The sequence below is a fragment of the Pseudomonas sp. NFR02 genome (assembly GCF_900119375.1).
In the GTDB taxonomy this organism is placed as follows: Bacteria; Pseudomonadota; Gammaproteobacteria; order Pseudomonadales; family Pseudomonadaceae; genus Aquipseudomonas; species Aquipseudomonas paracarnis.
The window spans coordinates 57,672-171,980 of the sequence record NZ_FPJJ01000005.1 but is presented as its reverse complement, the minus strand read 5'-3'; the positions used below and the strand labels follow the sequence as shown (position 1 = coordinate 171,980).

At 59.5% G+C, this 114,309-nt stretch carries 107 protein-coding genes and 1 tRNA gene (1 of these 108 cut by a window edge); 36 read left to right on the top strand and 72 right to left on the bottom strand.

Annotation, left to right across the window (positions count from 1 at the left end; translation table 11 throughout):
- Together ptsP (BT199_RS16765) and nagE are read left to right on the top strand one after the other, a co-directional pair.
- Positions 1-1,254 carry the 3' portion of a phosphoenolpyruvate--protein phosphotransferase gene (gene ptsP / locus BT199_RS16765; RefSeq protein ID WP_014719793.1) on the top strand. Its footprint begins 1,257 nt before the window's first position, so 1,254 of the gene's 2,511 nt are visible here — the last part of the coding sequence; the start codon falls outside the window, past its left edge; the stop codon is at positions 1,252-1,254.
- A 26-nt stretch (positions 1,255-1,280) separates the two neighbouring features.
- Positions 1,281-2,978 (top strand): N-acetylglucosamine-specific PTS transporter subunit IIBC, encoded by a 1,698-nt coding sequence (gene nagE, locus BT199_RS16760; RefSeq protein WP_072435077.1) that lies wholly within the window; start codon positions 1,281-1,283, stop codon positions 2,976-2,978.
- A gap of 115 nt (positions 2,979-3,093) precedes the next feature.
- Here nagE and BT199_RS16755 read toward each other — a convergent pair whose 3' ends face one another.
- The 4 genes from BT199_RS16755 to purL all read right to left on the bottom strand — a co-directional run bounded on the left by BT199_RS16755 (position 3,094) and on the right by purL (position 8,332).
- Positions 3,094-3,288, bottom strand: coding sequence for a DUF6124 family protein (locus BT199_RS16755; RefSeq protein ID WP_371914266.1), 195 nt, complete (start codon positions 3,286-3,288; stop codon positions 3,094-3,096).
- Positions 3,289-3,374: 86 nt separating this feature from the next.
- The gene (locus tag BT199_RS16750) at positions 3,375-3,644 is read right to left on the bottom strand and encodes a DUF6124 family protein (protein WP_020301367.1); all 270 of its coding nucleotides are present in this window, start codon (positions 3,642-3,644) and stop codon (positions 3,375-3,377) included.
- A 475-nt stretch (positions 3,645-4,119) separates the two neighbouring features.
- On the bottom strand, positions 4,120-4,431 hold the full coding sequence (locus BT199_RS16745) for a YqfO family protein (protein ID WP_072435073.1): 312 nt from the start codon (positions 4,429-4,431) through the stop codon (positions 4,120-4,122).
- Positions 4,432-4,435: 4 nt separating this feature from the next.
- Positions 4,436-8,332 (bottom strand): phosphoribosylformylglycinamidine synthase, encoded by a 3,897-nt coding sequence (gene purL, locus BT199_RS16740; protein ID WP_072435071.1) that lies wholly within the window; start codon positions 8,330-8,332, stop codon positions 4,436-4,438.
- A 286-nt stretch (positions 8,333-8,618) separates the two neighbouring features.
- Here purL and mltF point away from each other — a divergent pair, with 286 nt between their 5' ends.
- On the top strand, positions 8,619-10,079 hold the full coding sequence (gene mltF, locus BT199_RS16735) for a membrane-bound lytic murein transglycosylase MltF (RefSeq protein ID WP_072435069.1): 1,461 nt from the start codon (positions 8,619-8,621) through the stop codon (positions 10,077-10,079).
- 125 nt (positions 10,080-10,204) lie between these two features.
- On the opposite strand, the gene BT199_RS16730 is transcribed toward mltF, so the two are convergent.
- The 5 genes from BT199_RS16730 to treP form a co-directional block, all read right to left on the bottom strand.
- On the bottom strand, positions 10,205-10,483 hold the full coding sequence (locus BT199_RS16730) for a PTS sugar transporter subunit IIB (protein WP_060768040.1): 279 nt from the start codon (positions 10,481-10,483) through the stop codon (positions 10,205-10,207).
- A gap of 2 nt (positions 10,484-10,485) precedes the next feature.
- Positions 10,486-13,020, bottom strand: coding sequence for a phosphoenolpyruvate--protein phosphotransferase (gene ptsP, locus BT199_RS16725; protein ID WP_072435068.1), 2,535 nt, complete (start codon positions 13,018-13,020; stop codon positions 10,486-10,488).
- A 171-nt stretch (positions 13,021-13,191) separates the two neighbouring features.
- Positions 13,192-14,412, bottom strand: a complete 1,221-nt coding sequence (locus BT199_RS16720; RefSeq protein WP_072435066.1) for a maltoporin — start codon at positions 14,410-14,412, stop codon at positions 13,192-13,194.
- A gap of 165 nt (positions 14,413-14,577) precedes the next feature.
- A complete protein-coding gene (gene treC, locus BT199_RS16715; RefSeq protein WP_072435064.1) occupies positions 14,578-16,224 on the bottom strand; it encodes an alpha,alpha-phosphotrehalase in 1,647 nt (548 codons plus the stop codon).
- Between the two features lie 122 nt (positions 16,225-16,346).
- Positions 16,347-17,789, bottom strand: coding sequence for a PTS system trehalose-specific EIIBC component (gene treP / locus BT199_RS16710; RefSeq protein ID WP_014719803.1), 1,443 nt, complete (start codon positions 17,787-17,789; stop codon positions 16,347-16,349).
- A 254-nt stretch (positions 17,790-18,043) separates the two neighbouring features.
- Here treP and treR point away from each other — a divergent pair, with 254 nt between their 5' ends.
- Together treR and BT199_RS16700 are read left to right on the top strand one after the other, a co-directional pair.
- Positions 18,044-18,748 (top strand): trehalose operon repressor, encoded by a 705-nt coding sequence (gene treR / locus BT199_RS16705; protein WP_054918297.1) that lies wholly within the window; start codon positions 18,044-18,046, stop codon positions 18,746-18,748.
- 81 nt (positions 18,749-18,829) lie between these two features.
- The gene (locus BT199_RS16700) at positions 18,830-22,276 is read left to right on the top strand and encodes a membrane-targeted effector domain-containing toxin (RefSeq protein WP_072435062.1); all 3,447 of its coding nucleotides are present in this window, start codon (positions 18,830-18,832) and stop codon (positions 22,274-22,276) included.
- Between the two features lie 83 nt (positions 22,277-22,359).
- On the opposite strand, the gene guaA is transcribed toward BT199_RS16700, so the two are convergent.
- From guaA to BT199_RS16680, 4 genes are all read right to left on the bottom strand, one after another.
- A complete protein-coding gene (gene guaA, locus BT199_RS16695) occupies positions 22,360-23,937 on the bottom strand; it encodes a glutamine-hydrolyzing GMP synthase (RefSeq protein ID WP_014719806.1) in 1,578 nt (525 codons plus the stop codon).
- An 80-nt stretch (positions 23,938-24,017) separates the two neighbouring features.
- A complete protein-coding gene (gene guaB / locus BT199_RS16690) occupies positions 24,018-25,487 on the bottom strand; it encodes an IMP dehydrogenase (RefSeq protein ID WP_003193998.1) in 1,470 nt (489 codons plus the stop codon).
- A 104-nt stretch (positions 25,488-25,591) separates the two neighbouring features.
- Positions 25,592-26,140, bottom strand: a complete 549-nt coding sequence (locus BT199_RS16685; protein ID WP_005791157.1) for a hypothetical protein — start codon at positions 26,138-26,140, stop codon at positions 25,592-25,594.
- 137 nt (positions 26,141-26,277) lie between these two features.
- Entirely contained in the window at positions 26,278-27,045 is a 768-nt protein-coding gene (locus tag BT199_RS16680; protein ID WP_038451424.1) for a sulfite exporter TauE/SafE family protein, read from the bottom strand.
- Between the two features lie 99 nt (positions 27,046-27,144).
- Between BT199_RS16680 and BT199_RS16675 the strand changes: the two genes are divergently transcribed.
- The 4 genes from BT199_RS16675 to leuA all read left to right on the top strand — a co-directional run bounded on the left by BT199_RS16675 (position 27,145) and on the right by leuA (position 32,355).
- Positions 27,145-28,035 (top strand): LysR family transcriptional regulator, encoded by an 891-nt coding sequence (locus BT199_RS16675; protein ID WP_072435060.1) that lies wholly within the window; start codon positions 27,145-27,147, stop codon positions 28,033-28,035.
- 10 nt (positions 28,036-28,045) lie between these two features.
- Positions 28,046-29,425: an exodeoxyribonuclease VII large subunit gene (gene xseA / locus BT199_RS16670; RefSeq protein ID WP_014719810.1), complete on the top strand. Its 1,380-nt coding sequence runs from the start codon at positions 28,046-28,048 to the stop codon at positions 29,423-29,425.
- A gap of 3 nt (positions 29,426-29,428) precedes the next feature.
- Positions 29,429-30,250, top strand: a complete 822-nt coding sequence (locus tag BT199_RS16665; RefSeq protein ID WP_072435059.1) for a M23 family metallopeptidase — start codon at positions 29,429-29,431, stop codon at positions 30,248-30,250.
- A 425-nt stretch (positions 30,251-30,675) separates the two neighbouring features.
- Entirely contained in the window at positions 30,676-32,355 is a 1,680-nt protein-coding gene (gene leuA, locus BT199_RS16655) for a 2-isopropylmalate synthase (protein WP_057703912.1), read from the top strand.
- Positions 32,356-32,522: 167 nt separating this feature from the next.
- Here leuA and BT199_RS16650 read toward each other — a convergent pair whose 3' ends face one another.
- From BT199_RS16650 to trmJ, 21 genes are all read right to left on the bottom strand, one after another.
- Positions 32,523-33,314: an amidohydrolase gene (locus BT199_RS16650; protein WP_014719813.1), complete on the bottom strand. Its 792-nt coding sequence runs from the start codon at positions 33,312-33,314 to the stop codon at positions 32,523-32,525.
- A complete protein-coding gene (locus BT199_RS16645; protein WP_072435057.1) occupies positions 33,302-34,450 on the bottom strand; it encodes a pyridoxal phosphate-dependent aminotransferase in 1,149 nt (382 codons plus the stop codon). Before BT199_RS16645 ends, BT199_RS16650 begins: the two co-directional genes overlap by 13 nt.
- Positions 34,451-34,584: 134 nt before the next feature.
- Positions 34,585-36,054 carry a ribosome biogenesis GTPase Der gene (der, locus tag BT199_RS16640; protein WP_005791167.1) on the bottom strand — a complete coding sequence of 490 codons (1,470 nt, stop codon included), beginning with the start codon at positions 36,052-36,054 and terminating at the stop codon, positions 34,585-34,587.
- Positions 36,055-36,193: 139 nt separating this feature from the next.
- On the bottom strand, positions 36,194-37,345 hold the full coding sequence (bamB, locus tag BT199_RS16635) for an outer membrane protein assembly factor BamB (protein ID WP_014719815.1): 1,152 nt from the start codon (positions 37,343-37,345) through the stop codon (positions 36,194-36,196).
- The gene (locus tag BT199_RS16630) at positions 37,338-37,979 is read right to left on the bottom strand and encodes a YfgM family protein (protein ID WP_014719816.1); all 642 of its coding nucleotides are present in this window, start codon (positions 37,977-37,979) and stop codon (positions 37,338-37,340) included. Before BT199_RS16630 ends, bamB begins: the two co-directional genes overlap by 8 nt.
- Positions 37,980-38,020: 41 nt before the next feature.
- Entirely contained in the window at positions 38,021-39,310 is a 1,290-nt protein-coding gene (gene hisS, locus BT199_RS16625; RefSeq protein WP_019817223.1) for a histidine--tRNA ligase, read from the bottom strand.
- 23 nt (positions 39,311-39,333) lie between these two features.
- On the bottom strand, positions 39,334-40,443 hold the full coding sequence (ispG, locus tag BT199_RS16620; RefSeq protein WP_003175952.1) for a flavodoxin-dependent (E)-4-hydroxy-3-methylbut-2-enyl-diphosphate synthase: 1,110 nt from the start codon (positions 40,441-40,443) through the stop codon (positions 39,334-39,336).
- Positions 40,444-40,445: 2 nt separating this feature from the next.
- A complete protein-coding gene (locus BT199_RS16615; RefSeq protein ID WP_072435035.1) occupies positions 40,446-41,432 on the bottom strand; it encodes a RodZ domain-containing protein in 987 nt (328 codons plus the stop codon).
- The gene (gene pilW, locus BT199_RS16610) at positions 41,432-42,190 is read right to left on the bottom strand and encodes a type IV pilus biogenesis/stability protein PilW (protein WP_014719819.1); all 759 of its coding nucleotides are present in this window, start codon (positions 42,188-42,190) and stop codon (positions 41,432-41,434) included. Before pilW ends, BT199_RS16615 begins: the two co-directional genes overlap by 1 nt.
- 10 nt (positions 42,191-42,200) lie before the next feature.
- Entirely contained in the window at positions 42,201-43,349 is a 1,149-nt protein-coding gene (gene rlmN / locus BT199_RS16605; protein ID WP_003194014.1) for a dual-specificity RNA methyltransferase RlmN, read from the bottom strand.
- 29 nt (positions 43,350-43,378) lie between these two features.
- Positions 43,379-43,804, bottom strand: coding sequence for a nucleoside-diphosphate kinase (ndk, locus tag BT199_RS16600; protein ID WP_003175956.1), 426 nt, complete (start codon positions 43,802-43,804; stop codon positions 43,379-43,381).
- A gap of 92 nt (positions 43,805-43,896) precedes the next feature.
- Positions 43,897-44,097 carry a Fe-S cluster assembly protein IscX gene (gene iscX / locus BT199_RS16595; protein WP_014719820.1) on the bottom strand — a complete coding sequence of 67 codons (201 nt, stop codon included), beginning with the start codon at positions 44,095-44,097 and terminating at the stop codon, positions 43,897-43,899.
- 14 nt (positions 44,098-44,111) lie between these two features.
- Positions 44,112-44,453: an ISC system 2Fe-2S type ferredoxin gene (gene fdx / locus BT199_RS16590; RefSeq protein ID WP_005791182.1), complete on the bottom strand. Its 342-nt coding sequence runs from the start codon at positions 44,451-44,453 to the stop codon at positions 44,112-44,114.
- 3 nt (positions 44,454-44,456) lie between these two features.
- On the bottom strand, positions 44,457-46,319 hold the full coding sequence (gene hscA, locus BT199_RS16585) for a Fe-S protein assembly chaperone HscA (RefSeq protein ID WP_014719821.1): 1,863 nt from the start codon (positions 46,317-46,319) through the stop codon (positions 44,457-44,459).
- Between the two features lie 51 nt (positions 46,320-46,370).
- Positions 46,371-46,892 carry a co-chaperone HscB gene (gene hscB, locus BT199_RS16580; RefSeq protein ID WP_014719822.1) on the bottom strand — a complete coding sequence of 174 codons (522 nt, stop codon included), beginning with the start codon at positions 46,890-46,892 and terminating at the stop codon, positions 46,371-46,373.
- A gap of 8 nt (positions 46,893-46,900) precedes the next feature.
- Positions 46,901-47,224: an iron-sulfur cluster assembly protein IscA gene (iscA, locus tag BT199_RS16575; RefSeq protein ID WP_003209680.1), complete on the bottom strand. Its 324-nt coding sequence runs from the start codon at positions 47,222-47,224 to the stop codon at positions 46,901-46,903.
- A gap of 28 nt (positions 47,225-47,252) precedes the next feature.
- A complete protein-coding gene (gene iscU / locus BT199_RS16570) occupies positions 47,253-47,639 on the bottom strand; it encodes a Fe-S cluster assembly scaffold IscU (protein ID WP_003175965.1) in 387 nt (128 codons plus the stop codon).
- Positions 47,640-47,738: 99 nt separating this feature from the next.
- Entirely contained in the window at positions 47,739-48,953 is a 1,215-nt protein-coding gene (locus BT199_RS16565) for an IscS subfamily cysteine desulfurase (RefSeq protein ID WP_003194019.1), read from the bottom strand.
- 50 nt (positions 48,954-49,003) lie between these two features.
- A complete protein-coding gene (gene iscR / locus BT199_RS16560) occupies positions 49,004-49,495 on the bottom strand; it encodes a Fe-S cluster assembly transcriptional regulator IscR (RefSeq protein WP_003194020.1) in 492 nt (163 codons plus the stop codon).
- Between the two features lie 303 nt (positions 49,496-49,798).
- Positions 49,799-50,581, bottom strand: coding sequence for a serine O-acetyltransferase (gene cysE / locus BT199_RS16555; protein ID WP_072435033.1), 783 nt, complete (start codon positions 50,579-50,581; stop codon positions 49,799-49,801).
- Positions 50,582-50,583: 2 nt separating this feature from the next.
- Entirely contained in the window at positions 50,584-51,354 is a 771-nt protein-coding gene (trmJ, locus tag BT199_RS16550; protein WP_014719824.1) for a tRNA (cytosine(32)/uridine(32)-2'-O)-methyltransferase TrmJ, read from the bottom strand.
- Positions 51,355-51,499: 145 nt separating this feature from the next.
- On the opposite strand from trmJ, the gene suhB reads away from it, so the two are divergent.
- Positions 51,500-52,315, top strand: coding sequence for a type III secretion system regulator SuhB (suhB, locus tag BT199_RS16545; RefSeq protein WP_005791195.1), 816 nt, complete (start codon positions 51,500-51,502; stop codon positions 52,313-52,315).
- A gap of 205 nt (positions 52,316-52,520) precedes the next feature.
- On the opposite strand, the gene BT199_RS16540 is transcribed toward suhB, so the two are convergent.
- The 6 genes from BT199_RS16540 to queA all read right to left on the bottom strand — a co-directional run bounded on the left by BT199_RS16540 (position 52,521) and on the right by queA (position 58,594).
- Positions 52,521-53,063 (bottom strand): glycine zipper 2TM domain-containing protein, encoded by a 543-nt coding sequence (locus tag BT199_RS16540; RefSeq protein ID WP_003194023.1) that lies wholly within the window; start codon positions 53,061-53,063, stop codon positions 52,521-52,523.
- 123 nt (positions 53,064-53,186) lie between these two features.
- Entirely contained in the window at positions 53,187-54,101 is a 915-nt protein-coding gene (gene secF / locus BT199_RS16535; RefSeq protein WP_014719825.1) for a protein translocase subunit SecF, read from the bottom strand.
- A gap of 9 nt (positions 54,102-54,110) precedes the next feature.
- Positions 54,111-55,979 carry a protein translocase subunit SecD gene (secD, locus tag BT199_RS16530; protein WP_014719826.1) on the bottom strand — a complete coding sequence of 623 codons (1,869 nt, stop codon included), beginning with the start codon at positions 55,977-55,979 and terminating at the stop codon, positions 54,111-54,113.
- Between the two features lie 62 nt (positions 55,980-56,041).
- Positions 56,042-56,380: a preprotein translocase subunit YajC gene (yajC, locus tag BT199_RS16525; protein WP_003175975.1), complete on the bottom strand. Its 339-nt coding sequence runs from the start codon at positions 56,378-56,380 to the stop codon at positions 56,042-56,044.
- Positions 56,381-56,423: 43 nt separating this feature from the next.
- Positions 56,424-57,539 carry a tRNA guanosine(34) transglycosylase Tgt gene (tgt, locus tag BT199_RS16520; RefSeq protein WP_161937012.1) on the bottom strand — a complete coding sequence of 372 codons (1,116 nt, stop codon included), beginning with the start codon at positions 57,537-57,539 and terminating at the stop codon, positions 56,424-56,426.
- Positions 57,540-57,544: 5 nt separating this feature from the next.
- Entirely contained in the window at positions 57,545-58,594 is a 1,050-nt protein-coding gene (gene queA, locus BT199_RS16515) for a tRNA preQ1(34) S-adenosylmethionine ribosyltransferase-isomerase QueA (protein ID WP_058410986.1), read from the bottom strand.
- Positions 58,595-58,702: 108 nt separating this feature from the next.
- Between queA and BT199_RS16510 the strand changes: the two genes are divergently transcribed.
- Both BT199_RS16510 and BT199_RS16505 read left to right on the top strand, forming a co-directional pair.
- Positions 58,703-58,787 (top strand) — tRNA-Leu (locus tag BT199_RS16510).
- An 83-nt stretch (positions 58,788-58,870) separates the two neighbouring features.
- Positions 58,871-59,200, top strand: coding sequence for a hypothetical protein (locus tag BT199_RS16505; RefSeq protein WP_020302001.1), 330 nt, complete (start codon positions 58,871-58,873; stop codon positions 59,198-59,200).
- On the opposite strand, the gene BT199_RS16500 is transcribed toward BT199_RS16505, so the two are convergent.
- Both BT199_RS16500 and BT199_RS27495 read right to left on the bottom strand, forming a co-directional pair.
- Positions 59,171-59,809, bottom strand: coding sequence for a LysE/ArgO family amino acid transporter (locus tag BT199_RS16500; RefSeq protein ID WP_072435032.1), 639 nt, complete (start codon positions 59,807-59,809; stop codon positions 59,171-59,173). The two genes, BT199_RS16505 and BT199_RS16500, sit on opposite strands and share 30 nt — an antisense overlap.
- Before the next feature lie 26 nt (positions 59,810-59,835).
- Positions 59,836-60,324 (bottom strand): 2OG-Fe(II) oxygenase family protein, encoded by a 489-nt coding sequence (locus BT199_RS27495; protein WP_256575972.1) that lies wholly within the window; start codon positions 60,322-60,324, stop codon positions 59,836-59,838.
- A gap of 543 nt (positions 60,325-60,867) precedes the next feature.
- Here BT199_RS27495 and BT199_RS16490 point away from each other — a divergent pair.
- Entirely contained in the window at positions 60,868-61,560 is a 693-nt protein-coding gene (locus BT199_RS16490; protein WP_020302004.1) for an NBR1-Ig-like domain-containing protein, read from the top strand.
- Between the two features lie 8 nt (positions 61,561-61,568).
- On the opposite strand, the gene BT199_RS16485 is transcribed toward BT199_RS16490, so the two are convergent.
- Complete coding sequence (locus BT199_RS16485; protein ID WP_072435030.1) at positions 61,569-62,204, bottom strand: LysE family translocator; 636 nt, start codon at positions 62,202-62,204, stop codon at positions 61,569-61,571.
- Between the two features lie 156 nt (positions 62,205-62,360).
- On the opposite strand from BT199_RS16485, the gene BT199_RS16480 reads away from it, so the two are divergent.
- Positions 62,361-62,732, top strand: coding sequence for a PH domain-containing protein (locus tag BT199_RS16480; RefSeq protein ID WP_014719840.1), 372 nt, complete (start codon positions 62,361-62,363; stop codon positions 62,730-62,732).
- 802 nt (positions 62,733-63,534) lie between these two features.
- On the opposite strand, the gene BT199_RS16470 is transcribed toward BT199_RS16480, so the two are convergent.
- The 4 genes from BT199_RS16470 to BT199_RS16455 all read right to left on the bottom strand — a co-directional run bounded on the left by BT199_RS16470 (position 63,535) and on the right by BT199_RS16455 (position 65,293).
- The gene (locus BT199_RS16470) at positions 63,535-63,768 is read right to left on the bottom strand and encodes a hypothetical protein (protein WP_072435028.1); all 234 of its coding nucleotides are present in this window, start codon (positions 63,766-63,768) and stop codon (positions 63,535-63,537) included.
- Entirely contained in the window at positions 63,765-64,277 is a 513-nt protein-coding gene (locus BT199_RS16465; protein WP_072435026.1) for a type VI secretion system amidase effector protein Tae4, read from the bottom strand. Before BT199_RS16465 ends, BT199_RS16470 begins: the two co-directional genes overlap by 4 nt.
- Positions 64,278-64,456: 179 nt before the next feature.
- Positions 64,457-64,831 carry a c-type cytochrome gene (locus BT199_RS16460; RefSeq protein WP_072435024.1) on the bottom strand — a complete coding sequence of 125 codons (375 nt, stop codon included), beginning with the start codon at positions 64,829-64,831 and terminating at the stop codon, positions 64,457-64,459.
- Positions 64,832-64,861: 30 nt separating this feature from the next.
- On the bottom strand, positions 64,862-65,293 hold the full coding sequence (locus BT199_RS16455) for a bleomycin resistance protein (protein ID WP_072435022.1): 432 nt from the start codon (positions 65,291-65,293) through the stop codon (positions 64,862-64,864).
- A gap of 163 nt (positions 65,294-65,456) precedes the next feature.
- Between BT199_RS16455 and BT199_RS16450 the strand changes: the two genes are divergently transcribed.
- From BT199_RS16450 to BT199_RS16410, 9 genes are all read left to right on the top strand, one after another.
- Positions 65,457-65,819, top strand: a complete 363-nt coding sequence (locus tag BT199_RS16450; protein ID WP_003194033.1) for a response regulator — start codon at positions 65,457-65,459, stop codon at positions 65,817-65,819.
- 212 nt (positions 65,820-66,031) lie between these two features.
- Positions 66,032-66,646, top strand: a complete 615-nt coding sequence (locus tag BT199_RS16445) for a biliverdin-producing heme oxygenase (protein WP_003194034.1) — start codon at positions 66,032-66,034, stop codon at positions 66,644-66,646.
- The gene (locus BT199_RS16440; RefSeq protein WP_014719849.1) at positions 66,643-68,871 is read left to right on the top strand and encodes an ATP-binding protein; all 2,229 of its coding nucleotides are present in this window, start codon (positions 66,643-66,645) and stop codon (positions 68,869-68,871) included. The genes BT199_RS16445 and BT199_RS16440 overlap by 4 nt, the downstream gene beginning before the upstream one ends.
- A gap of 442 nt (positions 68,872-69,313) precedes the next feature.
- Complete coding sequence (locus BT199_RS16435; protein ID WP_072435020.1) at positions 69,314-71,215, top strand: alkaline phosphatase D family protein; 1,902 nt, start codon at positions 69,314-69,316, stop codon at positions 71,213-71,215.
- A gap of 138 nt (positions 71,216-71,353) precedes the next feature.
- Positions 71,354-72,367, top strand: coding sequence for a sensor domain-containing diguanylate cyclase (locus tag BT199_RS16430; protein ID WP_019817488.1), 1,014 nt, complete (start codon positions 71,354-71,356; stop codon positions 72,365-72,367).
- A gap of 110 nt (positions 72,368-72,477) precedes the next feature.
- The gene (locus BT199_RS16425; protein WP_032903660.1) at positions 72,478-73,731 is read left to right on the top strand and encodes a 2-aminoadipate transaminase; all 1,254 of its coding nucleotides are present in this window, start codon (positions 72,478-72,480) and stop codon (positions 73,729-73,731) included.
- A 144-nt stretch (positions 73,732-73,875) separates the two neighbouring features.
- Entirely contained in the window at positions 73,876-74,130 is a 255-nt protein-coding gene (locus BT199_RS16420) for a type II toxin-antitoxin system Phd/YefM family antitoxin (protein WP_003194039.1), read from the top strand.
- Positions 74,127-74,381 carry a Txe/YoeB family addiction module toxin gene (locus BT199_RS16415; RefSeq protein WP_014719853.1) on the top strand — a complete coding sequence of 85 codons (255 nt, stop codon included), beginning with the start codon at positions 74,127-74,129 and terminating at the stop codon, positions 74,379-74,381. The genes BT199_RS16420 and BT199_RS16415 overlap by 4 nt, the downstream gene beginning before the upstream one ends.
- A 98-nt stretch (positions 74,382-74,479) precedes the next feature.
- Positions 74,480-75,196 (top strand): hypothetical protein, encoded by a 717-nt coding sequence (locus BT199_RS16410; protein ID WP_020302011.1) that lies wholly within the window; start codon positions 74,480-74,482, stop codon positions 75,194-75,196.
- A gap of 10 nt (positions 75,197-75,206) precedes the next feature.
- Here the strand turns inward: BT199_RS16410 and BT199_RS16405 are convergent, their stop codons facing one another.
- The 7 genes from BT199_RS16405 to BT199_RS16375 all read right to left on the bottom strand — a co-directional run bounded on the left by BT199_RS16405 (position 75,207) and on the right by BT199_RS16375 (position 83,085).
- Positions 75,207-76,328 carry an aminotransferase class V-fold PLP-dependent enzyme gene (locus BT199_RS16405; RefSeq protein WP_014719855.1) on the bottom strand — a complete coding sequence of 374 codons (1,122 nt, stop codon included), beginning with the start codon at positions 76,326-76,328 and terminating at the stop codon, positions 75,207-75,209.
- Position 76,329: 1 nt separating this feature from the next.
- A complete protein-coding gene (locus BT199_RS16400; protein WP_019817486.1) occupies positions 76,330-77,532 on the bottom strand; it encodes an MFS transporter in 1,203 nt (400 codons plus the stop codon).
- Positions 77,532-78,782 (bottom strand): ATP-grasp domain-containing protein, encoded by a 1,251-nt coding sequence (locus tag BT199_RS16395; protein WP_014719857.1) that lies wholly within the window; start codon positions 78,780-78,782, stop codon positions 77,532-77,534. The genes BT199_RS16400 and BT199_RS16395 overlap by 1 nt, the downstream gene beginning before the upstream one ends.
- 14 nt (positions 78,783-78,796) lie before the next feature.
- Positions 78,797-79,768 carry a proline dehydrogenase family protein gene (locus BT199_RS16390; protein WP_032903658.1) on the bottom strand — a complete coding sequence of 324 codons (972 nt, stop codon included), beginning with the start codon at positions 79,766-79,768 and terminating at the stop codon, positions 78,797-78,799.
- A gap of 4 nt (positions 79,769-79,772) precedes the next feature.
- Positions 79,773-80,837 carry a fatty acid desaturase family protein gene (locus tag BT199_RS16385; RefSeq protein ID WP_020302013.1) on the bottom strand — a complete coding sequence of 355 codons (1,065 nt, stop codon included), beginning with the start codon at positions 80,835-80,837 and terminating at the stop codon, positions 79,773-79,775.
- Between the two features lie 248 nt (positions 80,838-81,085).
- Positions 81,086-81,802, bottom strand: a complete 717-nt coding sequence (locus BT199_RS16380; RefSeq protein WP_020302014.1) for a helix-turn-helix transcriptional regulator — start codon at positions 81,800-81,802, stop codon at positions 81,086-81,088.
- Between the two features lie 197 nt (positions 81,803-81,999).
- Positions 82,000-83,085, bottom strand: a complete 1,086-nt coding sequence (locus BT199_RS16375; RefSeq protein ID WP_014719861.1) for a pyoverdine biosynthesis transaminase PtaA — start codon at positions 83,083-83,085, stop codon at positions 82,000-82,002.
- Positions 83,086-83,296: 211 nt separating this feature from the next.
- Here BT199_RS16375 and BT199_RS16370 point away from each other — a divergent pair, with 211 nt between their 5' ends.
- On the top strand, positions 83,297-83,902 hold the full coding sequence (locus tag BT199_RS16370; protein WP_003194047.1) for a helix-turn-helix transcriptional regulator: 606 nt from the start codon (positions 83,297-83,299) through the stop codon (positions 83,900-83,902).
- Positions 83,889-84,752, top strand: coding sequence for a queuosine precursor transporter (locus BT199_RS16365; protein WP_014719862.1), 864 nt, complete (start codon positions 83,889-83,891; stop codon positions 84,750-84,752). Before BT199_RS16370 ends, BT199_RS16365 begins: the two co-directional genes overlap by 14 nt.
- Positions 84,753-84,859: 107 nt before the next feature.
- Here BT199_RS16365 and queC read toward each other — a convergent pair whose 3' ends face one another.
- The 8 genes from queC to hmpA all read right to left on the bottom strand — a co-directional run bounded on the left by queC (position 84,860) and on the right by hmpA (position 93,258).
- Positions 84,860-85,558: a 7-cyano-7-deazaguanine synthase QueC gene (gene queC / locus BT199_RS16355; RefSeq protein WP_014719863.1), complete on the bottom strand. Its 699-nt coding sequence runs from the start codon at positions 85,556-85,558 to the stop codon at positions 84,860-84,862.
- Positions 85,559-85,711: 153 nt separating this feature from the next.
- Positions 85,712-86,599, bottom strand: coding sequence for a heme o synthase (cyoE, locus tag BT199_RS16350; protein ID WP_019817484.1), 888 nt, complete (start codon positions 86,597-86,599; stop codon positions 85,712-85,714).
- Between the two features lie 11 nt (positions 86,600-86,610).
- On the bottom strand, positions 86,611-86,946 hold the full coding sequence (gene cyoD / locus BT199_RS16345) for a cytochrome o ubiquinol oxidase subunit IV (RefSeq protein WP_003194051.1): 336 nt from the start codon (positions 86,944-86,946) through the stop codon (positions 86,611-86,613).
- Positions 86,946-87,572: a cytochrome o ubiquinol oxidase subunit III gene (locus BT199_RS16340; protein WP_003194052.1), complete on the bottom strand. Its 627-nt coding sequence runs from the start codon at positions 87,570-87,572 to the stop codon at positions 86,946-86,948. The genes cyoD and BT199_RS16340 overlap by 1 nt, the downstream gene beginning before the upstream one ends.
- Positions 87,573-87,575: 3 nt before the next feature.
- On the bottom strand, positions 87,576-89,594 hold the full coding sequence (gene cyoB / locus BT199_RS16335; protein ID WP_005791254.1) for a cytochrome o ubiquinol oxidase subunit I: 2,019 nt from the start codon (positions 89,592-89,594) through the stop codon (positions 87,576-87,578).
- Positions 89,595-89,597: 3 nt separating this feature from the next.
- Positions 89,598-90,539, bottom strand: coding sequence for a ubiquinol oxidase subunit II (gene cyoA, locus BT199_RS16330; RefSeq protein ID WP_003194054.1), 942 nt, complete (start codon positions 90,537-90,539; stop codon positions 89,598-89,600).
- Positions 90,540-91,333: 794 nt separating this feature from the next.
- Entirely contained in the window at positions 91,334-91,840 is a 507-nt protein-coding gene (locus tag BT199_RS16320) for a disulfide bond formation protein B (RefSeq protein WP_072435016.1), read from the bottom strand.
- Between the two features lie 236 nt (positions 91,841-92,076).
- A complete protein-coding gene (gene hmpA, locus BT199_RS16315; RefSeq protein WP_014719866.1) occupies positions 92,077-93,258 on the bottom strand; it encodes an NO-inducible flavohemoprotein in 1,182 nt (393 codons plus the stop codon).
- A gap of 147 nt (positions 93,259-93,405) precedes the next feature.
- Here hmpA and norR point away from each other — a divergent pair, with 147 nt between their 5' ends.
- A complete protein-coding gene (gene norR / locus BT199_RS16310) occupies positions 93,406-94,953 on the top strand; it encodes a nitric oxide reductase transcriptional regulator NorR (protein ID WP_072435015.1) in 1,548 nt (515 codons plus the stop codon).
- Between the two features lie 156 nt (positions 94,954-95,109).
- Here norR and BT199_RS16305 read toward each other — a convergent pair whose 3' ends face one another.
- Positions 95,110-96,012 (bottom strand): DMT family transporter, encoded by a 903-nt coding sequence (locus BT199_RS16305; protein WP_020302018.1) that lies wholly within the window; start codon positions 96,010-96,012, stop codon positions 95,110-95,112.
- Positions 96,013-96,148: 136 nt separating this feature from the next.
- Here BT199_RS16305 and BT199_RS16300 point away from each other — a divergent pair, with 136 nt between their 5' ends.
- Positions 96,149-97,024 carry a helix-turn-helix domain-containing protein gene (locus BT199_RS16300; protein WP_014719869.1) on the top strand — a complete coding sequence of 292 codons (876 nt, stop codon included), beginning with the start codon at positions 96,149-96,151 and terminating at the stop codon, positions 97,022-97,024.
- Here BT199_RS16300 and BT199_RS16295 read toward each other — a convergent pair.
- The 7 genes from BT199_RS16295 to BT199_RS16265 form a co-directional block, all read right to left on the bottom strand.
- Positions 97,021-99,516 carry a helix-turn-helix transcriptional regulator gene (locus BT199_RS16295; RefSeq protein WP_072435014.1) on the bottom strand — a complete coding sequence of 832 codons (2,496 nt, stop codon included), beginning with the start codon at positions 99,514-99,516 and terminating at the stop codon, positions 97,021-97,023. The genes BT199_RS16300 and BT199_RS16295 overlap by 4 nt on opposite strands.
- 230 nt (positions 99,517-99,746) lie before the next feature.
- Complete coding sequence (locus BT199_RS16290; protein WP_072435012.1) at positions 99,747-101,105, bottom strand: DUF1329 domain-containing protein; 1,359 nt, start codon at positions 101,103-101,105, stop codon at positions 99,747-99,749.
- Positions 101,106-101,132: 27 nt separating this feature from the next.
- A complete protein-coding gene (locus tag BT199_RS16285; RefSeq protein WP_072435009.1) occupies positions 101,133-102,923 on the bottom strand; it encodes a DUF1302 domain-containing protein in 1,791 nt (596 codons plus the stop codon).
- Between the two features lie 481 nt (positions 102,924-103,404).
- Positions 103,405-104,316 carry an SDR family oxidoreductase gene (locus tag BT199_RS16280; RefSeq protein ID WP_072435007.1) on the bottom strand — a complete coding sequence of 304 codons (912 nt, stop codon included), beginning with the start codon at positions 104,314-104,316 and terminating at the stop codon, positions 103,405-103,407.
- A gap of 118 nt (positions 104,317-104,434) precedes the next feature.
- On the bottom strand, positions 104,435-105,337 hold the full coding sequence (locus tag BT199_RS16275; RefSeq protein WP_072435005.1) for an alpha/beta fold hydrolase: 903 nt from the start codon (positions 105,335-105,337) through the stop codon (positions 104,435-104,437).
- Positions 105,337-106,119, bottom strand: a complete 783-nt coding sequence (locus BT199_RS16270; RefSeq protein WP_020302024.1) for a class II aldolase/adducin family protein — start codon at positions 106,117-106,119, stop codon at positions 105,337-105,339. The genes BT199_RS16275 and BT199_RS16270 overlap by 1 nt, the downstream gene beginning before the upstream one ends.
- 175 nt (positions 106,120-106,294) lie before the next feature.
- On the bottom strand, positions 106,295-106,750 hold the full coding sequence (locus BT199_RS16265) for a flavodoxin (RefSeq protein WP_014719876.1): 456 nt from the start codon (positions 106,748-106,750) through the stop codon (positions 106,295-106,297).
- A 129-nt stretch (positions 106,751-106,879) separates the two neighbouring features.
- Here BT199_RS16265 and BT199_RS16260 point away from each other — a divergent pair, with 129 nt between their 5' ends.
- Together BT199_RS16260 and BT199_RS16255 are read left to right on the top strand one after the other, a co-directional pair.
- On the top strand, positions 106,880-107,347 hold the full coding sequence (locus tag BT199_RS16260; RefSeq protein WP_054896971.1) for a PAS domain-containing protein: 468 nt from the start codon (positions 106,880-106,882) through the stop codon (positions 107,345-107,347).
- Between the two features lie 58 nt (positions 107,348-107,405).
- A complete protein-coding gene (locus tag BT199_RS16255; protein WP_072435002.1) occupies positions 107,406-108,011 on the top strand; it encodes a hypothetical protein in 606 nt (201 codons plus the stop codon).
- Here BT199_RS16255 and BT199_RS16250 read toward each other — a convergent pair.
- Positions 108,002-108,964, bottom strand: coding sequence for a MerR family transcriptional regulator (locus BT199_RS16250; protein ID WP_072435000.1), 963 nt, complete (start codon positions 108,962-108,964; stop codon positions 108,002-108,004). The two genes, BT199_RS16255 and BT199_RS16250, sit on opposite strands and share 10 nt — an antisense overlap.
- Before the next feature lie 213 nt (positions 108,965-109,177).
- Between BT199_RS16250 and BT199_RS16245 the strand changes: the two genes are divergently transcribed.
- The 6 genes from BT199_RS16245 to BT199_RS16220 are packed head-to-tail and all read left to right on the top strand — an operon-like array spanning position 109,178 to position 112,101.
- Positions 109,178-109,735 carry a putative antibiotic biosynthesis monooxygenase gene (locus BT199_RS16245; protein ID WP_072434998.1) on the top strand — a complete coding sequence of 186 codons (558 nt, stop codon included), beginning with the start codon at positions 109,178-109,180 and terminating at the stop codon, positions 109,733-109,735.
- A gap of 57 nt (positions 109,736-109,792) precedes the next feature.
- Positions 109,793-110,503, top strand: coding sequence for a dihydromonapterin reductase (gene folM, locus BT199_RS16240; RefSeq protein ID WP_072434996.1), 711 nt, complete (start codon positions 109,793-109,795; stop codon positions 110,501-110,503).
- 20 nt (positions 110,504-110,523) lie between these two features.
- Positions 110,524-111,084 (top strand): GTP cyclohydrolase I FolE, encoded by a 561-nt coding sequence (gene folE, locus BT199_RS16235; RefSeq protein ID WP_003194072.1) that lies wholly within the window; start codon positions 110,524-110,526, stop codon positions 111,082-111,084.
- A gap of 2 nt (positions 111,085-111,086) precedes the next feature.
- On the top strand, positions 111,087-111,458 hold the full coding sequence (folX, locus tag BT199_RS16230; protein WP_003194073.1) for a dihydroneopterin triphosphate 2'-epimerase: 372 nt from the start codon (positions 111,087-111,089) through the stop codon (positions 111,456-111,458).
- A gap of 15 nt (positions 111,459-111,473) precedes the next feature.
- Positions 111,474-111,770, top strand: coding sequence for a DUF1244 domain-containing protein (locus tag BT199_RS16225; RefSeq protein ID WP_014719882.1), 297 nt, complete (start codon positions 111,474-111,476; stop codon positions 111,768-111,770).
- Positions 111,763-112,101 (top strand): HopJ type III effector protein, encoded by a 339-nt coding sequence (locus BT199_RS16220; protein WP_060768069.1) that lies wholly within the window; start codon positions 111,763-111,765, stop codon positions 112,099-112,101. Before BT199_RS16225 ends, BT199_RS16220 begins: the two co-directional genes overlap by 8 nt.
- A 170-nt stretch (positions 112,102-112,271) precedes the next feature.
- On the opposite strand, the gene trxB is transcribed toward BT199_RS16220, so the two are convergent.
- Entirely contained in the window at positions 112,272-113,234 is a 963-nt protein-coding gene (trxB, locus tag BT199_RS16215; protein ID WP_003194076.1) for a thioredoxin-disulfide reductase, read from the bottom strand.
- Between the two features lie 293 nt (positions 113,235-113,527).
- Between trxB and cysZ the strand changes: the two genes are divergently transcribed.
- Positions 113,528-114,292 (top strand): sulfate transporter CysZ, encoded by a 765-nt coding sequence (gene cysZ, locus BT199_RS16205; protein WP_019817478.1) that lies wholly within the window; start codon positions 113,528-113,530, stop codon positions 114,290-114,292.
- Positions 114,293-114,309: the final 17 nt, after the last annotated feature.

The following is a 114,309-nucleotide window of genomic DNA, read 5'->3' as shown; positions in this document are numbered from 1 at the left end:
GAATTGCCGGCGGGGGCGATTGTCAGTGCCCATGAGCTGACACCTTCGGACCTCCTGCAATTGAGCGCGCAACAGGCTGCGGGCATCTGCATGGCCGAAGGCGGTGCGACCTCCCATGTGGCGATTCTGGCCCGGGGCAAAGGCCTGCCATGTCTCGTCGCCCTGGGCAATGAAGTGCTCGACGTACCCCAAGGCCAACGGGTGGTGCTCGATGCCGCCAACGGCCGCCTGGAACTGGCCCCCAGCGAAGCGCGCCACGCCGAAGTTCACCAGATTCGCGAAACACAGAAGTTGCGACGCCAGCAGCAACAGGTCCAAGCCCGGCAATCGGCGAACACCACTGACGGCGTGACGGTTGAAGTCGCGGCGAATGTCGCCTCCAGCGCCGAAGCCCAAGTGGCGTTTGACAACGGCGCCGACGGCGTCGGCCTGCTGCGCACCGAATTCCTCTTCGTCGACCGTCGCACCGCGCCGGATGAGCAAGAACAGCGCCAGGCTTATCAGGCTGTGCTGGATGCCATGGGCGACAAGTCGGTGATCATCCGCACCATCGATGTGGGCGGCGACAAGCAGCTCGACTACCTGCCGCTGCCCGTCGAGGCCAACCCGGTACTGGGCCTGCGCGGTATTCGCATGGCTCAGGTACGCCCGGAACTGCTCGACCAGCAACTGCGCGCCCTGCTGCAAGTTACCCCGCTGGCGCGTTGCCGCATCCTGCTGCCGATGGTCAGCGAGGTGGATGAACTGCTGCAGATCCGCCAGCGCCTGGATGAACTGTGCGCGGAGTTGGAGCTGACGCAACGCCCCGAACTGGGCGTGATGATTGAAGTGCCCGCCGCCGCGCTGATGGCTGAACAGTTGGCTGAACACGCGGACTTTTTGTCCATCGGCACCAATGACCTGTCCCAGTACACCCTGGCCATGGACCGCGACCACGCAGGCTTGGCCGCCCGTGTTGACGCGCTGCACCCGGCGCTGCTGCGGCTGATCGCCCAGACCTGCGCCGGTGCGGCGAAACACGGCCGTTGGGTCGGCGTGTGCGGTGCCCTGGCGTCGGACCCGCTGGCCACGCCAGTACTGGTTGGCCTGGGAGTCACCGAGCTGTCGGTAAGCCCGCCGCAGATCGGCGAAATCAAGGACCGCGTCCGCCACCTGGACGCGGCGCAATGCCGGCAACGGAGCCTTGAGCTGCTCGACCTGAGCAGCGCCAAGGCCGTTCGCCAAGCCTGTCAACACCACTGGCCGCTGAGCTGAAAACAACAAGAATAGGGAGACACGCCATGTACCAACACTTTATCGAAGGCCTGCAACGCCTGGGCCGCGCACTGATGCTGCCGATTGCGATCCTGCCAATCGCCGGCTTGCTGCTGCGCCTGGGCGACACCGACTTGCTCAACATCGCGGTGATGCACGATGCCGGGCAGGCGATCTTCGCCAACCTGGCGCTGATCTTCGCCATCGGCATCGCCGTGGGTTTTGCTCGCGACAACAACGGCACCGCCGGCCTGGCCGGGGCGATTGGCTACCTGGTGATGATCTCCACACTCAAGGTGATGGACACGTCCATCAACATGGGCATGCTCGCCGGTATCGCCAGCGGCCTGATGGCGGGCGCGCTGTATAACCGCTTCAAAGACATCAAGCTGCCGGAGTACCTGGCGTTCTTTGGCGGACGACGCTTTGTACCGATTGTCACCGGCTTTTCGGCGGTGGGCCTGGGCGTAATCTTTGGCCTGATCTGGCCGCCGATCCAGCACGGCATCAACAGCTTCGGCGTATTGCTGATGGAAAGCGGCAGTCTGGGTGCGTTCGTATTCGGCGTATTCAACCGCCTGCTGATCGTCACTGGCTTGCACCACATCCTCAACAATATGGCGTGGTTCGTGTTCGGCACGTTTACCGACCCGACAACCGGCGCGGTGGTGACCGGCGACCTGACCCGCTACTTCGCCGGCGACCCGAAAGGCGGCCAGTTCATGACCGGTATGTTCCCGGTGATGCTGTTCGGCCTGCCGGCGGCGTGCCTGGCGATGTACCGCAACGCGTTGCCGGAGCGGCGCAAGGTCATGGGCGGGATCTTCCTGTCGATGGCGCTGACCTCGTTCCTGACCGGGGTGACCGAGCCGATTGAATTCGCCTTCATGTTCCTCGCACCGTTCCTCTACTTGCTGCATGCGCTGCTGACCGGCCTGTCGATGGCCGTGACCAATATGCTGAATATCCACCTCGGCTTTACCTTCTCCGGTGGTTTTATCGACATGGTGCTGGGCTGGGGCAAGTCCACCAATGGCTGGCTGGTGGTACCGGTGGGCTTGGCTTACTCGGTGATCTACTACGCGGTATTCAGCTACTGCATCCGCCGCTTCAACCTGAAGACACCGGGCCGGGAAGATATCCAGGTGGTGCAGGCCGAAGCGATGAGTGACAACCAGCGTGCGACGGCTTATATCCAGGCGTTGGGTGGTGCGCAGAACCTGCTCAGTGTCGGCGCTTGCACTACGCGCCTGCGCTTGGACATGGTGGATCGCAACAAGGCGGTGGATGCTGAACTGAAAGCGCTGGGTGCCATGGCTGTAGTGCGCCCGGGTAACGGCGGCAGTTTGCAGGTGGTGGTTGGGCCGATGGCCGATAGCATTGCTGATGAGATTCGCTTGGCGATGCCGGGGTTTGTTGCCGCAACGCCTGTAGCGGTTGCGCCTGTGGATAAGCCGGTGGCGGTGAATGTACACGAGGCCGAAAAGTGGCTGAATGCCCTGGGTGGCCGAGAGAATGTGCGCCAACTGGAAGCGGTAGCGATGACCCGGTTGCGGGTGGAGTTGGGGGATGATTCGGTGCTGTCTGAAGCGGACCTCACTGCGCTGGGTTGCAAGGGTGTGAGCCAGCTGGATAGCGGGGTTTGGCACTTGTTGATTGGTGACAAGGCTTTAGGTTTGGGTGAGGCTTTGGAGCGGTTGGTTACCCGCCCTATCAACGCCTGACCGATCGTTCCCACGCTCTGCGTGGGAATGCCGCCCCGGACGCTCTGCGTCCCGCCCTGCGCAAGGGTGACGCTGAGCGTCACAGGATGCATTCCCACGCGGAGCGTGGGAACGATCAGTTAGCCGTGGCTGTTGACACTTCGTGAAGATCCCGCACCCGATCCACCATCAACTGGATCCCTTCCACCATCCGATGAATCCCCAGCACTGCATCACGCAGGGGGCCGTCGACATCAAAAGCCAGTTGACCCGCCAGTGCCTGCACGGATGCCAGGTCTTGACCGATCGTTCCCACGCTCTGCGTGGGAATGCCGCCCCGGACGCTCTGCGTCCCGCCCTGCGCAAGGGTGACGCTGAGCGTCACAGGATGCATTCCCACGCGGAGCGTGGGAACGATCAGTTAGCCGTGGCTGCTGACACTTCGTGAAGATCCAGCACCCGATCCACCATCAACTGGATCCCTTCCACCATCCGATGAATCCCCAGCACTGCATCACGCAGGGGGCCGTCGACATCAAAAGCCAGTTGACCCGCCAGTGCCTGCACGGATGCCAGGTCTTGGGAGGCGTTGGCGAGCAGGGTTTCGCTGTTCAGGTTGGTTAGGATGGTGAAGATTTGGTCGGTGGGCTGGGAATCAGATGGGGGATTTGGGCTGTCTTTGATCATGGTAAACCTCTGGTGTGAAGTAAGAACTACCAGCATCACTTGCAGATGATGGGTGGCAGCTGTGTGCGGGCCTGCAAGACCGAGAATCACCAGCAAGTCTCGGTAGACCCGAAGGTCTCCCGCACACAGCCGCCATAAATGGCGACCATGAAAAAGCGCCGCAATTATAAAGGCGCTTGTGACTAACTGGTGAGGTTTCGGCGGGCTTGCAGTCCCGGTCGCTGAATTGGCAGCGACTGACGAAGGTTAGTGGTACCCGTTCCGAGGGACAACCTGAAAGGCTTGTCGGAAAGTTCTGAGGCGCCTGCACCGGCGCCATCGCAGGCAAGCCAGCTCCCACAGTGGGTTGATGCATGACAGGACAACACGATCAAACTGTAAGAGCCGGGCTTGCCCGCGATGAGGCCTTCACAGCCAACAAAAAACCCGCTGACCAAACTGGCCCAGCGGGTTTCTTGTTTATGCAGCCAGCCGATCAAAAATCCGCCAACCGCCACACCTCATACGCCGGTGTCTCATACGGGTGACTGAGTTTCAAAGCAGCCACGACAGCCGCAATCAACTCATCCGCCACCACCAGCTCAACCTTCCACTCTTCAACCACTTCAACCTGGCCGACCTGCCCGATAAACGGCTGGCTGCCGTCCAACGCGCGGAATTGGCCCTGGCCCAGCACTTGCCAGGCGCAGCTGTCGTAGTCGCCGATGCGCCCGCCGCCGGCTGCGAAGACGGCGGTTTTTACCGTCTCCACATGGCTGTCGGGTACGAAGAAGGCGAGCTTGTACACGGCCTTAGTTCACCCACACGCGAGCGTTGCGGAACATGCGCATCCAGGCGCCGTCTTCGTTCCACTCTTCCGGGCGCCACGAGTTTTGCACGGCGCGGAACACGCGCTCCGGGTGCGGCATCATGATGGTCACGCGGCCGTCGCGGCTGGTAAGGCCGGTGATCCCGCGCGGCGAGCCGTTCGGGTTGGCCGGGTAGCTCTCGGTGACCTTGCCGTGGTTGTCGACGAAACGCAGGGCCACGGTGCCGGACAGGTCGGCTTCAAGCAGCGCTTCTTCGCTGCTGAATTCGGCGTGGCCTTCACCGTGGGCGATGGCGATTGGCATACGCGAACCGGCCATGCCCTGCAGGAAGATCGAGTTGGACTCCTGCACCTGCACCATGGCGACACGGGCTTCGAACTGCTCGGAACGGTTACGCACAAAGTGCGGCCAGAACTCGCTGCCCGGGATCAGTTCGCTGAGGTTGGACATCATCTGGCAACCGTTGCACACACCCAGGGTGAAGCTGTCGTTGCGTTCGAAGAAGCCCTGGAACGCATCGCGGGCACGGCTGTTGAACAGGGCCGACTTGGCCCAGCCTTCACCGGCACCCAGCACGTCGCCGTAGGAGAAACCACCGCAGGCCACCAGGCCTTTGAACTCATTGAGGTCAACGCGACCAGCGAGGATATCGCTCATGTGCACGTCGATCGCATTGAAGCCGGCGCGGTCGAACGCCGCCGCCATTTCCACCTGACCGTTGACGCCTTGCTCACGCAGTACGGCAACCTGTGGGCGAATGCCCTTCTTGATGTAAAACGCTGCGATGTCCTGGTTGACATCGAAGCTGAGCATGGTGCTCAGGCCCGGGTTGTCTTCTTCCAGGATCACGTCGAATTCCTGCTCAGCGCAGTCGGCGTTGTCGCGCAGACGCTGGATCTGATAGCTGGTCTCGGCCCACTGGCGTTGCAGCAAACGACGCTGACCGGTAAAGACCGTGTCGCCGTTGAAGGAGATATTGACTTCGCCGTTGTTGATCGGCTGGCCAATCACCGCCACGCACTCGGCCAGGCCAGCGGCGCTGAACTGCGCGAGCACGTCTGGGGTAGCGTCCTGGCGCACCTGGATCACCGCACCCAACTCTTCGTTGAACAGGATGCCGTTGATTTCGGCAGCATCCTCGGCAACGCTGTCGAGCACGATGTTCAAGCCGCAGTGACCGGCGAAGGCCATTTCGACAACGCTGGTCAGCAAACCACCGTCGGAACGGTCGTGGTAAGCCAACAGGTGGCCGTCGGCGTTCAGGCCCTGGATCACGGCGAAGAAGGCCTTGAGGTCTTCGGCGTCGTCGACGTCCGGGGCCTGCTTGCCGAGCTTGCCGTGGGTTTGCGCCAGGATCGAGGCGCCCATGCGGTTCTGGCCACGGCCCAGGTCGATCAGGATCAGGTCGGTGGTGCCCTTGTCCATGCGCAGTTGCGGGGTCAGGGTCTGGCGGATGTCGGTGACCGGCGCGAAACCGGTAACGATCAACGACAGCGGCGACGTGACGCTCTTGTCGGTGCCGTCTTCGTTCCAACGGGTGGCCATGGACATGGAGTCCTTGCCCACCGGAATGGTGATACCCAGTTCCGGGCACAGCTCCATGCCGACGGCTTTAACCGTGTCGTACAGGCGTGCATCTTCACCCGGGTGACCGGCAGCGGACATCCAGTTGGCCGACAGCTTGATGTCGGACAGCTTGCCGATACGCGAGGCGGCGATGTTGGTGAGGGTTTCACCAATGGCCATGCGGCCCGACGCCGGTGCGTCCAGCAGGGCCAGCGGCGTGCGCTCGCCCATGGCCATGGCTTCACCGGTGTACACGTCGAAGCTGGTGGCGGTGACGGCAACGTCGGCCACCGGCACCTGCCATGGGCCGACCATTTGGTCACGGGCAACCAGGCCGGTGATGGTGCGGTCGCCGATGGTGATCAGGAAGCTTTTGCTCGCCACGGCCGGATGGTGCAGCACGCGTTCGATGCTGTTGGCCAGGTCCAGCGTGCTTGGGTCGAAATCATCGCCCAGTTCAGCTTCACGGTTGGCCGAACGGTGCATGCGCGGGGCCTTGCCCAGCAGCACTTCCAACGGCATGTCCACGGGGCTGTTGCCGAAGTGGCTGTCGGTGACGGTCAGTTGCGGCTCGGCAGTGGCTTCGCCGACCACGGCAAACGGGCAACGCTCGCGTTCGCAGATGGCCTGGAAGCGTGCGAAGTCTTCAGGACCGACGGCCAGTACGTAGCGTTCCTGGGATTCGTTACTCCAGATTTCGTGCGGGGCCATGCCCGGCTCGTCGTTTGGAATGTTGCGCAGCTCGAAACGGCCACCACGGTCGCCATCGTTGACCAGTTCCGGGAAGGCGTTGGACAAACCGCCAGCGCCGACGTCGTGGATGAAGCTGATCGGGTTCTTGTCACCCAACTGCCAGCAACGGTCGATGACTTCCTGGCAACGGCGTTCCATCTCAGGGTTTTCGCGCTGTACGGAAGCAAAGTCCAGATCTGCCGAGCTGGTGCCGGTGGCCATGGAAGAGGCCGCACCGCCGCCCAGGCCGATCAGCATCGCCGGGCCGCCGAGCACGATCAGCTTGGAGCCGACCAGAATCTCGCCTTTCTTGACGTGTTCTTCACGGATGTTGCCCATGCCGCCGGCCAACATGATCGGCTTGTGGTAGCCGCGCACTTCATCGCCACGCGGGGTGGTGATGGACTGCTCGAAGGTCCGGAAGTAGCCGGTGAGCGCTGGGCGCCCGAATTCGTTGTTGAACGCGGCGCCGCCCAGCGGGCCTTCGATCATGATGTCCAGCGCCGTGACGATGCGCTCAGGCTTGCCATACGGCACTTCCCACGGCTGTTCAAAGCCCGGGATCTGCAGGTTGGACACGGTGAAACCGGTGAGGCCCGCCTTGGGCTTGGCACCACGACCGGTGGCGCCTTCGTCACGGATTTCGCCGCCCGAACCGGTGGCTGCGCCCGGGAACGGGGCAATCGCGGTCGGGTGGTTGTGGGTTTCAACCTTCATCAGGATGTGCACCGGCTCCTGCACCGCGCCGTATTGGCGGGTTTCCGGGTCCGGGAAGAAGCGACCGGCGACGGAGCCGACGATGACCGAGGCGTTGTCCTTATAAGCCGACAGAACGCCTTCGCTGTGCATCACGTAGGTGTTCTTGATCATGCCGAACAGGCTTTTTTCCTGGCTTTGGCCGTCGATGTCCCAACTGGCGTTGAAGATCTTGTGACGGCAGTGCTCGGAGTTGGCCTGGGCGAACATCATCAGTTCGATGTCGTGGGGGTTGCGCTTCAAGCCGGTGAAGGCGTTGACCAGATAGTCGATCTCGTCTTCGGCCAGGGCCAGGCCCAGTTCGGTGTTGGCCTTCTCGAGGGCGGCGCGGCCACCGCCGAGCACGTCAATCGCGGTGAGCGGCTTGGGTTCGGCATGGCTGAACAGGCCGGCAGCCTGTTCCAGCTGGCTGACGATGATCTGGGTCATGCGGTCGTGCAGGCTGCTGGCGATCAGCTCGGCCTCGGCGTCGCTGAACTGCCCGGCGACGTAGAAGGCGATCCCACGCTCCAGGCGCTGGATTTTGTCCAGGCCGCAGTTGCGGGCGATGTCGCTGGCCTTGCTCGACCAGGGCGAGATGGTGCCGAACCGTGGCAGAACCAGGAACAAGCGGCCAGTCGGCTCTTGAACGGGAACGCTTGGGCCGTACTTCAGAAGGCGTGCCAGCACTTGCTGTTCGTCGGCGGTCAAGACGCCGGTTACGTCGGCGAAGTGAGCAAATTCAGCGTACAGGCCTGTAACAGCTGGAACCTTCTGGCTCAGTTGCTCAAGGAGTTTGCTGTGGCGAAAGGCAGAAAGGGCAGGAGCGCCGCGCAGGATCAACATCTTCGGGACAGCCTCGGGAAGGGGTGTGCTTTGAGGCCGTGCATTCTAGCGTAAACCTTCGCCAACGGCACCCGAAACGCTACCGGTGGCCGCCGCCGAACGTCAGTTGGCACGCTTTGCCTGCGATCACGGCGTGATGCAGGGCATTGGGCGCAGTTATTTTAACCGTCACAATCGCTCGCCAAGCCCCGTTTCTGCGGGCTGCAGCACAGTTTTACGCTGGCTAGCAGACAAGTGCGCCGCTGTCGAGATATGGCGCCGTGAGCCGTTTGCGTATACTGCGCAGATGTTCTTCCCAACTGTTTCGCGCCTGCGATGCGTCAAATGGCTCATCGCCACCTTGCTCTTCCTGATGCTCAGTGCCTGTGTTGATAAACCCAGCACACTGGAGCGAATCAAGGAGGATGGCGTATTGCGGGTGGTCACTCGCAACAGTCCCGCTACGTATTTCCAGGATCGCAACGGTGAGACCGGCTTCGAATACGAACTGGTCAAGCGCTTTGCCGACGACCTGGGGGTGAAGTTGGAAATCGAGACGGCCGACAACCTCGACGACCTGTTCAGCCGGCTGGGCAAACCCAATGGCCCGGTACTCGCCGCCGCCGGCCTGGTGAGCAGCGACCAGCGCCAGCAGCAGGTGCGCTTCTCCCACCCGTACCTTGAAGTCACCCCACAGATTATCTACCGCAACGGCCAATCGCGTCCCACCAATGCCGCCGACTTGGTGGGCAAGAAGATCATGGTGCTCAAGGGCAGCACCCACGTTGAACAACTGGCGGCGCTGAAAAAACAGAACCCGGCGATTGAATACGAAGAATCCGATGCCGTTGAGGTGGTGGATTTGCTGCGCATGGTCGACGAAGGGCAAATCGACCTGACCCTGGTGGACTCCAACGAAGTGGCCATGAACCAGGTGTACTTCCCCAACGTGCGCGTGGCCTTCGACCTCGGCAATGCCAGCAATCAAAGCTGGGCCGTGGCAGCAGGCGACGACAACAGCCTGCTCAACGAGATCAACAGTTACCTGGACAAGGTCGAGAAGAATGGCACCTTGCAACGCCTGAAGGACCGCTACTACGGGCACGTCGATGTACTCGGCTATGTCGGCGCCTATACCTTTGCCCAGCACCTGCAACAACGCCTGCCCAAGTATGAGAAACACTTTCGTGCGTATGCCAAGGCCGAGAAAGTCGATTGGCGGCTGCTGGCAGCCATTGGTTATCAGGAATCGCTGTGGCAACCCACGGTCACCTCCAAGACCGGCGTGCGCGGCCTGATGATGCTGACCCAGAACACCGCGCAAGCCATGGGCGTGTCCAACCGCCTGGACCCCAAGCAGAGCATCATGGGCGGCGCCAAGTACCTGGCCAGAATCAAGGATGAGCTGGACGACAAGATCGCCGAGCCCGACCGCACCTGGTTCGCCCTCGCCGCCTATAACGTGGGCACCGGCCACCTGGACGACGCACGCATCCTGGCGAAAAAAGAAGGCCTGAACCCGAACAAGTGGCTGGACGTGAAGAAGATGCTGCCACGCCTGTCGCAGAAGCAGTGGTACAGCAAGACCCGCTACGGCTACGCCCGCGGCGGCGAGCCGGTACATTTTGTGGCGAACATCCGGCGTTACTACGACATCCTCACCTGGGTGACCCAGCCGCAGCTGGAAGGTAACCAGGTGGTGGAAGGCAACCTGCATGTGCCGGGCGTGGACAAGACCAAGCCACCGCAAGACACCCCACAGTTATAAAAGCACCACATACCTCATGTGGGAGCGGGCTTGCTCGCGAAGGCGGTGGATCAGTCAATACATGTGCTGACTGACACACCGCCTTCGCGAGCAAGCCCGCTCCCACATTTGGATCTTCACTTGGCTTAGAGGCCGGTGAGCAGGTGGAGCACGCCGCCCGGCAGTACCATCACGGCGGGTATACCCGCGGCCTTCAACGCCGACTCATCCAAACGCCCCGCCTCGCGCAATTGCACGCGCACCCGCGTGAGTGCCACGCGCTGCTGTGACGTCACGTTACCCTCCCCGCCCAATGCACTCACCACATCGGCCGACAACAGGCTCGGCGTCGTCGGCGTGACCGTCTCGGCCACCAAATCAGGCGTCAGGGCTTTCCAGAACGCCCGCTGCAATTTCTCGAACATGCTCAGTGCTCCATGACAGGTGAGGTTTCAACGGTGGCCGCGTGGTACAGGCGCAGGGCCTCGCGCACTTGGTCGGCTTCTTCCAGGCCCAGCACTTGGCGGGCAATGATCTGGCAGTCGTGCAGGTCCAACTCGCGCACGGTGGCCTTGATGGTGGGGATCAGCGGCACGCTGACCGACAGCTCATCCACGCCCAGGCCGATCAACACCGGCACCGCCAGGGTTTCGGACGCCAGCGCACCACATACGCCCACCCACTTGCCGTGGGCATGGGCCGCCTTGACGGTCATGTCGATCAGCCGCAGCACCGCCGGATGAAAACTGTCGGCCTGGCTGGCCAGGCGCGGGTGATCGCGGTCCATGGCCAGGGTGTATTGGGTGAGGTCGTTGGTGCCGATGGAGAAGAAATCCACATGGGGCGCAAACACATCCGCCATCAACGCCGCACTCGGCACTTCGATCATGATGCCCAGCTTGGGGAGTTCACTCAGGCCAAGCGTCTGCGCTTCCTCATCAAGCATTTTGCGCGCCAGATGCAGCTCCGACAGCAGGCTGACCATTGGCAACATGATATGCAGCCGCGCCAAGCCTGCACTGGCAAGAATCGCACGCAACTGTTCACGCAGCAGTTCGGGGCGTTCCAGGCACAGGCGGATACCGCGCAGGCCAAGGAATGGGTTGGTCTCGTTTTCCATCGGCACATAGGCCAAGGGTTTATCGCCGCCCACATCCAAGGTACGTACCACCAGATTACGCTCGGTGCCGAGGGCGCGGGCGATGGCGCTGTAGGTGTCGGCCTGCTCCTCTGCGCTCGGTGCACGGTTGCGTTCCAGGTAGAGGAACTCCGAACGCAGCAGACCCACGCCTTCACCGCCCAGGGTCAGTGACTGTTCCACTTCCTGCAATGAGGCGACGTTGGCTGTGACCTCGATGTGGTGACCGTCGCGGGTGACCGCCGCCTGTGAGGCCTGTGCCACTTCACGCTGCAGCCGTAGCTTTTGCTGTTGACGAACCGCCTGCAGTTGCTCGATTTCAGCCAGGTTCGGCTCCAGCTGCAGCTCGCCTTTGTCGGCGTTGAGCAGTACCCGCTTGCCGTTGGCCAAGGCCAATACTTGACTGGGTACACCGCAAAGGGATGGCAGGCCGAGGGCCCGGGCGAGGATGGCCACGTGGCTGGTAGCACCACCGGCGACCGTGACGAAGCCCAGCACTTTGCTGGTATCCAGGCCGGCTGTTTGTGAGGGGGTCAGTTGTTCGGCGACCAGAATGGCGCACTCCGGCAGCTCCATGGAGCGCTCCGACACCCCCAGGATCAACTTGAGCACCCGCTGGCCGACATCGGCCAAATCCGCCGCACGCTCAGCCAGCAGCGTTTTACCCAAGCCTTCGAAGAGCCTGGCGGTCGCCACCGTGGCCGTATTCCAGGCAAAGGCCGCGCTCTTGCCTTCGGCCAGCAGGCTATGGGCTTGTTCAAGCAAGGTCGGGTCTTCGAGCAGTTCCTGGTGGGCGCGGAAGATCTCGGCCTGGGCGCTGCCGGCCGCCTTGGCCTGCAACGCTTGCAGCGCCTCGTTTGCCGCCCGCAGGCCACGGGCCAATGCGGTACGTTCGAAGGTTTCTCCGGCACCGGCTTCGGGAATCTCAAGCGCCGGTTCAGCCACTTGGACAACCTGGCCGAACGCCGAGCCCGGCGACGCACAGACGCCTCGCAACACGGACGCCGAAGACGCAGGCGTAGCGGGCTCGTTGATCGCCTCGACCGTTACCGGCAGCGTCTCGCCACAGCCGTCGAGCAACAACGCCACCAGCGCCTGGATCGCCGCCTCGGCATCTTCCCCCGCCGCGCTCACTTGCACGCTGTCGCCCTGGGAGGTCTGCAGCGCCATGATCGCCACAAGCGACTTGGCATTGGCGCTCAGGGTTTGCTTGTGCAGGAAAATGCTGGAACTGAACCCCTTCGCCGCCTGGGCAAACACCGCCGCAGGGCGGGCGTGCAGGCCGCTGGCATTGGGCAGTGTCACTGGCTTGGAAAACAGCGCATTGCCCTCTTCCTCGTCCACCTCAGCGGGCATCGGCCCCGGTGAGACCTGCACCAGAGGCTGGCCGGACTCGACCAGCGCTTGACCGGCCACCAATGGCACAAACGGCTCGCCGCTCACAATGAGCATCAAGGTCAGCAGGCTGCGTGCATTGAGCGCCACATAATCGGCATCGAACTCGATCAGCGGCTGCCCGGCCTCCACCCGCTGGCCCTCCTCGACCAGCCGGGTGAAGCCCTGGCCCGCCAGGTTCACGGTGTCCAGGCCAATATGCAGCAATATCTGCACACCGTTATCGGCGGTGACGCTGACGGCGTGGCCGCTGTCCTGAATGTTGCTGACCACCCCGGCCAACGGCGCGCAGAGGGTCTGCGAAGTGGGGTCGATGCACAGGCCATCGCCAATCACGCGGCCGGAAAATACCGGGTCGGGGACCTGATCCAGCGCCAGCAAAACCCCGGACAAGGGTGCCAGCAGTTCCAGGGGTTGAGATGTGGTCATGACTTCACCTGTTTGTGTTGTTCTTTAAAAATCATTGAGTCGATGCAAGGTTGAGGATGACGAAGATCAAAGGTGGCAGCGGGCTTGCTCGCGAAAGCGGTGTATCAGGCGACACATTCATTGACTGACCTACTGCATTCGCGAGCAAGCCCGCTCCCACACAAGCGCGGATTACTTCCACCAATATTCGACCTGCACACCGACGTTCGACCCATGCCGCGCCGTGCCATAGGCGCCGGTATCGGACAAAGCCGAGCCCGCCGCCAGCTCATTGGCCGCACGCTTGGCCGCTTTATTCCAGGACGCATAGGTGTAATACAGCCGTACTTCCGGCCGCGCCCAGAACTCAGGGCCTTTGGGCGACCAGGTCGGGGCGAAGGTAAATTTGCTCAATTTGCGCGTACCGCCGGTGGCCTCGACCTGATCGTGCCCCAGCTCAGTAACCAGTTTGAATTGCTCGCTGAGCGCATACGCCGGGCGTACACCCAGGGACATCCAGTTCTGATCCTGACGCCCAGGGCGCACATCTTTCTGGTACACCGCCTCGACTTGCCCGCCGAAACGCGGAGTCACTTGCCAATCAAAGAACTCCACGGCGCGGTAACTTTTGCTACTTTTGTCCAACGTGGTATTGCCGGTGTAACCCAGACCGGTGCCGGGGCCTTCGCCGTACTGCAGGGCAAACTTGTTCTTGCCACCCAGGAAGGCCGCTTGTACATGCTGCGCCGTCAGCGCCCAGCCACTGTTGGTGTCACGGCCACCGGCCTTGGCGATGTAGCTCAAGCCAAGTTCCAGCTCGCCACCGGGGTTGGTCTTGAAACCGGCGACGTTGAAGTCGTGACGGGTGGCGTACTCCTTCTGGTACAGGTTGTCCTTGCGCGACAGGGCGTAGCTGTATTTCAAGCCGCCGATCAACACGTCCTCGATCCCACCACCGGTGGCGCTCTGGTTCCAGTAGTAGAAGTCGGAAATATGGATGTCGTTACGTTTGTAGTAACGCCGCCCGGCCCACAGCGAACCGCCATTGAGACTGGGCAGGTTGGACCATTGCGCATACATCTGCGGCATGCGCGCCGAGCCGTTGTTTTCACCCTGGAACTTCAGGGCGCGGTCGTACCGGTTGTAGAGGGACGCCATGGCATCGACGCTGAGCACCGAACCGTCATCGAGGGTCAGCAGGTCCTGGCGCAATTCCAGTTCAGCGTACTGCTCGCATTCGTTACCCAGGCGGTATTTGGTTTGCGCACCCGGCAGTTGGAAACATTGCTGCTTGCCGCTGCCCGTTGACGTGCCCACGCCGCTGCGCAAATACCCGGCAAACTCCAGGGCTTGCGCGCCAAAAGGCACCGTGAGGCAGGAGGCAATAAGGCCCAGCTTTATTGTTGTTTTCATGAAACGCTCCTTTTATTTTTATTGTTTTTTCTTACTGTCTTGCATGACGCGATCCCTGTAGGAGCGAGCTTGCTCGCGAAAAACTTCCTGCCTCCACGCAACACCTGGAGGGGCGCGTTTTCGTTGACGATCTTCGCGAGCAAGCTCGCTCCTGCAGGGGGTGTTTCAATCAGTCAGGTGCAGCACGAAGGATTCATAAGGACGTAACAGCACAGTGCTCGTGCGCAGGGGGCAGTCGGGGTAGTTGCTGATCAACAGGCGTTGCTCGCTCTCGGCGTTGATCACGCTTTCTGGCAGCTGGATCTCGCATGGCGATCCATAGAAGTTGTTGAGTACCAACAGGCGCTCGCCGTGGCCTTCACGCAGGTACGCCCAGACCTGGAGATGGTCTTGCAGCATCGGGCGGTAAACGCCTTGCTGTATCAGCGGTTCGCGACGGCGCAGATCGATCAGCCTGCGGTAGTGATGCAGCACCGAATCCGTGTCATCCATCTGGCTTGCGACGTTGATCTGCGCAGCATTCGCGGGAATGCCGATCCAGGGTTCACCGCGGCTGAACCCCGCGTTCGCTTCGGTGCTCCACTGCATGGGCGTACGCCCGTTATCGCGGGACTTCTGCATGATCGCCGCCATGCTCGAGGCTTCGGACTCTCCCGCGTCGCGCTTGAGCCGGAAGATGTTCAGGGTTTCCACATCGCGGTATTGCGAGATGCTGTCGAAGCCTGGATTGGTCATACCCAACTCTTCGCCCTGATACACATACGGCGTGCCCTGCAGAAAGTGCAGCGCCGTGGCGAGCATCTTGGCCGAGACCACGCGGTATTGGCCGTCGTCACCAAAGCGCGAGACCACCCGTGGCTGGTCGTGGTTACACCAGAACAACGCGTTCCAGCCGCCGCCGGCCTGCATGCCTATCTGCCAGTCGGAGAAAATCTGCTTGAGTTGCAGGAAGTCGAAGTCAGCCTTCACCCACTTTTGCAGGTTGGGGTAATCGACTTTCAGGTGGTGGAAGTTGAAGGTCATCGACAGTTCTTTAGACGCTGGATTCGAGTAGCGAATGCAGTGTTCCAGGCGGGTGGATGACATCTCGCCCACGTTGATAAGGTCATGGCCTTCAAAGACTTCACGGTGCATTTGCTGCAAGTATTGGTGCACGTTCGGGCCGTCGGTATAGAAGCGGCGGCCGTCGCTGTTGTCCTCGGGGAAGTCGGCGGGCTTGGAGATCAGGTTGATCACATCCAGGCGGAAGCCGCCCACGCCTTTGTCGCGCCAGAAGCGCATCATCTTGAACACTTCGGCGCGCACCTGGGGGTTGTCCCAATTGAGGTCGGCCTGTGTATGGTCGAACAGATGCAGGTAGTACTGGCCAGTCTGCGCTTCGTACTCCCAGGCCGAGCCGCCGAACTTGGATTCCCAGTTGTTCGGCTGGTCGCGCCAGATGTAGAAGTCACGATAGGGATTGTCGAGGCTGCTGCGCGCCTGCTGGAACCATTCGTGTTCGATGGAGGTGTGGTTGACCACGATATCGAGCATCAGCTTGATACCACGCTTGGCGGCTTCGCTGATCAGCAGGTCGCAGTCGGCCATAGTGCCGTAGCTGGGGTCGATGGCGTAGTAGTCGCTGATGTCGTAGCCGTTGTCGCGCTGGGGCGAACGCAGGAACGGGGTGACCCACAGGCAATCCACGCCCAGCCATTTGAGGTAGTCGAGTTTGTCCACGATGCCCAACAGGTCACCGGTGGCGTTACCCGCGTGGCTGTGGAAGCTTTTGGGGTAGATCTGGTAGATCACCGAGTGTTGCCAGGTTTGCATGGTGGGTTCCTTCAGTAGAGTTGGGTGCTGGCCCTTCTGGCCTCATCGCAGGCAAGCCAGCTCCCACACTTGAATGTGTTCACAAATCACTGTGGGAGCTGGCTTGCCTGCGATAGCGATCTTCAGGCGACCCGATAACCAGGCCGAACGATCTTCATGCTCAACATGCACGTCAGCGCAAACGGCACGACCATCGCCACGACCATGCCGATCACGAACATCGGAATCGCGCTCGGCACGATCGAGATAAACCCGGGCAACCCACCGACGCCGATGGCCGAGGCCTGCACCTTGTTCAACGACAGAAAAATGCTGCCCAGCGCCGAGCCCAGCAGCGCGGCATAGAACGGAAATTTGAAGCGCAGGTTCACGCCGAACATCGCCGGCTCCGTGATGCCGAAGTAAGCGGAAATCGCCGAGGTCGAGGCCATGCTTTTGTCCCGCGCGTTGCGGGTCATGTAGAACACCCCGAGGGCGGCGCTGCCCTGGGCCAGGTTGGACATGACGATCATCGGCCAGATAAAGGTGCCGCCCTGAGTGGAGATCAACTGCAGGTCGACGGCGAGGAACATGTGGTGCATGCCGGTGATCACCAGCGGCGCATAGAGCAGGCCGAAAATCGCGCCGCCGATCATCGGGGCGATCTCGAACAGGGTCACCAAACCTTCGGTGATCAGGATGCCAAGGTGACGGGTCACCGGGCCGATAATCGCCAGGGCCAGCACGCCGGTGACGACGATAGTGGTGATCGGCACCACCAGCAGTTGAATGGCATTCGGCACCCGCGCCCGCAGCCACTTTTCGATCACGCTCATGACAAAGGCCGCCATCAGGATCGGCAGGATCTGCCCCTGGTAACCGACTTTCTCGATCTGGAACCAGCCGAAGATATCGAAGTACGGCAGGCTCTGGCCGTCGAGGCCGGCAACCGCCTTGCCGTAGTTCCAGGCGTTGAGCAGGTCCGGGTGCACCAGCATCAGGCCCAGCACGATGCCGAGGATTTCACTGCCGCCGAACCGCTTGGCCGCCGACCAGCCCACCAGTGCCGGCAGGAACACGAAGGAGGTGTTGGCCATCAGGTTGATCAGGCTCCACAGACCATCCAGGTTCGGGTAGGCCTCCAGCAGCGTCTTGCCTTCGATGAACATGCCCTTGGCGCCCATCAGGTTGTTCACGCCCATCAACAGGCCGGCAATGATCAGCGCGGGCAGGATCGGCATGAACACATCGGAGAACACCCGCACCAGGCGCTGCATGGGGTTGGTCTTGTCGCCGCCGGCTTTCTTGACGTCGGCAATGGTCGACGCGGCCAGGCCGGTCAGTTCGCGCAGGGCGGCGTAGACCTTCTCCACCTCGCCGGGGCCGATCACCACCTGGAACAGGCCACCGGTAAAGAACGAGCCCTTGACCAGATCGACCTGGTTCAGGGCACTGCTGTTGACCAGGCTGGGGTCCTTGAGCGCCAGGCGCAGGCGGGTCACGCAATGGGCGGCCTGCTCAAGGTTTTCGCGGCCCCCGAGGTTGTCGAGAATCTCGCGGGCAATCGTTGAATAGTCGTGGCTCATGCTCGTTTTCCACTGTGATTGTTTTTATGGGTGGCAGTCGTTGGCAGCACGCCGAGGAGGGAAAAGTACTCGTCTGTACGAGTTAAATCAACAACTCGTCTGTACGAGTTACACTTTTGTTTATGCCTGCGAGCTTTCTGTCAGATTTTTCCCCGGCTCGCACCGCTGTCCAATGGACAAACCCCACCTCTGCCACTATGGTTCCTGCCTTGAACGCGCAGTCCACCTTCATAACGCCGGGCAAGAGCCATCCCATGAGCAAATACAACCAGATCTATACGGATCTGCTTGCCAGCATCACCACCGAGCGCCTGCAACGCGGTACGCGCCTTCCCTCCGAAACCGAACTGATGGACGCCTACCAGGCCAGCCGTGGCACCGTACGGCGCGCCATCGAGCAGTTGCAGGAACGTGGCTTTGCGCAAAAGATCCACGGCAAGGGCACCTTTGTGTTATCGCCCAACCCGATCGAGTTCCAACTGGGCGGCATCGTCAGCTTCCACGAAACGCACGCTGACCTGGGCGATGACGTACGTACCGACGTGGTCGAGTTCACCCAGATCCCGTTGGAAGGCTCACTGCTGCAGCACATCGAGGCCGAACCCGGCACACTGATCACGCGCATCAAACGGGTGCGCCGCATCGGTGGCAAACGCGTGATTCTGGACATCAACCACTTCATCAGCGACCTGATTCCCGGCCTGGACCGCGACATCGCCGAGCAGTCGATCTACGCGTTTATCGAGCAAACGCTGCAGCTGCAGATCAGCTACGCGCAACGCACCATCGAAGCCCTGCCACGCAGCAAGGACGACCAGGCGCATCTGGATCTGGAGGGGCAAAGCCATGTGATTGTGGTGAGTAACCAGACGTTCTTGCAGGATGGAAGGCAGTTCGAGTACACCGAGTCGCGGCATACGTTGGATAAGTTTTATTTTTCGGATATTGCGAGACGCTGAAGCCTTACCCAACAACTATGTAGCGCCCGCAAGCGTCGCACCTGAGGGACCCTCGCCTTCTTTTTGAAGGATGAGCCCTCCATGAGTACCGGTACCCCCCTGCCCAATGCAGCCGACAAGGCCGCGCTGATAACGTTGGCCACCCAAATAATCCCGGCATGCCCCAGCCTGAATGACAGCGCCCATCAAACCGCCTGCGACATCCTGCAAAAGCACGGTGTAAAAGGCCTGGACCCGGATGACGTCTACTACCATCGGTTCAAGAGCGCCCAGAGCAGCACCAAGACCTTCACCGGTTGGGAACACCTACTGGAAAAACCCTACGAATCGACAACCCTGACGCAGTTGGTGATTCATCGCTTTCGTGCCACCGATTTCGACAACGCCGACTTGCTCGACCTGTATGGGGGTTTTTACACCGCGGGTCCGGTGTATGGCGACTTTAATGAAACCAACGAAGTGCGTCTGCATGGCAACGAAGTGCTGAAGGACTTCTGGAACATTCGATTCGACAGCCTCTACAACGGTCAACTGGACGACTTCTGGCACAGCCATGCCGACGACTTCCGAACCCTGGCCAAATGCAATTTTCTCAGCAAAGCGGTTCAGGCCGCCGACCTCAAACAGCTGACAAAAGAAGACCTAGAGACCTGCATCAGTACTGTCGCCTCCAACGTGACATGGCCTATCACCCGCAAGATGCTGCAAACCGAAGTGTCTGCAGGCGCCCCCCCCCAGGTATACGCCCTGGATGTAGACGGCCATGTGGCGTTCAACTTGCTACGCATCGTCGATCCGAAGGGCCGCCAGATTCTTTACACGCCCGGCGACACCCCTGCGTTCCAAGTCCTGGAAACCCCGGCGGACATGCACTGGTGGGTTCTGGGCAAAATGAACAACGAACAGAGCCGCGATGCCTTCCTCTGTCACTTCCCGCTGTCTGATCGCCTGGCCATGCAGGAGAACATCACTGACCTGATGAACCGTCTCGTCGGCACGTGGGGCAAGTCCGACCACCATCTGATCAACCGCAAAAACCAGGCGATCAATGTCGATGCTTTCTCCTGGTTGATGGAACGTACGCGCTGGTCCATGTACGACGAGGCTCGGCAACTGCTGACCACCCAGAAGGACCTGCAAAAGAAACTCTGGATAGGCTACCTGAGCGCCGGCTTGAAAGTGTTCGGCCCAATGGCCGCGATCGGCTGGGAAGTGGCTTTGCCGGTCCTGGGCGCCAGCATCGCGCTCACCGGTATGAATATCGATCAGGCCGTCAATGGCCGTACCCGCGCAGAGCGCAAGGCTGGCGTGACGGCGGCGGTGATCAATGGTATCGCCATGCTGTTCAACGTGCTGGCCCTGGCCGGGCCGGGCCCCATCACGGAGGTGGGTGCGGAGGTCGATGCCGCAGAGGCCGCCGAAATGGCCGAGTACAAAAAGGAACTACAGCCTGAGCCCGTCGATGAGCCCGCAGTGACACCGACGGGTGGAGAAACGACGGTACCGCCCACTGCCGGGGAGCCACCGGCCGCCACCTCCCAGATACCGACATCCTGGAAACGCCTGCAAGGCCTGGAAGAGGCAACCCCAATGACCGAAGGAGGACGCTACCGCAATATCTACACCGTCAAAGCCAACCCTTCGACCGTCATCAAGTTCAAGGATGCCGTCTATTACGTACGCTACGAGGCCGATATCAATGGCGAAGGGAGCTGGGCAATTATCGATCCACAGAACCCTAACGCTTTTTACGGCACACGCCCGGTACAACTCAACGCCGCCGGTGAATGGGAGCTCGCTTTGCGTCCATCCGACGCCATCAGGGGAGGTGCTCCGGTCGACACGGTCGCTGCAGGCGAAACACGGCTGGGTACAAGCACGGTCGAAGAAACCATGCCGAGTTCCTATGGCTCGCCCAACGCCAGTAACCCACCCTCCAGCCTCGGCACCGCTTATGACCTCAACGACCTGGACCCGTACCAGATTGAGCTGGCAATGGGCGGCAGGCCGGACCACTTCAAGCGTATCCCCAAGCCTGGAGGCGGCTTCACTGACTTCTACACCTCAGATTATTTTATCAATCCGGCGCGCACCAAAATCCTCACCGCAGCGCGTCAATTTTTCTCCCGGCCCTTTTTCATTCACAGCCTGCCTGAGCGCCCGGCCTTGCCCTCGCTCACGCCAGAAATGTCCTCCACCGAGCTGATTGAAGCCGTGTTCAAAACCGCCCCCGGTCTGGTCGTCGCTGAAAGCCCGAATCGCATCGCCAGCTTGTACGTTCTGATCAAAGACATGCCTGCCCTGGCGCGCCAAGGGATCAAGACGCTCTACCTGAACCGCCTGTTCAACGACCTGCATCAACTGGACCTCGATACGTTCGCCAACACCGGGGTGCTGTCTGACGACCTGAAAGTCTATCTTGAGCAAATGGATGCCTTGTTGCCGGTACGCTTTAACACCCAGGCACTGCTCACCGCCGCCAGGGCCTACGGCATACGTGTGCAGGCCACGGGCTGCCTGGCCAATTACCGATCCTTCGCGGTGGCGATGGATGAACAAATGGCCAAGAACTTCCTGACCAGCGAAATCATTCGCCTGGACCAGCTCAAGAACGGCGTCGGCAAATGGGTAGCGTTGACCGGGGCGCAAAACACCAACACGTTCAGGGGCGTGGCCGGTATCAGTGAAATAAACGGTGGCACCAGCCTGCGCATCGTTGAGGAACTCAATGCCGCCAGCCCCAAGGTTGAAGTGCGTCTTGGCCCAAAGGTAGTGAATCGGCCCAAAGTAAACCCGAGCCTGAATGCTCTGGACACAGACCTCTCTCTGAAAATACCCATGACCGAACTGGAGATGCCACGCACCTATGTGTTCACTGAGCGGCAGGTCGAGGATGCGCTCAAGCTTCCTGGCGATTACCTGCTGGAACAGACCCAATCGACATTGACCCTGATCCACCGTAATCGGCTCAAGGCGCTGGTGCGCAGTACTATCCAGAGCACCATCAGCCAGGGTTACTTTATTGATGCGGCCCAGTTCCCTCGGCTTAACGGTAACGTTTACAACTCCTTGCCGGAACTGCTCCAGGCCCTCAACAACCAGGGCATGCGGTTCAGGGGGTTGCCACTGATCAAGACGCCGGTTCCGACGGCCGAGGTAAACATTAATAACGTGCCCGCTTACGACGACATCCCGCCACCCGCAGGCTTTGTTCCCGCAGTGAATTTACCCGTGATGCCGGCAGCGACCAGCACCCCGCAGGTTCCTCCTGCGTGGGAAGCCAATGAGATCCTGGAGGGCGAAGCACCGGTCAGCGAACCTGGGAAATACCAAGGGATCTATCGACTCACGTCCGACCCTGGCGAGGCGATTCTGTACGATGGCAAACCCTATTACGTACGCTATGAAACCTATCGAGGGGGGACCAGCGGCTGGGCCATCATCAACCCCCACGCCCCCAACGCCACTGCGGATTCGATTGCGGTTCGGCTGAACGCACAAGGGCAGTGGGAAACATTTGCTCGCTAGCCACGGATCACCACCCTGAAACAACAAAGCCCCGGCATCTGCCGGGGCTTTGTTTATTTACGATTCGAGGCGCGGGCCAGGAATCATTCCCACTCAATCGTCGCCGGCGGCTTGCTCGACACGTCATAAGTCACGCGCGAGATACCTTCGATCTCATTGATAATCCGGCCGCTGACCGTCTCCAGCAGTTCGTAAGGCAGGTGTGCCCAACGCGCTGTCATGAAGTCGATGGTCTCTACGGCGCGCAGCGCAACAACCCATGCGTAACGACGACCATCGCCGACAACGCCCACCGATTTCACCGGCTGGAACACCACGAACGCCTGGCTGACCTTGTGGTACCAGTCGGCCTTGCGCAGTTCTTCGATGAAGATGTGGTCGGCGCGGCGCAGCAGGTCGGCGTATTCCTTCTTCACTTCACCCAGGATACGCACACCCAGGCCCGGGCCTGGGAATGGGTGGCGGTAGACCATGTCGTACGGCAGGCCCAGTTCCAGGCCCAGACGGCGGACTTCGTCCTTGAACAGTTCGCGCAGCGGTTCTACCAGCTTGAGGTTCATTTCCTCAGGCAGGCCACCCACGTTGTGGTGGGACTTGATCACGTGGGCCTTGCCGCTTTTGGCGCCGGCCGATTCGATCACGTCGGGGTAGATGGTGCCCTGGGCGAGGTACTTGATGTTGTCCAGTTTGTTGGACTCGGCATCGAACACGTCGATGAAGGTGCGGCCGATGATCTTGCGCTTCTTCTCCGGGTCGGACTCGCCGGCCAGGTTGTTGAGGAACTGGTCCTCAGCGTTGGCGCGGATCACCTTGACGCCCATGTTCTCGGCGAACATGGCCATCACTTGCTCACCTTCGTGCAGGCGCAGCAGGCCGTTGTCGACAAACACGCAGGTCAGTTGGTCGCCGATGGCCTTGTGCAGCAGTGCCGCTACAACCGAGGAGTCAACGCCGCCGGACAGGCCAAGCAATACGTTGTCAGTGCCGACCTGGGCGCGCACTTGGGCGATGGCATCTTCAGCAATTTTCGACGGGGTCCACAGGGCTTCACACTCGCAGATGTCGAGGATGAAACGCGACAGGATGCGCCCGCCTTGCTTGGTGTGGGTCACTTCCGGGTGGAATTGCACGCCGTAGTAGCGACGCTCGTCGCTGAACATGCCGGCAATCGGGCAGCTCGGGGTGCTGGCCAGGATGTGGAAATCTTCCGGCATTTTGGTGACCTTGTCACCGTGGCTCATCCACACGTCGAGGCCGAACAGGCCGTCGGCGTCGATGTGGTCTTCGATGCCGTCCAGCAGGCGGCTCTTGCCGACCACGTCTACACGGGCATAACCGAATTCACGCAACTCGGAACCTTCAACCTTGCCGCCCAGTTGCTCGGCCATGGTCTGCATGCCGTAGCAGATGCCGAACACCGGCACGCCCAGGTCGAATACCGCCTGCGGGCAGCGCGGGCTGTTGGCTTCGTGAACGGACTCGGGGCCACCGGCGAGAATGACGCCTTTGGGTGCGAATTCGCGGATCGCTTCATCGTCCATGTCGAACGGGTGCAGTTCGCAGTACACGCCGATTTCACGCACGCGGCGGGCGATCAGTTGGGTGTACTGGGAACCGAAGTCGAGGATCAGGATGCGGTGGGCGTGAATGTCGAGGGCCATGAAGTCAGTCTCGTCTAATGAATCAGAAACAACTCGGGGCTGAAGAACAGCCCCGGTTACTTAACATTTTGCTGGAAGGCTCAACCTACACGGTAGTTTGGCGCTTCCTTGGTGATCTGCACGTCGTGGACATGGGATTCAGCCATGCCGGCGCCGGTGATCCGCACGAACTCTGGCTTGGTGCGCATTTCTTCGATGTTGGCACTGCCGGTGTAGCCCATCGAGGAACGCAGGCCGCCCATCAGTTGATGGATGATCGCGCTCAGGGTGCCTTTGTACGGCACACGGCCTTCGATGCCTTCCGGTACGAGCTTCTCGGCGCCTGCCGAAGAGTCCTGGAAATAACGGTCGGAAGAGCCTTGCGCCTGGGACATGGCGCCCAGCGAACCCATGCCACGGTAAGCCTTGTACGAACGGCCCTGGAACAGTTCGATCTCGCCCGGCGCTTCTTCGGTACCGGCGAACATCGAGCCCATCATCACGCAGGAGGCACCGGCGACGATGGCCTTGGACAGGTCACCGGAGAAACGGATGCCACCGTCGGCGATCAAGGGTACGCCAGTGCCTTCAAGGGCAGCGGCGACGTTGGCGATGGCGCTGATCTGCGGCACGCCCACACCGGCGACGATACGCGTGGTGCAGATGGAGCCTGGGCCGATACCGACCTTGACTGCATCGGCGCCAGCTTCGGCCAGGGCCTTGGCGGCAGCGCCGGTGGCGATGTTGCCGCCGATCACCTGCACGTCAGGGAAGTTCTGCTTGACCCAACGCACGCGGTCAATCACGCCTTTGGAGTGGCCGTGGGCGGTGTCGACCACTACCACGTCAACACCGGCGGCGACCAGGGCCGAGACCCGATCACCAGTGTCTTTACCGGTACCGACGGCAGCGCCAACACGCAGACGACCTTGGTCATCCTTGCTGGCCAGCGGGTAAGCCTTGGCTTTTTCGATGTCGTTGACGGTCATCATGCCTTTGAGGGCGAATTTGTCGTCGACGATCAGCACGCGCTCGATGCGGTGCTTGTGCAGCAGTTCGCGCACATCGTTCTTGTCGGCGCCTTCCTTGACGGTGACGAGGCGCTCTTTAGGCGTCATCACTTCACGGACGGTGACTTCAAGGCGGTTCTCGAAACGCACGTCACGGGAAGTGACGATGCCGACCAGGTCGCCATCGTGCAGCACCGGGACGCCGGAGATGTTGTGCATACGCGTGAGTTCGAACAGGTCACGCACGGTGGCGTCAGCTTCGATGGTGATCGGATCTTTCACCACGCCGGCTTCGTAACGCTTGACCTTGCGCACTTCGGCAGCTTGCTGCTCGATGGTCATGTTCTTGTGGATGATGCCGATGCCGCCTTCCTGAGCCATGGCAATGGCCAGACGGGCTTCGGTGACGGTGTCCATGGCAGCGGAAACCAGGGGAATATTCAGCTCGATGCCACGGGTTAGGCGGGTCTTGAGACTGACTTCGTTAGGAAGCACCTCGGAATAACCGGGCACTAGGAGAATGTCGTCGAATGTCAGAGCTTCTTGGCTGATACGCAGCATCGCGGGGGCTCCCGAGCGGGAAAATGGAAGCGCGCCATTATATACATGCACCCTGCCCGGCTCAATGTAAAACTCTGACAAACTTGGTAATACTGATAGATGGATTAAAGCTCGACTTTGACCCAGCTCATTTTCTGGTCCAACCAATCAGCAAATTCGTCGATAAAGCTCTGCTTGAACCCCGCCTCCGCCCAGTTGTTGAAGATGAACCCCAGGTTGGAAAACCCGCATTCCTGCAGGAACAGAAAACCGTTGATGTCATCTTCATGCCCACACAGCGGGCAGGTGAAGTTGTCGGTGTGGCCAGGCATCCAGTCTTCCAGGCTTTCGAACAGCGCCTCACCAACTTCCTTCAGGCATTCCGGGCAACCGGCTTCTTCAAGAAACCCCTTGGCCGGGGTATAGATGCAACGCTTGTAGATGATCTCCAGGCCATTGACCGGCTCGTTGAACGGCAGCGCCTCGGGGTGCAGCACCACGGCGCGGGCGCCATCGGCCAGGGCGTAGCCCATGCGGTTGCCGGTACGCCCGCAAGTGGTGAGTTCTTCCTTGATGATGTTCTTGCGCACCAGCCAGCGCACAATCGCCCGGGCGCGGGGTTCGTGGACGGGCAAGGTGGAGATTTTCGGGACAAGGATGCTTTGGGAGTTCATGGGAGGCCTGCGGTGTGGCTATTGGCGCCATCGCGGGCAAGCCCGGCTCCCACAGTTGATCGCATTCCAATGTGGGAGCCGGGCTTGCCCGCGATGACGCCCGGGAGGACGGCAGCTTAATCCCTGAAAAAATCAGGTCAAGTACTCACATACCGCCCGATCAACGCAATACCACTGGCCAATACCAACCAGGTCACCAACCGCACGAACGCCTCCCGGGACAGCCGCATCGTCAGCCTGCGCCCACACCACAGCCCCAGGGCCATCGCCGGCAACAGACAAACCGCCAACATCAATAACGGCAAATCTGCATACACCCCGGCAATCAGGAACAAACTCAAACGCACGACCGTGCTGCAACTGATCAGCGCGCTTTGCGTGGCCCGCGCCTCGTCTTTGGGTAAACGGCTGTTAAGGTAAATCGCATATAAAAAGCCGCCACTACCAAATAGCGCACCAAACAGGCCACCCACAGTGCCCATGGGAATCGACCAGCCCGCCGCCAATTGAGTCGGCCGTGCTTTCACCGCCAGGCTGTAAATCGCGTAGGCACTGATAAACAGCCCCATCAACAACAGCAACAAGTCCGAATGCAAGTTGAGCAAAAACCCCACGCCCAGGCTGCAGCCGATGGCCATGCAGGGCAGCAACCGCAACAGTTCCGGCTTGTTCACATCGTGCCGCGCTTGCAGCAGGCCGCCAAACGCCGCGACAAAATCCAGCAGCACCAGCAACGGGATGATCTTCGACAGCGGCATGAATAGAATCAGGATTGGCCCGGCGACCAAGGCCGTCCCGAACCCGGCAATGCCAAACACCACATAGGCCAGCACCACACCCAGGCCGATCACCAGCCAATCCACAGCCCCGAACGACCACTGACTCATCAACTCAACCAGGCTCATGGGTTATTCCTTGTTGGACATGGCCTTCACTTTAGCCATTGTCTACTGTTGCGACTAATATCTTCAAAGCCAGCCACTCATCTCAAAAAGGCATGACTCGTGATCTCCACGCGGCAACTGCGTTACTTCGTCGAAATCGCCGAGAGCGGCAGCTTCAGTGCCGCGGCCGAACGCCTGTTTGTGGCGCAGTCGGCCTTGAGCCGGCAGATCAAGGAACTGGAAAATCAACTTCAAACCCCATTGTTCGAACGCACCGCACGCCAACCGCGGCTCACAGCGGCCGGTGAAGCGTTCTACCCACGGGCGCGCAATTTGTTGAGTGAGTTGCTCAAGGCCAGCGAAGTGGCGACCCTCGTAGGCAATGGCCAGCTTGGCACGCTGCGCCTGAGTCACTCGAGCACCGTGCCGATGAGCGGCGCGTTATTGCACGGCATCAGCAACTGGCTAGAGCGCTGTCCGGGCGTGTCGGTGGATATTGCCAAGCTCTCCTCCGAAGCTCAGTTGGAGGATATCGCCGAGGGTCGCCTGGACGTCGGCCTGCTACGCTTGCCCGTACTGCGCCAGCGCGACGGCGTGCGTGTGCTGCCGTTGTACACGGAGCCGTTGGTGCTGGCGGTGCCGCCGAATCATCCGTTGGCACGCAGCGACGCGCCGGTGGAGTTGGCACAGCTAAAGGACCAAGCGTTTATCTCGATCCCCCATCCCCAACGCGGCGGGCTGAGTTATCTGTCGGCCGAATTGTGCATGCGTGCAGGTTTTTTCCCCAAGTCCGCACGGGTGATGTCGCGCAAGACCACGCAGTTGCAATTGATCCAGGCCGGTTTCGGTATTGCCTTGTTACCAAAATCCATGCAGGAAATCGCCCCCGCCAACCTGCACTTTTTACCCCTGGCCGACCCGGACTGCCACAGCACCGTGGCCCTGGCCTGCGCGCAAGTGCAGAGCCCGCTGGTGGAGCAATTCTGTCAAACCCTGCACGAATGCCTATAAACTGCCGCCCATGATTAAAGATCCTTTTGCCCGTTTGGGCCTGGACCGCGAAGTCCTGACTGTCAGCCAGCTCAACGGCCGTGCGCGGGTGTTGTTGGAAGACGTGTTCACCAATATCTGGGTGGAAGGCGAGATCTCCAACCTCGCTCGCCCAGCCTCCGGCCATGTGTATTTCACGCTCAAGGACAGCGGGGCCCAAGTGCGTTGTGCGCTGTTTCGCAACAACGCTGCACGCGTACGCCAGGCGTTGAGGGACGGGCTGGCGGTGAAGGTGCGCGGCAAGGTCTCGTTGTTCGAGGGCCGTGGTGATTACCAACTGATCCTCGATACCGTGGAGCCAGCCGGTGACGGTGCGCTGCGCCTGGCCTTTGATGCACTGAAGGAAAAGCTGAGCGCCGAAGGCCTGTTCAGTGCCGAACGCAAGGTGGCGCTGCCGGTGCATCCTCGGCGCATCGGCATTATCAGCTCGCCCACCGGCGCGGTGATTCGCGACATTATCAGCGTGTTCCGCCGCCGCGCGCCGAACATTGAACTGACCCTGATCCCTACCGCCGTGCAAGGCCGCGAAGCAATCCCGCAGATCGTGCGGGCGCTGAAACTCGCCGACGCTCGTGGTTTCGACGCGCTGATCCTGGCCCGTGGCGGTGGCTCCCTTGAAGACTTGTGGTGCTTCAACGAAGAGGCGGTGGCCCGTGCAGTTGATGCCTGTGTTACCCCTATCGTCAGCGCCGTTGGTCATGAAACCGATGTGTCCATCAGCGACTTCGTGGCGGACGTCCGCGCCCCTACTCCCTCCGCCGCCGCCGAGTTGTTGGCTCCCGACGCCAGCCATCTGGTACGCCAGGTAGAAAACCTGCAGCGCCGCCTGGTGATGCTGATGCGCAACCGCCTGAGCCACAGCCGCCTGCGCCTGGAAGGCATGGCCCGGCGCCTGCGTCATCCGGGCGAGCGCTTGCGCCAGCAGGCCCAGCGTCTGGATGACCTGGACATGCGCTTGCGCCGTGCCTTTGAGCGCAGCCTCAATACCCGTCGCGAGCGCTTGATCCGCCTGGAGACCCGCCTCGCCGGCCAGCACCCGGGCCGTCAACTGGCACTCTTGCGCCAGCGCCTGGACAGCCTCGCCGAACGCCTGCCCCGCGCCATGCGCGAAGGTCTCAAGGCTCGGCGTCTGCAACTGCAGAGCCAAGTGCAGACATTGCAGGTGGTCAGCCCGCTGGCGACCCTGGGCCGCGGCTACAGCATCCTGTTGGACGAGCGCGGCCAGGCGATTCGCAATGCCGCGCAAACCCACACCGGCCAGCGCCTCACCGCGCGCCTGGGTGAAGGCCAATTGCAAGTGCGGGTGGAAGACAACCACCTGACACCCGTCACCCTTTCATTATTGGATTGATCGATGCCACGCCTACTGAGCCTGTTGATGCTGTTGTGCCTCACGTTTAATGCCCACGCCGACAGCTACATCACGCGAACCCTGAACAAACCGGTGCCTGGCGGCGTGGCCGTCGTCGAGCTGGGCCCTTCGGCCACGGCGCCGAAAGCCACTTACCAGGGCAAGCCGGTGCTGGTGGTCAAGGAGCAGGACAACTGGCTGGCCATTGTCGGCATCCCGTTGACGGTCAAGCCCGGCAACGAGCGCATCAGCAGCGGTGGGCGCAACCTGCCGTTTATCGTCGGCTACAAGAAGTATCCGGAACAGCGCATCACTTTGAAGAACAAGAGCCAGGTCAACCCTGACCTGGCCCAGCTCAAGCGCATCGAAGGCGAACTGGCTGTGCAGCTCAAGGCTTACCGCAGTTTCAGCCCGAACCTGCCGAGCAACCTGGTGCTGGATAAACCGGTGAGCGGGCCGCTGTCGAGCAAGTTCGGCGTGCGACGCTTCTTCAACGGCGAAGAGCGCAACCCGCACTCGGGCCTGGACTTCGCCGTGCCGGCCGGTACGCCGATCAAGACGCCCGCCAACGGCAAGGTCATTCTGGTGGGCAATTACTTCTTCAATGGCAACACGGTGTTCGTCGACCATGGCCAGGGTTTTATCAGCATGTTCTGCCATATGTCCAAAATCGACGTGAAGGTGGGCCAGCAACTGGTGCGCGGCGCGGTGGTGGGCAAGGTGGGTGCGACTGGCCGGGCGACTGGCCCGCACATGCACTGGAACGTCAGCCTGAACGATGCACGTGTAGATCCAGCGATCTTTATCGGCGCGTTCCAACCCTGATATCAAATGTGAAACTACGGGCCTCATCGCGGGCAAGCCCGGCTCCTACATTGGAAGGCTGCCCAGTGTGGGAGCTGGCTTTCCTGCGATGGTGCAAGCCGTCGCCTCAATTGCGCACCTGCCAAACCCACAGCAACAAAAACACACACCACTCGAAATTACGGCAATAAAATCTCGATTTTCGAGACAGCAAAAGAACTTATCTCAATTTTTCTCGACTGCTTGCCATCTTTCACCCCGGCGGTTAGGGTTGAGCTTATGAAAACCTCTCACACCCTCATTCAGCTCCGCCAGCACCGCAGCCTGTGCCTTGTCAGCGCACGACTGCCAGGCTGAATCGATCTGCCTCGTCCTAAAGTTTTATCCCCAATAACAGTTCTACGGCAGGCCGCCTTTTTTCGGCCCCTACAACCAAGGATTTTCCGATGAGCATGCTCAAAGACCCGTCTTCGAAATACCGCGCGTTCCCGACCATCGACATCCCGGACCGTACCTGGCCGTCGAAGACCATCACCCAAGCGCCGATCTGGTGCAGCTCCGACCTGCGTGATGGCAACCAGTCGCTGATCGAGCCGATGGACGCGGCGAAAAAGCTGCGCTTCTGGAAGACCCTGGTGGCCGTTGGCGTAAAGGAAATCGAAGCCTCGTTCCCTGCCGCGTCGCAAACCGACTTCGACTTCGTGCGCACCCTGATCGAAGACAACCACATCCCCGAGGACACCACCATCCAAGTGCTGACCCAGGGTCGTGAAGACTTGATCGCACGCACCTTCGAATCTCTGCGCGGCGCGAAGAAAGCCATTGTGCACTTGTACAATGCCACCTCGCCGTCGTTCCGCCGCATCGTGTTCAACCAGGACAAGGACGGCATCAAGGCCATCGCGGTCAACGCCGCCAAGCTGTTCGTCAAATACGCCGCCCAGCAGCCGGAAACCCAGTGGACCTTCGAATATTCCCCAGAGACCTTCAGCGCCACTGAGCTTGAGTTCGCCAAGGAAGTCTGCGACGCGGTGATCGAGGTGTGGAACCCCACGCCTGAGCACAAGATGATCCTCAACCTGCCCGCCACGGTTGAATGCGCCACCCCTAACATCTATGCCGACCAGATCGAGTGGTTCGGTCGCCATATCAACCGTCGTGACAGCGTGATCATCAGCCTGCACACCCACAACGACCGTGGCACTGGCGTGGCGGCCACCGAGTTGGGCCTGATGGCCGGCGCTGATCGTGTGGAAGGCTGCCTTTTTGGCAACGGCGAGCGCACCGGGAACGTCGATTTGGTCACCGTGGCGCTGAACATGTACACCCAGGGCCTGGACCCGCAGTTGGACTTCTCGGACATTGACGGCGTGCGCAAAGTGGTCGAGGAATGCAACCAGATCCAGGTGCACCCACGTCACCCGTATGTCGGCGACCTGGTGCATACCGCGTTCTCCGGCTCGCACCAGGATGCGATCCGCAAGGGCTTCTCCCAGCAGAAAGACGATGCGTTGTGGGAAGTGCCGTACTTGCCGATCGACCCGGCCGATATTGGCCGCAGCTACGAGGCCGTGATCCGTGTGAACAGCCAGTCAGGCAAGGGCGGCATCGCCTACTTGCTGGAGCAGGAATACGACATCAGTTTGCCCCGTCGCATGCAGATCGAGTTCAGCCAGGTGGTACAGGCCGAAACCGATCGCGTGGGCCTGGAGATGACCGCGCCACAGATCTACGCCTTGCTGCAGCGTGAGTACTTGCAAGCCAACACGCCGTACGCGCTGGTCAGCCACCGCCTGCAGGAAGAGAACGGCAACAGCTTTGTCGAGGTGGAAGTCTCCGGCAAAGGCCAGGGCGAAACCAACCTGCACTGGAAAGGCAAAGGCAACGGCGCGCTGGAAGCCTTGGTGGCCGGCTTGCCGATTGGCGTTGAAATCATGGACTACAACGAGCATGCGATTGGTGCGGGTACCAATGCCAAGGCGGCGGCTTACATTGAACTGCGCGTGAACGGCGAACGCCCGGTGCATGGGGTGGGGATCGATGAAAACATCACTACCGCCAGCTTCAAGGCGCTGTTCAGTGCGCTGAACCGCTCGTTGAGCCAGTTGGAAGCCAAAGCGGCGTAAGCATTGCCGTAATGCAAAAGGCCCCTGGGTGAGAATCCCGGGGCCTGATCGTTCCCACGCTCTGCGTGGGAATGCAGCCCTGGACGCTCTGCGTCCGCCCTTAGAAGCGGTACGCAGAGCGTCCCAAGAGGCGTTCCCACGCAGAGCGTGGGAACAATCTCAGAGCCTCAGACAAACTGAAAGCTATCGGCATCTAGATTCGCCGGGAATCGTGTACGGTAAGCCGCCAGCTCCGCCGCATCCAGGATCACCTGGAACACCCCATCCGCCTCCCCTGCACTCAGCAAAGTCTCACCCTGGAAATCCAACACCTGGCTATCGCCGGTGTAGGCAAACCCCTTGCCGTCGGTGCCCACCCGGTTCACCGCCGCCACGTAACACAGGTTCTCAATGGCCCGTGCCGGCAATAGCCGATTCCAATGCTGACGCCGAGCGCCCGGCCAGTTGGCCGTGTACAGCAGCAGGTCCGTATCCTGGGCGTCGCGGCTCCACACCGGGAAGCGCAAGTCATAGCAGATCAGCGGGCGAATGCGCCAACCCTTCAACTCGAACTGCACCTGGCGCTCGCCGGGGGTGTAATGGTCATGTTCACCGGCCATGCGGAACAGGTGGCGCTTGTCGTAATGCAAGACCTCACCATCCGGCCGCGCCCACAGCAGACGGTTGCGGTGGCTGCCATCGGCGGCCTGGATGATCACACTGCCGGTAATCACGGCCTGATACTTTGCCGCTTGGGCTTGGAGCCAATGATGGGTGGGGCCGCTTTCCGGCTCGGCGAGGGCTTCTGATTCCATGGAAAAACCGGTGGTGAACATCTCTGGCAGCACAATCAAGTCGGCGCCTTTGGCCTGCTCCAGCAGCAACTCGAAGTGTTCAAAGTTGGCCTGGCGGTCATGCCAGGCCAGGCTCGTCTGCACCAGGGCAATGTTCAGATTGGGCAGTGCACTCAGATCGCGCATAGTTTTTCCGCCGCTTGTCGCAACGTCTCCTCGCGTTTGGCAAAGCACAGGCGCACCAGGCGCTGGCCTTGGGGTGGGTGCTGGTAGAACACCGAAACCGGAATGGTCGCCACGCCATGTTCGCGGGTCATCCACAGGGACATGGCGACGTCATCCAGGTCTGGGCGAATCTGCGAGTAATCCACCAGTTGGAAGTAAGTGCCGGTCACCCGGGTAAAGCTCAAGCGCGATGGCGCCAGCAGGTCGCAGAACAGGTCACGTTTGGCCTGGTAAAAAGCCGGCAGTTCGTCGACATGCTCCGGATGTTCGGCCATGAAGTCTGCCAAAGCGTACTGCAAAGGGGTGACGCCGCAAAAGTTGACATATTGATGCACCTTGCGCAGTTCAGCTGTCAGGGCCGGCGGCGCGACCACGTAACCGGTTTTCCAGCCGGTCACGTGATAGGTCTTGCCGAAGGAGCTGACCACAAAGGCGCGCTGATACAGTTCCTGATGGGCCAATATGCTGACGTGGGGCACACCGTCGAATACCAGGTGTTCGTAGACCTCATCGCTGACCAGATAAATATCACGGTCGCGGATCAGTTCGGCCAACTGGTCCAGCTCGGCGCGGCTGATCAGCGCGCCGGTGGGGTTATGTGGCGAGTTGATGATGATCATGCGCGTGCGCGGTGAGAGCGCGGCCCTGATCTTGTCAAAGTCGAGGGCGAAGCCTTGCAGGCTCAATTGCACATGCACGCAGCGACCACCGGCCAGCTCGACCGACGGCTCGTAGCTGTCGTAGCTGGGGTCGAACACGATGACTTCATCGCCGTTGCGGATGACCGCCTGGATCGCGCAAAAGATCGCCTCGGTGGCGCCTGGGGTGATGGTCACTTCGCTGTCGACATCCACTGTGACGCCATAACTGCGGGCGATCTTGGCCGCCACTTGCTGACGCAACACGGGCAGGCCGGTCATCGGTGCGTATTGGTTATGGCCGAGGGCGATATGCTTGCCCACGGCATCGAGTAAACGTTGCGGGCCATTGAAATCGGGGAAGCCCTGGGACAGGTTGAGCGCGCCGGTTTCAGCGGCGAGTTGCGACATGGTGGTGAAAATGGTCGTGCCGACATTCGGCAGCTTGCTGGTGATCATCGGAAGCCCCTGCAGGTGAACCCCAAGTTTTAAGCTGCCCACTGCCTCGGGTCAAGGCACAAACGGTCGCGCATAAAAAAGAGCTCCAAAGGAGCCCTCTCTTGCAGCGTGTCGCTTACAACGCAAAGCTGCCGTTATTTCTTGTCACGGCGCTTCTTGTCGGCTTTCTTGTGGTGAGTCATCAAACGACGCTTCTTGTTCACCTGACGGTCGGTCAGTGTGTTCTTGTTGCCTTCGTATGGGTTCTCGCCACCCTTGAACTCGATACGGATCGGCGTACCGACCAGTTTCAAGACACGGCGGTAAGTGTTTTCCAGGTAACGCACGTAGGACTTGGGCACCTTCTCGATCTGGTTACCGTGGATCACGATAATCGGCGGGTTGGCACCACCCAAGTGGGCGTAACGCAGTTTGATCCGGCGGTTGTTGACCATCGGCGGCGCGTGCTCGCCCACCGCGTCTTCCAGGATCTGGGTCAGGCGGTTGGTCGGCCAGCGGGTAACCGCGGACTTGAACGAGTTCTGTACGGACGCGTAGAGGTTGCCCACGCCGGTGCCGTGCAGTGCCGAGATAAAGTGGATATCGGCGAACTCAACGAAGAACAACCGACGCTGCAGCTCGATCTTGACGAAATCGCGCTCGCTCGGCGTCATGCCGTCCCACTTGTTGATCGCGATTACCAGGGCCCGACCGGCTTCCAGGGCAAAGCCCAGCAAGTTGAGGTCGTGGTCCACCACGCCTTCGCGGGCGTCCATTACGAAGATCACCACGTTGGCGTCTTTGATCGCTTGCAGGGTTTTGACCACGGAGAACTTTTCAACTTCTTCGTGGATCTTGCCGCGCTTGCGCACACCGGCGGTGTCGATCAGCGTGTACTTCTCGTCGTTACGCTCAAACGGGATGTAAATACTGTCGCGCGTGGTGCCGGGTTGGTCGTAGACGATAACGCGGTCTTCACCGAGCATACGGTTGACCAGGGTCGACTTGCCGACGTTCGGGCGGCCGATGATAGCGATCTTGATACCGTCTTTTTCGCTCGGGCCAGGAATGCGCTTGGCTTCCTCACCTTCAGCGACGATCTCTTCCTCGCCCTCTTCTTCCTCGACGTCATCCTTGGGAAAGTCGCGCAGGGCGATTTCCAGCATCTGGGTGATGCCGCGACCGTGGGCACCGGCGACCGGGATCGCATCGCCCAGGCCCATCGGACTGAATTCGGCACGGGCGGCCTCAGGATCGATGTTGTCGATCTTGTTGGCGACCAGATAGGAGCGCTTGTTGCGCTTGCGCAGGTGCTCGCCAATCATCTGGTCGGCAGCGGTATAGCCCGCGCGGGCGTCCACCAGGAACAACACGACATCGGCTTCTTCAATGGCCAGCAGTGACTGCTCGGCCATTTTTTCGTCCATGCCATGCTCGTCACCGGAGATACCACCGGTGTCGACAATAATGTAGGAGCGCCCTTGCCACTTTGCCTCACCGTATTGGCGATCACGGGTCAGACCGGACAAGTCGCCGACAATGGCGTCGCGAGTCCTGGTCAGGCGGTTGAACAGGGTGGACTTGCCGACGTTAGGTCGGCCCACCAGGGCGATTACGGGAACCATGCGGCTCTCCACTTCGTTATTTCAGAAAATACAAAAGCCGCTGCAGGGCAGCGGCTGGTGCTCGGGGCAGCATCGTCAGATGCCGCATGCCCCGCCGAAGCAGGGCCGCCTGGGGGTTACCCCAAGCATAGTCAAACCTTTACTTGATGGTCAGGGCTTCCAGCTTGCCGCCGTTGCCATACACATAAAGCATGTTACCCACCACCAGCGGACGCGCACGCAGGCCGTCGCTGTCGATACGCTGGCGACCGACAAAACGACCGTCCACCTGGCTCAGCAGGTGCAGGTAGCCTTCGAAGTCACCCACCGCGACGTAGCTGGAAAAGACTTCCGGTGCCGACAATTGACGGCGAGCCAGGGAGTCATTGCTCCACAGTGCAGTGGTGGAACGCTCATCCACACTTTCAACGGTGCCGGATGCCAGGCTCACATAGACGCTGCCAAACCCTTGGGCGACACCCGCATAGCTGGAAGCATCACGCTGCCAGTTGATGCGACCGCTTTGCAGGTCCAACGCGGCAACACGACCCTGGTAGGTGGCGACGTAGAGGGTTTCACCCGACAGCAGCAAGCCGCCGTCGATGTCGACCACGCGATCCAGTTCGGAACGACCTTGCGGGATGGCCACACGGGTTTCCCAGGCCGGCACGCCGTTCTGGGTATTCAGGGCAACCACTTTACCGGTCGACAGGCCAGCAACGGCCAGGTTGTTGGTCACAATCGGACCACTGGTACCGCGCAGGGTCAATACCGCTGGGGTGCTGTCGTACAACCAGCGTTGGTCGCCGGTGGAGGCATCCAGGCCGATCACGCGGTCATCCTGGGTTTGCACCACGACGATATCGCCGTTGGTCGCCGGTGCCGAGAGCACTTCACTGGTCACGCGAGCGCGCCATTTCTCTTCACCGGTGCTGGAGTCCAGCGCGACCACGTCACCCTTGAGGGTACCGATCAGCACCATGCCGTAGCCGACGCCCACACCGCCGGAAACCGGCAGTTCGAGGTCTTTCTTCCACTTGACGTCGCCGCTCATGCGATCCATGGCAACCACGACACCAGTGGAATCAGTAGCCACGATGTTGTCGCCGTCAATCGCCGGCTGCAACAGGTTGTAGAGGTCGCCCTGCCCATCACCAATGGATTGGCTCCATTGTTTTTGCAGGACCACTTCTTCCTTGAAGCTGGTCAGCTCGGCAGGAGGCAGTTCTTTTTTGCTGTTGCTGCTGCAACCCGCGGCCAAAACGGCCAGAGCCAGCAATGCTGCATGTTTCCAACGGATCACGTCACGCATCCCCTTTGGCCAAGTCGTCGAGCTTGATTTGTAAGCCACCGACCGCCGCTTCATCAGACAGCGCCGCCTTGGCTTTTTGGTACGCAGCATGGGCTTCGTCGGTACGACCCAATTGGACCAACAGGTCGCCCTTGAGCTCTTCGCGAGTTGCCACGAATGCCTTGTCAGCATCGCCGTCGAGCAGTTTGAGTGCTTCGTCAGCCTTGTTCTGTGCCGCCAATACCTGTGCCAGGCGCTGACGTGCGATTTCACCCAGGGTCGGGTTGGTCGGCTTGTCGGCAATGGCCTTCAGCTCGGTGACGGCGTCATCCAGCTTGCCGGTATCGACCGCGACTTTCGCGACGAACAGGCTGCCGTACTGGGCGTAGGTGCTACCGCCGAATTCGTTCTTCAGCTTGCCGGCCAGATCCGCCACCTGCGCAGGGTCAGGCTTGCCGTCCGGGGTCAGGGTAGTTTCCAGCAGTTGCTGATAAACGATCGAGGCACCTTGGGACTGGTTGGCCTGATACTTGGTCCAGGCTTGCCAGCCGAACACCACCACTAGCGCCAGCAGGCCGCCTGTGACCAGGGGCTTGCCGTTACGCTGCCACCAGTCCTTGAACTCGGCCAGTTGCTCATCATCAGTACTCGACACCCCAATACTCCTTAATCGCTAAATTCGGCTGTTCGACAGCTTCAACCCTGCACGATGCAGGTGGCCAAGTGCGCAGCGAGCGCATCAAAGGCAATGTTCTGTTGTTCACCCTGGCCACGCAGGGGTTTGAAACCTATCACTTGCTGGGCCAGCTCGTCATCGCCGAGGATCAGTGCGTAAAGCGCACCGCTCTTGTCGGCCTTCTTGAACTGGCTCTTGAAGCTACCAGCGCCGGCATTGATCTGCAGGCGCAGGTTGGGCAACTGGTCACGTACTTTTTCGCTCAAGGCCAGAGCCGCCAGTTCGGCAGCCTCGCCGAAAGCGCACAGGTACACGTCCACCTGACGGGAAATCTCTTCCGGAACCTGCTCCAGAGTTTCCAGCAGCAGGATCAGCCGCTCGATGCCCATGGCAAAGCCTACGCCCGGGGTCGGCTTGCCGCCCATTTGCTCGACCAGGCCGTCGTAGCGACCACCGGCACACACGGTGCCCTGGGCGCCGAGCTTGTCGGTGACCCACTCGAACACGGTCTTGCTGTAGTAGTCGAGGCCACGCACCAGCTTGGGGTTGATCACGTAGGGAATACCGGCTGCATCCAGACGAGCCTTGAGGCCCTCGAAATGCACGCGGGACTCGTCGTCCAGGTAATCAGCCATTTTCGGCGCATCGACCAGCACGGCCTGGGTGTCGGCGTTCTTGGTATCCAGCACGCGCAACGGGTTGGTCTTCAGACGGCGTTGGCTGTCTTCGTCCAGCTTGTCCAGGTGGGCCGACAGGTACTCGACCAGGGCTTCGCGATAGCGACCCCGGGACTCGCTGGTGCCCAGGCTGTTGAGTTCAAGCTTGACCGCATCGCGGATGCCCAGTTGGCCCCATAGGCGCCAGGTCAGCACGATCAGCTCGGCGTCGATGTCCGGGCCGTCCAGGTTGAAAACTTCGCAACCGATCTGGTGGAACTGGCGGTAACGGCCTTTCTGCGGGCGCTCGTGGCGGAACATCGGGCCGATGTACCAGAGCTTCTGGGTCTGGCCACCACCGGTGATGCCATGTTCCAGTACGGCACGCACGCACGCGGCCGTGCCTTCCGGACGCAGGGTCAGGGAGTCGCCGTTGCGGTCTTCGAAGGTGTACATCTCTTTTTCGACGATGTCGGTCACTTCACCGATGGAGCGTTTGAACAGCTCGGTGAACTCGACGATCGGCATACGGATCTGCTTGTAACCGTAGTTATCCAGCAGGCGCGCGACAGTGCTCTCGAAGTAGCGCCACAGTGGCGTCTGCTCCGGCAGGATGTCGTTCATGCCACGAATGGCTTGCAGAGACTTGCTCACATCAGATCCTTAAATTCGTTCAATCAGCCGCGAGCGATCAGCGCTGCGTCAGCGGCGACCTTCTCGGCCGCTTTCTCGCGGATCAGCTTTTCCAGCTCGTCCACCAGATTGTCATTCGTTAGCTTCTGCGACGGCTTGCCGTCGATGTAAATCAGGTTTGGTGTACCACCGGTCAGGCCCACATGAGCCTCTTTGGCCTCGCCCGGCCCATTGACCACACAACCAATCACTGCGACATCCAGCGGCACCAGCAGGTCTTCGAGGCGCAACTCCAGGTCGTTCATGGTTTTCACCACGTCGAAGTTCTGCCGCGAGCAGCTCGGGCAGGCAATGAAGTTGATACCACGGGAACGCAAACGCAGGGATTTTAGAATGTCGTAACCGACCTTCACTTCCTCAACGGGGTCTGCCGCCAGGGAGATGCGGATAGTATCGCCAATCCCTTCGGCGAGCAGCATACCGAGACCCACCGCAGATTTCACTGTGCCTGAGCGCAAACCGCCCGCTTCGGTGATACCCAGGTGCAACGGTTGCACGATTTCCTTGGCCAGCAGGCGATAGGCTTCTACCGCCATAAACACGTCGGAAGCTTTTACGCTGACCTTGAAGTCCTGGAAATTCAGACGTTCAAGGTGTTCAACGTGGCGCAGGGCCGACTCGACCAGCGCCGCCGGAGTGGGCTCGCCGTATTTCTTTTGCAGGTCTTTTTCCAGAGAGCCGGCGTTGACGCCGATGCGGATCGGAATACCGCGATCACGGGCAGCGTCCACCACAGCACGCACGCGGTCTTCACGCCCGATGTTGCCGGGGTTGATACGCAGACAGTCCACACCCAGTTCGGCCACGCGCAACGCGATCTTGTAGTCGAAGTGAATGTCGGCAACCAGCGGTACCTTGACCAACTGCTTGATACGACCAAAGGCCTCGGCTGCGTCCATGTCTGGTACGGAAACTCGCACGATGTCCACACCGGCCGCTTCCAGACGGTTGATCTGGGCCACGGTGGCCGCTACATCGTTGGTGTCGCTGTTGGTCATGCTCTGCACTGCGATAGGGGCATCGCCACCCACCGGCACCGAGCCGACCCATATCTTGCGAGATACGCGACGTTTGATTGGAGATTCGCCGTGCATGACTATTGTCCCAACTTGAGGCGAGCGGTCTCGCCACTGGTGAACGGCGCCACGTCTACAGGCTGACCGTTGTAGGCCACTTGCGCGCCACGGGCGAAGCCCAGACGCAGCGTCAAAGGAGGCTTGCCGCCCTGGTCAAGCGTATCGCCCTTACGCTTCAAACCGCTGAACAGCACTTTGCCGTTGCCATCGGTAACTTGCGTCCAGCAGTCAGCGATGAAGGTAATTTGTACGCGCCCGTCGCCGGCGATCAATGCCGGGGTGGTGGGAGGCGACATCGCCGGCGCTGCAGGTGCGGCTGGCGCAGGGGTCGCAGGTGCGGGTGTTGGAACCGCCGGAGCCTGGGCCACGGGTGCTGCGGGAGCGGTCGGAACAGCCGGAGCCGGTACCGCAGCAGGGGCCGTGCCAGCATCTGGCGCGGGTTGATCGGCAGTGGTCGGCGCTTGCGGCGCGGCTTGCCCTTCTACCACGGCCTGGTCTTCCGGCTCGTCCAGGGGGTGGATCTGGGTGGTACCGTCGGCGCTTTCGACTTCGACATGTTCCATGGCGTTGCTGGTCAGGTCTTTGCTGCGCAGGGAGGCTTGGTCTTGCCACCAGACGAAACCGCCGCCGACCACGGCAACCAGCAACAACAAGCTGACAATCCGCAAAATCGTGTGGGAAACCCGCGTTGGCTCTTCGATGCGCCCAAGGCCATGGACATTACTGCCCTGGGCATCGGTACCGGTGAACTGGTCGAATTCCTGCACCAGTACGGCCTGGTCGATACCCAACAATTTGGCGTAGGCGCGGATATAGCCGCGGGCAAAGGTATGCCCAGGCAGCTTATCGAACGCGCCGGCTTCCAGGTTGGCCAGGGAGGTGCTGGTCAAATTGAGCTTGAGGGCCACTTCCGCCAGCGACCAACCATTGCTTTCGCGGGCCTGGCGCAAGGTTTCGCCTGGGTTGACGCGATTAGCTGCTACATCTTCCGGGTGCGCGGCTTTCATCATTGCTCCGACAGGTATTGCTGATATTCCGGCGTACCGGGATAGAGTCGTTCGAGTTGCTGGCCAAAACGTGCGGCCGTGTCGTGTTCTTCATGAACCGTCGCCAGGCGCACACCGAGCAATAGACTACGTGCATTTTGCCCGCTGAGCAGGCTAAAACGCTCGTAATAGTCACGTGCCGGCACATAATGCCTGTCTTCGTAAGACAACTCAGCCATTTCGAGCAATGCCCGTGGCTGGCGACTGTTCAGGTGCAGGGCTTTTTCCAGTTGCTGGCGGGCGCTGTCGCGCTGACCGAGGCGCATCGAGGTCACACCAAGGTTCTCGAACACCCGCGAACGCTGCGGGTAGAGAGTATCGGTGGCGGCTTGCTGGAAATAACGTGACGCCAGGTCATACCGTTTCTGCTCGAACAGGAAACTGCCGTAGTTATTCAGCAGCCGCGGATCGGCAGGGCGGGAGGCCAGGGCCTTGTGAAAATAGCGGTCGGCCAGCTCGGGCTCGGCCTGAGCCTGAAACACCAGGGCCAGCGCGGCATTGGCATCGGCATCATCAGCGTCCAGCTCAAGGGCCTTTTTCAACGGCACCTTGGCCTGCTCGCTCATGCCTTGGCGCAGGTACCCCAAACCCAGTTGCACATAGGCAACTCGCGCCTCGTCACGGCCTTTATCAGTGCGCAACGGGCTGTCATGGCCCGATGAAACGCAACCGGCCACGAGGCCGGTAAACAGTAAAAGCAGCGCAAGGCGCAAGGGCATAGAGATCCTCTCAGATTCGATTCACAGCGATTTGCGGCAAATCTTCAGCGGCGTTAAGTTCGCGCACGGCGATGTAACGCTCACTGCGGCGGGTGCGGTCCATCACCTGCCCTACCAATTGGCCACAGGCGGCATCGATGTCTTCACCACGAGTGGTTCGCACAGTGACGTTATAGCCGGCCTGGTGCAGTTGATCCTGGAAACGACGGATGGCGTTGTTGCTCGGCCGCTCGTAACCAGAATGAGGAAACGGGTTGAACGGGATCAAGTTGATCTTGCACGGGGTGTCCTTGAGCAATTCGATCATCTCGACCGCGTGCTCCAGCTTGTCGTTGACGTCCTTGAGCATGGTGTACTCAATGGTCAGCACACGCTTCTCACCCAGGGTCGCCATATAACGCTGGCACGATTCGAGCAGCATCTTAAGCGGATACTTCTTGTTGATCGGTACCAATTGGTTACGCAATGCGTCATTAGGTGCGTGCAGCGACAACGCGAGGGAGACGTCGATGTGCTTGGCCAGCTCATCGATCATCGGTACCACGCCGGAGGTCGACAGGGTCACACGGCGCTTGGAGATGCCGTAGCCCAGGTCGTCCATCATCAAATGCATGGCCGCAATCACGTTGTCGAAATTCAGCAGCGGCTCACCCATGCCCATCATCACCACGTTGGTGATGGCACGGTCGACGGTCGCCGGGACGCTGCCAAAGGATTTGTTGGCAATCCACACTTGGCCGATGACTTCGGCGGCGGTGAGGTTGCTATTGAAGCCTTGCTTGCCGGTGGAGCAGAAACTGCAGTCCAGGGCACAGCCTGCCTGGGACGAAACGCACAATGTGCCGCGCTTGCCCTGGGGAATGTACACGGTCTCGACACAGCTACCGGACGCCACGCGCACCACCCATTTACGGGTACCGTCGCTGGAAATGTCCTCGCTGACCACTTCGGGACCACGCACCTCGGCAATGGCCTTGAGCTTGTCGCGCAGGGCCTTGCTGACGTTCGTCATGGCGTCGAAATCGTCGACGCCAAAGTGGTGAATCCACTTCATTACCTGACCGGCACGGAAACGCTTCTCCCCGATTGAGTCGAAGAATTTCTCCATTTCCGGCTGAGTCAGACCCAGCAGGTTGGTTTTAACAGTCGATGTAGTCATGGATTCACCCTCACTCTTTAAGCCGATGCTTAGCGAGCGGTTACTTCAGTAGCAGCGAAAAAGTACGAGATTTCGCGAGCAGCAGCAGCTTCGGAGTCCGAGCCGTGTACAGCGTTGGCGTCGATGGACTCAGCGAAGTCAGCACGGATGGTGCCGGCAGCTGCTTCTTTAGGGTTGGTAGCGCCCATCAGCTCACGGTTCAGAGCGATAGCGTTTTCGCCTTCCAGAACCTGAACAACAACAGGACCGGAGATCATGAAGGCAACCAGGTCGCCGAAGAAGCCACGAGCGCTGTGCTCAGCGTAGAAGCCTTCAGCTTCAGCCTTGGACAGTTGCTTGAGTTTCGAAGCTACAACCTTCAGGCCGGCTTTTTCGAAACGAGTGGTGATCTCGCCGATGACGTTTTTTGCAACAGCGTCAGGCTTGATGATGGAGAAAGTACGTTGAACAGCCATGGTGTAACTCCAGAAACGGTAATTTACGAAAAATTAAACCCGCGAATTATACGCGGGTTATTGGGTATTGCCTAACTGCGTAAAAAGGCGGCTCAGTCTGCTTCTTCGATCCACAGGCCTTGAATCGCCTCAAGGACCTTTTCGCCACCCCGGTCAGGGATGTCGTCAAAATCCGGCAGTGCCATTACGAGGTCGCGCAGCTTGACGAAGTTCACCGTAAGAGGATTGACCTCAGGATGAGCTTGCGCAAGTTGTATAGCGATTTCTTGTACATCAACCCATTTCAGGCTCATGACATTTCCTTGAATCAATGCGGCGCTTCGGCTGCATGGTTGAGCGAATATTTCGGGATTTCGACGGTGAGGTCTTCAGTCCCCACTTTCGCCTGACAACTCAGGCGCGACGTCGGCTCCAGGCCCCACGCCCGATCAAGATAGTCTTCTTCCAGGTCGTCAGCCTCATTGAGGCTGTCGAAACCTTTACGAATGATGCAGTGACACGTGGTGCAGGCATTCACGCCGCCACAAGCACTTTCGATCTCGATGTGGTTGTCATGGGCGACGTCAAGCAGGGACTTGCCGGTCTCAGCCTCCACGACCATGCCGTCAGGGCAATGTTCGGCGTGCGGTAGAAAAGTGACCTGCGGCATCAGTTATTCCTCAATTTCATTCAGGTTGCGGCCCGCCAGCGCGGCTTTAACCGTCTGATCCATACGGCGGGCAGCAAAGGCATCAGTGACTTGCGACAGGCGCTTGGTCTGTTGCTCGATGGCGTAACCATCGTTGCCTTTCATCAGTTCGGCCAGTTCCTGCATCTGCAGGTCAATGACCATGCGCTCTTCGGCATCCAGCAAGCGCTCGCCGTCGGCTTCAAGGGCGCCCTGCACCGCTTCGAGCAGGCGCTGGGCATCCACTTGTTGCTCACGCAATACGCGGGCGACCTTGTCGTCACCGGCATACTGGAATGAATCCTTGAGCATCTTGGCGATTTCGCCATCGGTGAGGCCGTAGGACGGCTTGACCTGGATGCTGGCTTCAACGCCAGACGCCAGTTCGCGCGCAGCGACACTGAGCAGGCCATCGGCATCGACCTGGAAGGTCACGCGAATTTTCGCCGCGCCCGCGACCATCGCCGGAATGCCACGCAATTCAAAGCGCGCCAGGGAACGGCAGTCGCTGATCAGCTCGCGCTCACCTTGCAGCACATGAATCATCATGGCTGTCTGACCGTCTTTGTAGGTGGTGAAGTCCTGGGCGCGCGCGACGGGGATGGTGGTGTTACGCGGAATCACCTTCTCCATCAGGCCGCCCATGGTTTCCAGGCCTAGCGACAGCGGAATCACGTCGAGCAACAGCAATTCGCCGCCATCACGCTTGTTACCAGCCAGGGTATCGGCCTGGATGGCAGCGCCGATGGCGACGACTTGATCCGGGTCGATTTCGGTCAGTGGTTGGCGCCCAAAGGCTTCGGCTACCGCTTCACGCACGCGCGGAACGCGGGTGGAACCGCCCACCATGACCACTGCGCCAACGTCCTCCAACTCGATACCGGAATCACGCACAGCACGACGGCAGGCCTTGAGGCTGCGGGCGACCATCGGTTCGATCAGCGCATCAAAGGCTTCGCGAGTCAGTGGGGCCGACCAATTACCGTAGCAAACGTCAACAGAAGCAGCGTCAGTCAGCGCCTCTTTGGCCGCGCAGGCAGTTTGCAGCAGGTTGCGCTGCGCGCCTGGGTCCAGATCAGCCGACAAGCCGGCACTGCTGATGATCCAGCCAGCAATGGCGTGATCAAAATCATCGCCACCCAGGGCGCTGTCGCCGCCGGTCGCGAGCACTTCGAACACACCGCCGGTCAGGCGCAGGATCGAAATATCGAAGGTACCGCCGCCCAGGTCATAAATAGCGACCAGGCCTTCAGCGTGCTGATCGAGGCCGTAGGCCACAGCTGCCGCAGTCGGCTCGTTGAGCAAGCGCAGCACGTTCAGGCCGGCAAGTTTCGCCGCGTCCTTGGTGGCTTGACGCTGGGCGTCATCGAAATACGCCGGAACGGTGATAACCGCCCCTACCAGCTCACCACCCAAGGTATTTTCCGCACGCTGGCGCAGCACCTTGAGAATATCGGCCGACACTTCGACCGGGCTCTTGGGCCCCTGGACGGTGTCGATGAACGGCATATGGGACTCGCCGCCGACAAAGCGGTACGGCAGTTGGTCACCCAATTGCTTGACGTCGGACAACCCACGACCCATCAAGCGCTTGACCGACAACACCGTGTTCAAGGGGTCTGCGGACGCGGCGAGCTTGGCCGACTCGCCCACTTCAGTGCGATCTGCGTGATAACGCACAGCGGACGGCAGGATCACCTGCCCATCGGCGTCAGGCAGTGGCTCGGACAGGCCGCTGCGCAAGGCAGCAACCAGGGAATTGGTGGTGCCCAGGTCAATCCCGACCGCCAGGCGACGCTGGTGCGGTTGAGGGCTTTGGCCGGGTTCGGCGATTTGCAGTAGAGCCATGGTAATCAGGTCTTATCTGTCTATCAGGCGTGCATCACGGGCAGCACTGGGTTAATCGTCGAGGCGCTCTTCTAGCTGGCGCACTTCGTAGGTGAGCTTGTCGAGAAACTGCATGCGCCGCATCAGGCGCTCGGCCTGTTCGCGTTGCGCCGCATCATCCCAACAGGCTGCGAAGCTTTCGTTGAGCTCATCCTGGGCGGTTTTCAGACGACGCTTGAAGACCGCGACACCCGCCACATCGGCTTCGTCCTGCAGTTCTTCGAGTTCTTCACGCCATTGCATCTGCTGCATCAGGAAGTCCGGATCATGCACGGTGACCTCCATCGGCAACTCACCGCCCTTCATCGCCAGCAAATAGCGCGCGCGTTTGGGGGGGCTTTTGAGCGTCTGATAGGCTTCGTTGAGGCTGGCCGATTGCTCAAGGGCCAAGCGCTGCTCACGCTCGGAAGCGTCAGCGAAGCGGTCCGGATGCACCCCACGCGCCAATTCACGGTAGCGCGTGGCGAGCTGCTCAAGGTCCAGCCGAAAGCTCGGCTGCAGCTCGAATAAAGCGAAATGACAAGGAGTACCCACGAGTAGCCTCAGATGTTGAAGCTTTCGCCGCAGCCACATTCACCGCGCACGTTAGGGTTGTTGAACTTGAAACCTTCGTTCAACCCTTCCTTGACGAAATCGAGTTCGGTGCCGTCCAGGTAGGTCAGGCTCTTGGGGTCGATGATCACTTTCTCGCCGTGACTTTCGAACACTTGATCCTCTTCAACCACCTCGTCGACAAACTCCAGCACGTAGGCAAGGCCGGAACAGCCCGTGGTGCGTACACCCAGACGAATCCCCTCACCTTTACCGCGCCCATTCAGGGAGCGGCGAATGTGCTGCGCAGCCGCTTCTGTCATGCTGATAGCCATCGTTGACTCCTTACTCGTCGCCAAATGCTTAGATCAAGCCTTTCTTCTGCTTGTAGTCGCGAACAGCTGCCTTGATGGCATCTTCAGCGAGTACGGAGCAGTGGATTTTCACTGGCGGCAACGCCAGTTCTTCGGCCAGCTGGGTGTTGCTGATGGTGACAGCCTCATCCAGGGTCTTGCCTTTCATCCATTCGGTCGCCAGGGAGCTGGAGGCGATGGCCGAACCGCAGCCGTAAGTCTTGAATTTGGCGTCTTCGATAACGCCAGCATCATTGACCTTGATCTGCAGGCGCATTACATCGCCGCACGCCGGGGCGCCGACCATGCCGGTGCCGACATCTGGATCTTCCGCGTTCATCTTGCCGACGTTGCGCGGGTTTTCGTAGTGGTCGATGACCTTTTCGCTGTAAGCCATGGTACTGAATCCTCACTCATCAGGGCCGCTCTGGAACCCTGTAGAAACGCCTGCGTTTTCCGCCACGTTCCTACAGAGCTTGGGTGGCGGCTTCTATAGTTAGTGTGCCGCCCACTCGATCTTGGAAATATCGACACCGTCTTTGTACATGTCCCACAGTGGCGACAGAACGCGCAGCTTGTTGACGGCTTCGCAGACCTTCTGCGCGGCGTAGTCGACTTGCTCTTCAGTGGTGAAGCGGCCGAACGTAAAGCGGATCGAGCTGTGGGCCAGTTCGTCGTTGCGGCCCAGGGCGCGCAGTACGTACGAAGGCTCAAGGGACGCCGAGGTGCAGGCCGAACCGGACGATACCGCCAGGTCCTTGAGCGCCATGATCAGCGACTCGCCTTCGACGTAGTTGAAGCTCAAATTCAGGTTGTGCGGTACACGAGCGGTCATGCTGCCGTTGATGTACAGCTCTTCAAGGTTTTCGACCTGCTTGTAGAAGCGATCGCTCAGGGCCTTGATGCGCACGTTTTCGGCAGCCATGTCTTCCTTGGCCACACGGAAAGCTTCGCCCATGCCGACGATCTGGTGGGTCGCCAGGGTGCCCGAACGCATGCCGCGCTCGTGACCGCCGCCATGCATGGTGGCCTCGATACGTACGCGCGGCTTGCGGCTTACGTAGAGAGCACCGATGCCTTTAGGGCCGTAAGTCTTGTGGGCCGAGAACGACATCAGGTCGACTTTCAGCTTGGACAGGTCGATATCGACCTTGCCAGTGGACTGAGCAGCGTCGACGTGGAGCAACACGCCCTTGGAGCGAGTCAGCTCGCCGATGGCGGCGATGTCGTTGATAGTGCCGATTTCGTTGTTCACGTGGATCACCGAAACCAGGATGGTGTCTTCACGCATCGCGGCTTCGATCATGGCCGGGGTGACGATACCGTCGGTGGTTGGCTCAAGGTAGGTAACCTCGAAACCTTCACGCTCCAGTTGGCGCATGGTGTCCAGGACAGCCTTGTGCTCAATCTTGGTGGTGATCAGGTGCTTGCCTTTGGTCGCGTAGAAATGCGCCGCGCCCTTGATAGCCAGGTTGTCGGACTCGGTGGCACCAGAGGTCCAGACGATTTCGCGCGGGTCGGCATTGACCAGGTCAGCGACTTGGCGACGAGCGTTCTCGACCGCTTCCTCGGCTTTCCAGCCGAATACGTGGGAACGGGAGGCCGGGTTGCCGAAGTTTCCGTCGACCAGCAGGCATTCGCTCATTTTTTGCGCGACACGCGGATCAACCGGGGTGGTCGCTGAGTAATCAAGGTAAATCGGCAATTTCATGGACTTTCTCCTAAATCAGGCTGGCTGGCGTGCCGTTAGCTCTTCGGCTGTCACTCGACGGCGGACGCTTCAATCTTGTCCAGACGCGGCGCCTTGGTGTTGCAACGGCGCTGGTCCTGACGCTGGGCTACTTCTTGCACCTCACGGCGAGTCACAAGATCAGCCAAGCTGATACCACTCAAAAACTCATGGATCTGCAGGCTCAAGTCACACCACAAGTGGTGCGTCAGGCAGGTGTCACCGGCATGGCAGTCACCCAAACCCTGGCATTTGGTGGCATCGACGGATTCGTTGACCGCGTCGATCACCTGGGCCACCTGAATGCCCTGCATGTCGCGGGACAACTGATAGCCACCACCCGGACCGCGAACGCTGGAAACCAGATTGCTACGGCGCAATTTGGCGAACAACTGCTCGAGATAGGACAGGGAAATGCCTTGGCGCTCGGAGATATCGGCCAGGGACACCGGCCCAGTTTGCGCGTGCAAGGCCAAGTCGAGCATGGCGGTCACCGCGTATCGGCCTTTTGTAGTCAGTCTCATGGACAAGTACCAAGGTGTTTCAGAATGGGAGCAAGTATGCGATTCCCGAGTATTTAAGTCAACTATAAGACCTAGTACTTTAGTCAGGAATACCCGTAAAAAGGGCGCGCGAATCATAGCAGGATGGGGTGGGATGGACCAGCGGGAACAGGGCAGAGCCGAGAAGGCAGGACAAACGGAGGTCAACATGTGGGAGCGGGCTTGCTCGCGAATGCGATGAGCCAGTCAATATACTCGGTGACTGACACGCCGCCTTCGCGAGCAAGCCCGCTCCCACAGGGGTTTTGCAGTGATTGCGAAACCTCAGCTTGCCTTGGTGGCAGCCTCGTCCTTGATCTCAGCAAAATCCTCTTCACGCAGTTCAGGCAGGTCTTTGGCGCAGTACGGGCTGCCCAGCTCCTTCAGCGCCCCGCACATGCCCTCCAGCTTGCCATCCACCGCCTGCAGATGATCAAGCAATTGACCAATAGCACGAGCCACTGGATCGGGCATGTCTTCACTAACGCCATAGGCATCGAAACCAATCTTTTCGGCCATCGCCTTGCGCTTGGCCTCTTGCTCATCACCGTCTTGCGGCTTGACGATGATGCGGCCTGGAATACCCACAACCGTGGCACCCGGCGGCACAGCCTTGGTCACTACCGCGTTGGAGCCAACCTTCGCGCCCGCACCCACGGTAAACGGCCCGAGCACCTTGGCGCCCGCCCCTACTACCACCCCATCGCCCAGCGTTGGGTGGCGCTTACCCTTATTCCAGGTGGTGCCGCCCAGGGTCACGCCTTGATAGAGGGTGACGTCATCGCCGATCTCGGCTGTCTCGCCAATCACGATGCCCATGCCGTGATCGATAAAGAACCGACGGCCCACCTTGGCACCCGGGTGGATCTCGATACCGGTCAACCAACGTCCAAAGTTCGATACCAGCCGCGCCAGCCACTTCCAGCCCATGCCCCACAGGGCGCCGGACAAGCGGTGGATCCAGATCGCGTGCATGCCCGGGTAGCAGGTCAGCACTTCAAAGGCGTTGCGCGCCGCCGGGTCACGGTGGAAAACACTTTGGATATCTTCTCGCAAACGCTCGAACATTTTTAATCCTTCCGCTTAAGAAGCTCACCACGGGCCGCTTTCTGGGTTTCCGTGAGGATGCCACGCAATATGTTCATTTCAGCCCGGCTCACCGAGCTGCGGCCGTACAAACGACGCAGGCGCGCCATCAAGTGCCGTGGCTTTTCAGGGTCGAGGAATTCGATGGCGACCAGGGTTTGCTCCAGGTGCTCATAGAACCGTTCCAGCTCGTCCATGGTGGCCAACTCGCCACTTTTGGTCGATGCAACCTCTTCCTTTTCCACCTTGCTCGGCTGGCCGGCAGCGGCCAGCCAGGCCATGCGCACTTCGTAAGTCAGCACCTGCACCGCAGCCCCGAGGTTCAGCGAGCTGAACTCAGGGTCTGATGGGATATGCACGTGGTAATGACATCGCTGCAGCTCTTCGTTGGTCAGGCCGGAGTCCTCACGGCCGAATACCAAGGCGATTTCAGCACCGCCAGCAGCCTCCTCCACCACTTTAGTGCCGCATTCGCGCGGATCCAGCAGCGGCCAAGGGATACGACGGTCACGGGCGCTGGTGCCGAGCACCAGATTGCAGCCGACCAAGGCGTCCTCCAAGGTGGCGACCACCTGGGCATTTTCAAGCAAGTCATTGGCGCCGGACGCACGGGCATCCGCCTCGTGGTGCGGGAATACCCGCGGTTCGACCAGCACCAGGCGCGTCAGCCCCATGTTTTTCATGGCTCGCGCCACCCCGCCGATGTTGCCGGGATGACTGGTATTGACCAAGACGACACGAATGTTTTGCAGCAAGGGAGGCGCTCGCGGACACAGGAAAGGGGAGCAAATCTTACAGAACCGCCTAAGGTTATGCCATGAAAGCGAACGTCGTCCTTCACCTGAGGAAAGTTTCTGCTAGAATGCTCGGCTTTCTTTAACAACCTTAGGTGACCTATCCATGCAGCCCATGCTGAATATCGCGCTGCGCGCCGCCCGCAGCGCCAGTGAATTGATCTTCCGCTCCATCGAGCGCCTGGATACCATCAAGGTCGACGAAAAAGACGCCAAGGATTATGTATCCGAGGTGGATCGCGCCGCCGAACAGAAAATCATCGACGCCCTGCGCAAGGCCTACCCTACCCACGGCATCCTCGGTGAAGAAACCGGCCTGCACAAAGGCAGTGGCGAAGGCGAAGACTACCTGTGGATCATCGACCCACTGGATGGCACCACCAACTTCCTGCGCGGCATCCCGCACTTTGCCGTGAGCATCGCCTGCAAATACCGTGGCCGCCTGGAACACGCCGTTGTGCTGGACCCGGTTCGCCAGGAAGAATTCACCGCCAGCCGTGGTCGTGGCGCCCAACTGAACGGTCGTCGCCTGCGTGTCAGCGGCCGCACCAGCCTGGAAGGCGCTCTGCTGGGTACCGGCTTCCCATTCCGTGACGACCAGATGGACAATCTGGAAAACTACCTGGGTATGTTCCGCGCCCTGGTTGGCCAGACCGCCGGCATCCGCCGCGCCGGTGCAGCCAGCCTGGACCTGGCGTATGTAGCCGCCGGTCGCTTTGATGCGTTCTGGGAGTCGGGCCTGTCCGAATGGGACATGGCAGCAGGCGCCCTGCTGATTCAGGAAGCGGGCGGCCTGGTGAGCGACTTCACCGGCGGTCACGACTTCCTGGAGAAAGGTCACGTCGTGGCTGGCAACACCAAATGCTTCAAGGCAGTACTGACGGCGATCCAGCCGCACCTGCCGGCTTCGCTGAAGCGCTAAGCGAGCGAGCACAAAAAAAGCACCCCTCGGGGTGCTTTTTTTATGCCTGGGATTTAGCAAAAAACCAATTCCAACTGACTCAATACAATCCAATGTGGGAGCTGGCTTGCCTGCGATAACAGCCTGCCAGCCAACTCACGGGTTACTGACCCACCGCCATCGCAGGCAAGCCAGCTCCCACACTTAAACCTTGCAAGGCTTGGGATTACTGCTGGTTCTGACCTAGGATCAAACGACCTTCCTTATCCACCGGAATCTGGCTGCCAGGGTCACGCTCCATACGCACGGTACCTTCCTTGCCATCCAGGTTGTAACGCACGTCATAACCGACCACCTTGTCACTGATGTCGTTAACGGTGTTACAGCGAGTTTGTGTGGTGGTGTAGGTATCGCGGTTCTGCATGCCTTCCTGAACCTTGTTACCGGCATAACCGCCACCGACCGCACCGGCCACGGTGGCCAGCTTCTTACCGTTACCGCCACCAATCTGGTTGCCCAGCAGGCCACCCGCCAGGGCACCCACCACGGTACCGGCGATTTGATGTTGATCCTGCACCGGACGCTGCCGGGTCACGGTGACGTCCTTGCAGACCTCACGCGGGGTTTTGATCTGGGTTTTCACCGGCTGTACCGCCAGTACTTGCGCATACTCAGGGCCGCTTTTTACCAGGCTGTAGGTGGCAACAGCGCCTCCGGCAGTCACACCGACAGCACCCAATACCGCACCAACCAGCAACGACTTGTTCACATGAACCTCCTGACCATCACAAGCGGACCGAAAGATCCGCGCTATACCCAGCCTTGGAGCAAAAAAAAAGGCGCGAGTTCAATACTCGCGCCTTTCTTGTAACAGCGGATCAACAAACGCCCATCAAGGACGGTCGTCGACCTCCTTGTCGGTAGCGGCAGGAGGGATCAAGTCTTCGCTGTTGAGGTTCAGCCAGATCAGCACCACGTTGGCGATGTAGATCGACGAGTAGGTACCCGCCAGAACGCCGATAAACAGCGCCAGGGAGAAGCCCCACAGGTTATCGCCACCGAAGATCATCAGCGCAGCAATCGCCAGCAAGGTGGAGATCGACGTCGCCATGGTCCGCAGCAGGGTCTGCGTGGTGGAGATGTTGATGTTCTCGATCAACGTCGCCTTGCGCAGCACCCGGAAGTTCTCACGAACCCGGTCGAAGACCACGATGGTGTCGTTGAGCGAATAACCAATGATCGCCAGCACAGCTGCCAATACGGTCAGATCGAAGGTGATCTGGAAGTAGGCCAGGATACCCACGGTCACGATCACGTCGTGGATCAGCGACACAATGGCGCCGACACCGAACTTCCACTGAAAGCGGAATGCCAGGTAGATCATGATGCCGACCAGCGCCATCAGCATGCCGAGGCCGCCCTGATCGCGCAGTTCTTCACCCACTTGCGGGCCGACGAACTCGACGCGCTTGACCGACGCCGGGTTATCGCCGCCGACCTTCTGCAAGGCCTCGGCTACCTGGTGACCCAGTTGCGGGTCTTCGCCAGGCATGCGCACCAGCAGGTCGGTGGTGGCACCAAAGCTCTGCACCACGGCTTCGTGATAGCCGGCCTTGACCAGCTCGCTGCGCACCAGGGTAACGTCGGCCGGCTTCTCGTAGGTCAGCTCGATGAGCGTACCGCCGGTGAAGTCCAGGCCGTAGTTCAGGCCCTTATGGAACCAGCTGAACAACGCCAGAACGGTAAGGAGCACGGTGACGCCGAACGCAATATTGCGGACGCCCATGAAGTTGATTGTACGTAACATGGCAGCCCCTTAAATCCACAACTTCTTGAAGTCACGCCCGCCAAAGATCAGGTTGACCATTGCGCGGGTCACCATGATGGCCGTGAACATCGAGGTAAAGATCCCGAGGGACATGGTCACCGCAAAACCTTTCACCGGGCCTGTGCCCATGGCGAAGAGAATCCCGCCGACCAACAGTGTGGTCAGGTTGGAGTCGAGGATCGCGGTAAATGCCCGGCCGAAGCCTTCGTTGATTGCACGCTGCACGGTCATACCGGCGGCGATCTCTTCACGAATCCGCGAGAAGATCAGCACGTTGGCGTCCACCGCCATACCCATGGTGAGTACGATACCGGCGATACCTGGCAGGGTCAGTGTGGCGCCCAGCAACGACATCAACGCCAGCAGCATCACCATGTTGCCCGCCAGGGCGACAGTGGCGATCACACCAAAGAAGCGGTAGATGGCGATGATGAACAGCGACACGAACAACATACCCCACAGCGCCGCATCGACACCTTTGGTGATGTTGTCAGCACCCAGGCTCGGGCCGATGGTACGCTCTTCAGCGAAGTACATCGGTGCAGCCAGGCCACCGGCACGCAGCAGCAACGCCAGCTCGGAAGACTCGCCCTGGCCGTTCAGGCCAGTGATACGGAACTGAGCACCCAGCGGCGACTGGATGGTCGCCAGGCTGATGATCTTCTTCTCTTCCTTGAAGGTCTGCACCGGCACGTCTTTCTCGACACCGTTGACCATCTGCTTGGTGTAGGTGGTCACCGGGCGCTGCTCGATGAAGATCACCGCCATGCTGCGACCAACGTTGCTGCGCGTGGCGCGGCTCATCAGTTCGCCGCCATGGCCATCCAGACGGATGTTCACTTCAGGCGTGCCGTGCTCGCCGAAACCGGCCTTGGCGTCGGTCACCTGGTCACCGGTGATGATCAAGCCACGCTCGATCAGCGCAGGAGGACGGTTGCCTTCACGGAATTCGAATTCTTCGGAAGTTGCACGCGTAGCGCCTGGGTCTGCCGCGAGACGGAACTCCAGGTTGGCGGTCTTGCCGAGGATACGCTTGGCTTCAGCAGTGTCCTGTACGCCTGGCAGCTCAACCACGATGCGGTTGGCACCCTGGCGCTGCACGATCGGCTCTGCCACACCCAGCTCGTTGACGCGGTTACGGACCGTGGTCAGGTTCTGCTTGATGGAGTATTCGCGGATTTCAGCGATCTTGGCCGGGCTCATCGCCAGACGCAGTACCGCTTGGCCGTTCAGGTCGGCAGGCACGATGTCGAAGTCATTGAAGTTCTTGCGGATCAGCGCACGGGCCTGTTCGCGGGATGCTTCGTCAGCAAAGCCCAGCTGGATGGCGCCATTGAGCTGCGGCAGGCTGCGATAACGCAGCTTCTCTTTGCGCAGGAGGCTCTTCACGTCGCCTTCGTAGACCTTCAGACGTGCGTCCAGGGCCTTGTCCATGTCGACTTCCAGCAGGAAGTGCACACCGCCGGACAAGTCCAGACCCAGCTTCATCGGGTGCGCGCCAATGCTGCGCAGCCATTGTGGCGTGGTCTGGGCCAGGTTGAGCGCGACAACGTAGTCGTCACCCATGGCCTTGCGTACGACATCTTTGGCCGGCAATTGGTCTTCTTGCTTGGTCAGGCGCAACAAGCCGCCTTTGGATCCAGCCGCCAAGGTTGCCGCTTTAACCTGGATACCCGCGTCGGTGAGCGCTTTGCTCGCACGGTCCAGGTCAGCCTGATTGACCTGCAGCGAAGTGCTGGCGCCAGAGATCTGGATCGCCGGGTCATCAGGATAGAGATTGGGAGCGGAATAAATAAAACCGATCGCCAGCACCGCCAGGATCAGTACGTATTTCCACAGAGGGTATTTGTTCAGCATCACGCCGCCCGCTTATAACGCGGGGCGCCTTGCGCGCCCCGTCGATTGGTAAAGGTTGTTACTCAGATCGCTTTGAGCGTGCCTTTAGGCAGCGTGGCGGCGATGGCGCCCTTCTGGAACTTCATTTCCACGGTGTCGGAGACTTCCAGTACCACGAAAGCATCGGAGACCTTGGTGATCTTGCCGGCGATACCGCCAGTGGTCACGACTTCGTCGCCTTTTTGCAGGCTGCCCAGCAGGTTTTTCTGCTCTTTGGCGCGCTTGGCCTGTGGACGCCAGATCATCAGGTAGAAGATGACCAGGAAGCCGACCAGGAAAATCCACTCGAAACCACCGCCCATAGGGCCGGCAGCAGCAGGCGCAGCGGCGTCAGCCATGGCGTTAGAGATAAAAAAGCTCATTTAGCACTCCAGTTGCAAATAGTGAATCTTAGGGTCGGAAAACTCAGTCCAAGGGCGGCACAGGGAGGCCACGCTTGGCATAGAAGGCATCGACGAAGGCGGCCAATGTACCCTGTTGAATAGCCTCGCGCAAACCAGCCATCAGGACTTGGTAGTGACGCAAATTGTGGATGGTATTCAACATGCTACCCAGCATTTCCCCGCACTTGTCCAGATGGTGCAGATAAGCACGGGAGAAGTTCTGGCAGGTGTAGCAGTCACAGGTAGGATCCAGCGGCGAATCATCATGGCGATGGAACGCGTTACGGATCTTCAGCACGCCTGTATCGATGAACAGATGCCCGTTGCGGGCATTACGGGTTGGCATCACGCAATCGAACATGTCCACACCGCGGCGCACACCCTCTACGAGATCTTCCGGTTTGCCAACGCCCATAAGGTAACGAGGTTTGTCAGCGGGCATCAGGCCAGGCAGGTAATCGAGCACCTTGATCATTTCGTGCTTGGGCTCGCCCACCGACAAACCGCCTATGGCCAGGCCGTCGAAGCCGATCTTGTCGAGGCCTTCCAGCGAGCGTTTGCGCAGGTTTTCATGCATGCCGCCCTGGACAATACCGAACAACGCCGCGGTGTTATCGCCATGGGCATTCTTCGAACGCTGGGCCCAACGCAGCGACAACTCCATGGAGATACGCGCCACGTCTTCATCGGCCGGGTACGGCGTGCACTCGTCGAAAATCATCACGATGTCCGAACCCAGATCGCGCTGTACCTGCATCGACTCTTCCGGGCCCATGAACACCTTGGCGCCGTCGACCGGCGAGGCAAAGGTCACGCCCTCTTCCTTGATCTTGCGCATGGCGCCCAAGCTGAACACCTGGAAACCACCGGAGTCGGTAAGGATCGGGCCTTGCCACTTCATGAAGTCATGCAGGTCGCCGTGCTTCTTGATCACTTCCGTGCCCGGGCGCAGCCACAGGTGGAAGGTATTGCCGAGGATAATCTCGGCACCGGTGGCGACGATGTCGCGGGGCAACATGCCTTTGACGGTGCCGTAGGTGCCGACCGGCATGAAGGCCGGGGTCTCCACAGTGCCGCGTGGGAAGGTCAGACGGCCGCGACGGGCTTTGCCGTCCGTAGCGAGCAATTCAAACGACATACGACTCATAAGTTGTCCTCAGGGCCGCGCGGCGCCGGGTTACGGGTGATAAACATCGCATCACCGTAGCTGAAAAAACGGTACTCGTTAGCGATGGCGGCCTGGTAGGCAGCCATGGTTTCCGGGTAACCGGCAAATGCCGACACCAGCATCAACAGCGTGGATTCGGGCAAATGGAAGTTGGTGACCAGGCAATCGACCACATGAAAGGGTCGCCCTGGAAAAATGAAAATATCGGTGTCGCCACTGAACGGCTTGAGCACGCCATCACGCGCTGCACTCTCCAGCGAGCGCACACTGGTGGTGCCCACGGCAACCACTCGACCGCCACGCGCCTTGCACGCCGCCACCGCATTCACCACGTCCTGGCTGACCTCCAGCCATTCGCTGTGCATATGGTGGTCTTCGATGTTATCCACACGCACCGGCTGAAACGTACCGGCCCCCACGTGCAGGGTCACATAGGCCGTGTCGACGCCCTTGGCGGCAATCGCATCCAGCAATGGCTGGTCGAAATGCAGCCCGGCAGTCGGTGCGGCGACGGCGCCGAGGCGCTGTGAGTACACGGTCTGATAGCGCTCGCGGTCCGCGTCTTCGTCGGGGCGGTCTATATAAGGAGGCAACGGCATATGGCCGACGCGCTCCAACAGCGGCAACACTTCTTCGGCAAACTTGAGCTCGAACAAGGCATCGTGGCGCGCCACCATCTCGGCTTCGCCACCGCCCTCGATCAAGATGCTCGACCCCGGTTTGGGCGACTTGCTGGAGCGCACATGGGCCAGCACGCGATGGCTGTCCAGCACCCGCTCCACCAGAATTTCCAGCTTGCCGCCGGACGCTTTCTGGCCAAACAGCCGCGCCGGAATCACCCGGGTATTGTTGAAAACCATCAAATCGCCTGGGCGCAAATGCTCAAGCAAATCAGTGAATTGACGGTGTGCGAGGGCACCGCTGGGCCCGTCCAGGGTCAGCAGTCGACTGGCGCGACGCTCGGCCAAAGGGTGGCGAGCGATCAGCGAATCAGGGAGCTCAAAAGTAAAGTCAGCAACGCGCATGATGGGGTTCGTCTAGCAGGGCCGGGAAGTCTAGCGGAAATAGTGAAAATAGACCATGAAACGTGATTGACCAACGGTAATCTCATCTCTATACTTCGCCGCCATTGAGCCCTGATGGCGGAATTGGTAGACGCGGCGGATTCAAAATCCGTTTTCGAAAGGAGTGGGAGTTCGAGTCTCCCTCGGGGCACCATCTTAAAGAAAGACCTTGAAATTCAAGGTCTTTTTTTTCGCCTGCAAAAAAGTGCCAGGCGTGGCAGTGGAGGGAGCGGGACCATGGAGTTGACGCTTGAAGCGGTTGCGTTGTTCGCGTTGAAGCTGGTGCATGAGACTGACCACGGCAGCCCATTGCTGCGCGATGATCCCGTGATGGAGGGCTATGATCGCGAGGTGTTTGGGTTGTTGGTGCGCCAGGGAAACCTGGCCGAGATCCAGTTGAAGCTCGATGAGTGCATCACCCAGGCGTTGATTGCATTGGGTGGAGCGGACAGCGTTCTCGGGCGTGAATTGCAAAGGCTATCCACCGATGTGCAAAACATCGCTCGTCTTGATGAGTTGACCTGCCCGCTGACCGTACTAAAGAGCTATCTGAAAGATGTGCAATGAATCGGTAATCAGGGTAACGGCCAGGTAAACCATCAACACCGCCACCCCTGCATCCAGCCAGCGCCAGACCGCAGGCTTGCGAAACAATACCGTCAATCGCTGACAGCACAGCGCCAACACCACGAACCACACGAGTGATGCCGTCATGGCGCCTGTCGCGAACAGCGCCTGTTGGCCCGCAGGTTTCGTGGCACCGATGGAACCAATCAACACCACGGTATCGAGCCAGGCGTAAGGGTTGGCAAAGCCGAGTATGACCGCCGAGCGCAACAGCCCTCTTTGCGAGTTGCCGCCTTGAGCGTCCGGCATGGACTGATCCCGGATGCAGGCCAACAGACGTTGGCCACCAAACCAAAGCAGATACGCAGCGCCGGACAACAGCAATAGTGCCATCACCTCAGGCCGGCTTCCCAACAACGAACCTAAACCCGTGACCCCGAAAGCGATCAGGAAAATATCGGCCATTACGCAAATAGCGACAACGCCCCAGATCGGCCCGCGACCGACACCTTGGCGGATCACCAAGGTGTCTTTCGGGCTAGGAGCGGCGAACAGTCCGATACCCAAGAGCAAACCTTCGATGTAAAGGGCATTGAAGTGAGGAAACATGGACTGTTCGAGCCCTCCAGGACTATTTAGCGCAGTTGAATCGGTTGATTACCGAAACCGGTATGACGAGCATTCACAGTACTGCCCAGGTCAATGGATTTCTGGCGGTAAAAGGTCGTCAGCAACTGATCCGGATTGGGATTTGCAAAGTAGATCAATGAGCTTCTGGCGACCGGTTTGCTGGGCGCAAGTACAGCATGGTAGGCGGCAGGCACGGCATGATCGAAGAGCTCTGTCAGCAAGGAACCCGCCAGCACCGCGACCTCGTTCTCCAGAAGGCGTACCGGCTCCAACGATCGTTCTTTCATCAAAACCAGCCCTTCGCGGGTAGGCTTGATAAACGAAAGCATATGCCCGTCTTCATGAGGATCCTGGGCATATTGACGAGAATGGTCTTTCGCCTGTGGACCATAGACACATAACTGGATGTACGATGCCGCGCGAAAGGGGGCTAAGGGGGCAACGCCAAATTCCTCGCAAATGCCATCCATAACTCCCTGGGCCAACTCGCTCATCTGTCGTTCAAAACTGCCGACTGCGACAACGAAAGTACTTCGGGTGAATTCGAAAGCGGTTCTTTTTGAAGCGTGCGCGGGCCAGTAACAAAACCGCTCGCACAGGTCCGGGTGATCCTCGGCAAGGGAGTACTCGGCGCCAAAAGGGAAAAAACCATCCGTGTCCTGGGCAAAGGAAAACTCATCCTTGATGGCCTGGGGAATGGCCGATTAGCCATCAATGATCTTTTTGTAGTCCTGCAACATCGCATCAGGAATTTGCAGGATGCCAAAGCCTGATCGGGCAATGGATTCACAGCACGCTTTCATTGGACTCATAGCTATATCCACAGATAGATGTAAAGGAATGCAACACACACAAGGTTCGCAAGCATGTGAGAAACCGCGACACTGGATATGCCAACCAAACCGGGACCTATCCATGTCTTTCACAACGTCGCCAGCAAGACCAAAGTCTGAATCGCTCTGTAACCGTGACGGCGGGCAGGTTGTCCTTTTTGGCTTACAAGATGACGACTTCCACTGGAAACGGGTTTGCAAAATATGAGCATCAAAACTGGCGATACTCTTCGAGCGCTTGTTGTACGACGCAGCCGAGAACTGGGAAAACCCCTGACTAACCTGGCTAAGGAGGCTGGCATCTCCAGAACCTACCTTTATGCATTGGCGGACGGTGCTTCAAAAGATCCGTCCGTACGTACCCTGATCAAATTAGCCAAAGCGCTACGTGTCTCCCCGCTGCTGCTGTTTCGCTACTTTGCCGACCTGACCGGTGCTCCAACTGATGCTTACTCAATGGCTATCACCAACCGGGCCATTGGCTTGCACGACCCATCTGACATTGCCGTATTCAATGCAGACGTGACCACGCCTGACCAGACCGTAGTGCTGCCCGGTGAAACCTTTCAGAAAACCTGGGAGATCCAGAACCTCGGGATTCGCCCCTGGCGCGGGCGGCGATTGGTGAGAGTGGACGGTGAGTACGTGATCGCCCGTCGAACCGCTTCGGGGGAGCCATTGGAAGTGGTGATGGATAGCCATCTGCGAAGCCTGAATAACGATATTCCGATAGCAGATACTTTGCCCGGCCAGCCAGTGCATATCACCGTGGAGTTCGGAGCCCCGAGGGAGACCAGTACCGTCACCTCAATCTGGCGTATCGAAGATGAACATGGGCAGCCTTGCTACGGGCCAGCATTCATCCTGCATGTGATTGTCAACGTCATGGCGCGCTGAAAGCAGCCTTACTTGCGCCCCTCTACCGCCATCCGCACCGCCAAACCCATCAACACCGACCCCATCAGCCAGCGCTGCAGCACCTGCCAACCTGGCCGGGTGACAAAAAACACCGCGATGGAACCCGCCATGCAGGCAATCACCGCGTTGACGCTCACGCTGATAACAATCTGCAGGGAGCCCAGCGCCAGGGATTGCATCAGCACACTGCCATGACCGTTCGGATCGATGAACTGGGGCAGCAACGACAAATACATCACCGCCACTTTGGGATTGAGCAAGTTGGTGACCAAGCCCATGGTCACCAACTTGCGCGGGCTGTCCTTGGGCAAGTCGCGCACCTGGAATGGCGAGCGCCCACCCGGCTTGACCGCCTGCCAGGCCAGGTACACCAGATACAGCGCTCCGCCGAGCCGCAGCGCGTCGTAGGCAAACGGCACCGCCATCACCAACGCCGTGATACCCAGCGCCGCGCACACCATGTACACCACAAACCCCAGCGCCACCCCGCCCAGGGAAATCAACCCGGCCGTGCGCCCCTGGCAGATGGAGCGGGAAATGAGGTAGATCATGTTCGGCCCCGGTGTCAGTACCATGCCGAGTGAAATCAGGCCGTAGGCGAGCAAGCTGGACATATCAGGCATGGATTGGCTCCTGGTTTTTTAGGCTGCCAGCGTGAAATCCTTCGCCGACGCGGTCGTGTTGAGCGTCATGCTAGAGGCTTGAAGGCCCAGGCGTTAGATACAGATCCGCAGGCAAAACGTCATACACCGGCGGCATCACCTACCCAGGACAGGCACATGATCGACTTCAACAACAAAGGTTTCTTCAAGCTCAAGCAAAACAACGAATACGCCGAACGCGTAGCGGCCCTGCTGCTGGACGGCGAAGAAGTGGTCGACGCCTACAAGGCCATGCGCGACGGCGTCGTGTTCACCACCAAACGCATCATCGCGGTGAACGTGCAGGGGATTACCGGCAGCAAGAAGGATTTCACCTCATTGCCATACAAGAACATCGTGGCGTACTCGGTGGAAACGTCCGGGACGTTTGACTTGGATTCGGAGTTGGAGATTTATTTTTCGTCGTTGGGGAAGGTGAAATTCGAGTTCACTGGCAAGACCTCGATCGTGGAAATCTCCCGACTGATTTCCAAGCATCTGCTGAGTTGATCCGCAGGCACAAGCCGCCGTCAGGGCGGAACCCTAAGTGGCCGTTACCTCAGGACTGGATATGTACTCGGTATAACTGTGTCAGCTGTCAGGCCGTCTTCGCAGGCAAGCCAGCTCCCACATTTGGATCGCAGCGCATCAGTTAGACCAGCGCTGGCTGTCAGGCCGTCACGGGAGCAAGCTCCCTCGCCACAGGTCCAGCGTCGCGCCGAAGTTGTGTGATACCTATGCTGCGATGACGCCAGCCCCTATACGTGCTCAAGAAAATTGCCCTCGAGAGAAAGTTAGAGGGTTCGCTTTCTATGATTATCAAATCCAAAGAGCAGGCCTACTTACATGGTAGGCCTTCCCTTTCTGCTATTTACTTCTTCCTGGGCTTTCCTGCATCGTCCCGCTTATCGCGAACCTGGCCATCTTTATTTCTTGATCGCGGCTGCTCGCCACCACCGGGCTTCGGAACATTAACATTTGGATTCAGAGGTCTTCTATCTGTCATTTTAGTTTCCTTAAGGTACGTTGGACTTACTCAGGAAAATCACAGCCGCTGAATCACTAAATACTCAGGCACCCACTTAATCGAAGTGCTGGTGGTCACCGGCCACTCTCGAAACTAGCAAATAGCCATCACCATAGCTATCCCGCTCATCGGAGCCATATCCCATTCCCAGTTCCTGTGCCTGCAGCGCCAAAGCCTCCATACATATCTGACTCACAATATCCTGCCGTTCTCTCAACGTTTTTAAGCGCACAACCCGAGCTCGCCTAATTTTAAGTCGCCCCTCAACCCCGTCGAAGTACACCATCATTCCCGCCCCTTACTCAAACGCCTGCCATACCAAACCGCCCCACTGAACGCCGCTCCCAAAATCACAACCCCATTCCCAACCAACCAAAACCCAAAATTCCTGCTCTGATCCGCATCCCCTTGATAAAACGGCCCAAAATACGCAGACATGACCACCACCAAACCGTTAAACAATCCGAGCGCCACTACAACCACCCCGACGACAAACACCACGCCCTTAACCAATTTCATATGATCTTCCAAAACCAGATCTCCCTGGACTCGTGATAGTCCGAGAACGTCCCCTCAATCGAAAATCCCAGCTGGATACGCGGATAACTCAGCCAATCCGTCAACCGCCGTCCATTCCAAAGGTCAATGTGGTCACCGCTGCGATTGCCAAACGTCTCATTCCCTCGGCGCCAAAAATCTTTGAAAAAGATAATGCCTTGCTGCCCCGCCAACACTTCTTCGAAATCCTCAGGTTTTATCTTTTTCGGCCGCTGCAAGCCGGGGATATTCGCGCCATTTAGAGCTTTGGCCATTTCCTCAGCCGCCAGCACATGGCCCTCACTCTTGGCATGCTGCCAACAATAGCGCACGCCTCTCAATCTGCTCAGGTCGGCGCCTGACCTGCGCAGTGCTACGCCCAGGTTAATGGCGCATTGGTCACTGAAATTTTTGGCGCCGTTGGTTCTACAAGGGGCGGCGTCTCCGAAAATTTCCGGGTGGTTTTTCCATAGGGAGTTGAACGTCAGCATTAAGCGCTTCCATCGCGTATTTTTCACACGAACGTAGCAAACGCTTTGCCGATAATGGTGAGGTCAGGCGCAAATCAGAACAGTCCTACTTGTGTGTAGGCTTTTGATGCAGGCTAACGCTCACACTGTGCTTTTTTGTAGGAGGACAGAGGACGGTGATGCGTGCCAGCCTGGGCATCTCACTTGGGCTGGAATGTCTCCAGATACGCCAGAATATTTTCAATCTTCTCCTGGTCACTGATCCCCCAGAAGATCATCCGCGTGCCACTCACCACCGACTTCGGATTTTCGATGTAGGCCGCCAGTTTTTCCCGCGTCCACACCACGCCCGAGTTCTTCATCGCATCCGAATACTGATAGTCCTGAGTGGTACCGGCAGGCCGGCCAATGATGCCGTTCAGTTCCGGGCCAAAACCACCCCGCGCCCCCTCACCAATGCTGTGGCAGCCGCCGCAGGTCTTGGTGAAGAGTTTGCCGCCCGCCTCGGCGTCGCCCGCAGCGAACGCGGGTGCGGCGATAACGGTCAGGGCGAGGGTCAATAACACATACTTCATTCACGTCTCCCTATCGGCTGTTGCCGTGGATTATGCCTGTTCGACCGGCCTTTCTCCCAGCCGCTGCACCAGACGCACCAGATACCCGTCCGGGTCTTGCACGATGAACTGGCGCTGCCCGGCCTCCACGTCACCGGCTCGGTACCAGGCGTCCTCTACATCGCGGAACAAGGGCCAGCCGATCTGCGCCAAGCGTTGCAGGATGGGTGCTACGGCGGGCACATCGATTTGCAGGTTGATGCCGCGCCCGAATGGGGGCTGCAACGGTGCGGTAAGCCACTGGCCGGCCTCGGGGTCGTATTGTTCGAGCATGATTTGCGCGCCGTTAAGGTCGAGGTAGGCAAAGCCTTCTTCTGCGCGCTGATAGGCAATAGCGAAACCTAACTGTTCGATCCAGAACGCCAGGCTCGCGCCAAGGCGGGTGACGATCAGTTCAGGCACGAGTGGGTTACGGTTGAACATGGCATTCCTTGGATGGCAGAGTGGCGTTCACCTTAACGGATTGCCGTGCCCATGGCTCACAAGCAGTCAAACGACCACCCATCGATTAAAAAACATCCAATCGAACCTATCCGGCCACCTTCCACTCCACCTTACTGAACCCCCTGATGGTGGAGTAAAGATCATGGCTCAGCCATCGATTTTGGTATTGGAAGACGACGAGATCATTCGGGCGTTGATGGTAGATGTGCTGGAAGACTTTGGTGCGGTGGTGACATCGTTTGCATCGGCAGACGAAGGGATGATTTACCTGGAGCGCGGCGATGACCCGGTGGATTTGATTGTCAGTGATATTCAAATGCCCGGCTTGCTCAATGGTTATGACTTGAGCCGTGTGGTCGCCCACCGCTGGCCTGAAGTACAAGTAGTGCTGACCTCAGGTAATACGAAAATCGCCGCCGAGTTGGGCAGTTCCGTGCGGTTTCTGCCCAAGCCCTGGAGTACCGACCACTTGCTTGAGTGCGTGCAGACAGCATTGACGCACTAGGGCCTGCCCCTGCGTTGATAGCAGCGCGATATAATTTCAACCGAACTTGAGGGCCAGTTCTGCGGTCATGTAAGGTGCAGGGAGCGACTTTTCTGATCCGCTGGTCAGCCTTTTCGCTTCTGCGTTCAGCTGACGACAATGAGTTGTGTAGAATCGTCGCCCATTTTCACGCGTCATTCATGGCCGACAGGCCCACAGTTCGAGCTCATTGAATGCATTCACAGGCCCATGACGTTAGTGCGCCCTCCTTGTTGGAAACGTTGCGCACGGGCACGGGCCTGCTGCATGTGGCGTTGGAACAGCGCCTGCCGTTTTTTTCCGAGCGCCTGGATGCCCAGTGGTATCGGCGCCTGCTGCAAGCGTACTACGGCTTTTATCAGCCGATGGAAGCGGCGCTGTATGACAGCGGTTTGATTCCCGATGGATATGAACCTGTGTTGCGTGTGAAAACGCCAACACTGGTCCATGACCTGCACGCACTCGGCCTGACTGACCACGCCATCCATGCCCTGCCTCGCTGTACCCAACTCCCCGTATTAAACACGCCGGCTGCGTGTCTCGGCGCCCTGTATGTGCTGGAAGGCGCCACCCTGGGTGGCCAAGTGCTGCGCCGGGAAATGGCCCTGCGCCTGGATGTGAACGCCGACAACGGCGGTGCCTTTCTCAATGTATACGGCGCCGAGACCGGACGGCGCTGGAAAGATTTCCTCGATTATCTGAGCCGCCAGCCACTGGATACAGATGCCGCCGCGCGCGCGGTGATGGCGGCCCGTTCGACATTCAGCGGCTTTGAGCAATGGCTCGACAGCCAGGAGGTATTGCTATGAAACCCGAAGATTTTGAAGAGCTGCTTGCCAACTGCGCCGACGAACCCATTCGTTTTCCGGGGGCCATCCAGCCCCACGGCGTGCTGCTGACTTTGTCGGAACCTGGCCTGAACATTATTCAGGTAAGTGCCAACGTCGGTACGTTGTTCGGCCACGCCCCCGAGGCGCTGTTGGATCAACCGTTGCACAGATTGATTGGCGAGGAGTACGCCCAGGCCGTGCGAACCATGGCCGAGGACAGCGCATTCCTGGACTCGCCGCCCCTGCTGATCACCTTCAAGGGTGAGCAGTTCGAAGGCCTGTTGCATCGCCACCAGGGCGTGTTAGTGCTGGAATTCGAACCACGGCTCAAGGATTTCAAACCCCGAGCGCACAATGGCCGCACCAGCGATCTGGGCAAGATGCTGCACCGCCTGCAATCGGCAAAGACCTTGGAGGCGCTCTACGCCATCACCGTCAACGAAATCCAGGCCATGACCGGTTATGACCGGGTGCTCATCTATCGCTTCGAAGAGGAAGGCCATGGCCAGGTGATCGCGGAGGCCTCGGCGCCGTCAATGGAATTGTTCAACGGGCTGTTCTTCCCCGCGTCCGACATCCCCGAGCAGGCTCGGGAGCTGTATCGCACCAACTGGCTACGGATCATCCCGAATGCGTCCTACGAACCGGTACCGCTGGTGCCCAAATTGCGCCCGGACACCGGGCAGCCCCTGGACCTGAGCTTCGCCACCCTGCGCAGCGTGTCGCCGATTCACTGCCAGTACATGCAGAACATGGGCGTGTTGTCGTCCATGAGTATTTCGTTGATGAAGGGCGACAAACTCTGGGGCCTGATCAGCTGCGGCAACCGTGAGCCGCTGCTGGTACCTAATGACCTGCGCATGGCCTGCCAGACCATCGGCCAAGTGCTGTCATTGCAGATCAGTGCCATGGAGGCCCTGGAGCTGACCCGCCAGCGCGACGAGAAAGTCCAAGCGCTGGCGCTGCTGGACCTGGCGATGAAAGCCTCTGCCAATAACGTCTTCGACGGCCTGGCCCAACAAGGCCGAATGCTGATGGACCTGACCCTCTCCGGCGGCGTGGCGATCATCGAAGATAAACAACTGCACCGCTACGGCAATTGCCCGGAACCGGCGCAGATACGCGCGCTGCACAAGTGGTTGCAGGCCAACGGTGAACCGGTATTTTCCAGCCATAACCTGGCCTCGGTTTACCCGCCTGCCGCTGAGTTCCAGAGCGTGGCCAGCGGCGTGCTCGCCATGAGCTTGCCCAAGCCTGTGGATAACGGTGTGTTGTGGTTTCGCCCGGAAGTCAAAGAGAACATCCACTGGAGTGGCGACCCGCAGAAGCCGCTGAATCTGGAAACCTGCGACGCGGGCATGCGCCTTCGCCCACGCACCTCGTTTGAAATCTGGAAAGTGGAAATGGCCGGCATCTCCACCAAATGGAGCCATGGCGACCTGTTTGCCGCCAACGATTTGCGCCGCTCGGCCCTGGAGAACGACCTGTCCCGCCAAGTGCTGCGCGAGCAACAAGCGGTGCGTGCGCGGGACGAGCTGGTCGCGGTGGTTTCCCACGACCTGCGCAACCCCATGACCGTCATCTCCATGCTCTGCGGCATGATGCAAAAAGCCTTCAGCTCCGATGGTCCACACACCTCACGCCGTATCTCTTCCGCGATCGACACCATGCAACAGGCCGCCGGGCGCATGAATGTGTTGCTGGAAGATTTGCTCGACACCTCGAAGATCGAGGCCGGGCGCTATGTGGTCAAGCCGGTGGCGCTGGACGTCAGCCAGATCTTTGAAGAAGCGTATTCGTTGCTGGCCCCCCTGGCCTCGGAAAAAGGCATCGACCTGTCGTTCAATGTCGAGCCCGGCCTGCAGATCAAGGCCGACCCGGAGCGCTTGTTCCAGGTGCTGTCGAACCTGATCGGCAATGCGATCAAGTTCACCCCACGCCAAGGCAACATCGGCATCAGCGCCATGAGCAACGGCGAGGAGATTGTATTTTCGGTGCGAGATTCCGGTGAAGGCATTGCACCGGACGATTTGCCCCATGTGTTCGATCGCTATTGGACCCAGACTGAAAACAACCCCACCGGCAGCGGGTTGGGGCTGTATATCACCCAGGGGATTGTCCAGGCTCATGGTGGGCGCATCGAGGCCGAAAGTGAGTTGGGGTGCGGTAGTGAGTTCAGGTTTACGGTGCCAAAGCCTGCCTGAAACGCGCCCATTTTCTAAACCCAACATGCGGATACCTTTGGCCGGGAACGAACAACCCGGCCAATGCCACTGAAACGGTGCGCACTCAAAGGGAGTATTGGTGCGACAACAGTCCTCCAATTGAGTAAGGGGTTGTACCGATGATCATTAGCAATTCGTTTGACAGCTTGAGCTATAACATCCAGCAAGGCATGAAAGATAACCAGCCTTCAGCCAATCCCGCCCCCATCTCTTCGCCGATTGACAGCCCCCCACAGGGGCAGGACACGCGACCAAAACCCAAAGATTCGGGTATGACCTCTCTCGGAGGAGGCAAACTGGTTTAAACCGTTAGGAGTCACCGGCAACGAGTGCAACGCAACGCGCTGCACTTGCGTTAACAAAACACTGACATCCTCTGCGTTATCCTTTCCAGTCCCACTTGGTATGAGCTGCATTCTTCATGGGTCAACCTGAAATCCTGCCTGCCGTGATCGCCGGCCCCTTGCTAAGACGCCTGGAACCACAGCGCCTGGTTATCTGGTTGGTGGGCAGTCGTGCCCTGCCCCTGTGCTTGCGGCTGCAATTACCCTCGGGCGAGGCGCGGGATATCCCGCTCGATGCAACGCACTGCCAAGTCGTGCCCGTCGGCCGCCATGCCGTTATCCACCTGATCGACATAGCCCTGAGCCACGCCCTGCCACAGGATGAAATCATCGGTTACGACCTGTTGATCGACGGCCTCGGCATTGCACAATGGGCACCGCACTTGCTGTATGGCGACGCGACTACGCCAAGCTTCGTGCTGCATAGCCGCATCCATCACTTGGTGCATGGCTCGTGCCGCAAACCCCACCATCGTGCCGACGAAGGCTTGCTGTGTGTCGACCGTCTGTTGGCGGACGCCCGCACACCGCTCGAACGCCCAGCCTTGCTGATGATGAATGGCGACCAGATCTACGCCGACGACGTCGCAGGGCCCATGCTGCGAGCCATTCACGGGCTGATTGCGCGCCTGGGCCTGTTCGATGAGTTTCTAGAGGGTGCGGTGGTGAGCGACAGCGCCAGCCTTTATGGGCATCGCGCCAGCTATTACCACCGGGCCGACCTGCTCCCTGCGCTGGACAGTAACGAGACCTTGCGCGAACGCTTTTTCGGCGGTGTGAAGAAACCCATCTTCACCAGCAGCACCGCCGACAATCACCTGGTGACCTTTGCCGAAGTGATCGCCATGTACCTGCTGGCCTGGTCGCCGGTACCCTGGACGCTGATCGCACCAGAACCGCCGCCGCTGAGTGCGCAAGAACAACAACGCTATGCCCGCGAACAGGTTCATATCGATCAGTTCCGCGACGGCCTGCCTGGGGTAGCGCGGGTGTTCGCGCACCTGTCGACGCTGATGATGTTCGACGATCACGACATCACTGACGATTGGAACCTCAGCGCCCAGTGGGAAGAAACCGCCTACGGCCACCCCTTCTCCAAGCGCATCATCGGCAATGCCTTGCTGGCGTATCTGTTATGCCAGGGCTGGGGCAACCAGCCCCAGGTGTTTGGCGAACTGCTGGACCAGACCCAGGCACTGACCGGCCGGGTACAGGCCAATCATCTCGAGGCGACGGCGCAAGAAGCGTTGCTGGAGGCCTTGCTGAAATTCCAGCAGTGGCACTACGTATTGCCCACCACCCCGGCGCTGGTGGTACTCGACACCCGCACCCGACGCTGGCGCAGCGAGTTCACCCTCAAGCAACCTTCCGGCCTGCTGGACTGGGAAGCCTTGAGCGAACTGCAACAAGCGCTGCTGGACCATCCATCCGCCATCATCGTCTCGCCCGCGCCGGTCTTTGGCGTCAAGCTGATCGAGACGGTGCAAAAGGTCTTCAGCTGGTGCGGTTTTCCCCTGCTGGTAGACGCCGAGAACTGGATGGCCCACCGCGGCGCCGCCCAAGTGATTTTGAATATCTTCCGCCACTCACGCACGCCAGGTAACTACGTGATCCTTTCCGGTGACGTGCATTACTCGTTTGTCTACCAAGTGCTGATCCGCCACCGCAACGGCGGTCCCAAGATCTGGCAAATCACCAGCAGTGGCATCAAGAACGAGTTCCCGCCGCGCCTGCTGGAATGGTTCGATCGCCTCAACCGCTGGCTCTACTCCCCGCGCTCGCCCCTCAACTGGTTTACCCGCCGCCGCACCATGCAGGTGATGCCTTATATCCCAGAGCATGCCGAAGCGGGTGAGCGGTTGTGGAACTCGGCGGGCATTGGCCAGGTGTTTTTCAATGAGCAGGGCCAACCGCAGGCCATTTACCAGCACAACGCGGATGGAAGACCTCGAACAAAGATGATGGCGCCAGAAAAATAGCGTTTCGCCACTCGTCATAAGCAGCACACCTGCCCTATTCAAAGCGCGCAAGCGCCGATGTACAGTAGCGCCAGCCACGGAGTATCGGCGTCAACCATGACTGGCCTTGGGCGCCAGCCCCCCGCAGGAAGCGCGCAGATGGACGATACATCCGGCAAAGAACCGCTACGCAATGAGGTGTCCGACCTTAACGTCGACCTGTTGCACGCCATCATGGAACTGGTCAGTGATGGCATCTGGGACTGGAACGCCAATACCGGCTTCGTCTACCGCAATCCCGGCTGGTACGAAATGCTTGGCTACTCCCACCACTCCCTGGAAAACAGCGTCTTCACCTGGGAGAACGTGATCCACCCCGAGGATTACCCTCGCGTGATGGCGGTGTTCGATGACTACATCAGCCAACGCGCCGCTCATTACCGGGCCGAATACCGTTGCCGAAAAGAAGACGGTACGTACCTCTGGATCGAGGACCGCGGCTACGTCATTGCCCGCAACCCCGACGGTTCCGTGGCGCGCATGGTCGGCGCACACCGCGATATCCATACGCGCAAATGCTCCATCGAACAGTTGCAAAAGCGCAACCAGTCTCTGGAAGCGCTGGTCGCGGAGCGCACCCTCGAGTTGTCGCGCGTCAACCAGCAACTGCAATTGCAACTGGACGAAAACCGCTCTTTGGCCGAGCGGGACGCCCTGACGCGCATCGCCAATCGGTATCGCCTGGAAAAGGTGCTGCTGGAGGAATGCGACCGCGCCGAACGCTTCCGCCTGCCCTTGGCACTGGTGGCCATGGATGTCGATGACTTCAAGCCGATCAATGACCAATATGGCCACGGCGTCGGCGACCAGACGCTGATACGGGTAGTGGAACACCTGGAAGCCTGCGTACGTAAAAGCGACTTGCTGGCGCGCTGGGGCGGCGACGAGTTTATGGTGGTGCTGCCCAAAAGCAGCCTGGACACGGCCAAAGAGTTGGCCGAAAGGATTCGCCATAAAATCAAGGCGGCGGCCCCCTTGGGCGCGTTGAACGTTACCCTGAGCCTGGGCGTAGTAGAGCGGCGCATGGGGGAATCGCCGGCGGCGCTGATGGCGCGGGCCGATCAAGCCTTGTACCGATCCAAGGCGGCGGGCAAGGATGGGGTGTCGGAATAGGCCGCAGCTCCTTCCAAGGTGGAATGACCCGGCAACTTTATTTCGTTTGCGGCAAGGCCAGGCGCGCGGCTTAGATAGCGCTGCGCCCACCACTGCCGAGTCCCCGAGTCATGAGCTACGCTAGCATCAGCCAGTCGATTTCCATCGTTCACCCCATCAGCCTGAGCCACGGTAAAAACGCCGAAGTCTGGGACACGGCGGGCAAGCGTTACATCGACTTTGTCGGCGGTATCGGCGTACTCAACCTGGGCCATTGCCACCCGGCCGTGGTGGCGGCCATTTGCGAGCAAGCCACCCGGCTAACCCATTACGCGTTCAACGCCGCACCGCATACGCCCTACATCGAGTTGATGCAACGTCTCAGCGCCTTTATCCCGGTGGGATACCCCGTCAGCGGCATGCTCACCAATAGCGGTGCCGAGGCGGCGGAAAACGCCCTGAAGATCGCCCGTGGTGCCACCGGGCGCACGGCGGTGATCGCCTTTGACGGCGCCTTCCACGGGCGCACCCTGGCGACCCTCAACCTCAACGGCAAGGTCGCGCCCTACAAGCAGAAGGTCGGTGTACTGCCCGGCCCTGTGTATCACCTGCCCTACCCCAGTACCGATAACGGCGTGTCCTGCGCCGAAGCGCTGAAGGCCATGGAGCGTCTGTTCAGCGTGGAGATCGACGTAACCGATGTGGCCTGCTTCATCATCGAGCCGGTACAGGGCGAAGGCGGTTTTCTCGCCCTGGACACTGAGTTCGCCCAGGCGCTGCGGCGCTTCTGCGACCAGCACAACATCCTGCTGATCATTGATGAAATCCAGTCGGGTTTTGGTCGCACCGGCCAGCGTTTCGCCTTCTCGCGCCTGGGCATCGAGCCGGACCTGCTGCTGCTCGGCAAAAGCATCGCCGGCGGCATGCCGCTGGGGGCGGTGGTCGGGCGCAAGGCGCTGATGGACAACCTGCCCAAAGGCGGCCTGGGCGGTACCTACTCGGGTAATCCCATCGCCTGTGGGGCGGCGCTGGCGACCCTTGAGGTGATGAGCGACACAAACCTGCACGCCTGGGGCGTCGCGCAGGCGGCCGCGATTGTGGGCCGCTATGAAGCCTGGCGCGCACAGCAACTGTCGCCCTATCTGGGCCGCCTCACCGGTGTCGGCGCGATGCGGGGCATTGAACTGGCCCATGCCGACGGCACACCCGCCCCCAAGCAACTGGCGCAACTGCTGGAGCTGGCGCGAGAGGCTGGCTTGTTGCTGATGCCCAGCGGCAAGTCGCGGCACATCGTGCGCTTGCTGGCCCCGCTGACCATTGAGCCTGAGGTGTTGGAGGAAGGTCTGGATATTCTCCAAGCGTGCCTCGAAGAACTGGACGAGTAACATGTATCAACAGGTTTGACGCTGCTCCACTCAGTCGTTGAGCTTGTTCGTGAAGTCCGGGCGAGGTGGATGACCGTTGATAAGATTCCCGTTGTGGATATGTACGTATTTCTGTACGTTAAACCCACCCAACAAGGAGTCCCCATGGAAACTATCAACTACACCAACGCCCGAGCCCATCTGTCCGAAACGATGGACCGCGTCAACGATGATCACGTCCCACTTCTACTGACTCGACAAAAAGGCGAGCCCGTGGTGATGATCTCGTTATCAGAGTTCAATGCTCTGGAAGAGACGGCTTACCTGCTGCGCTCGCCTAAAAATGCCGAACGTCTCATTAACTCAGTCAACAGCTTACGAGCAGGCAAAGCCAAGCCAAGGCGGTTGATTGAAGAATGAAAATACTCTTTACCCCTGAAGGCTGGGACGACTACCTCTGGTTTCAACAGAACGACAAAGCCGGGCTCAAGCGCATCAATCTCTTGATCAAGGCCATACAAAGAGACCCGTTCGGCGGCGTGGGGAAGCCTGAACCCCTCAAACATAACCTGAGTGGTTTCTGGTCTCGACGAATCACCGCGGAGCATCGTTTGGTTTATGGCATCGAGGATGATGAAGTACAAATATTGATGTGCCGCTACCACTACTGAAATTATTCTGACGCCCCAGCCACCTTGACCTGATCCCCCCACCCGCTGAAAATGCCCGACGTTTTTTGTCTCTCCGCATACTACGCAGTGAAATTTTAATGTCTGATTCCTACACCGAAAAATCCGCCGAAGAATCCGTAGTCGCCCTGCACGCCAAAGCCGAATACGAAAACGCCATCAATCTTTCACAGCATGTGCCAGCCGCCAAGATCATCAGCGAGATGGTGCTGGACGCGTTTCACACCTCCAAAGAAAGCGACCAGATCCGCGAGCTGCGCGTTGCCATCCGCCAGGCCCACGATGCCTTCGATGATGACAAAGCCTATGAGCTGATGGGCCAGCTCAAGCAATTGAAAGACGCCGAAGCCGCAGACAACGCCGCCCTGGAACACCTGAGCAGTCAGTTCTCGATCAGCCGCATCCTGTCCAGCTTCAAGGACGATCCCGAGTTCCAGGAACTGGTCTATGGCCTGGCCCTCAAGGTGCTTAACCAGTCGCACCAGGCCATCAGCAACCCGAGCGCCGGCAAGGGCAAAGCTGCACGCGCCAAGAAAGACACCGAAGTGTTTGTGATCAGCAAAGATGGCATCAGCGTCACCCTGCCGCTGCGCACGCCGCGCTCCAAGCTCAATGTGGACCGCGAAGCACTGGAGTTCCTGGGCTTCACCTTTGTAGGCGAAGGCAGCGAGGCGGAGCTTGCGAGCGAAACCTTCATCGACAACAGCGGCGCCGAGCAGCCGGTCACGCGCAAGAGCATCGTGACCGCGCTGCAACAGCAAAGCGCCTTTGACGGCTACGCCATCGCCGCCCAGTAAGTGCCCAACACTACAAACTTCGCAGGGTCAAAAGAGCCTGCTCGACCTGGGCGAGAGTGATATGCCGGCCCACCGAGGCACGCACAAAGTGTGTGACGCCCAGGTCCTTAAGCAACAACGGAGTGTGAGCGGTGGTGCCTGCCCACAAGTTGAGCCCCAGCTCGCGGGCTTGGCCGACAAATGCCTTGGCCGGCAGGTTGTGCGGCACAAACGAGACAATTCCAGTCTGCTCGAACTGGTCGCACATTAGCGTCAACTGCGGCAGGCGCCGCAATTCCTTCGCCAGCAGCGCATAGGGCTCTGTACTCACCTGCCCGCCGCCGACCTGCACATACTCCTGCAGCGCCGTATGCATGCCCACCTGAGCCGAGAGGCTTTTTTCAGCAATTTCCAGCACCCGCGCACTGGCCACGTCCAGCCGGTTGACCTGGCCATCGGTGCTGGCGGCGTGCAAGTCGGCAAAATTGAGCTGCAATTGGCCAAGCAAGCGTGGCGACACGTAAGCAACCCCACTGCCACGGGGCCCGCAGAGAAACTTGCGGCCCGCACCTGTCAACAAATCACAATGGATATCCCGCACATCCAGCGGTAACTGCCCCAACGACTGGCAGGCATCCACCACATACAACGCATTCGCGTCCTTGAGCAACGCGCCCAGCGCTTCCACCGGATTGATCACCCCACAGCACGAAGGCAGGTGCGACACACTGACCAGGAACACATCATCGTCCAAATGACGCCGCACCCACTCCAGATCCAGCGGGCTGGTGGCCGTGGTGGGGATCACTTCGACGCGAATGTCACTCGATAACTTGAGGTAGTTGAAAAAGATCAGGTTGGCCGCGTACTCAGAAGTTGACACCCAGACCCGCTTACCCCGGGGAAATTGCAGTTTGCCGAGGATGCTGGTCCAGGCTTCGGTGGCACTGCTGAAAAAACCAATCTGTGAAGGCTGAGCATTCAACAGACCGGCCATCACTCGGTACAAGTCGACGTTGAGCAACTCTTCATAGGCAAGCTCGGCTTCATAGCTGCCTATCTGCGCTTCAATGGAGGTAAAACGCTGTATAGCATTGAGCGTGGCCGACGACATCAGGCCCGCACCGGCGGTGTTCAAATGCACCCTATTCATTTCATGCTTCCTTGTTCCACAAAACAGCCGATCCTTTCATCACGCCCACTGCCACTGCGAACAACAGCAATACCGTACCCGCCAGCAGCCACGGCGAAGGCAGGGATGGCTGTGACATCAGCATGAACGCCAGCGGCGGTGTGATCATCACGCCGATATTCACCCCCGCCGAGTAATAGCCGAGGTTGCGGTCAACGGTGTGACGGCTGGAGATACTGCTGACGTAGTGGGTGATACCGGGGAACACAACCATCTCCCCCAGGCTCCAGAGCACGGTGGCGGCCAGCAACAATGCACCGATATGGCTGAAGCCCATCAGGAAAAACCCTACGCCGGCCATCAGGAAACCCGCCACCAGTGAGCGACTGCTCGACAGGTGCGACATGCGTTGGTTAATCGGTACTTCGAATAGAATCACCAGCAGTGCATTGATAAAAAAGATGATGCCGACGTAGTAGGCCGGCAACTCGGTGTAGTTGATGATGTAGGCCGACAGAAACGTTGGCGGCAGCGCATAGGCGATGTGCACCGGCAACGCTGCCAGCAGAATCACCAGCAAGCGCGAACGCTCGTGCATTGCGCTTTCCGGCAGCCCATTGCCTTTACTGGCAACGCCAGCCCCTTGTGTCACCGGCACCGTACGCCCAAACCACAGGCAGGCGATAAAGGCGACAAGGGACAACGCCGCGTTGAGGTAGAACACCGCATCGGCGTTACTCAGGAAAATCAGGCTGCCCAAGAGCGGCCCGATTGCCATGCCGATGTTGATCGCCAGGCGGTTGCAGGAGAACGCCACTTTGCGCGATTCGCTACTGCTGTGAGCCACTGTTTCGGAGAACGTGGCGGGGGTGAATGCTTCGTAGCAGCCCCCCCATAGAAACGACAGCACAAACAACACCACGGTGTTATCCACCGACGGAATGATCAGCAGCAGCACCGCATTGAGCAGTAACGAACCGAGGATCACCCGATTGGCAGAAAAACGCTTGATCACCCCGCCGATGATCAAGTCCACAAACAACGCACCCGCGCCATACACGCCCACCAGCAAACCTGCGGTGCCCGCCGATACGGCGTGCTGATGAATCAGGTACGCCGCATAGAAAGGGAACGCCATGGTGCCCATGCGGAACACCAAGGTGATCAGGAACAGCAACTGCAAGCGGGCATTGAGCCCACGTAAAGCGCGATAGGTGCCCATCATCAGCGGATCACATAGACGTGGTCTTTGTTCTGGCGAATCTGCTCGTAATCCTCGTCGATACTGCGCTGGCTCTCCGATACCAGAAACACCCGCAGAGGGCTGCTGAGCAGGTCCACGGTCTTTTTCATCAACTTGCCGGCCTTGTATTTGACGCTCAGCTTATGCACCGAGGGCAGCGCCTCGATCAGTTGGATAGCTGAGTCGTTGAAGCCAGTGACCTCACCTTGCAGCGTAGTATCGGTATTGATGACACAGGCTTCCTTGAGCTTTTGATAGCGCTTGCCGGCATAGTTTGCCTTGAACGCCTCACCATCGCAGTACGCCAGATAGGTGAGCTGCGCCTGGTTGCCGCCCAGGCTGATGTCGTGGAATCGGGGCTCCATGTTGCCGTTCAAGCGAGCACCGACTTCTACCAGCGCAGGGCCGGCTTCAGTGAGGATCACTTCCGAATGGGCTGGGCCGTTATTGATACCCAACGCCTTGAGCGCCTGCACGATGTAATCGACCAGTACGTTGGCCTCGGCACTGTCCGGCGCAATCAGAACGTCACGGTCATAGATGTTCTTGCCGCCACTGATTTCACGCTTCACATAACGCCAGATCCCACAGACGTAGGCCTGCCCATCACGGCTGACGGTATCGACGATATACTCCGGGCCCTTGAGGTAGGACTGGCAAAGAATTTCGGTGTTGGCCAGGCCGAAGATATCCAGGTTGGATATGACTTCCTCACAGGCGCGCTTGACGTCCTCGACGTTGTGGCAGATCGAGACGCCGTCTGTCGAAGCCGAGCTCAGCGGTTTGATCACGCACGGAAACACATGGCCGGCCTCTACCCAAGCCAGCAGTTGCTGGGGGTCCGAGGATTTGATCTGGCGGGCGGTCAACAGGCCCGCGGCCGCGACTTTATTGATCATCTCAAACTTGTCGCGGCGCGCACGTGACCCCGCGCTGCCGTTGGAAGTGGACAACTGCAGTTGTTCGCTCAAGTAGTCGGCAAATGGCACGCCTGGCTCCTGGCCAGCAATGACGGCGACTACGTTGAATTCGCGCAGGCGTTGCACGATCTCTTCAGCGTTGTCGTTGAACGCCAAATTGTGTTCGAACTCCGACAGATTCGGCCCGAGCATGCTCGGCATCAACTCTGGGGTACTCTGTACATGGATCAGGCTGAAGCCCGCATCCCGAAAATATTGCGGCAGGAAATTACCGCTCGAGTAGACATCCACCAATGCGACGTACTGCTTCATAAGAATGTCCTTTTTCAGTAATGAGTGGCGGTTTCAGAGGCCCGTGGCGAAGCCACGTCATCCAGCGCCAGGAAAATGTTCTGCGGAAACTCAGCCACACGGTGCAACAGGTGCAGGTACCAATTGATGCCATACACCGCCGACACGCGGGCCTTGACCTGACCCTGGTTTTTCACCTTCTGAATCAATTCAGGGCGCACACCGTGAAGCATCTCCAGCTCGCCTCGGTCGGCGATGCGGCTGGTGAGGATTTCTTCAACCAGCTGTGGGTCCTGGGTCGCGAAAGCGAACGGGCCACGGCCGCCATTGATTCGGTCCAGCAACCCCAGGTAACGCTCGTTGAGCGCATTGCCACGCGGTAAAGCAATCGCGGCAGGCTCAGCATAGACGCCTTTGACCAAGCGTACTTTGCAGCCAGTTTCCAGGACCGCCCCGAGGTCATCCGGGGTTCGATTCAATTGCGCCTGCAAGGTGATACCCACGTTGGGAAAGCGCCCGCTCAGTTGCAGGAAGATATCGAGGATCGAATCCGTCCATTGAGAACGCTCCATACTGATGATCACACCGATATCCTTATCGGCTGCATGGGTGAGGATCTTCGAGCAGTTCTCAATCGCCAGTTCGCGGGAAATGATGGTGCCGACGTTGGACAGGTCGAACCCCAGCTGCGGGGGTTCTTCAAGCTTGGGATGCTGTGCAATCAAGTCGATGAGTTTCAGGTACTCATCGGTAGCCGTGGTGACCTCGGCTAATGTCGTCGCTTCCTCGCCAACGAACTCGACACCGGTGCGATAGCCTTTCTCCAGCAGGGCTCCAAGCTTATCAAGCATCTCCAGGCGATCTTCGGAGATGATGTAACGAAGAGCGGCGGGCCGCAGGAAATCGCGCAGCGTCTCGCTCTGCAGGAACAAATCGCGATAGGTTTTGTTCGCCGCCAGTTTCTTCAGGGCCAGGGTTGCCAGCAGGCTGTTGTCGGTCGTGTTCATGGCATTAAACCCCGTAGGACTGGTTGAGCATACGACGTGCGAAACTCGAATCGTCGGTGTGGTTGGCAATCTTGTGAGCGCGGAACTTGGACGCGTAACTGAGCAACGTTTCCTTGTGGCGGCTCTGCCGATCACGGGTAAAGATCCCGGCCCACAGGTTGTCCCAGCGCGCGTACTCAGGGTGAGTCATCAGCAGCTTATGAGCCTTGCGCATATTCCAGTGGGGAATGGACGGATGTAGGTGGTGCACGAGGTGGTAATTGTCGTCGTGGCGACCGAAAAAGAAGTTCTCCAAAACATTGCCTTTACGGTTGCGGGTCAGCAACAACTTGTCGGTCTCAACCGCCGGCATCGGATAATGCTCGGCCAACTCGATGATCCAGCCTACGGCTACGGCGGTGGTAAACAGCGGCACCAGCCAGAACAACACCCATTCAGCGACCACCCCGAACCAGGCGACCACAGCAAAAATTACCGCCCAATAAGCCCACATCATCATGCGTTCCTTGCGGATGCGCGGGTCTTGCCCCTGGACACGGTCCTTGACCACATACTTGATGTACTGAAGGGTTCTGTAGCCGGATAGCGCCATCACGACGTTCTTCAAGAAGAACTCGCGCTCGCTTTGTTGAAGGTCATACAGGCCGCACTTGAGATGGAAATTGTAGTCAGGGTCTTTTTCTGGATGCCCCAAGTGCACGTGGTGGTTCTTGATGTGCGAAGTGCTGTAGGACTGGTACAAGTGGAAGACCAGATACCCAGAAAGAAACGTACCGGCAAACCAGTTGATCGCACGGTTTTTTGCCAACACCTTGTGGGTTGACTCATGTAGTACGTTAGTCAAAGCACGTTGGGTGGTGCCGATTAGAAACAGCGAAACCGGGTAGAACCAATAGCTGACGCCCAACGACAGGTAAATGGCAAACGCAATAATTGCATAGTCCTTACCCAGTGCGATGGCCCAGTGATAGTTATCTTTTTTACACAAGTGTTTAAGCATCCCGAATGTTTCCCGGGAAATACCGGCAGCGTATTCGCTAGCAGGTTCTTTGTTTTTATCGACCAGCATAATCACTCCATAATTAAGCGGCGCGCTGCAGCACTCGATCCGCGCAGGGCGAAGATGATTTTTTGAGTGCTGCGCCTATTGTTTTTTTGCCTGAGCTAGACTCATCGGCTGCAAAAAAACTAAAGCACCGCTTAACAGTGAACAAGCTGCCCTTTTAGACAGGTAGCGCCAAATCACGCGCGCACGCGCGCGCTCGCCGATGAAAATTCATCGGCGAGCGCGGTATTTTTACGAGAGAGGCCTGCGGATCAGGCCTGTTCGCGGATGTAGCCCAGTTGCAAGGCTTTACGGATTGCGGACTTGCCGTTGGTGACATTCAACTTGCTGAAGATATTCTTCATATGAAACTTTACCGTACGCGGGCTCATGGAGACCAAGAGCGCTATTTCGTTATAGGTCTTGCCCAGGCTGGTCCAGGACAATACCTCTGTTTCGCGAGGCGTCAGCACGGTTTCGCGTACAACAGGGGCAAGCGAGGTTGCACCACTTTCCAGCGCCTCGTCGTAAACCGAGACCAGCAGCATCTGCAGTTCGCTTTTGTTGGCCAGCACTCTTTCGCGAAACTGTTGATGCTCTCCGAAACTGCACAGGTTGAGAATGGAATAAAAACCCTGGTTGCCATGCACAATAAAACTGGCGCCCTCGCCCACAGGCGCACACGGCCCCGGCACCGGCACCGCTTCTGCCGCAGGGGCCAGGATGTTTTCATCGCTCCAGAAAAACGGTTTTATGCGGCGCTTGGACAAGGACAACAAATGACCGCGTTGGTAAAAATCATCCGCCGCGTCACCGCGGTCCAGCGCATCGGGGTAATTGGTGATGATTTCCGCTTCGTCCAGCGTCGGCCCGCATTGATAAACCTCGAAATGCCCGAGGCCACGTCGACTCAGCTCGGCATCGAGCAATTGACGCACATCAGCGGGCTGAATGAGCGTGTTGTTATTGGCTTGACCATCGCTTCGCATGAATATCATCCCTGATGAGTGACAACGGGGTGAAGCTAGCGATCTGACGGAAGTGCTTCAATCCGGAAGCTTCTGATCAGAGCCGACCCACTCCGTAGGAAATTTCTCTAAACAGGGGAAAGAATGAAACACGCCTGACGGCCTTGTCCAGTGCTTCCGATGGCGAACCGACCGTGAGCAGCTATAGCGCCGCCTGATCAGACCACCTGCGTCGCAAAGGCCTCGCGAAAACGCTCCATCTCCCGCGAGTTGCCCACCGTCACCCGCACCCAATGCGGCCAGTCCTTCCATACCCGCCCAACCAACACATTCTGCGCCGCCAACTGCTCAATCACCTGCTCTGCCGGCCGCTTCACGTCGATCATGAAGCAGTTGCTGTGGGAGACGGTGCAGCTAAAGCCCCGGCCCTTGAGCCACGCGATTGTTTCATCGCGCAACCTGGCATTGAGCGCTTTGCGTTGGCCCACCAGTTGCGCGTCTTCCAGGCTGGCACGGGCGGCCAGCAAGCTGGCGCCGGCCGGGACGTTGTCGCCGCCAAACACCGCCAACCGCTCCAGCAACGCCGGGTGGCCGATCGCCAGGCCCAGGCGCGCACCGGCCATGCCGTAGATCTTGGAGAAGGTGCGCAGCACCAGCAGGTCGTCGTGGTCGTTGACCCAACTCACGCAACTGGGGGTATCGCAGAATTCGATATAAGCCTCGTCCACCACCAGCACGCTGCCCTTGGGTTTGTGCGCCAGGGCCCGCCGGATGGCATCGGTCGAGGTCAGGGTGCCGGTCGGGTTGTTGGGGTTACACAGGTACAACATGCCGGCCTGTGGGTCAGCCGCGAGCATGGCGGGCACATCATGGGCATGCTGGGCATCCAGGTTCACTTCATGCACCGGCGCCTTGATCGACTCGGCCGCCTGGCGCGGGACTTCGTAGGACGGCGTGGCCATCACCAGGCCGCGGGTCTGGCTGGCAAACGCCAGCACTGCGTAACGCAAGGCAGCCATCGAGCCGGCAAACACCCCGACGTTGTCTTCGGCTATACCCTGTTGTTGGGCGAACAGCGCGGCCAATGCGTACATATCGGGGTAAGGGTAACGTCCGGACGCTGCAATCGCGCGCTGCATTGCCTGGCGAGCCGCGTCTGAAGGGCCGTAGGGGCTTTCGTTGTAATTGAGCAGCACCTGGTCAGATTTTGTCGGCGCTGGGCTGGCGAGGGCCCATTTGAGCTGCCCCATCACAGGCAGGGCCGCGCCCAGCGCGAGAAGGGATCGACGACTGACACGCACCATGGTGACTACTCCTTGTAGAGGCGCGAGGGATTCGCGCAGGCCGTATAGAAGACTATGACGAGAAAGCCGTTGCCTGATTTACCACCAAGGCGTATCCCTGCACTCAGCACTTTATTGTTATAGCGGGCGCATGCAACACTTTCACTGCCGCGAACCTTCAAGAACGGGTTCTGCCGGCATGGACTGATGACTAAATGGAAGTGGTGAGCACTTGATACACAGACGGGAAAAAACCGAGCACTTGAAGAGCAACATCAAGTACTTGATCAAGAGTCGTGGCGAAACCCAGCTTTCGTTAAGCAGTGCCGCCGGCCTGACCAGGACCACCATCTACAACATCCTGGAAGGCAAGGTCGTTAACGTACAGCAGTCGACCATTCGCAAAATCTCGGACTTCTTCGGCGTCTCCTACGAAGAAATCGAGACCATCAGTTTTGAGGCCAAGGAAGTCATCGAGAGCAATGTTTCCCCACTGGGTAACAAGAACCCGGCGGCAGTGCCTGTGCTCAAGGAAAGCCTGCTCATGCAGAACCTGGGCAAGCGCATCGGTGAACTGGCCACGCTTCATCCGCTGACGTATTACTTCGGCAGCGCCTGCAACTTGATCGGCGTGCGCCTGGAGCACGGGATTCCGGGCCTCAATGAACCGGGGGACTTGCTGATCGTGCAGAAAGGCTCGTCGAGCGACGATAAAGAAAAGCTGGTGTACGACCGCGCCACCAAGAAGCTGTTCATCACCCTCGAACCCTGCGGGAACTCAGAGCGTTTGTGTGTCATCGGCGACATCCTTGAGGAGCGCTTCAATGACAACGTCTGAGGGCGCCGTGGAAAACAGCAAATACAAGTTACTGGGCTTTGAAAACGACAAACGCCTGGCGGTGATCATGGTGATCGCCACGGGCAAGGTCCTCAAGATCAAGCTGAGTGAAGTGCTCAGCAGTGAAATGATGGACAACTTCAACAAGATGGAAATCAAGAATCTGTACAAAAAATTCTACTCCCAAGGCGGGACACTGACCGCCTACGATATAAACGACCGCAATGAAAACTCCTGGATGATTTACATCATCCTGAACTTGCTGCTGTTCACCTTCTATATCTTCACCAGCATTGCCGCGACCAAACCGATTTACCTGGAGTCGTTGGGCATCATCGTCACGCCGGGCACGTTCCTGTACCCACTGACCTTCTTGATCGTGGACTTGCTCAACGAGAATTTTGGCTTGCGCCTGGCCAGGCGAGCCATTCTGTTTGCGTTTGCCAGCAACGCGATGATCATCATCCTGCTGTATGGCTCCACGTTCCTGCCGGGGCTACCGGGCTGGAAGCTGGATGGGCCTTATACCGACGTGATCCTGCAAGTGTCGTCGGTGCTGGTGGCCTCTTCGGTGTCGTTCTTGGTGTCGGAGAATATAAATTCCTATTTGCTGTGCAAGATCAAGGAGCTGACCAACTCCAGGTACCTATACCTGCGGATATTCCTCAGTACGTTCTTTGCAGTGATTATCGACAGCTTCCTGTTCTGCTTTATCGCCTTCTACGGGGCGATGCAGACCAGCGACATACTCAGCATGATCTATGTACAGATCGCGATCAAAGTCGGCTTTGCGTTCTTCAACATCCTGCCTGCCTACGGGGCACGTTCATTGTTCAAGCGCTATCAATAATCCTGTAAGAGCGAGCTTGCTCGCGAAGAACCCGAGCGCGCCGCGTTCAACCCGATGCGCTGCGTTATCGTTGACGTTCTTCGCGAGCAAGCTCGCTCCTACAAGGGTTATTTCAGCTGCAACTTGTGCTTGAGGCTCTGCATGACAGTTGTCTTGTTCTGCAGGTAGTCATTCAAGCCCCGAGCGCGCAGGTTGCACGCGTCACACTCGCCACAGCCGGTACCGATGATGCCGTTGTAGCAAGTCAGCGTCTGCTCGCGCACCAGCTCCAGTTGCCCGTGATAGTCGGCCAGGGCCCAGGTTTCGGCCTTGTTCAGCCACATCAACGGGGTGTCGAGGCGCACGTCGTATTCCATGCCCAGCTTGAGGGCCTGGTTGAGTGCTTTGACAAACTCATCCCGGCAATCGGGGTAGCCTGAGAAGTCGGTTTCGCATACACCGGTGATGACGGTCTCGGCCTTCACTTGGTAGGCGTAGATCGCAGCCAGGGTCAGGAACAGGATGTTGCGCCCCGGCACAAAGGTACTCGGCAGGCTTTCACCCGAGCTGTTCACGGTCGGTACCGGGATGTTGTCGCGCGTCAGGCTGCTGATCGCCAGCTCATTGAGCAGGGACACATCCATCACTTTGTGCACAGTGGCCCCCAACTGCTTGGCCAGCTTCTGGGCCACTTCGATTTCTGCCACATGGCGCTGGCCGTAATCAAAGGTAATGCAGTGCACTTCGTCATACAGCGGCAGGGCCTGGATCAGACAGGTGGTCGAATCCTGCCCGCCACTGAAGACCATCACGGCTTTTTTACTCATTGCATTGCTTCCTGCATTTGTAGAATTGGGATGTAGGAGTGCGCTCGCTCGCGAAAAACGTCAACGATAACGCAGCGTATCCGGTTTAGCGCAGCGCTCAATAAAAAACCCCGCACGACTTTCGAAGGCGGGGCTTTTTTACTGCAAGACCACTCAGTGGGCGTAGGTCAGCAACAGCTCTTTCGGCACTTGGAAATCCAGGGACATCATCACGCTGAGCGCGGTGATGGTGAAAATCGAGAACACGAACAGCTTGCGCGCCCAGACGGTGTCATCCACCGCCTTGTAGCCGGTCCAGGCCATGTACAACCAGTACATACCCATCGCGGCGGCGACGGCGAGGTAGCTCATGCCGGCGTAGCCACTGAAGGTCAACATCAAGGTCGCCACGAGGAAGGCCAGGATGTAGAGCAGAATGTGTTTCTTGGCCACCTGGATGCCACGCTTGACCGGCAATACCGGAATCGACGCAGCCAGGTAGTCATTGAAGCGGAAAATCGCGATGGCGTAGGAGTGCGGCATCTGCCACAGGCTGAACATCACCAGCAGCACCAGCGCGGCCATGTCGAAGCTATTGGTCACAGCCACATAACCAATCACCGGCGGCATCGCCCCCGACAGACTGCCCACCAGCGTGCCGTGAACCGACTTGCGCTTGAGGTACAGGCTGTAGAGACCGACGTAGATGACAAAGCCAATCACGGCAAACAGCGCCGCCAATGGGTTGGCCACCTTGTACAACAGGGCCACACCGGCAACACCCAGGACGGTCGCAAAGATCAGTGCCAGCTTCAGGGAAATAAGCCCCTGGACCAGCACGCGATTCTTGGTGCGCTCCATCTTGATGTCGATGTCACGGTCGATGCAGTTGTTGAATACGCAACCGGAAGCAACCACCAGGGACGTACCGATCATTGCAGCCAGGAAGATGGCCAGATCGACATGTCCCTTGGAGGCCAGGAAGAAACCGCCCGCCACAGAAAGCACGTTACCGAAAATGATCCCCGGTTTGGTGATTTGGATAAAGTGCTTAAGCGACATCGGGTCTTACCTCACTTCGCCATCATGTAGGTGTGGATGCTGAACATGATCCACAGCGACAGACCAACCAGCAGAACGATCACCAGGCCTGCGAACACAAACGCGATCACGTTCTCGCGCTGCTCTTTGGAGCGGTCCAGGTGCAGGAAGTACACCAGGTGAACCAGAACCTGAATCACCGCGAACGCCAGGACGATCATCAAGGTGATCGACTTCGGCAAGGTTGGGTACATCACCAGGCCGAACGGGATCAGGGTCAGGATGACCGACAGGATGAAGCCGATGGCGTAAGACTTTACGCTGCCGTGGCTCGAATCGTGGCTGTCATGGGAGTGTGCATTAGCCATTACAGAGTCCCCATCAAGTAAACGACGGTGAATACGCAGATCCAGACCACGTCCAGGAAGTGCCAGAACAGGCTCAGGCAGCTCAGGCGGGTCTTGTTGGTGTTGGTCAGGCCGTGCTTATTGACCTGATACATCATCACTGCCATCCACAGCAGGCCAGCGGATACGTGCAGACCGTGGGTGCCGACCAGCGTGAAGAACGCCGACAGGAAGCCGGAACGGTGCGGGCCGTAGCCTTCGGAGATCAGCAGGTGGAACTCGTTGATCTCCATGCCGATAAAGCCCAGGCCGAACAGGAAGGTCAGGCCCAGCCAGCTCAGTACGCCCTTCTTGTTGCCCTTGTAGAAGGCCAACATGGCGAAGCCGTAGGTGATCGAACTGAACAACAGCAAGGCGGTTTCGCCGAGCACGTAAGGCAGTTCGAAGATGTCGTGGCCCGACGGGCCACCCGCTACGTTGTTTACCAGTACCGCGTACACCGCGAAGATCGACGCAAACAAGATGCAGTCGGTCATCAGGTAGAGCCAGAAACCGTAGACGGTTATTGGCCCCGAGTCGTGGTGGTGGTCATCGTGCCCATGGTCATCGACATGGGCGTGTCCAGCATTGGTCACTAAGTTCGACATGGTTTAAGCCTGTTCCAACGAGGTTTCTACACGGTTGGCCGGGATCTTCTTCTCGGCTACCAGGCGAGCGTGCTGCTCGGCTTCGATGCGTTCGATCGTTTCGACCGGCACCATGTAGCCTTGATCATCACGGGCAGCGTGAATGATGAAGTAACCGATAGTGCCCACCAGGCTCGCGATTGCCAGCCACCAGATGTGCCAGATCATCGCGAAACCGAACACGGTCAACAGCGCACCCATCACCACGCCGGTGGCGGTGTTGTTTGGCATGTGGATCGGCTCGTAGTGCTTGGGCTTCTGGTACGCAGTACCGTCTTCCTTGGCTTCGGTGAACGCATCAATGGTGTTCGCAGTCGGGATCACAGCGAAGTTGTAGAACGGTGGTGGCGACGAGGTCGACCATTCCAGGGTATGGCCGTTCCATGGATCGCCGGACTCGCACATGTTCTTCTTGCGATCACGCACGCTGACGTACAGCTGGATCAGCTGGCAGGCGATGCCCACAGCGATCATCACCGCACCGAACATGGCAACGTACAGATACGGTACCCACTCAGGGTTGGTGGTGGCGTTCAGACGACGGGTCATGCCCATGAAGCCCAGTGCATAGAGCGGCATGAACGCGACGAAGAAGCCCGAGATCCAGAACCAGAACGCAGCCTTGCCCCAACCTTCGTGCAGCTTGAAGCCGAACGCTTTCGGGAAGTAGAAGCTGAAACCAGCGATGTAGCCGAATACCGCACCACCGATGATCACGTTGTGGAAGTGAGCGATCACGAACAGGCTGTTGTGCAGCACGAAGTCAGCACCCGGGATGGCCAGCAGTACGCCGGTCATGCCGCCGATGGCGAAGGTCACCATGAAGCCCAGGGTCCACAGAACCTGGCTGGTCATGCGCAGACGACCGTGGTAGATGGTGAACAGCCAGTTGAATAGCTTCACCCCCGTCGGGATGGAAATCAGCATCGTCGCCAGGCCGAAGAAGGCGTTGACGCTGGCCCCCGAACCCATGGTGAAGAAGTGGTGCAGCCATACCATGAAGCCCAGTACGGAGATTGCGCCCGAAGCGTAGACCATCGAGTGGTGACCGAACAGGCGCTTGCCGGTAAAGGTCGAGATCACTTCGGAGAAGATACCGAACGCCGGCAGGATCAGGATGTACACCTCAGGGTGACCCCATGCCCAGAACAGGTTCACGTACATCATTGGATTGCCACCAAGTTCATTGGTGAAAATGTGGAAATCCAGGTAACGGTCAAGCGACAGCAGCGCCATGGTAGCGGCCAGGATCGGGAACGAAGCCACGATCAGCACGTTTGCCCAGGTGCAGGTCCAGGTGAAGATCGGCATGTCCATCAGTTTCATGCCAGGGGCGCGCATTTTCAGGACGGTGGCCAGGAAGTTGACCCCCGTCAATGTCGTCCCGAGCCCTGATAACTGTAGCGCCCAGATGTAGTAGTCCACACCCACGCCCGGACTGTATTGCAGCCCCGACAATGGCGGATACGCAACCCAACCGGTCTTGGCGAATTCGCCGACGCCCAGGGAAACGTTGATCAGCACCACGCCGGAAACCAGCAGCCAGAAGCTCAGGGAGTTCAGGAACGGGTAGGCAACGTCACGCGCACCAATCTGCAGCGGCAAGGCAAGGTTCATCAAGCCGGTGAAGAATGGCATCGCCATGAAGATGATCATGATCACACCGTGAGCGGTGAAGATCTGGTCATAGTGTTCAGGTGGCAGGTAGCCAGGCGAACCCTCGGTGGCCATGGCCAACTGGGTACGCATCATGATGGCGTCGGCAAAACCACGCAGCAGCATGACCATGGCAACGATGACGTACATGACGCCGATTTTCTTGTGGTCGACCGAGGTCAACCACTCGGTCCACAAATAGGACCACTTCTTGAAATAGGTGATACCCGCAACCAGCGCCAAACCACCCAGCGCGATCATGGCGATAGTCACCATTACGATCGGCTCGTGGAATGGGACCGCGTCCCAACTTAATTTACCAAACATCGTTTACTCCTCTGCCCCAGCAGTTGAATGCGCGCCCGTATCAGAACCTTCAACCACGGCCACTTCTTTCTTCTCGTGCTTGACCGGCTTGCCTGGCTTCATACCTTCGTACTTGTCGACGATTTTCTGAAACAGGTCCGGCTCATACGCGGAGTACAAGGCGACAGGGTTGTTCTGGCTCGGTTTGGTCAGAGCGTCGTATTCAGCTTGATCAAGCTGTTTAGGTGCGGCCTTGACTGCAGCTACCCAGGCGTCGAAATCTTCCTGGCTTGTCGAGATCGCTTTGAATTTCATGCCGGTGAAGCCAGCGCCGCTGTAGTTGGCGGAGATGCCTTCCATTTCAGCTTTCTGGTTGGCGATCAGGTGCAGGCGGGTCTGCATGCCTGCCATCGCGTAGATCTGGCCACCCAGTGCTGGGATGAAGAACGAGTTCATCACGGCGTCGGAGGTGATCCGGAAATTAAGCGGGGTGTGCTCCGGGAAGCGGATCTCGTTGACAGTGGCGATACCCAGGTCCGGGTAGATGAACAGCCACTTCCAATCCAGCGCGACCACTTGGATGTTCACAGGCTTGACGTCGGACTCCAGCGGACGGTACGGGTCCAGCGCGTGGGTCGACTTATAGGTGATGTAACCCAGGGCGATGATGATGAGGATCGGAACCAGCCACACCGCGATCTCGATCTTGGTGGAGTGCGACCACTTCGGCGCGTAGGTAGCGCTGGTGTTGGACGCGCGGTATTTCCAGGCGAAGGCGAAGGTCATCACGATCACAGGCACCACAACCAGCAGCATCAGCAGGGTAGCGGTGATGATCAGGTTTCGTTCATCCAGACCGACCTGTCCTTTTGGGTCGAGCAAGGTCCACTTGCAGCCTCCCAGCATTAACATCATGCCAAGCAGCGGCAAAAAGCCTAGTAATCGGGGGTACCTGTTTTTACTCATCTCACGACCTCTAAAGCAGCTTGCGCAATGCAGTTGGGTTTTGATCGCCAACACTTCACCCTGCCAAGGGTTGGCATTTCTCTTCGATTGAATAAGAGCCTGCCCGACACGTCATGACTGTACGTTTCACGGACCTGCAGTGAGTTCTTATTCGATTTCGTGGCTAAAGGCCTTGTTACAGACCAATTCCATTTGGTGCGGATAGTTGAAAGGCTGCCGGAACCTGGGGTCGCATTGAGCCTTCCATCTGCTCCTCGACCGCTCCAATGCTCAAATATTGAACAGCACCGGACATTCAGTGCGGGCGATTGTAGTTAGCTAGCGATGTATAAACCATGTCTTATAAAGAAATAATTTTTATCGATTCCAGCAACAATCCTTCACCAAAGTTGCAAAGATTCGCGATCTTATCGTGTTCGATTCTCAACAAAAACCACAAAAATTGCCGTGTTATTGGGCACAGTGCCACTTCCCTTACGGCTTGTAAGGGCATGCGAATGCCGTCCAAGTCCCCATAAAACAAGGCATTCATAGAGGCAGCAGGGGTTGGAGCCGCACACAAATCGGGCCACTGCACGAACCACGAACTGACAGCACAATTTGTGCGCCGGGTGCAAATTAAAGGGCCGATTTGGCGGGTCAGAAACGCCCTGCGACAGCGTCCGTGTGACAACATGTCGCACGCTGCGCGCACCTTCCGTTGCCCCTCGTCACGGTGCTTTCACAAATCCCTACAAACAAAAACGCTCCGGCCTTCATTCAGAAGGAACGGAGCGTTTGGCAGCCGCGGCGACTCAGGCTTTGGGGTGACGGTTGCGATAGATGCACAGGGGCACCAGGATCGCCGTCAGCACGAAAGCCACCAGCGCCCATTGGGCCAGGGACAGGCCGAGGATCGGTGGGTAGGGGGTGCTGCAGAAGCCGTCGACCTGGAAGCCCAGGGGAAACACCTTGGCCAGGGGCAGGTCGTCGACGATCGGCTGCAACACATCGATGCCGCAGCTGACCTGGGGGAAAAACTGGGTGTACACATGGTGGCCGGCCGCAGCCACGCCACCCAAGGCGCTGAGCACCACCCACCCTTCAAAGAACGTCAGCGCGCCCTTGGTGCGCACGGCGGCGCCGATGAACGCGAAGAGCGCAATCAGCAGCAAGGCGTAGCGCTGCAGAATGCACAGCGGGCACGGCGCTTCGCCCAGCACCACTTGCATGTACAGCGCCCCGCCAATCAGCGCCAGGCAGATGATGCCCAGCAACACCAGAAAGCGCCGCTCCCTGCCTAAACGCATGTCGTCAATCATCCCCGTCTTTCCCTTTCTCTGATTATGGTTGTGCCTGATGGCAACGAGTTTACACACAGGCAGTGGTTAAAACAGAGGGGGGTTAACAGCGGATTAATCAGGCGCAATAGAGTGCCAAATGTGGGAGCGGGCTTGCTCGCGAAGGCGGAGTATCAGAGACACATGTATTGACTGACACACCGCTTTCGCGAGCAAGCCCGCTCCCACATTTTGGACAGTGTTGTTACTAGGGAGGATTATTCCAACGCCGCCGCCGGGCCAAAGAACTCATAGCGCGCCTGCTTCTCCGGCACACCCAGCGCCTTGAGATGGCGCTTGACCGCCGCCATGAAACCCTTGGGGCCCAAGAAGTAGGCATCAATATCACGCTGCTCAGGCAACCAGGCTGCCAGTTGCTCCTGGTTGAGCATCCCGACCTGGTCTGCCGCCGGGCTGATACCGTCATCCTCGGCATAGCAGTAGAAACGCTTGAGCTGCGGATGCTGGGCCGCCAGCGTGTCCACCCAATCACGGAACGCATGCACCCCGCCGTTACGGGCGCAATGGATGAAGTGCACCGGGCGTTCGGTTGCCAGGGCGGCTTCGAGCATCGGCAGTGTGGGCGTAATGCCTACCCCGCCGCTGATCAACACCAGCGGTTTATCACTGGCGGCCAGGGTGAACTCGCCCGACGGCGGGAATAGATCAATGGTCGCGCCGACGTGCATCTGGTCGTGCAGGTAATTGGAGACCCGCCCGCCCACTTCGCGCTTGACGCTGATGCGGTACAGCCCGGTGTCGGTGAGGGCCGACAGGGAATAGTTGCGGCGCACTTCTTCGCCATCGAGCACCAGTTTCAGACCGATGTACTGGCCGGGGGCTGCGGCCAGGATCGGGCCGTTGTCCACCGGGGCGAAGTAGAAGGAGATGATCTCGTCGCTCTCCTCCACGCGCTTGACCAGCAGGAACGCCCGCGCCCCCCGCCAGCCGCCGGGCGCCTGGGCTTTTTCGTCGTAGATGGCCGCTTCGGCGCCGATCAGAATGTCCGCCAACTGGCCGTAGGCCGCGCCCCAGGCACTCATGACCTCGGGGGTGGCAATCTCGCTGCCCAGCACTTCGGAAATAGCCCGCAGCAGGCAGGCCCCAACGATGGGGTAATGCTCCGGCAGAATCTGCAAGGCCACGTGCTTGTTGATGATCTTGGCCACCAGGTCGCCCAGTTGGTCCAACTGGTCGATATGCCGCGCGTACATCAGCACGCCATTGGCCAGGGCGCGAGGCTGGTCACCACTGGCTTGGTGGGCCTGGTTGAACAGCGGACGGACTTCGGGATACTCGGACAGCATCATGCGGTAAAAATGGGTGATCAGTGCTTCACCGCCGCTTTCCAGCAGGGGCACAGTGGATTTAACAATGGCACGGTCTTGGGCACTCAGCATGGGAGACTCCTCGGTCTTTTTACTCATTACCCTTAGGTAGTCAGTATTCGTGCCAACTAATAAACCCATGTTTTTCAAGAGCTTAAACATTATGTAGTCAGTATGACCTCCTACGCTTTATAGTCATATCGACTACAAGGAGTCATTATGACTGCAAAACCGCTGCTCACCGCCCTGCTGCCGCTGGTCGCCGATCTGTCCCGGGAACTGCCCGAAGGCGAGCGCTACCGCCGCCTGCTGCAAACCATGCGCGCCCTGTTGCCCTGCGATGCCGCCGCGCTGCTGCGGCTGGATGGCGAGTGGCTGGTGCCGCTGGCGGTGGATGGCTTGAGCCCTGACACATTGGGCCGACGTTTCAAGATCAGCGAACACCCGCGCTTTGAAATACTGCTGAGTAGCCCCAGCCCTACCCGCTTCGACAGCGACAGCCAATTGCCCGACCCCTATGACGGCCTGGTCGCCGGTTTACACGGCCACCTCGAAGTCCACGACTGCATGGGCTGCCCGCTGTTTATCGACGACCAGCCGTGGGGCCTGCTGACCCTTGACGCTCTCGACAACGAGCGCTTTGAACGGGTCGAACTGGACGCGCTGCAGGCCTTCGCCAGCCTGGCCGCGGCCACGGTCAATGTGGCTGAACGCATTGAGCGCCTGGCGCTGCGGGCCGAAGACGAGCACCAGCGCGCCGAAATCTATCGCCAGGCCAGCGGCCAGCAGCACAAGGAAATGATCGGCCAGAGCAAGGCGCATAAACGGCTGGTCGAGGAAATCAAGCTGGTAGGCGGCAGCGACCTGACCGTGCTGATCACCGGCGAAACCGGGGTCGGCAAGGAGCTGGTGGCCCAGGCGATCCATGCCGCGTCATCGCGTGCCGACAAGCCCATGATCAGCCTCAATTGCGCCGCACTGCCGGAAACCCTGGTAGAAAGCGAGCTGTTCGGCCATGTACGCGGCGCTTTCACCGGAGCGCTGAATGAGCGCCGAGGCAAGTTTGAACTGGCCAACGGCGGCACGTTGTTCCTGGACGAAGTCGGTGAACTGTCATTGAGCGTACAGGCCAAGCTGCTGCGCGTGCTGCAAAGCGGCCAGTTGCAGCGCCTGGGTTCGGACAAGGAACACCAGGTGGACGTGCGCCTGATTGCCGCCACCAACCGCGACCTTGCCGAAGAAGTGCGCAATGGCCGCTACCGTGCCGATTTTTACCACCGCCTGAGCGTGTACCCGCTGCAAGTGCCGGCACTGCGTGAACGCGGGCGTGATGTGCTGCTGTTGGCTGGCTTCTTCCTTGAACAGAACCGTTCGCGCATGGGCCTGGGCAGCCTGCGCCTGACCGGCGATGCCCAGGCGGCGTTGCTGGCCTACAACTGGCCCGGCAATGTGCGCGAGCTGGAGCACTTGATCGGCCGCAGCGCGTTGAAAGCCCTGGGCAACTGCCGCGAGCGCCCGAAAATTCTCAGCCTGAGCGCCCTGGACCTGGACTTGCCCGACGTGAGTACGGCGGTGGCCGAACAAGCACCGGCCCAAGCCTTGCCCATGGTCAGCGGCGACCTGCGCCAGGCCACCGAGCACTACCAGCGCCAACTCATCAGCGCCTGCCTGGAACGCCATCAGCGCAACTGGGCCAGCGCCGCCCGCGAACTGGGCCTGGACCGCGCCAACCTGGGGCGCATGGCCAAGCGGCTAGGCCTCAAATAAAGCAGGCACCTCAGTCCAATGTGGGAGCTGGCTTGCCTGCGAAAGCGGTGGGTCAGTTAAAGATACATTGACTGGCACACCGCCTTCGCGGGCAAGCCCGCTCCCTCAGGGGATTCGTGGCAGGTGCTGCTTCTATCGGCAAGCCGGCTCCCACATTCAGGCTTGGCTAGCCTTGAGGCCCGCCAAGATGGACCGAGGTTTACGAAACACCAGCACATTCCCCAGCATCACCAGCACCAGCCCCATCAACGCCGGCGCCGTCCACTGGTAGCCCTCGGCCACGGCCGACACATTCAGCGCCACCACCGGAAACAGCACCGTGCAATACGCCGCCTTCTCCGGGCCCATGCGGCCCACCAGGGTGAGGTAAGCGGTAAAACCAATCACCGAACCCGGGATCACCAGGTACCACAGCGCACCGATATACCGCGCACTCCAGTCCATCTCGAACGGAATGCCACGCACCGCACAATAGGTCGCCAGCATCGCCGCCCCATAGGCCATGCCCCAGGCATTGGTGGTCAACGGCTTGAGCCCAGCCTTCTGTTGCAGGCTGGACAACAGGTTGCCCGCCGAGAAGCACAGGGTGCCCAGCAGGGCCAAGCCCAGGCCCAACAGGGTTTGCGGGCTAGCGGTATGCCCAACCAGCTCCGGCCAGAATAAAAAGCCCAGCCCCAGCAACCCAAGCGCCCCGCCCATCAACACGTTACGCGCCACCCGCTGGCCGAAAAACACCCGGGCATTGAGCGCGTTCCACAAGGTCGCCGTGGAGAACACCACGGCCACCAGGCCACTGGGGATCCACTGGCTGGCAGTGAGAAAGCACATGAAGTTGACGCAGAACAGGCACAGCCCTTGGGCCAGGCAGATCAGGTGCCCGCGCCGGTTCATCACCTGCAACTTGCGGCTGAGCAGCAACAGCGCAAACAGCACCAGCGCCGCCAGGCCGAAGCGATAGACAATCGACACGGGAATCGCCACCACGCCCAGCTGCCATTTGAGCGCAATCCAGGTGGTGCCCCAAATCAGCACCGTGAGTAAATACAGGAAGAGGTTCATAGCAGGCTCCGTCGTTTGAGCCACAGTGTTGCCTTCAACCACCCTGAGGTTCTTGCACATTCTTGCGCTTTTGTCGGGCGATGGGCTCACAGCGCCCGCCGCCGGGAGTAGGATGCAAGACGTCGGAGAACACACCATGCCAGAGCTGGAATCGCTGCACGTCTTTCAATCCCTCAACCGCTCGCCTCACGCACGCTTGGAAGCCTGCGCCGAGCTCGGTGACGGTTTGTCTGCGGCCGTGTGGAGCAACCACCACGATGCCCAGGACTACCAGGCGCCCAGCCATCACACCTTGTCCTGTTATATCGGCGGCGGCACGGGCACCTTTCGCCGTGACCGGCCAGGCACCAAGGGCGGCCCCGACAAATTGTGCATACTGCCGGCCGAGCACCAGTCGGCGTGGGTGATCAATGGCGAGATACGCCTGGCCCATGTGTATTTCAGCCCGGAGCAATTTGCCCTCGGCTGCGTCACCCTGCTGGACCGCGAGCCGCGGGAGTTGCAGTTGCGTGAGACGACCTTCCTTGAGGACGCCCGTCAGGCCCGACGCTTTCACCAGTTGATTAGCCTCAACTGGCTCGAACCCGGCGAGCGCCTGCTGACCAGCAGCCTGGCCCATGAACTGCTCAGCCACACCCTGCTCAACCAGGTCGGCGTGCGCGACGGCCTGCGCCTCAAAGGCGGGTTGGCGGCGCACCAACGGCGGCGTTTGGTGGAGTACATCGACCACCATGTTGAAGATCCCATCAGCCTCGGCCAGTTGGCGTCGATGTGCGCGCTGTCGGAATACCATTTCGCCCGGATGTTCCGTCAGAGCTTCGGCGTGCCGCCCCATCAATACCTGCTGGCACGCCGCCTGGCACGCGCGCAAACTTTGCTGCGCAGCAGCTCGTTGCCCTTGGGTGAGGTCGCCTTGAGGTGCGGTTTTTCCAGCGCCAGCCATTTCAACCAACGCTTTCGCCAAGCCATGGGCGCCACCCCGGGTGAATATCGCCAGGCACTGCGCGCCTAGGCCATCAGGCCCAGCGTCTTGGCCTTGGCCACCGCCTGAGTGCGGCGCTCCACCCCGAGTTTGCTGTGGATGCGCCGTGCATGGGTCTTGACGGTGTGCAAGGAGATATACAGGCGGTCGGCGATTTCCAGATTGGAGTTGCCCAGGGCGATCAACTGCAACACTTCGAGTTCGCGCTGGCTCAGAGGGTTTTGCGTCGCACCGGCAGGCGTGACCTGAGGCTCCAGGCCCAGCTCACTCAATAACCCAGGGGCACGCAAGCGCAGCTCGCGAATCGCCTGCTGTACCTGGCAACGAGCCGCCAGCGCCAGCCCGGCCTGCAATGCACGACGGGCCAACGCCGGGTCACCGAGTTGCCAGGTCACCTCACCCAACACCAGGTGCAGTTCGGTTTCCAGACACAGCATGCCGCGCTGCCGAGAGGTTTCGAGCAAGGCATTGAGCCGTGCGATAGGTTGCTCGGCACAGCCCAGCCTGACCTCGGCCAGCACCAGCAAATACTCCAGACGCGGGATCAGTTCCAGGGTCGCCGGCGGTGCCTGCTTGGCACAGGGCCCACGGAAATGGCGCAACACCCGGCGCACCGCTTGTACCGTCAATTCAGCCCGGCCCTGTTGTAGCCACAGGTGTCCGCTGACCAACAACAACACCGCGCGATACACCGTCTCCGGGACATGGCGCTGCTGCATCAGGCGCTCGGCGTCGCGCAATTGAATGAACGCCTGGGCGTAGTCGCCACGGTTGGCCGCCAGCAGCGCCAGGCCGAGATAGCCATATAGCACGCGCTTGTCCTGGCTCTGCAGGCACATGCTCAAGCCGGTCTCGAAACACTCGGCGGCCAGGGTGTCTTGGCCCTGACGCAAGGCCAGATGCCCACATCGCAGGACAATACGCCCCACCAACGGCCCGGCGGTGAGCCGTTGCCCGGCCAACATCGCTTGCACCGTTTCCAACAGGCTTTGTGCCCGGTACGGCGCGCCACGCTGTTCCAACAACTGGGCGTGATCCAACTCCAGCAGGGCCTCCAATACCAGCGAACCGTGGGCCCGGGCCAGGCATAGCGCTTCACGGTTCAAGCGTTGGGCGGCCTCCAACTCACCGCGCAGCAAGGCTTGCTGGGTCAGGCCCGACAGGCACATCAGCCGTGATGTCCAGGCGCTGTCAGGCAGCGCTTGCAGGGCTTCGAGAAAGTGCTCACGGGAGCGCTCGGCATCACCGCTCAAATGCAGCAACCACCCCCACTGCGCCTGCCAACGCGCCAGCAGGTAGCGCTGCGCGGCGGCCGTCGGTTGCGGGGCGAACCGGGCCAGTTGGTCGATACACAAGGCCGCCTGTTCGAAGCGCCCGGCAAACAACAACGCGGCCGTGAGCAGCCCCACCAGTTGCGCCGATCCCAACATCAATTCATCGCCCTGCTGTTCATGCAGGCGCAACAGCAGCACGGCGTTCTGCTGGCGAAACAAATCCTCGAAACTGAAATGCTGCAACAGGCTCACCGCCACTTCATATTCCTGCGCCAGCAACGCCTGCTCGAACGCGGCCTGCCAGTCACCCTCGGCGCTGAACCATTGGCACGCGCGTCGGTGCCAGGAGCGTTTGGCCGGCCAGGGTTCGTCGCGCAGCAGTCGCGCCAACGGTGGGAAAACGTGGAGCCAGTCGCTCGTGTCTTCCCAGGGCTGGATAAACGCACCCAGTGCCTGCAACTCGCGCAAATGCTCAGCGCCGTCACCACCACCGAACAAGTACTCACACAGGTTCAGGTTGAAACGCGGCAGATGGGCCAACACCCGCCAGGCCTCAGCCAATGGTGCCGACAAGGTGTTGAACAGCTCATGCTGCAGGTAATCGAGCAGGGTCTTGTCGGGGTGGCCGTCGCCCAACAAGGCGATACGCACACCGGCGCACCAACCGGCGCTGAACTGCATCACGCTGTCGACGGTATGCCCCGGGGCGAGCAGTTGCTCGACTTCCTCAGCGCTGAAAAACAACTCGCTGCACTCCAGCAACTCATCGTCGAGCAACAGGCGTGGCCAATTGCACAACGGGCGCCGTCGCGCGCCCAGCCACCAGGTCAACTGCGGGCTGCCAGCGGCGAGCAAACGGTCCAGCAGCGCATCCAGCTCAGGCGCAGGTGAGCGACAGAAATCATCCAGAAACAACCACGTGGTGTGTGGCCAACGGCCCAAGTCGAGCAATAACGTGGCTTCATCCACAAACGGCAAGCCAAGCTGCTGCGCCAGCCATGCGCAGAATTCCAAGGGGCTGAGCGCGGCACCGTTGAGTGGTATCCACACCACCTGACACCCCTTCGGCGCCTGCAACGCACACTCGGCGAGCAACGCGCTCTTGCCACTGCCGCCCGGTGCGCACAGCAACCTTACCCGCGCCTGCGCCGTCAGCAGAGGCACAGTCAGCCGCGCACGCAACGCATGGTGGGCGGACAGCCGTGGCATAAATCCAGGACGGTCCAGGCAGCGGGTCATGGCGGTCATTGCTGCATCCTGCTGTTTTTATTGTTGCGTCACCCTAGACCTGTGGTTGGCGGTTGTTGAAGAAGTATTCAGCGGGTTGATTGAAGACCATAAAAACCAAGGTATACGCCCTTCAGTGTGGGAGCTGGCTTGCCTGCGATGGCGGTGCTATAGCAATCGATGAGCGGCCTGGCCCACCGCTATCGCAGGCAAGCCAGCTCCCACATTTTCAAACTCATTTCAGTGTGGAATCAGCGAACGCCCTCCGATCTCAGTGCAGCCGGGGTGTAGTCCGCCGCCTTGGCCGCGAAGCCGAACACGAAGCTGCTCTTCTCCTCGTTCTTCATGCCCAGCGCGATGTAGCGTCCGGCAATCAGGTCGTACAGGGTTTCCACGGTGTAGGCCGGCACCTGGTGGTCGTAGTAGAACTGCGCATGGCCTTCGGCAACGCGCCATAGTTGGCCGCGACCGTCGTAATGGTCTACCAGCGCAACCTGCCAGCTGTCTTCATCGATATACATATGGCGCTTGGCGTAGATGTGCCGCTCGCTGGGTTTAACGGTACCGACCACTTCCCACACTCGGTGCAGTTCATAACGGGTCAGGTCCTGGTTGATATGCCCGGCCTTGATGATGTCGTCGTACTTGAGGCTCGGCGAATCGAGCTTGTAGCTGTTGTAAGGGATGTACATCTCCTTCTTGCCCACCAGTTTCCAGTCATAACGGTCGGGTGCGCCGGAGAACATGTCGAAGTTGTCGGTTGTGCGCAGGCCGTCGGAGGCGGTACCCGGGCCGTCGTAGGACACCTGCGGTGCACGCCGCACACGGCGCTGGCCGGCGTTGTAGATCCAGGCCAGGCGCGGTTCCTTCACCTGGTCGAGGGTTTCATGCACCAGCAGCACGTTGCCCGCCAGCCGCGCTGGCGCGGTGACCGATTGCTTGAAATAGCTGAGCACGTTGGCGGCCTTGGCCGGGTCGATATCCGGGATGGCTTGCGGCACCGCTACTTCTTCTTCGAAACGGATCGGCGTGTAGCTGCCATTGGTCTGGGGCGTGGCCTGAGTGATGATGCGCCGCAGGTTGCCGCCGTGGTAACGGGTGATGTGATTCCACAGCACCTCGACGCCATTTTTAGGGATAGGGAACGCGTAGTAACGGTTGCCGGTGAAGTTCTCCAGGCCGTTGCCATCGTTGATCGCCTTCACATTCAAGGCGCTGCGCTTGATCGACTCGTAAATGTCCGCCGGCAAGTTGACCGTACGGTGGCTGGGGTACACCGGGATCTTGTAGGTCTCGGGGTAGCGCTTGAACATCGCTACCTGGCCGTCGGAGAGCTTGTCCTTGTACTTGTCCACCGTGGCAGCGGTGATCACGAACAGTGGTTTTTCACTGGCGAAGGGGTCGGCGAGAAACCCCTTGCTGTCCACCGCGCCTGCATTCTTGGGGATGCCGCCGGTCCAGGCCGGAATCGAGCCATCGGCGTTGCCGGCTTTTTCCGCGCCGACCGGGGTCAGGGAAGTTCCGAGCTTGGCGGCTTCTTCGGGCGATACCGCCGCCATTACGTTGGCGGCCAATACGCTCAGGGCCAACATTGCAATCATCTTACGCATAGGGTCTTGTCCTTCTTTTAAGCCAGATCAGAAGTTCACGCCGAAGCTGAGGGCGAGGAAGTCGCGGTCGGTCAGGGTGTTGTAGTCACCGCCAAAAAAGTCGGTGTAGCTCAGGCTTGCGGTGTAGGTGCTGCGATAGTCCGCATCCACGCCGACGCTGATGGCCTTGGCGCCTTTGTTGAACAGGCCGTTGGGGCCGTAGCCCGCCACGTCGTGGGACCAGGACAGGTTGGGCTTGAGGTTCACACCGGCAATGGCGTTGTTGTAGTCAAGGATCGCCCGCGCCCGGTAGCCCCACGAGGTGGAGGTGACAAAACCGTCGGTGTCACCTTGAAAACCGTAGGCGCCGTACACCGAGTCTCGGCCGTAACGCAGTTTGGTTTTGTCTTCCAGGCCGGCGACGTGCACCACCGCCGCTTCGCCCACCAGGGTCAGGCGCTCGGCGCCCAGTACCTGGTCGAAGAACTGGGTCATGGTGCTCTGGATCTGGGTGATTTCCTTGCGGCGGTAGCCTTTGTTGTCATCGCCGAAATTGCTGCGGATGGGTGAGGCGAGCTGACCCGCGATGGGGTTGACCAGGGCCAGGGTCAGGTCGGTGGTGTTGAGCTGCACCGGCGCATTGGGCCGATAGCTGATTTCGCCGGTCCACGCCGTGCCCGTGGGCAAGGTGGTGGAGAAACTGGCGCCGAACAGGCGGATGTCCTCCGGGTAATCCAGGTAGTACTGGCCGCGGCCGAGCATGGTGCTTTGCGCCAAACCGCCCCCGGAACCGGGTGCCAGGGCGTTGGCGGTGTTGATGATGCGCCCGATGGTGGCCAGGTTGGTATTGGCGGTCAGGGTGCCGACGGTCGGTGTACGGCTGTGGTAGTTCATGAAATACAGGCCGTATTCAGTGTCATCGCCCAGCCAGCGCAGGGCCGCGCCGAACTGGCCGGAGTCACGCGCATCGCGGTCACCGGCACGCCGCACAATCACGCCTTCATTGGTCACGCCAAACCCTTGACCAAAGGCAGCGGCCACCGGTTGCAGCGGTCGGATCGCCGGGCTGCCCACGGTGTAATTATTGGTGCAACCGTCCGCCGCCACGCCCCCGCCGAAAAAGGTGCCGCAGTTGTCGAGCACCGTCTGGTCCCATTCCAGTTGATAGAAACCTTCCACGGTCAGTTGATTGGTCAGGCTCTGGGAGGCAAACAGCATGTTCACCGGGATCAAGCCTTCCTTGATCTCGGCACCGGGCCTGCGGAACGCCGACACGTCGATCGGGTTGATGCTGTTGATGGAGTTACCGATGAAGGTACTTTCGCCCCAACTGACCACCTGCTTGCCGGCGCGCACGGTGCCGGGCAGGTCGCCCAGGGAGTAGTTGTGGTAGACGAAGGCATCGAGGATCTGCGCACCGCTGGACTTGGCGCCTTCCTTGCGGTTGTGATCGCTGATGGGCTTGAACTCGCGGTCTTCGTCCTTGAGCTCGAAGTCGTACCAATACTTGCCACGCACGAATACCCCGGTGTCGCCGTACTTCAACTCAAGGTCGTGCAGGCCCTTGAAGATCTTGGAGAAGGTCTCGCCCTTCTTGAAGTTGAGGCGCCCGTCATCCCCGGTGGACGCCTGGCCCGTCCCGCCATTGACCGTGCCGACCAGGCTTTTATCGGCATCGCGCATGCCCCAACTGGCGCCGACCGACAGCGAGGAGTCGAATTGCCCTTCGATCTCGCCGATGTTGAACGAAACAGCCTGCGCCTGGGCACAGCAGCCCAGCGCAACCGCAGTGGCCAGCGCCTGTGGCGTGAAGATGGCGCGCATTATTGTTTTTGTCATGCGTCTTCCCCGGTGAGTGACAGAAGGCCCCACCCTACTGCCGCCCTTGAGGAGCGATAAGCGCACCAAGGAGGTATTCGTGTTGTCGCTCGAAAGGATGACGGGGTTCTCTGGCCGGGCGTTGGCCTGGAGACATGCATGCGATGGATGAAGGGTTATCAGAAGGATCGATGGCGCCCTGTAATTATTGCCGATCTGGTAATAGTCCTTGTCCTGATTCGCTATTACTCATTTTGTTACAACCGACTATTCTTGCCTGGCTTTCAGGGCAAACGGCCCGCTCCCGCATTGGGGAGAAAAGCTGATTTATAACGGATTGATCCTGTAATCAGTCTGTTCCCGGTGTTCACTGACGTTGATTTGTCGCTCCTTGATCCAACGTCTTACTTCGGCCGCTGCCTATGCAGCGGCCTTTTTTATGCCTGCAATAAAACGGGGCGTCGTCGACGCCCCGTGGGATTCATTGATTTACCGGCAATGATCAGAGGCTGAACTTCTGCAAGTTGGCCATCATTTCCTTCAGTGCCTCGATATTGTCCTTGGGGTGCGCAGCCCCTTCGAAATCGCAGATCTGCTGCCAGTGCGCGGCCACATCCTGCGGCGAAAAACCGGCCTCGGGATCAAAACCCACACCCAGGCTGCGCTCCCAACGGGTCTTGCCGATCCAGCCGCCACCCACTTCAAACAAGCCTGCGGTTTCCTCACAGGCGTCACTGCCCAGGTACACCACCAGTGGGCTGACCAGTTCCGGCTTGAGGCGCTCGAACACCTGCGGCGGGATCAGCCCTTCGGTCATGCGTGTGCCACCGGTGGGGGCAATCGCGTTGACCAGGATGTTGTTCTTGCGCCCTTCCAGCGCCAGGGTGCGGGTCAAGCCATACAGGCCCAACTTGGCCATGCCGTAGTTGGACTGGCCGAAGTTGCCGTAGATACCGGACGTCGACGCCGTGAAGATCACCCGGCCATAACCCTGCTCGCGCAAATACGGCCAGGCGGCGCGGGTGACTTTGTAGGCGCCTTCGACGTGCACCCGGTAAACCAGGTCCCAGTCGCTGTCATCCATTTTATGGAAGGTCTTGTCGCGCAGGATGCCGGCGTTGTTGACCACCACGTCGACCCGGCCGAAGACATCCAGGGCGTTCTGTACGATCTTGTCGCCGTCGGTGACGGAGTCATGGTTGGCTTCGGCAATGCCGCCCGCCGCGCGGATCTGCGCCACAACCCGGTCGGCCGCCGAGGCGTTGGCGCCCTCGCCTTGGGTTGACCCCCCCAGGTCGTTGACCAGCACTTTGGCCCCGTGCCTGGCGAACAGCAGCGCATGGGCCTGGCCCAAGCCACCACCGGCGCCGGTGACGATCACCACCTTATCCTGGAACTGCACTGACTCACTCATACCGAACTCCGCTGGCGACAATGGGAATAGGCAGAGTGTCACGCACACAGCCTTTGGTCACAATAAAGACGGCCAGGGCTGAATGGTGCTTGATAAGGCAGCGGGATGATGCGCAGGCTCAGGAATAGGCCGCGCGCGGTGAAGGCTGGCTGATGCGCTCACGAAACGCCTGGTAATGCTTGAGCACTTGGACCGGCGCCTCGATCTGCGGGTAATGGCCGATATTGGCCAGTCTTATCGTGTCGGGCTGGGGCACCAGTTGGCGATAGCGCTCGACCATATGGGCACCGGAAATCGGGTCCACCTCGCCGTCGATCACCCGTAAAGGTACTTCGCCTCGCTGCATGGCCGTGAGCCAGCGCTCGCGCAGACGACGGCGCTGGGGGATGTAGGCGATCAGTTTGTGCAGGATACGCGGGCCGTCGTTGCAACTGATCAAACTCCAGAAATCATCCAGCACGCTTTCACTGGGCCGCGTCTGGGGGCCGAAGATCTGGTTGAAACTGCTGGCCAAGGCATTGCGCCCAAAGGCCCGACCGATCATCCAGCCCAACGGGCTGAGCAGCAGCTTTTGCACCAGCGCCGGCCGATGGGTTTCCGGAAACAGCCCGCCGTTGAGAAATACACAACTCGCCATCGGGAACCGGCCCTCGTAATGCCGAGCCAATAATTCCTGGGCGACACTGTCGCCGTAGTCATGAGCCAACACATGCACCGGCTGCTCTACGCGCAGGTGCTCAAGCAGCGCCTGTTGCAGATCGGCCTGTTCCAACAGGCAATAGTCGTGGTCCAAGGGTTTGGCCGAGTCGCCAAAGCCGAGCATGTCGCAGGCAATCACCAGGTTGCGCTGGGCCAGGGGTTGCCACAGGTAGTGCCAGTCCCAACTGGCCGTGGGGAAACCATGAATCAGCAGCAACGGCTCGCCCTGGCCGGCCATCCAATACCGCACGGTGTGGCCACGAAAGACGAAGTCCTGGCCGCGCTTGCGCCAGGCTCTGAGCGGTATCTCGGCGAGTGGCATCAGCTTTTATACCCGGGGTCCTGGTGGTCCAATTTGCGTAGCAGCGCCGGCCAGGCCAGCGCACCCCCCATACCTTGGGCGCTTTTTGTGACAGCTGCCACCATCGCCTTGGCACCGGCGAGAATCTGCGGCTCGATGGCGATCAACTCGGTGCCGCCGCTCTGGGCCAGCACCTGGATCTCGCAGGCGCGCTGGAAGGTGAACATCATCAGGAAGGTATCGGCGATGGTGCCGGCGCAGGTCAGCAGGCCGTGGTTATGCAGCATCAGGAAATTGTTCTGGCCCAAATCCGCTTGCAGGCGGGCCTTTTCCTCGTGATTGAGCGCCACGCCCTCATAGGCGTGATAGCCCAGGCTGGACAGTACAAACAGCGATTGCTGGCTGATGGGCAATACACCCTGCTTTTGCGCACACACCGCCACGCCCGCAGCAGTGTGAGTGTGCAGCACGCAGGTCACGTCGTGGCGTACTTCGTGGATGGCGCTGTGGATGGTGTAGCCCGCAGGGTTGATATCGTAGGGGCTCTCCATTTGCTTATTGCCGGCCTGGTCAACCTTGACCAGGCTCGACGCGGTGATCTCATGGAACATCAGCCCATAGGGGTTGATCAGGAAATCTTCAGTGCCCGGCACCTTGGCCGAAATATGCGTGAAGATCAGGTCATCCCAACCGTGCATGGCCACCAGGCGATAGCAGGCCGCAAGGTCCACGCGGGTTTGCCATTCGGCGGCGCTGACCTGGGCTTTGACGTTTTGTGGCGATGGAGCAGGGGCTAGGCTCATGGCAATGACCTCCTTGGCGCACTTCTTATGGTGTCTAAAGTGAGAGCCAGTCTAGTCAGACGCCGAGGCGCAAGGAGTTTCCTTGGCAGCCAGCTTGATGACTGAGCGAGTCAGTCAAGAGAATAGTACAAATACGTGTCAAACAAGCGCCGTCAATAACGGCGCTCCCTGGGGCTCAACCGCGCAGCGCGGTGATCAAATCGGCCAGCCAAGGCTCGGCGTCAGCTTCCGGGGTGACGCTTTCGCTGGCGTCCAGGCGCAGCATCGGCTGCACTTCGCGGATGCCCAGTTCGGCGAACAATTCGCGCATTTGTTCACCGCCGCCACAGAAAGTATCGCCATAGCTGGCGTCGCCCAGGCCGATGACCGCTCCCGGCAGGCCGCGCCAGGCGGCGGGCAGTTGGTCGCGGATGGTTGAGTACAGAGGCTGCAGATTGTCGGGCAACTCGCCCATGCCGGTGGTCGAGGTCACTGCCAGGAATGCATCGGGAGCAAAGGCCTGCACGTCTGCCAGCGTGGCACGTGCGTTGTGCCAGGCGTTGAAACCTGCGTCCTTGAGGATTTCTTCCGCGTGGCGAGCGACTTCTTCAGCCGTACCGTAGACCGAGCCGGAGAGGATGGCGACTTTCATCAATCTGATCCTGTAGTTGAGTGAAAGCGTGGGATATTAGCAGCCCGTGCCAATATTTCAGTGCGCACCGTGCAACATTCCAGACTTGCCATAAACTGGCAAGGTCAAAACCAGGCCATGGACCGCTCTATGATTAACGCCAAACTGCTGCAAATGGTCGTCAATGCGTCCAACGACGGAATCGTTGTTGCCGAGCGCGAAGGCCGGGAAAAACCACTGATCTACGTCAACCCGGCCTTCGAAAGGATGACTGGCTACACGCTGGACGAAATCCTCTATCAGGACTGCCGCTTCCTGCAGGCGGGCGACCGCGACCAACCGGCCTTGATCGCCATTCGTGATGCGCTCGACAGCGGCGGCACCTGCCGAGAGATCCTGCGTAACTACCGCAAGGACGGCACGCCTTTCTGGAACGAGCTATCGCTTTCGACCGTGTACAACGAGGTCGACAAGCAAACCTATTTCGTCGGTGTGCAGAAAGACGTCACCACTCAAGTCAAGGCACAACAGCGTGTCGCCCAACTGGAAGCTCAGTTGGCCGAGCTCAAGAGCGAGCTCGCCGCACTCAAGGCGACGAGTGGATTTAACAAACTGTAAAAAATGCGGTCTTTAGAGCGATAATGGCTTTTTAATGCCTCAGCCTTGAGCCAGATCAATGCAACGCGACACGCTATTGACGCAGGACGAGCTGGATTTTATCCAGGACATGACGCACAACCCGCAGCTCAACCTGCGGGATGCATGGTCGAGCCTGACGGTTAATGGCGGCGCACAGATTCGCGATCTGCTCACGCGACTAGCGGCTCACGACCAGGTCACCATCCAGGCGCAGTTCGACAACCAGCAACTCACCTTCCCGTTGCACCTGGTGGAAGATGAATTTCATGCTGTGCATTTGCGCCTGGGCGTACCGAGCATTTTTGAAGATGGGCCGATGATCCGCCCGTGGCGCCTGGCGCTTGAAACGCCGGTGGCGCTGGAAAACATCAAGGGCTACTCCAGCGCGCTGTGGGTGCACGAAGTGTCATTCAAAGGGGTGCTGGTAGAAGTGCGTGGCCGGGTCAAACCGCCAAAGACGTTTTCCCTGTGGTTCAGCCCTTCCGGCTACGAACGCATCGCCCTGCGCGGTACGCTGGAGCGGGAAACCGCCCGCGGCCTGTTCGCTTATCGCCTCAGCCAGAGCGATGCTGATGAGATCGAACGGTTACGCCAGTTCATCCTGCACCAGCATCGCCTGGTTCATCCTCACGTTCATGCCTGAGACTCCAGATGACCGCTGAGCAGTTGCTGCAAGCGGCGCGGCATCAAGCGCCCGTCATTGCCCAGACAACCAATCGATGCCCCCTCCTGGCTGTGTTCTGCCAGCTCTGACGCCTCTCCAGCCAGCAGCAACGGGCAGTCGAGGGTGAAGGCCAGGCGATTGAGCCGCGACGCCAGCTCTGCGCCAGGGGCATGGTTGGAAAACAGCACCAGGGCTTGCGGCTGAGTGCGCTCACAGATCAGCGTCAACTCATCCAGTGGCTGGCCAACGCCCAGGACCTTGACCGCCAGTTTCTCGCTCGACATCAACAAGCCCGCCACCAGCAACTCCAGCTCACGGCACTCTCCGGCAATGGCTGACAGCAATACCCTGGGCGCTGGCGAGGCACAGGCCATTTGCAGGCACCGTGCGACACGCGAGCGCAGGAAATTATCGAAGAACAGCCACTCGCTGGCTTGGCCAAAGCGGCCTTGGTGACGTGACAACTGCTGCCACAGCGGGACCAAAATGTCCTGGAACACCACGGTTGTCGAATAGACGCTGAAGATCTGGCCGTACAACCGGTCGAGCTCACGATCATCAAAAGCACTGATGGCCTGCCGCAGTTGCGCCTGCCATTGGCGCCACTCCAGTTCGGTATCGCTGCGTGACGCGGTAGCCGGCTCGCTGGACTGTGGGTCGCGCGCCAAAAGCTTGCCGACTTTGCTCACCGCCACGCCCCGCTCGATCCAGTCGAGGATGCGGTGCACGGTTTCAATATCGGTGCTTGAGTAAAGCCTGTGCCCACTTTCGGTGCGTAAAGGCTGGATCAAACCGTAGCGACGCTCCCACGCACGCAACGTCACCGGGTTTACGCCTGTAAGTCTTGCCACTTCACGAATCGGAAACAGCCCCTCGCCGTCAGTGTGGCTGTCGGGTGTCGTATCGCGAAGAGGCGCAGTGATTTCGGGCATCAGCGGTCAAGAAACTTGTATGAATTTGAATACTATTAACGCCGATTGAACTGCATGATTCAAGATCTACGGCGATCCATCCGAAGTTTCTGGCGTATTTGGGCAAAACCGGAATAATCCTTGCCTGTTCTTTTGCGTCGCTGCACCACCCCGCAGCTTCGTCCGTGCGCCGCCTACCCGGCTCGGCGCACTTGCTGATTTTGGAGATATACGATGTCTACCTCACCCGTCACCTTGATGGTTGCGCGCCGCGTGGCCAAAGGTCGCTACGAAGAACTGATGGCCTGGCTGCGCGAAGGCGAGCAATTGGCGACTGATTTCCCCGGTTACCTGGGTTCCGGCGTGCTGGCGCCACCGCCCCATGATGATGAATTCCAGATCATCTTCCGCTTCGCCGATGAAAAGACCCTGCACGCATGGGAGTTCTCCGCTTCGCGCAGCGCGTGGCTGAGCCGTGGCAGCGAGCTGTTTGCCGACCCGTCGGAACACCGTGTCAGCGGTATCGATGGCTGGTTCGGCGCAGCGGGTGCCCGCCCGCCACGCTGGAAACAGGCGGTGGCCATCTGGTTGGCTTTTTTCCCGGTATCGTTGCTGTTCAACTTCGGCCTGGGGCCGCTGCTCAGCGAGTTGGACCTGTTCAGCCGCGTACTGGTGAGCACCGCAGCCCTGACCCCGTTGATGGTTTATTTCTTTATACCGCTGTCGACCCATCTGCTGGCGAACTGGCTGCACCCTTCGCCCCCTCGCAAAGTCACTGAAGCCGCCGCTTGAGTACAGGGAGGCCGGCGCGCTGGTATAGTTTGAGCCTGCCAGCGACTTGAGCCTCCCATGAATGCAACCAACGCTCCGATCCTGATCACCGGTGCCGGCCAGCGTGTCGGCCTGCATTGTGCCGAGCGCCTGTTGGATGAAGGCCAAGCGGTGATGTTCAGCTACCGCAGCGAACGCCCCGGCGTGCAGGCGCTGCGTGAGCGCGGTGCCATCGGCGTGTTTGCCGATTTCTCCAGCGAAGCCGGAGTGCTGGCTTTCATTGCCGCAGTCAAAACCCATACTCAAAGCCTGCGAGCAATCATCCACAACGCTTCAGCCTGGGTCGCCGAAACCCCGGGCGACGAAAGCCGTGCCTTTATCGACATGTTCAGCGTGCACATGCTTGCGCCGTACCTGATCAACCTGCATTGTTCATCTTTGCTGCAACGCTCGACACCCGCCGATATCGTGCATATCAGCGACGACGTGGTGCGCAAGGGCAGCCGGCAGCACATCGCCTATTGCGCCACCAAGGCCGGGCTCGACAGCCTCACGTTATCGTTTGCCGCACAGTTCGCGCCGCTGATCAAGGTCAACGGCATCGCACCGGCGATGGTGATGTTCAACGAAGGCGATGACGCGGCCTATCGCGCCAAAGTCCTGGCCAAGTCGGCCCTGGGCATCGAGCCCGGACCCGAGGTGATCTACCAGAGCGTGCGTTACCTGCTGGACAATCCCTATGTCACCGGTACCACCCTGACCGTCAACGGCGGGCGGCATATCAAGTAAGCCGTTTGCGAGGATGTTGTATGACCTTATCCCTGCCCCACCATTACCGCGAGATCCTCAAGGGCCTGGGCGAAGACCCGCAGCGCGAGGGCCTGCTCGATACGCCCAAGCGTGCCGCCAAGGCCATGCAGTACCTGTGTCATGGCTATGAGCAGAACCTGGAAGAAATCGTCAACGGCGCACTGTTCGCGTCCGACAATGACGAGATGGTGATCCTCAAGGACATCGAGTTGTATTCGTTGTGCGAGCATCACCTGCTGCCCTTCATCGGCAAGGCCCATGTGGCCTATATTCCGACCGGCAAGGTGCTGGGCCTGTCAAAACTGGCGCGCATTGTCGACATGTTCGCCCGGCGCCTGCAGATCCAGGAAAACCTCACGCGGCAAATCGCCGACGCCATCCAGGACGTGACCCAGGCCGCCGGCGTGGCGGTGGTGATCGAAGCCAAGCACATGTGCATGATGATGCGCGGCGTGGAGAAACAGAATTCAACCATGAACACCTCGGTGATGCTCGGCGCCTTTCGCGAGTCGAACACCACCCGCATGGAGTTCCTGCAACTGATTGGACGGAGCAAGTAGCAATGCCACAACTTCAACCAGGCATGGCGCGTATCCGGGTCAAGGACCTGTGCCTGCGCACCTTTATCGGCATCAACGAGGACGAAATCCTCAACAAACAGGATGTGCTGATCAACCTGACCATCCTGTATGCCGCCCAGGAAGCCGTGCGTGACAACGACATCGACCACGCCCTGAACTACCGCACCATCACCAAGGCCATCATCGCTCACGTCGAAGGCAATCGCTTTGCCCTGCTGGAGCGCCTGACCCAGGAACTGCTGGACCTGGTGATGAGCAACGAATCGGTGCTGTACGCCGAAGTCGAAGTGGACAAGCCCCACGCGCTGCGCTTTGCCGAGTCGGTTTCGATCACTCTGGCCGCCAGCCGCTGATACCAAGTGAGCCCTATGAACGACCAACAACGCCTCGAACTCGAAGCCGCCGCCTTTCGCCGATTGGTGGCCCACCTGGACAGCCGCAAGGATGTGCAGAATATCGACCTGATGAACCTCGCGGGCTTCTGCCGCAACTGCCTGTCCAAGTGGTACAAGGCCGAGGCCGACGAACGCCAGATCGAGGTCAGCCTCGATGAGGCCCGTGAAGTGGTGTACGGCATGCCGTACGCCGAGTGGAAAGCCCAATACCAGCAAGAAGCCAACGCCGACCAACAGGCCGCGTTTGCCAAAGGAAAGCCTCATGACTGATTTGAACACCCTGCGCGCCAGCCTCAACAGTGGCAAACACCTCTTTGCCGACACCCTGGCGTTCGTCGCGGCCGGTTACAACTACCAGCCGCAAGCTTTCACCAACGGCGGTGTGGAAAACGCTGCCGGACAGAACGAAGGTTCGTGCAAGACCCTGGGTTTGGCGCTGCTGGAAGGGTTGAGTGATAAGGAAGCACTGCTAGCGTTTGGTGAGCATTATCGGTCGGTGGTGGCGACGCCTGAGGGCAGTGACCATGGCAATATCCGAGCGTTGATTGCCCATGGGCTGGCCGCAGTGAAGTTTGCTGAACAGCCTCTGACTCGCCGCTGATTTAATAATCAACCCCGCTCAATGTGGGAGCCGGGCTTGCCCGCGAGGGCGGTGGTGACTATCACACCGCTATCGCAGGCAAGCCAGCTCCCACATTTGTTTTGCGGTGTCTCGGCTAGATCGCAGGCATAAAAAAACCGGCTTTCGCCGGTTTTTTCAATTTCACAGGTTTAGAACGAAGCGTCCTTCAAACCGTCGAGGTAACGCTCGGCATCCAGGGCCGCCATGCAACCGGCGCCGGCCGAGGTGATGGCCTGGCGGTAGACGTGGTCTGCCACGTCGCCGGCAGCGAAGATACCTTCGATGTTGGTCGCGGTCGCATTGCCTTCACGGCCACCTTGCACCACCAGGTACCCGTCTTTGGCTTCCAGCACGCCTTCGAACAGCGAGGTGTTCGGGGTGTGGCCGATGGCGATGAACACACCGTCGACTTTCAGCTCGTCGAAGCTGCCGTCGTTGTTTTTCAGACGGGCACCGGTCACACCCATGTTGTCGCCCAGGACTTCATCCAGGGTGGCGTTGAGCTTGAGGATGATCTTGCCTTCGGCGACACGGGCGTGCAGCTTGTCGATCAGGATCTTCTCGGCGCGGAAGGTCTCGCGGCGGTGAACCAGGGTCACGGTGCTGGCGATGTTGGCCAGGTACAGCGCCTCTTCCACAGCAGTGTTGCCACCGCCGACCACGGCAACCGGCTTGTTGCGGTAGAAGAAACCATCGCAAGTGGCGCAGGCCGAAACGCCCTTGCCCATGAACGCTTCTTCCGAAGGCAGGCCCAGGTAACGCGCACTGGCGCCGGTGGCGATGATCAGCGCGTCGCAGGTATACACACCGCTGTCACCGGTCAGGCTGTAAGGCTTTTTCGAGAAGTCGACCTTGTTGATATGGTCGAAGACAATCTCGGTTTCAAAGCGCTCGGCGTGCTCTTTCATCCGCTCCATCAGCACCGGGCCGGTCAAGCCGTGGACATCGCCAGGCCAGTTGTCGACTTCAGTAGTGGTGGTCAACTGACCGCCCGCCTGCATGCCGGTGATCAGCAGCGGCTTGAGATTGGCCCGGGCAGCGTAGACAGCGGCGCTGTAACCGGCAGGGCCGGAACCGAGAATAATCACTCGGGAATGACGGGTATCAGACATGACTCACTCCTACCGACCGCCCAAACCACAGGGCGGCGGGAATAAAAAAGGACCGCGAAGCACTTGGGGAAGGCTTTGACTCGCCAGGTCCTGAAAATAATGGGTGCAGCGTATCGAGGGGGGCAAGATTAAGGAAATACGCATTAACAATCCAGCTCATAGGTGTTCTCTATGTGCGCAATTAAGTTAATCGACACCTTTGTAACCCTGGATGTCGCCTACCTGCCCGCGCTTTCACAACAGGTGCAAAGCCGGTAAGGTCGGCGCGTTCGCCATTTTGCTCGGAGTATTCCATGCCCGCCCCTGCTCTTTCCGGCCCGCAATACCTGCGTGAAGGCCTCAAACTGGTGTTGAGCCCTGGCCTGCGCCTGTTCGTGTTGCTGCCGTTGGCGATCAACCTGGTGCTGTTCGTCGGGTTGATCTATTTCGCCGGCCATCAGTTCAGCCTGTGGGTCGATAGCTTGATGCCGACGCTGCCCCACTGGCTAGGCTTTTTGAATTACCTGTTGTGGCCGCTGTTTGTTGTGCTGGTGGTGCTGATGGTGTTTTTCACGTTCACCATGCTCGCCAATATCATCGCCGCGCCGTTCAACGGGTTTCTCGCCGAGAAGGTCGAGGTCGTGGTACGTGGCACCGACGACTTCCCGCCGTTCAGTTGGGCCGAACTGGCCGCCATGGTCCCACGCACCCTGGCGCGGGAGATGCGCAAGCTGGGTTACTTCCTGCCACGTGCCATCGGCCTGTTTATCCTGTCGTTCATCCCCGTGGTCAACCTGATCGCGGCGCCGTTGTGGCTGCTGTTTGGCGTCTGGATGATGGCGATCCAGTACATCGACTACCCGGCCGATAACCATAAGCTGGGCTGGAACGAGATGCTCGCATGGCTGCGCCAGAAACGCTGGCAGAGCATGAGTTTTGGCGGCATTGTCTACCTGGTACTGCTGGTGCCGGTGGTCAACCTGTTGATGATGCCAGCGGCGGTGGCCGGCGCAACGTTGTTCTGGGTGCGTGAGCAAGGCGCCGAGGCGATGGCGCAGCAAGCGGTGGCCAAGTCATAAATCCATCATCGCACTGA

What these genes read in the sequence shown, in the direction of transcription:
- BT199_RS16410 (WP_020302011.1), top strand. Translation starts at nt 74,480, where the DNA reads ATGTCTGATTCCTACACCGAAAAATCCGCCGAAGAATCCGTAGTCGCC.
- BT199_RS16245 (WP_072434998.1), top strand. Translation starts at nt 109,178, where the DNA reads ATGTCTACCTCACCCGTCACCTTGATGGTTGCGCGCCGCGTGGCCAAA.
- rlmN (WP_003194014.1), bottom strand. Translation starts at nt 43,349, where the DNA reads ATGACTACATCGACTGTTAAAACCAACCTGCTGGGTCTGACTCAGCCG.
- BT199_RS16255 (WP_072435002.1), top strand. Translation starts at nt 107,406, where the DNA reads ATGCAACGCGACACGCTATTGACGCAGGACGAGCTGGATTTTATCCAG.
- queA (WP_058410986.1), bottom strand. Translation starts at nt 58,594, where the DNA reads ATGCGCGTTGCTGACTTTACTTTTGAGCTCCCTGATTCGCTGATCGCT.
- BT199_RS16505 (WP_020302001.1), top strand. Translation starts at nt 58,871, where the DNA reads ATGGAGTTGACGCTTGAAGCGGTTGCGTTGTTCGCGTTGAAGCTGGTG.
- trxB (WP_003194076.1), bottom strand. Translation starts at nt 113,234, where the DNA reads ATGTCTGATACCCGTCATTCCCGAGTGATTATTCTCGGTTCCGGCCCT.
- BT199_RS16455 (WP_072435022.1), bottom strand. Translation starts at nt 65,293, where the DNA reads ATGTTCAACCGTAACCCACTCGTGCCTGAACTGATCGTCACCCGCCTT.
- secD (WP_014719826.1), bottom strand. Translation starts at nt 55,979, where the DNA reads ATGCTGAACAAATACCCTCTGTGGAAATACGTACTGATCCTGGCGGTG.
- BT199_RS16490 (WP_020302004.1), top strand. Translation starts at nt 60,868, where the DNA reads ATGAGCATCAAAACTGGCGATACTCTTCGAGCGCTTGTTGTACGACGC.
- cysZ (WP_019817478.1), top strand. Translation starts at nt 113,528, where the DNA reads ATGCCCGCCCCTGCTCTTTCCGGCCCGCAATACCTGCGTGAAGGCCTC.
- BT199_RS16225 (WP_014719882.1), top strand. Translation starts at nt 111,474, where the DNA reads ATGAACGACCAACAACGCCTCGAACTCGAAGCCGCCGCCTTTCGCCGA.
- BT199_RS16285 (WP_072435009.1), bottom strand. Translation starts at nt 102,923, where the DNA reads ATGACAAAAACAATAATGCGCGCCATCTTCACGCCACAGGCGCTGGCC.
- BT199_RS16645 (WP_072435057.1), bottom strand. Translation starts at nt 34,450, where the DNA reads ATGATCACCAGCAAGCTGCCGAATGTCGGCACGACCATTTTCACCACC.
- guaB (WP_003193998.1), bottom strand. Translation starts at nt 25,487, where the DNA reads ATGCTGCGTATCAGCCAAGAAGCTCTGACATTCGACGACATTCTCCTA.
- mltF (WP_072435069.1), top strand. Translation starts at nt 8,619, where the DNA reads ATGTTCTTCCCAACTGTTTCGCGCCTGCGATGCGTCAAATGGCTCATC.
- iscR (WP_003194020.1), bottom strand. Translation starts at nt 49,495, where the DNA reads ATGAGACTGACTACAAAAGGCCGATACGCGGTGACCGCCATGCTCGAC.
- BT199_RS16440 (WP_014719849.1), top strand. Translation starts at nt 66,643, where the DNA reads ATGAAACCCGAAGATTTTGAAGAGCTGCTTGCCAACTGCGCCGACGAA.
- BT199_RS16365 (WP_014719862.1), top strand. Translation starts at nt 83,889, where the DNA reads ATGACAACGTCTGAGGGCGCCGTGGAAAACAGCAAATACAAGTTACTG.
- BT199_RS16420 (WP_003194039.1), top strand. Translation starts at nt 73,876, where the DNA reads ATGGAAACTATCAACTACACCAACGCCCGAGCCCATCTGTCCGAAACG.
- BT199_RS16290 (WP_072435012.1), bottom strand. Translation starts at nt 101,105, where the DNA reads ATGCGTAAGATGATTGCAATGTTGGCCCTGAGCGTATTGGCCGCCAAC.
- hscA (WP_014719821.1), bottom strand. Translation starts at nt 46,319, where the DNA reads ATGGCTCTACTGCAAATCGCCGAACCCGGCCAAAGCCCTCAACCGCAC.
- folE (WP_003194072.1), top strand. Translation starts at nt 110,524, where the DNA reads ATGACCTTATCCCTGCCCCACCATTACCGCGAGATCCTCAAGGGCCTG.
- iscU (WP_003175965.1), bottom strand. Translation starts at nt 47,639, where the DNA reads ATGGCTTACAGCGAAAAGGTCATCGACCACTACGAAAACCCGCGCAAC.
- BT199_RS16250 (WP_072435000.1), bottom strand. Translation starts at nt 108,964, where the DNA reads ATGCCCGAAATCACTGCGCCTCTTCGCGATACGACACCCGACAGCCAC.
- BT199_RS16750 (WP_020301367.1), bottom strand. Translation starts at nt 3,644, where the DNA reads ATGATCAAAGACAGCCCAAATCCCCCATCTGATTCCCAGCCCACCGAC.
- purL (WP_072435071.1), bottom strand. Translation starts at nt 8,332, where the DNA reads ATGTTGATCCTGCGCGGCGCTCCTGCCCTTTCTGCCTTTCGCCACAGC.
- BT199_RS16730 (WP_060768040.1), bottom strand. Translation starts at nt 10,483, where the DNA reads ATGTTCGAGAAATTGCAGCGGGCGTTCTGGAAAGCCCTGACGCCTGAT.
- xseA (WP_014719810.1), top strand. Translation starts at nt 28,046, where the DNA reads ATGATTAAAGATCCTTTTGCCCGTTTGGGCCTGGACCGCGAAGTCCTG.
- BT199_RS16500 (WP_072435032.1), bottom strand. Translation starts at nt 59,809, where the DNA reads ATGTTTCCTCACTTCAATGCCCTTTACATCGAAGGTTTGCTCTTGGGT.
- BT199_RS16685 (WP_005791157.1), bottom strand. Translation starts at nt 26,140, where the DNA reads ATGAACTCCCAAAGCATCCTTGTCCCGAAAATCTCCACCTTGCCCGTC.
- BT199_RS16650 (WP_014719813.1), bottom strand. Translation starts at nt 33,314, where the DNA reads ATGCGCGATCTGAGTGCACTGCCCAATCTGAACATTGCCCTGGTGCAG.
- BT199_RS16380 (WP_020302014.1), bottom strand. Translation starts at nt 81,802, where the DNA reads ATGCGAAGCGATGGTCAAGCCAATAACAACACGCTCATTCAGCCCGCT.
- iscA (WP_003209680.1), bottom strand. Translation starts at nt 47,224, where the DNA reads ATGGCTATCAGCATGACAGAAGCGGCTGCGCAGCACATTCGCCGCTCC.
- cyoE (WP_019817484.1), bottom strand. Translation starts at nt 86,599, where the DNA reads ATGTCGCTTAAGCACTTTATCCAAATCACCAAACCGGGGATCATTTTC.
- iscX (WP_014719820.1), bottom strand. Translation starts at nt 44,097, where the DNA reads ATGAGCCTGAAATGGGTTGATGTACAAGAAATCGCTATACAACTTGCG.
- guaA (WP_014719806.1), bottom strand. Translation starts at nt 23,937, where the DNA reads ATGGCCCTCGACATTCACGCCCACCGCATCCTGATCCTCGACTTCGGT.
- BT199_RS16460 (WP_072435024.1), bottom strand. Translation starts at nt 64,831, where the DNA reads ATGAAGTATGTGTTATTGACCCTCGCCCTGACCGTTATCGCCGCACCC.
- BT199_RS16280 (WP_072435007.1), bottom strand. Translation starts at nt 104,316, where the DNA reads ATGAGTGAGTCAGTGCAGTTCCAGGATAAGGTGGTGATCGTCACCGGC.
- BT199_RS16565 (WP_003194019.1), bottom strand. Translation starts at nt 48,953, where the DNA reads ATGAAATTGCCGATTTACCTTGATTACTCAGCGACCACCCCGGTTGAT.
- BT199_RS16270 (WP_020302024.1), bottom strand. Translation starts at nt 106,119, where the DNA reads ATGAGCCTAGCCCCTGCTCCATCGCCACAAAACGTCAAAGCCCAGGTC.
- BT199_RS16295 (WP_072435014.1), bottom strand. Translation starts at nt 99,516, where the DNA reads ATGACCGCCATGACCCGCTGCCTGGACCGTCCTGGATTTATGCCACGG.
- treC (WP_072435064.1), bottom strand. Translation starts at nt 16,224, where the DNA reads ATGCAAACCTGGCAACACTCGGTGATCTACCAGATCTACCCCAAAAGC.
- BT199_RS16445 (WP_003194034.1), top strand. Translation starts at nt 66,032, where the DNA reads ATGCATTCACAGGCCCATGACGTTAGTGCGCCCTCCTTGTTGGAAACG.
- BT199_RS16700 (WP_072435062.1), top strand. Translation starts at nt 18,830, where the DNA reads ATGAGTACCGGTACCCCCCTGCCCAATGCAGCCGACAAGGCCGCGCTG.
- BT199_RS16305 (WP_020302018.1), bottom strand. Translation starts at nt 96,012, where the DNA reads ATGAACCTCTTCCTGTATTTACTCACGGTGCTGATTTGGGGCACCACC.
- BT199_RS16480 (WP_014719840.1), top strand. Translation starts at nt 62,361, where the DNA reads ATGATCGACTTCAACAACAAAGGTTTCTTCAAGCTCAAGCAAAACAAC.
- BT199_RS16680 (WP_038451424.1), bottom strand. Translation starts at nt 27,045, where the DNA reads ATGAGCCTGGTTGAGTTGATGAGTCAGTGGTCGTTCGGGGCTGTGGAT.
- BT199_RS16385 (WP_020302013.1), bottom strand. Translation starts at nt 80,837, where the DNA reads ATGCTGGTCGATAAAAACAAAGAACCTGCTAGCGAATACGCTGCCGGT.
- BT199_RS16400 (WP_019817486.1), bottom strand. Translation starts at nt 77,532, where the DNA reads ATGATGGGCACCTATCGCGCTTTACGTGGGCTCAATGCCCGCTTGCAG.
- BT199_RS16430 (WP_019817488.1), top strand. Translation starts at nt 71,354, where the DNA reads ATGGACGATACATCCGGCAAAGAACCGCTACGCAATGAGGTGTCCGAC.
- ndk (WP_003175956.1), bottom strand. Translation starts at nt 43,804, where the DNA reads ATGGCTGTTCAACGTACTTTCTCCATCATCAAGCCTGACGCTGTTGCA.
- cyoD (WP_003194051.1), bottom strand. Translation starts at nt 86,946, where the DNA reads ATGGCTAATGCACACTCCCATGACAGCCACGATTCGAGCCACGGCAGC.
- queC (WP_014719863.1), bottom strand. Translation starts at nt 85,558, where the DNA reads ATGAGTAAAAAAGCCGTGATGGTCTTCAGTGGCGGGCAGGATTCGACC.
- BT199_RS16665 (WP_072435059.1), top strand. Translation starts at nt 29,429, where the DNA reads ATGCCACGCCTACTGAGCCTGTTGATGCTGTTGTGCCTCACGTTTAAT.
- pilW (WP_014719819.1), bottom strand. Translation starts at nt 42,190, where the DNA reads ATGCCCTTGCGCCTTGCGCTGCTTTTACTGTTTACCGGCCTCGTGGCC.
- BT199_RS16340 (WP_003194052.1), bottom strand. Translation starts at nt 87,572, where the DNA reads ATGTCGAACTTAGTGACCAATGCTGGACACGCCCATGTCGATGACCAT.
- BT199_RS16435 (WP_072435020.1), top strand. Translation starts at nt 69,314, where the DNA reads ATGGGTCAACCTGAAATCCTGCCTGCCGTGATCGCCGGCCCCTTGCTA.
- BT199_RS27495 (WP_256575972.1), bottom strand. Translation starts at nt 60,324, where the DNA reads ATGAGCGAGTTGGCCCAGGGAGTTATGGATGGCATTTGCGAGGAATTT.
- BT199_RS16485 (WP_072435030.1), bottom strand. Translation starts at nt 62,204, where the DNA reads ATGCCTGATATGTCCAGCTTGCTCGCCTACGGCCTGATTTCACTCGGC.
- der (WP_005791167.1), bottom strand. Translation starts at nt 36,054, where the DNA reads ATGGTTCCCGTAATCGCCCTGGTGGGCCGACCTAACGTCGGCAAGTCC.
- BT199_RS16220 (WP_060768069.1), top strand. Translation starts at nt 111,763, where the DNA reads ATGACTGATTTGAACACCCTGCGCGCCAGCCTCAACAGTGGCAAACAC.
- BT199_RS16265 (WP_014719876.1), bottom strand. Translation starts at nt 106,750, where the DNA reads ATGAAAGTCGCCATCCTCTCCGGCTCGGTCTACGGTACGGCTGAAGAA.
- BT199_RS16465 (WP_072435026.1), bottom strand. Translation starts at nt 64,277, where the DNA reads ATGCTGACGTTCAACTCCCTATGGAAAAACCACCCGGAAATTTTCGGA.
- folX (WP_003194073.1), top strand. Translation starts at nt 111,087, where the DNA reads ATGCCACAACTTCAACCAGGCATGGCGCGTATCCGGGTCAAGGACCTG.
- BT199_RS16390 (WP_032903658.1), bottom strand. Translation starts at nt 79,768, where the DNA reads ATGAACACGACCGACAACAGCCTGCTGGCAACCCTGGCCCTGAAGAAA.
- BT199_RS16720 (WP_072435066.1), bottom strand. Translation starts at nt 14,412, where the DNA reads ATGAAAACAACAATAAAGCTGGGCCTTATTGCCTCCTGCCTCACGGTG.
- leuA (WP_057703912.1), top strand. Translation starts at nt 30,676, where the DNA reads ATGAGCATGCTCAAAGACCCGTCTTCGAAATACCGCGCGTTCCCGACC.
- cyoA (WP_003194054.1), bottom strand. Translation starts at nt 90,539, where the DNA reads ATGAGTAAAAACAGGTACCCCCGATTACTAGGCTTTTTGCCGCTGCTT.
- BT199_RS16405 (WP_014719855.1), bottom strand. Translation starts at nt 76,328, where the DNA reads ATGAATAGGGTGCATTTGAACACCGCCGGTGCGGGCCTGATGTCGTCG.
- BT199_RS16425 (WP_032903660.1), top strand. Translation starts at nt 72,478, where the DNA reads ATGAGCTACGCTAGCATCAGCCAGTCGATTTCCATCGTTCACCCCATC.
- suhB (WP_005791195.1), top strand. Translation starts at nt 51,500, where the DNA reads ATGCAGCCCATGCTGAATATCGCGCTGCGCGCCGCCCGCAGCGCCAGT.
- BT199_RS16415 (WP_014719853.1), top strand. Translation starts at nt 74,127, where the DNA reads ATGAAAATACTCTTTACCCCTGAAGGCTGGGACGACTACCTCTGGTTT.
- treP (WP_014719803.1), bottom strand. Translation starts at nt 17,789, where the DNA reads ATGAGCCACGACTATTCAACGATTGCCCGCGAGATTCTCGACAACCTC.
- ptsP (WP_072435068.1), bottom strand. Translation starts at nt 13,020, where the DNA reads ATGACCACATCTCAACCCCTGGAACTGCTGGCACCCTTGTCCGGGGTT.
- hmpA (WP_014719866.1), bottom strand. Translation starts at nt 93,258, where the DNA reads ATGCTGAGTGCCCAAGACCGTGCCATTGTTAAATCCACTGTGCCCCTG.
- BT199_RS16450 (WP_003194033.1), top strand. Translation starts at nt 65,457, where the DNA reads ATGGCTCAGCCATCGATTTTGGTATTGGAAGACGACGAGATCATTCGG.
- BT199_RS16320 (WP_072435016.1), bottom strand. Translation starts at nt 91,840, where the DNA reads ATGATTGACGACATGCGTTTAGGCAGGGAGCGGCGCTTTCTGGTGTTG.
- BT199_RS16395 (WP_014719857.1), bottom strand. Translation starts at nt 78,782, where the DNA reads ATGAAGCAGTACGTCGCATTGGTGGATGTCTACTCGAGCGGTAATTTC.
- folM (WP_072434996.1), top strand. Translation starts at nt 109,793, where the DNA reads ATGAATGCAACCAACGCTCCGATCCTGATCACCGGTGCCGGCCAGCGT.
- tgt (WP_161937012.1), bottom strand. Translation starts at nt 57,539, where the DNA reads ATGTCGTTTGAATTGCTCGCTACGGACGGCAAAGCCCGTCGCGGCCGT.
- BT199_RS16300 (WP_014719869.1), top strand. Translation starts at nt 96,149, where the DNA reads ATGCCAGAGCTGGAATCGCTGCACGTCTTTCAATCCCTCAACCGCTCG.
- secF (WP_014719825.1), bottom strand. Translation starts at nt 54,101, where the DNA reads ATGTTACGTACAATCAACTTCATGGGCGTCCGCAATATTGCGTTCGGC.
- fdx (WP_005791182.1), bottom strand. Translation starts at nt 44,453, where the DNA reads ATGCCGCAGGTCACTTTTCTACCGCACGCCGAACATTGCCCTGACGGC.
- treR (WP_054918297.1), top strand. Translation starts at nt 18,044, where the DNA reads ATGAGCAAATACAACCAGATCTATACGGATCTGCTTGCCAGCATCACC.
- nagE (WP_072435077.1), top strand. Translation starts at nt 1,281, where the DNA reads ATGTACCAACACTTTATCGAAGGCCTGCAACGCCTGGGCCGCGCACTG.
- BT199_RS16615 (WP_072435035.1), bottom strand. Translation starts at nt 41,432, where the DNA reads ATGAAAGCCGCGCACCCGGAAGATGTAGCAGCTAATCGCGTCAACCCA.
- cyoB (WP_005791254.1), bottom strand. Translation starts at nt 89,594, where the DNA reads ATGTTTGGTAAATTAAGTTGGGACGCGGTCCCATTCCACGAGCCGATC.
- BT199_RS16375 (WP_014719861.1), bottom strand. Translation starts at nt 83,085, where the DNA reads ATGGTGCGTGTCAGTCGTCGATCCCTTCTCGCGCTGGGCGCGGCCCTG.
- ispG (WP_003175952.1), bottom strand. Translation starts at nt 40,443, where the DNA reads ATGCACGGCGAATCTCCAATCAAACGTCGCGTATCTCGCAAGATATGG.
- bamB (WP_014719815.1), bottom strand. Translation starts at nt 37,345, where the DNA reads ATGCGTGACGTGATCCGTTGGAAACATGCAGCATTGCTGGCTCTGGCC.
- BT199_RS16275 (WP_072435005.1), bottom strand. Translation starts at nt 105,337, where the DNA reads ATGCCACTCGCCGAGATACCGCTCAGAGCCTGGCGCAAGCGCGGCCAG.
- BT199_RS16260 (WP_054896971.1), top strand. Translation starts at nt 106,880, where the DNA reads ATGATTAACGCCAAACTGCTGCAAATGGTCGTCAATGCGTCCAACGAC.
- BT199_RS16470 (WP_072435028.1), bottom strand. Translation starts at nt 63,768, where the DNA reads ATGAAATTGGTTAAGGGCGTGGTGTTTGTCGTCGGGGTGGTTGTAGTG.
- cysE (WP_072435033.1), bottom strand. Translation starts at nt 50,581, where the DNA reads ATGTTCGAGCGTTTGCGAGAAGATATCCAAAGTGTTTTCCACCGTGAC.
- norR (WP_072435015.1), top strand. Translation starts at nt 93,406, where the DNA reads ATGACTGCAAAACCGCTGCTCACCGCCCTGCTGCCGCTGGTCGCCGAT.
- yajC (WP_003175975.1), bottom strand. Translation starts at nt 56,380, where the DNA reads ATGAGCTTTTTTATCTCTAACGCCATGGCTGACGCCGCTGCGCCTGCT.